Below are 115,343 nucleotides of genomic sequence, written 5' to 3' on the forward strand. Positions count from 1 at the left end.
TCTTCCGGGCGCAGCCCCAGCCGGTCGGCCGCCAGCGCGAAAATCCGCGGGTCGGGCTTCTTGACGCCCGCCTCCTCCGATACGAGGATCACCTCGAAGGCATCCCGGATGCCCAGGCGATCGATTTTGCCGTATTGGGTCTTCATCTTGCCGTTGGTGATCAGGCCGGTCCGGTACTTCGCCCGCGCGTGCGCAAGCACCTCCCGTGCCCGCTCCATTAATGCCGCATGATTCAGAAAATCGCCCCAGTAATAAGCAGTCAGCTCCTCGAGAGACGGCTTCCGCTCCCATGGCAGCTCGTCCAGCAGCTCCGCGAACAGCGTCTCCCGCGGGTTGTAGCCGTCCCTGTCCAGCTCGACGATACGGTCGTGCAGCCCCTGCCTGTCCGCGACATGCCCGAAGTGCGCATCGATGAACGCGTGCGCGAATCCCCCGAACATGCGCGTGCGGTCGAGAATCGTATTGTCCAAATCAAACAGCACCGCTTTGATCTTTTCCATCCCAATCCTCCCCTTCAATGATCCAGTATTCGCCAGTCGAATCGGCTACTCCTGCCGAGGTGGCCGCACGACGAAGAAGCTGCTCCCGACAGCGCCCGCAAGCGTCGCCGGAAGCAGCCTCTGCGCTGGCTGTCTGCCTTTACGAAATAATGATGGATGGCGCCAAATTAAGCATGGATTCGCTGGCTTGGCAGCCGGCGAACCGTTCGCCCGGCTCCGCTTCCCATTTCTCGCCTTTCTCGCGCTGCAGCTCGTTCATCAGCTGGCGCACGTTCCATTCGGCATCCGCGACGATTTCTTTAAACGGCCGCGCATCATTCTGCCGCGCGATCAAGACCTTCATCCATTTCGCGCCGAATTTAACATGGTTCTTCTCGTCGACGACATCGAAATCATGCTCCAACGCCGTTAAGACGTCGCCTTGCGCGATCGCCATCTCGGTCCACTGCTTCTTGGGCGCGAACGAGCACGCCTCCCCGACCTGGGTCAGCGCCGCGATCCGATCCAGCAGCGGCTGCGCGGTGTAGGCTTGATAATGGCCGACCGGAATCGGCACCAGATAGGGACTGATGCCCATCGCCTCCAGACGCGAAAAGCCCATCATGGAGTGGCGCGATTCGTCCCAGGTTTGACGAACGAAATCGGATACGTAATCGAAGCCGAGGTGGCGGCCGTCGTATACGATCGTCGCGCACAGGTCGATAATCGGCAGCTCGGTAAAATGCGTGTACGAATGGTGGGCCGGATGCTCCTCTTTATCCAATCCGCCGCCCAGGATGGAATCATACATCCGGTTGGCGCTCCGCCATTTGAACGCCGGCTCCAGCCGCATTTCCGCCGGAACCGCATAATCCGGATACGGCTGCGGCGCCTCTGCCCCGGCAGCCTGCTCGGGAAGAACTTCGTGACACAATCCGCCCAAGCTGCGAATATGATCGCGCAGCGCGTCTTCGAACGCTTCCGCCGCCCGCTCCTGCGCAACCGTGGCATGCCCGGCTTCCAGGTACGTTTTCCCCCAGGCGACCTGCCGCTCGAGCGCGGGCAAATGATCCTCGATGGCCTCCACGGAAGGCGCGTCGTTCAGGCGCAGCGTCGTCTCGGCGTATTCGCGGTAAGCGCGGATCTGTTCCCGCTTGATGACGCGGTAGAGACCGCCGACGAAGCAGGCCGTGTCGGGCGCGGTCAGGAGATGCCGGACGAGATTCGTCCGACTGGCGTCGATCTGCTTGTCCGGGTGGGGAATCCCAAAATCCTGAATGCGCTCGCGCAGGGCGCGGCAGCGCTTCCAATCCTCGTAAAGATGACGGACCAGCTGGCATTTCACCGCGTATTCGGGCAGCTGGGGAACGATTCCGATCACGTGGCGGACCAGATCGTACTCGAGCGAGAACAGCGACTTCAGTTTCCGCAAAGCGGCTTCCGAGCTGAAATATCTCGGCATCGTATCTCTCCTTTGCCGACGTTGCCGCCGGGTTTTACCACCATTATAGAAGGCGCGATGCGGAAATGCAGTGTCGTTTTCGCGGTTGTTTTTAACATTCTTCCTCCTGTTCGGTGCCGGGCGCGGCAATGCGCGCAGCTTGGCGCCTGAACTGCAGGGGGCTGGTTCCGGACTGGCGCTTGAAGAACAGGCAGAAGGCTTGAACCGACTCGAAATCCAGCAGCTCGGCGATCTCCGTGACGGAGCGGTCGGTCTCGAGCAGCGAACGTTTGGCGCGATCCATCAGCAGCCTTCTCAGATAGCCGCCCGGCGTGACGCCGAGCAGCCGTTTGAAATTGCGGTCGAAATGGGCGCGGCTTACGCCGGCCTGCCGGATGACGTCGGGAATGCGAGACGCGGCTTGGGCATGAATGATCGACAGCGCCGATTTGATATATGCCGGAATAGGATCGGACGCATTCTCCCGAGCCGCCTCGTTGCTCGCATAGCAGCGGAGAATATCCGTCAGCAGCGCGGTCAGAACCGACTTCGCCATAATCGGCCCGTACGGCGCTTCATGCTCGCACTCCCGCAGAAGCCGTTCGCACCACTGCGTAATGGCCCCCGAAGAATCCCGGACCACGCGGTTTTGTCCGAGCAGATAATAGCCGTTCTCGAGCGGAGTCAGCTCCTGGAAGCGGAAGCCGAGCGAGTACATCGTGAACTGGCCTTGGCCGGACGCGCCTCCGCAATGCACCTCGTGCGGCTTGGTGACGAACACGTCCCCCGCTTTCGCGGTATGCTTCGCGCCGTCGAGAATGAACCACCCGCTGCCCTCCGAGATATAGCACAGCTCGAAGTAATCGTGAATTTGCATGGGCGTAAACCAGACCGGGTCGGTCAGCCGATCGACGTATACGAGGCTCGAGTACTGCGGGGCAAAAGGAAGCTCGAACCGCAGCTCGTCGGGTCCGATCCGCAGTTTCGCGCGCGCGGCGGGCGTTGCGATTTCAATGAATGCGGGCTGGTCATCGCGCACCTCAACCGCCTCCTCCTGAGCATTCTTCCGGCTGAAATTGCCGTCTTCAAGCAGCCGATGCCTGATGTATTCCCCTTCGCAGTCCGTTTCCCTGCCAAGGCAAAGAAAAAGACAGCCGACGCGCGGCTGCCCCACTTTCCTACTCCATAATATACGTATTCAAGAAATCATTGCGGAATTTACCTTCCGGATCGCACTGCAGCAGCAGGCGCCGGAATTCGGGCAGCTTCGCGTACAGCGATTGGACGCGGGCCGGCGGCATCGTAAACAGCTTGGCCCAATGCGGCCGGGCACCGAACGGCGCAAGCTGCGCTTCGATATCCGGCAATACCTGCCGCACGGCCTCCCAATCCGGCTTCCACGTGAAATGAATGGCGACCGAATCCTGCCCGTAGCAGGGGCTCATCCACAGCTTGTCCGCCGCGATCGTGCGCACTTCGGAAATAAAAAGCAGCGGCGCGATACGCTCCCGCAGCTGGTTAATGGCGTGCAGCGCCTCGTAAGCCTGCGACCGCGGCACGAAATATTCGCTCTGCAATTCCTCTCCGGCGCTCGGGGTAAAGTCCATCCGAAAATGCGGCATGCGCTCATGCCACGGACCCGGAATGCCGAGCTGCGCGCTGCAATTCTCCGCCGTATGGCCAGGCACCGGATGCCGATGCTCCGGCGCCGGGACCGTACCGAAAAAGTCGGGCTCCGCTTGTGCGGAAGCAACGTCTCCGTCCGGAAGCTGGCGCTTCTGCCACACCTGATTAAAGGCCGACTGCTTCCAGTCCGTGAACAGGCTGACGCTGTAACCGCTGGAGAAGATGGCGTCGAAATGCCGCTCCAGCTGCGTCAACGGCAGATTCTCGTACACGCGCTGGCTCATCTCGAAGGCCGGAACCACGTCCAGCGTAATCTTCGTCACGACGCCGAGGCCGCCTAAGCCGACGACCGCCCCATCCAGCAGGCCGTCCTCTTGATCCCGGGAGAAGACGACCGTCTCTCCGTTCGCCTGGACGATCTCGAGGGCATGAACCGCCGTCGACAGATTGCCATGGCGGTCGCCGGAGCCGTGCGTGGCCGTCGCGCATGCGCCCGCCACCGTGATATGCGGCAGCGACGCGAGGTTGTGCAATGCATAGCCGTTGTCATGCAAATAGCTGGCCAGTTCTCCGTACCGGATGCCGGCTTCGACGGTCACCCTGCCGTTCTCGCGGTCCAGTGCCACGACGCGGTTCAGCTTCTGCAGCGAGAGTTGACTTCCGGCGGTATCGGCGATGCCGTTAAACGAATGCCGCGTACCGAGTACCCGAATGCGATCGCTGTTGACGACCATTTCTCGCAGCTGCTCCAATGTCTCGGGAACAAGCAGCTCCGAGGCGCCGTACCGGTAGTTTCCTGCCCAATTTAGATTGTTTTCCATGTTCACGCTCCTTAGTGATGAATGAAAACCAGCAAACCATTAAAGCGTTCACATTTCATTATAAAGAAACGGGAGCGATCGGAACATTAAATTTTCATGCCAAACAGAGCAGTCTCTTACCGCAGCTCCTTCATAAGCAAATCTCGATGCGCCTCCGCAAGCTCCAGCAGCCGAAAGTTTCCATTGCGAATCAGAGTAAGCAACCGTTCAGCCTCGTACTTGGCGAGTTCGTACGCGATCTGGTCGATCTTGCCGCTGACCAGCGCTTCATCGAGCTCGTCCGCATCCTTTCGAATCACCTCTCCCGAAGGCAAGACGATGAGATCGAGGAACAAATCGTCCATCCACGGCACGCCATTCGCATCTGCTCCATTCCGGTAACAGATGTCGATGTACCATTGGACAACCTGGCCTTTGTCGTTCAACATGACCGTCACCGCATGATGTTCTCCGACAGGAAACTGTTGCAGCCACCTATAGCCGGCATCCGCAATGCACACCTTTGCACCGTTGTAATCAGCCCATAATGGTTCTGATACTTTGCCGATTTCAAGGAGGGTGACATGTCCCGTAAAGCTTGCCGTCTCCACATACGTCTGCGCATATCTCCGCTCCAGCACCCGTCCCCAATCCGACCGGTCGCCGTATTTTCGTTTCAGAAGCATCAGCTCCCCGTCCCCTGGTACCGATTAATCCCCATCTTCCAGACGCCGTAAGCGAGCGCGAACAGCGCAATGCCCACGAGCGGTGCGATGTACGGCAGCGCCGGGGAGAACAGCGTCTCCCCCGTCTTGTCCAAGATCAGCTGCGACGGATAGAAATTGACGAACGCGTAGGGCACGAAGAACGTGACGAGAATGCGGATGAATTTGTTGTAGATCGACACCGGATAATCCATGAACGAGCGAATGCCGTACAGAACCATGTCCATGAGCGCGCTCGAACGGACGAACCAGAAGCACATGGAGCCGGTGATGACGATGAACGCGGCTTGCACGAGCGTCGCCCCGAGCAGGACGACGATGAAGACGACCAGGCCGGCCAGGCCGACATGCAGATCCAAATGCCGGAAGCAGACGATGAACATCACGAGCCCGATAACGACATCGCCCAGATAGAAATGTCCGAAGGTGCGGATGATCATATGGATGAACGGATTGACCGGCTTCACGAGCATGACGTCGAACGTCCCCTCCGAGACCATTTCCTCCACCTCCCACATCTGAAAGGTGAAGAAGATCGAAGCCAGACCGAACGTGAACAGGTTCATCGTGTAAATGAGCAGCACTTCGTACAGACCCCAACCATTGATCGTCTGGAAGCGGTCCAGCATGATCCAGATAATCATGAAATTCACGATATGCCCCAGCGAGAAGCCGAGGAAATCCAAATAAAACATGATGCCGTATTCGGATTTGCTCTTGAAATAAATCGGAATGAAGCGGGAATATAATTTCAGATACCGCATGTTCAGCCTCCTTGCACGACCAGTTTTTTGACCGCACTCGCCCACATTCGCCGCTGGAGCAGCAGCAACCCGGCGATCCATGCCACTTGCTCCAGGAGGATCAGGGAGATATGCCCCCATCCTGACGTCTTGCCCAGGTATACGGAAATCGGATCGTAGTAGATGAGCCGGAATGGCAGGCAGTACGATATCGCCGTCAGCGGCCCCGAGAAGAACCAGATCGGAATGAAGGAGCCGGAAAATAGTTTGATGAGCGCACCAAGCAGCGTGTTGATTTGCCAGACGAGCACGTACCAGAACGCGATCAAGCCGATCAAATAGTTAATCAGGAAATTGAGCAGAAACGCGTTCACCAGCATGACGATAAACGCAAGCGCATGCCAGCCTGTCGGCAGCTCCAAGCGAAAGAAGCATAAGCTGATCACCAGCAGCGGAACGAGCTCGAAGAAGATCCGGTACATGTTCTGTCCCAGGGAATGAAAGAAGGCGACCAGTCCGAACGGAACCGGCTTCAGCAGGTCCATCGCGATTTCGCCCTGCCTTACCTTTCCCCCGACCCAGAAGATGACATTGTTCGTTGCGAAGACGGAAATGAAGGAGCTGATGACGACGTACGTGACCATTTCCCGGACCGAGATTCCGCCTGCGCCGGAAGCGATCTGGGTCTGACTGCCGAACACGGCGTACCAGATATAGACCTGCACGAATACTTTGATCAGCTGGCCGAACAGGAACATCAGCACCTGCATCCGGAAAGCGATGTTTTGGCGGAAGGAATTGAGCGTCAGCTCGCGGTACAGCGCAAGTCTCATTCTATCCACGCTCCCGGTCCGCGGCCGCTTCGAGCGGAAGCCGGCGCATGTACATGCTGCGGATGATTTCTTCGATATCCGTTTCTTTGACGACGAAATCCTTCACCTCGTACCGTTCCATGATCCATTTAATCAGCATCGAGGAGTTGATTTCGCGTTTGTCGTAGACCAGCTGCGCCTTCCGGCCGTCCACCGTGCAGCTTCGAACACCCAGCCTAAGCAGCTCGTCTGAAGCATTGAACAGGCGATCGGTCTCCACGACCATATGCTCCGCAGTCCCAAACTCGCTCTTCATCCGCTCCACGTTGCCGTCATACATCAACTTGCCGTGATCGATGACCATCACCCGGCTGCACAGCTTCTCGATATCGGACATGTCGTGCGTGGTCAGAATGACGGTCGTGCCCCGTTCGCGGTTCACTTCCAGGATGAAATTGCGGATCTTCTCTTTCACCACGACATCGAGGCCGATGGTCGGCTCGTCCAAATAGATGATCTCGGGATCATGCAGCAGCGCTGCGCATAGATCGGCCCGCATACGCTGTCCCAGACTGAGCTGTCTGACGGCGACATGCTTGAATTCGTCCAAGCCCAGAATATCCGTAAACCGTTCCATGTTTTCATTGAAGCGCTGCAGCGGAATATCGTACATATACCGCATCAGCTTGAGCGAATCGATGACGGGGGTGTCCCACCACAGCTGCGTCTTCTGGCCGAAGACCGCGCCGATGCGCATCGCGTTCTCCACCCGGTTCTTGTACGGCTCAATGCCGTTCACGAGCACGCGCCCGTCCGTCGGAACGAGAATACCGACCAGCATCTTGATGGAGGTGGACTTGCCCGCTCCATTAGGGCCGATATAGCCGACGATCTCGCCCTTGCCGATCTCGAAGGAAATGTCGTCGACCGCGGTTTTGATCTCGTATTCGCGGCGAATCAGCCCCTTGAGCGCGGACCACATACCCTCCTTGTTCTTGTTTCGTTTGAAATCCTTGCGTAAGTGCTCGACCTGAATGATGCTCAACCGTTTCCCCTCCAAAGGCCGGAATAGCGCACAGTGTCAATACCGTCAGCGAACGCAAAAAAGCCGCAAATGAACTCCTGTCCATCTACGGCTGGCTGCGTCTTGAACCCGGCAAAAGAAAACGAGTCTTTGCGGGGACGGAGATGCCTAGCAAAGATGATTGTTCCGGTATAGTAGAATTCATTGTAATCGCTCGCCTGAATAGCGTCAAGAACATATTTACTGAAGTGGGAGGTTTATCCAATTTATAGAGGAAACTCGCAACACCCTGCCTCCCTCGAGATCGTGTTTCTAATGATAGATTGCGCTAGCCCGGTCTAACCAGACTGGATTTCGTCTTCAACGTCAAACCCTTGAACGTCCAAGTCAAAGGAATGATATTGTTGTGTTCGCTTCTTTAGCCAACCTTCTAAGGGGATAATCCATGGGCGGAATCGAATCAGAAGACGCAGCTTTTCTATTTCCATGAATGTAACCTCTGATATATCTCGGTCAGGATCATTCGCAAAATCCGAATCGCCAAGAAGTTCTCCCGAGTAATACACCTGCAGATACGTTCCGTATTGTTCAGAAGTGAATTCTGTAACGAAAGCCACTTCTTTTGCCACTAGTTTGTATCCTGTTTCCTCATAACCTTCTCGTTCAGCCGCTTGCAAGAATGTCTCTCCATTTTCTATCGAACCTTTTGGCAAGCTCCATCCGAACTTGTCTCTGACGACTAGAACCTTTCCGTCCTTTATAACAACGACTCCCGCAGCGAGATTATGTCCCATGCCACACATCCGTCCTTCACATCAGTATCTATAACGAGTTTAAGCGGGCCCATTAACACAAGAAAGATCGGTTCTTAGCGTTGCTGATTAAAATTAGGGTTGCAAGGCATTTATTTTCATCGCAAAGCTTTCTCAGTCTCCCGAGTATCCGGCATTCCTGCTCCAGCCAACCAACTTTAAATGATCTCTTAGCTTAGTCAGTTCTTCTCTTCGAGTAGGATTAAGGATAGTATTCGGAAAGCCAGTATACGCCGGATATGCTGAAAAATAATTGTATAATTTCCACAAGTCGTTTTCTTGGGTTTTCGAGATAATTCCAGAATCCTTACCGACAGTCATCAAGTACCCAATACTCTCTCTGACGTCTTCTATTTTCTCGAGAACGATATTCTCTTCTTTCCAGTCGTTCTGAATTTGATAGTCGATGGCGCTTTCCAATTGAACGAGATCCCCTTGCAAGACAAAGGATGAACTCGAATAAGCACCCTTCACTTGTTCATGCTTCAGATAATCATACGCGACGAGGACAACGCCAACTACAACACATAAGATAATGATGCTGGGTTTATATTTCATAACTTCTCCTTTTGCATGGCTACCTCTGTGCGCAGGATACTATATTTCACTTAGGAATTCGTAGAACTGGTACACTTTTCTCGCCCTGGTTTTCACATTTATCAAGCGTGTACACATAAAAGTCCGATTCCTCTTGCTTGCTGATTTGCTTGCACGTATAAACCGTTTTGCCTCGTTCCGCACTCATACCATCCCGAGTGTTATCGACCGTCCAGGTGATCTCTTTACCATCTGAATGCACGTCATAGATCCAATACCCACCATCGATAATAGGTGGAATGAGCATCAGATAATCCCCTTTTCCATCCTTATGACGTTGCACCAATTCATCCAATCTATTGATGTCCTTCTTATCGAATCGATAGAGGACCGTTTCTCTTCCTTCCGAGGCAGCGTTCTGCGCGCGTGTGACGCTCAGCATCGTTAACAACACTGCGATTACCACAAGTAGTAATCCGATTGTCTGCTTTGTTTTCATGGATGATGTTCCTTTGTAATCTATTTTATGATGTCTGTGACGCGCGTCCAATCAACTATGATTCGACTTCGAGCAATAGTCTTGATTAAATAGGCAAGCCTTAAAAGCAGTATTAAAAGAAGTTATACAATCCATCTTCAAAGTACTTATATTCTTCATCCGTAATTCTTAACTTGCCATATGCGTTAAAGAATATGTCTTTGTCCCTATCATTATCGAAAGCATTATATTTCGGTCTGATGGCTAACGCCGCATCATATCTTGGGTCCCCGTAAGCAGCTCCCGACCAATCTATGACTCCAACGATATTGCATTCATGGACTAATACGTTATCTATTGTAAAGTCGCCGTGAATCAACGTGTTTTCAATGGGTCTTGGTCTTCCTTCTTTCAGTCGCTTAAGCAATTCTTCTGATCCATCAACTGCAAAGTGAGTCAGATTGTATTCGGCTTTAATAAGCATCGTATCTAGCCAAAGACGATCATTCGTTAGTAATTCAGTTGGGCAAGGGCATTCATGTATGTTCTTTAAACAAAGTCCGAAGTTAGAAATAGCTTTTTCTTTATCTTTGCGACTAGGCTCTCTGGATAGAAACTCTCTCAGACTTATTCCATGTATATAATCCATTAACAGCCATCTTGATTTATTTTTGACATGATACGAATAGACTTTCGGTACAGGTAGTCCCGTATGAGAAAGATATTGAAGGGCTTGGTATTCTTCCGATAACCATTCATTGTAGAGATCATTTTCTGTTTTCTTGATGATGCATTTCTTATTTGGCGTATCCAATATAGCCACGATAGAAGTATGACCTTGTCGAGGGAAAGTGATTTTTTGGATTTCCCCGATTTGATCGATAATTTCGATAGGGAGATCTTGAATGTTCATTGGTTCCTCCTTTCTTGTACTTCTTCTACTAACCTATAAATTTTAAAATCCTTATCAGAAATTTCCAGATATTCTTTTGATTTATTATGATAAACTGTCGGATAAATTGTTTTATCTTCAAATATTACCTTTCCATTCGAAATGTCATAAACCCTAAGACCACTACCGCGAGAGGAACAATATAAGTACTTATCGAAAAACAATTGACCCTCACAAATTTCAAATTCATTCAACAGCCTTCCATCGCTAACATCAAAAATCCTGAATAATAGTTCTTTCGGTAAATTAATAAGCTCATCATCATCAAAAAGACTTGTATCGAATTTCCCCGTTATTCCCACCATAGTATCTGCAAGCCAGCAAATGGGATCATTCCACTCTTCCTTGCCTCCCCATATCTCTTTCTTGCTTTCTCCATCTTCGGATTCCCAACAGTTTCTCGAAATCCATTGTCTAATATTCCATGCTTCCACGGAGCCATGGGGATGCCACACCCAACCATCGTCAACAATCCATTCATTATTCGGAGAAACCAATAACTGCCCGTGAAAAAAGTCCAAATAATGTTCATCGCTATGAGGTTCATTATCAATCATACGAAACTCCGGATCCATTCTGGAGGTTAATGACTCACCTGTATAAGGATCTGAAATATCGAGCCGGTTCCATTTCGTTCCATGAATTAATAACACTCGATTATTATCATTCGTATAAAAAGCAACGGGAAATATAGTTTGATTAAAGTGGTAATCATCTCTGCTAAATCGCATGACGATCTTCTTTATTTGTAGATCAATGACCAATCCATCTCTGCCATAAGTATTAAAAACGGAGATAATATGATCCTCGGAAGATGTTCGAATAGAAACAGCCTCATTAAAATCTAATTCGTCGCCTGCAAAAGAGAATAATATATTACTAGATTCCTGTTTCGTATTTAATTCAATAATTTTGTTAGTACTGGTTATTGCTAAGTATGTACATTCTTGCGAAGCCACAGGATGAATAGCCACTAGCTCCTCATTAAATGGTTTTATGCTTCTTCGTTCTACCTTTAAAAAAACTTCTCCCAAATTAGATCCCCTCACTTTTATCGAATTTCACCTCTATACGCCATCTCACTCAACTTCGACTAAACGCCTATATTAATATTGCTTTTGTGATTCTCAGAACGTTTGAATTTAATATAATGTGTTAACTCAATATTATTATCACTTAGATAATCAATATCTTCTCTTTGTTGCCTTATTTCATTAATCAATAAATTATCCGTCAGCATTTTCAATTCAAAACCAGCTTCATTGGCATCTAAATCATCTCTCTCCTGAATGAACATATCGATTGTATCAATAGCATAAGAAGATATCTGAACAATATGATTATCGTCTGAGTCAGTTAAATAACTAATTAATTCATATAATGAACATGCTGCATCAAGCGCATGCGAAACAAAAATGGTATCAAAATCCTCAGTATCCGGCATTAAATCTTCACATGAATTCGTAAGTTCAATTAACTGTTCATTTGTTAGATTCCTAATTCCAAGTAATTGCTCCCATATTAAATTGGTTACTTCTCGGATTTTCAGATTATCACCCCAGTGATACATTTCAGAAAAGTAGTGATAGTTAGGTAACATTCGTTCAATAATAAGGATTCCAACAAGAATCTTCTCTGTGACTCTGAGATGAGTCAATTTAGATCTTATCTCTTGCAAAAACATTTCATACATTTATATCACCTTTTACTTTCTCATTGATCTGGGCGATGGGTATAACGTTAACTCTCATTAAGTTTCTTTCTAAAATCACTTTGTAATCCCCAAATTTCTTTTATTGATATTGCTTTTTTGTGGCTTTTATTTATATCCTCACCTTGTTTTGACCATAGATAAGGATAGGATGAGATTCCTTGTTCACCATTTAACTTCTTTACATCCAATTCCCAATTGTCCCACCTGAAAGAACTGTAATATTGTCTTAGATCCCCATTAAATATCCAATAGATAAAGTCTGTATACCCCATACCTGTATCTTCCCAATTCAATGAATCAGGCGCAAAGTAATACACATTGTGGGTGTGGTCATCAAAATTACCTGAATTAATCGCAAAGATACCTCCGAGCACATCATAAGCCACCACAAATCCTTCGCTACATTCGAATGAGAAATTATTATCAGTAAGCGAGCCAATTAATTGATCGCTCCCCGAACCCAATATGCGTAACCAGCCATGATCGGCTAAGATGCCACCACATTCAAGCGTGATAGCCCCCATAGTTGATTTATTACTTATTTGCAATTTTAATAGCGAGTTTTCCCCACTTGATCTTTCATTTTCTAAAATATTTACATCTAATTGAGAATCATTTATCCAATTCAGAATCATATTCCAAGTGTTGTTGTCAGTAATAAGTTCAGAAGTTTTCTTCATATTGGTTTTGTCCTTTTCTTTTTGAAATAAGTTTAAGAGAATGAACTACCTGGAACTACCTTCCTTGAGTAATTCGAGCACCATTTAAACTATCCTGCCATCAATGAGAAACGCCGGCCCTTATATACCAGCAGTCAATTCCTCTCTTAAAGCCACTGCTAACAGGGTGTTATAATTATCAGATGAACTGCTTCACCCCTCCCTTAATGTGACAATAATCAGTAGAGCCGGAAACAGGAGATGATGACCTTGAATGTATTGACATACTTCTTCGCAGATGACGGAAAAATTCCCAATAACCCGGACTTACCCGTGCTTCTGTACGCCGGGGCTTTTCAAGAAGATCCCTTCCAAGCGGAAGCAAGATTGAACCGGAACAATTGGCGGAACAGCTGGGTAAACGGCGTCTTTGGCTACCATCATTATCACAGCAATTCGCATGAGGTGTTGGCCGTGCTCCGAGGACCCGCATTACTGATAATCGGCGGGGAACAAGGAATAGAAATCGAGGTGCAAGCCGGCGATGTGCTGGTGCTTCCGGCCGGAACGGGGCATAAGCGGATCCGCTCCAGCGGAGACTTTTCCGTAGCGGGCGCTTACCCGGACGGGATGAGCTATAACACGCAGACCGGCAAGCCCGGAGAACGGCCGAAGGTGCTGGAAGACATTAAGCGTGTTCCTTTGCCGGACCAGGACCCTGTCTACGGCGAGGAAGGACCGCTCATGACCATTTGGAATAAAAAATGAGGGCATCCTGCCGGATACCCTCATCTTTCTTTACCTGCACGAATTTTTTGTGCAGCATGAAGTTCATTCTCGCCCTCGGTTTAACGTTTGCCCATTCCTAATATAATCCCCTGCCAATGAGATTAGCCGTCACGGGGGCTTTCCCTAATTCCCTCGACCATATGGATAGTTGACCCATATGATGGATTTCATGAGCGATGACATGTCGCATGATTTCACCGTATTTGAAGCTTTCGGTTTCCCCTTGCGGCGTAAGTTCCGATAACGTCTTCCATTCCATTTCAGGGCTCCATGACAGGACGAAAGGGCGAACTTCCTCGTGAAACCTGGCAGATAGCTCTATTACTTTCCCGAGGCTGGCATAGGCTTCGAAGGGCTCCGTGAATTCCGGCTTTCCTTGCATGCCGGATAACCAACTGAACTCCACATCCACGATATGAAACAACGTATGCAAGATGCCGCCGATCCCGCCTGTCCGTTTCTTGAGCAGTTCTTCTTCGGAAACGTCTTGGCACCATGCAAACCAGTCCTGCCGAACCTGCCAGTTATACTCGAATAACTTCAACATCTACTTTACCTCCTCATAGATCCTGATTTCTCTAACCCTGTCTTGGTGCTTGAAGTCTCCCCTCAATCAAGGCGCGCGTCACTCGCCATCATCCGTGGACCGGCAGCCTGATTTCAATCCGCGTGCCTTCGCCGACCTTGCTTTGATAGGCGATGCGTCCGTGATACTGTTTAATGATTTTATGGCTGATCATGAGACCGAGCCCCGTCCCCTTTTCTTTTAAACTATAGAAGGGCTGGCCCAAACGATGTAGGTGCTCCTCCGGAATGCCGCAGCCTTGATCTTGAATGGAAATAAGGCATTCCCCGTTCGCTTCCATTTGCAAGCCGATGTGAATTTCTCCGCCTCGCGGCATGGATTCGATCGCGTTCTTTAAGATATTGAGAAACACCTGCTTCAATTGATTTTTCACGCATAGGACAGGAAAAGAATCGCCTTGGTAATCGCGTTTGAATTCGATATTGTTTAATAACGACTGCGGCGTCAAGAACTCGAGCGTTTGTTCGATGACGTCTTTGATGTTCACGAGGGTATACGCGATGGCTTGCGGCTTGGCCATCGAAAGAAGCTCGCTCGTAATGATCTCGATGCGTTCCAATTCGTCTTGGAGCAAATCGCCGTACTTGATCGTGCCGTTCTCCAGCTTGTACAATTGCAAAAACCCTTTGATGGTCGTCAGCGGATTACGGATTTCATGGGCTACGCCCGCCGCCAACTCCCCCACAACGGACAGCTTCTCGGACTGCAATAGAAACTCTTCCGCCTTCTTACGCTCGGAGATGTCTCGGCTGACGATCACGATATGCTCGATCCGGCCGCCTTTCCCCTCGACCGGCTTACATAGGGAATCAAACGGGATCAAACGCCCTTCTTGATGCCGAAACCGGATTTCCATCGAGTGCGCTGTCCGCTGCTCGACGATCTTCCTTACCGTTTGGTGAAATACTTTCACATCATCGGGACTTATGATCCGGTCAAGCGCCGCGCGATCCTGTGCCAGACCCCGACAAGCATAGCCCAACACGAACGCATGAGAAGGAGAAAAATACCGTATCGTATGATCGGGATCCATCACCATGATGAGATCGGACGTATTTTCGGCAATGAGCCGGTACTGATACTCGCTTGCGTTCAACGACAATTCCATTTCGTTTCGTTCTGCAATGATGCGGCGCAGACGTTCATGGGATTCGATCAGCAGCCCGCCTAATAGGACCCCTAGTATGACGAACCATAGATACTGCAGATGAAAGAGCGGCTTGTCCACCAGGATGCGGAATGTAAACACGGTACACATATAAAGGATGATATAAGCGCCCGACAACGCCAGGCTTCTCTTAAAGAGGGGCAATCGCCGACGGGAGAAATACGCGTGCAAGGCGGAAAACACCACCATGATGAACACCCAGCCGGCTATGGCGGGGAACCAATTTCCGCTTGAGAGCAGGCGGACGGCCAAGGCGAATAGGCCGGTGATGATGCCCGAAATAGGGCCAAGATACGCAAACGTCAGAATGACGGGGGCATACCGAATATCGTATACATAGCCTTGCTGCTTCACGGCTAATAAAACAAGGACGATCGAAACGACGCCCGCATAGAGACCGCACCAAATCGCGGGATGCTTGAGCGGCTTGAGATTAATAAACGAACGGAGTACGAATGGCGTACTGACCAAGAGCGAAAAAATCGAGAGATTTACGATGTAATCAAATAGAAACAAGTATGATCACCTACGTCTCGTAGTCTAATTTCCCTACTGTCCATTATGTATTATGATTGTAAAAAACGGGAGGTGGCTCATTTGCCTACGGATCTGTCACGGGCTCAACGATTAGCTCTAGCGCATATAACGGATTATGCAAGGAGCCGCAAAGACGAGGCGGCGCAAACCATGAAGGAAATTCTTCATATGACGAACATGAAGCGGCAAACGTTTGAGGATGCGATGACGAAGCTAAAAACTCACGCTCGCGTTGCCCTTCATTTTCATCCGGACCGACCGGACGCCACCATGAAAAGCATTGCCGAAGCGCTACTCGAGCAGGGAACTTATAAAAGCCAGTTTGAGACCTTATTATCGAATGGAAGCGTATCCGCCTATCCGGGCGGTGAACGAGACCGATGGGAGAAGAACATGTTCGGCGGAGCCTACCAGATAGACGGCTCAACCAATAGCGAACGACCCAAGTACGGGGCACTGGATCTCATGTTGCATCCAGATGGACCTGCTCCGCGTTTTGGCTCCTGCTATTTCCTCCTATACCCCGAAGTTTCTCGGCGCTGTACCTACACCTACTTGGATTCTCACCAAGACCCCGAGGACAAGGGAACGTTTGAGGAATTTGATCTCATTATGGCAGCGCTTATGAGGGATGCATTCGTAGGTGATTTTGCTATCGGTGAAAAAGATCTGACCGTGCCAAAGCTAATCGAGCAGCTGCTCGTCCATCTCGAGAAACCATTCCGCAGCCCATCGAACGTAAAGCCGAACCGAAACCTAAACCACTATATCGAAGCTCAGGTCCATGGGGATATTTCTCTGCAAGAAGACGTGAGCATACTGGTTGCCGACCCCTCATTCAAGGGCACGCATGTAGGGGACATGCTAGAGCAGCTATGTTTGCAGTATTCCATTGGTCTTTACTGGCACATGGGCTTCTCGCTTCCGGTGGATAAGGTTCCGTCGGATTTCAGAGGTCCGTCCATGCCTTCCCTAGCCAAAAGAATTGCACATGGCGGCGTTGTGGATACAAGCATGATTGGCTCTGCCGCGATGGATTTGAAGCGCAATCCGCATGACTGGAGCGACAGAGGAACCTACCAACAGGTGCTGCAAGAGTTGAAATTAATGTGGCATGTTTTGGTGAGGTACGGATGAATGGCATCTACCAGCATCTATTCTTTATACCTTACGACGGTTCCCGCAATCCTGTCATACACGGTTTGTTTATTTCTGCTAAACACGGCACTGAGCAAGTAGATAAGTGCCAGACCATAGACGGCTGCCAATAATGAATTCAGTAAAGAATCGGGGTAATCAGCAGGAATGACCATATGCCAAATGGTGAAGTGGGCGAGTTCCCAAGGGACGAATTTAAGGGCGGAACGGACCAGCGAGGACCCGAGTCCGATGGAGCGACCGTCGATGCGAGCCACCGCAATCCCCATTTTCCGTTTTCCCCATGTCGCCTGGGATCTCGAGCCCTCGCCTACGGCAAAATAGAGATAGACTGGCAGCGTAATGAATAGGAATCCAGTGAGTTCCGCCAATAATGGACTCGTCGTAAATAATGGCGTCAACCACGGTCGTATAAGAAATGATAAGCCGACCAGCAGGATGATGTAGCCCGCGATGAGCACATAATCCCATAAAAAGGCGCGTATGCGGGTTCCTAAAGATACGTTTGTTAACGTCCGTTGCTTATGCATAACTTTACCCCTTCTAACCAACGAAGGAACATAACGTCAGTTATTGTCTTTCATTCAAATGATCCAGGCACGACATGAGCTTATCTCCAAACTCTCTTAAGTATGAAAGATAATGATCCAGCCCGCCATAATTATATAATTTATTGTACATGCGAACGACAACGATATCGTGCTCTGGAATGACGAGCAAGAGGACCCCTGTAATGCCGATGATTTGAAAAGCCTTCGACGGAACCTTCTGGCCGATCTCGCTTCTGCTGGACTCCTTATCTTTGACGTACCAAAGAAATCCATGCTGCGGCAGCGTTTGGTCCGATAGGCTTGGACTTTGTACCTCTGTTACCATCTCGAATAGATGCGATGGCAGAATCTGCTTTTCGTTCAATAGACCCTTCTTGAGGTGCAAATATCCCCAATACGCTAAGTCTAATGCGGATGCGAACTGGGTACCGAGCGGAAACTCCTCTACGTTCTTCGGATCATTGATGACGCCTACTAAACGATCCTCATGTTCTGTCGGCCACATCGTATGCTGCAGTCCAATAGGGATGCATAGTTCCTCGCTAATGAATGCCTCGACGGTCTTAGTGGTCAGCTTCAAAATGAGTGCTTCTAATAGTCGAATACCTTCGTTATTGTACGCCCAACTGGTACCAGGTTGAAATTCACGTACCAGCACGCCGTTCTGATCCGCGGCTAATCCGTGCGTGTGCGTCAGAAGATTCCGTATCGTGATCCCGCCAGCAACGCTAACGTCTAAATAAGGTAAATACGGAATAATAGCATCATCAATGCTTGAAATGAAACCTTCGTTAACTGCATGGGCCACGGCAAAACCGATATAGCTTTTTCTTACGGAACCCAAGCTGAACATGGAGTCATATTGAATCTCCCGAGCGTAGGCCCGGTGCGAATGATGACCGGCGTAATGCTCCGTAACAATCTTGTCCCTATGGATAATGACGATCGCCATTGCGGACCCTGAATTCAGTTTATTAATCTCGTCGGCATAGGAGATAAGCGAATGGAAGTTGTCATTAAGCTCTTTGGTTAAGTGAATGGCGATGTCATCTCCTTTATTGTGAGACCAACCTCAATTCAAACATTCGGCGAAGCGCTCCGTAATTTGAATGCCTCGAATCCAATCCGTCCCCCCGTCTTCAATCGTCCAGCAAGCCTCAAGCACGCCTCGCGCCACGCCCCACATCGCGATTCGGCGAGGGTCCAGGCCCAGACGGTCGGCCATGATCGCAATTCGGCTCCGCAGCACCTGCTCGCAGTCGCCGCCTCGATCCTCGTAGTTAAGCAAATACTGGATCGTATCGAAATGAATATCGCCGATGACCCCTTTGGGATCGATGACGCCCCATCGCTCCCCGTCTTGGCGGAGGATATTCTCATGATGCAAATCGCCATGCAGGAGAAGACGCTCGCTTGTGGTGGAGATGAGATAGGCCAGACATTCCTCGGCATTTTCTACCCAGCTCTCCGGCAGCGGCGCCTCAATGCTCGCACCGTCAACTCTCTCGCGATAACGCTCGATTGCCGCGAAGTGCTGTTTCATGGACGGGTATAGGCTATCAGTCGGCGCAGGAAGGTGTAGGCGGCGAAATACTTCGCAAAAAATCTCCGTCGCACGCGCATCGTCCTCAATGATCGACAACGGTGTGCCAGGAACCGCACTTTCTAGCAGGGCCACGCCCCACTCCTCGTCTGCATCAAGCACTTGAATCGCCCCTCGGCCCTCGTAGGCACGAAGAACGCTCACTTCTCTAGCAAGCTCTTCCTTCAAATAAGAGCATTTTAAGACGGCTGGCTTCCCGTCGCCGCGTCGTACGCGGAGTACGAAGTTATAGGATAGATTAGAGAAAGAAGCTTCCGGACTAAAGCCGAAGCGGCTTGCACAGTTGATTATCAGCCCAGGCAGCTCGCTCGACCACGCGTCCCCTTGTGCACCGTGAAGCTCGTGCATTCTTTCAATAAATGCCTCTGGGATCACAATCATGCTGCCAGCTCCTTTTCGCGGAAAAGTCTGCATCTCTTCTTATTCGATATCGTGTATTGTAAAATCCTGTATCGTCCTGCCCATTGATTGAACATACTGCCTTTGCAGGTGCTAATTTTGATGATACGGGTGAACCATTTCCTTTTTTGGCTCATCCGTTCTCTATTATCGTTTAACGTTAGTTTTTAGTAAGGAGTAGACGTTGGTATCATGGGCGACACCGTTTTGAACCATGTAGTCCCTCAAGATCCCCTCTTTTTGAAACCCGATCTTGCCTAATAATGCGTTAGATGCTTCATTGTCGATAAACACTACTGCTCCTATGCGAGTTAGATCCATACGATCAAAGCCATATGCAATAATGGCAGGCATCGCTTCTGAAATATACCCTTTCCTCCACTGTTGGGGATGGATTTCATAACCGATTTCTGCTCGTTTATGTGTAGGGGACCAAGCATTAAAGCCTACGGTTCCGATGATCCCTGCGGTCTCTTTTCTTTCTATTCCCCAGCGTATCCCTCTTTTTTCATTGTAGCTATTTGCAAAGAAACCAACGAGTTTTTCTGCTTGCTCTACATGCTGAAATGTTTCTTGCCCATAATCCAAAGACAGAATCTATTGTTTTTCCGCACGGAACGATCTTCCCTCTTGATGGATATTCAATGCCACCACCGGGCCATCGCCGTTTCTTTCGAAAGCGACGGCAGCGTTAAGGCCCTCCTGAACGAGTCGCATGACCGCCAAAGCAAAGACCGCCTTACTGATCGACCCGGCTTGAAAGAGGGTCGTTTCGGTTACCGGCTCGGGATTTCCCGCCTCGCGAATTCCGAATCCGCGGGCCCATGCCAATTCGAAATTATGGATGACCGCAATGGATACCCCCGGCGTGTTGTAATGCTTCATTCGTTCATCCAGCGTTGCTTCCTTGCCGTATTTATCCCTCAATTTGGTTTCCGGCCGTAAACGATGAATAATGGCTTCGATTCGTTCCTCGATCGCTTTGGACATTGAATTCCCCTCTTAGCGCTAAGACTTATGATTTCAACGTTGCACTCCATGGCATATCGACCTGACCGAAGCCTTCTGCGCCTTGGATCTGCTTCTGTTTGACCAGCCCCGCTTGCTTGGCATAATCGTCCAGCATCGCAAACACCGTAAACCGATGAAACGGCGCATTGAAGGACGGCTCGTTACGAGCGTCAGGACGAACCGGTCGAAGCACCACGGATGCTTTGCCTGCTCCATTGCCATGCTCGTTCACCGGGACATCGAAAGTAATACATTCATTAAATCCATCCGCCACGGCAATTACCGTCACGATTCCCATCTGCTTCGCTCGAAAACGCGGATCGACTAGCGTCTTCAGCTTGACGCGCCATTCCCCTTTGCGATCCGTGAAGCCATTAGCTGCAATATGCCCTTGACCATCAATGATAAGCAGGCGCGCATTCGGAATAGGCGTAAAGGCCGCATCGCTGAAAGGCTTCTCCTTCGTCCCGGATCCCTCGTTAATGCAAACAACGTGAACATGCAGCAACGCTTCAATCCAGCCGCTATTCGATCGTTCATCATTCCCGCCAGCAGGGAGGAAGGCGTTCGATGGAATTGAATATGCCGAGGCCATGGATATACTGCAATTACCCATCAAGCAACTAACCAACAAGCAGATAACCAACATGATCACGTTCGCACTGCGCAACATCCATGCACCTCATTGTTTTTTTGGGAATAGTTTCCCCTTCAATGAGTAAATTCATGAAGCTTACGCGCCAAACGCAATGCGATAGCCATTATTATCGCGAATGGTAAGCTCGCTCCATCCTTCCGACCAATTCGGCCCTCTCACAATCTCGATGTGCTTGGCGATAAACAGATCGTATAACTGTCTCAACCCTGGTTTGTCGGTGTAACAGAACAGATCGAAATAGACGCCTCCCTCGGCAGAAGAGTGTGGTCGAATATCGCTTGTCTTCGCGGCTTCGTGCAAAATAAACGTGGCTCCGCCATGGCTCACGTGAATATGGCCGCCAATGTCTTCTGTCGTGAAGCCGATGCCCCCGTAAAAATCGACCGCCTCCTTGATGTTGGCAACCAGCAAGACGAATGAAGCATTTTTGATCCGGGCTTGAACTTTCCCTGCAAACGCTTCATCCGGTTTTTGCTCATGAGCAGCATGTTCTACCAAAGCCATCCACTCCTTCTTCAATCTAGTTTGGATCATTGGAGTCGGCATTCAATCCTAAATTTGGAAGTGATAGGAATAGAATAGCGAATGTACGTTTGGTTGTAAACGATAGATTCCAATTCCGCGACGCCTTACTTCAAACCGGTTATTCGCCGACATTGGAGCAGCCAGAGCTTATCGTCGGCGAAGGCCCATTCGATATCGAGGTCCGAGCCGAAAACAGACTCGCACTTAGCAGCCAGATCGTTCAACTCGCCGCATTGCTCGACTGTCAAGCATCGGGAATGAGCCGCGCTGCCGGCCAGCTGTTGTTGAATCGTGCCTTCGCCTTGGCCGGCTCTAATTGCAAGCTCCTTGGCGCTAACCGATGCTTCCGTCATTTCCCCATTCCGGTTCATTCTGAAGTAATCGGGCGTTACGTACCCGGAAGCAACCGCCTCCCCAAGCCCCCAGGCAGCCTCGATCACGCGTTCATCCGCATGCGTGACCGGGTTGCGCGTAAACAGAATTCCTGAGACATCGGAAGCGATCATTCGCTGTACGATGAGCGCGAGTCGGACGGCATCCCCGGTCCCGGCATTGTCTTGGTCTGCCGCAGACGCACCCTCGGTCCGCTTCTTATAGCTGCGCAAACGATTCGATTGCGCAGCCTCCCAAATGGATCGAATCGCCCGTTCTATTCCGGCGGTTGTCGTCACGTTCAAACAGGACTGGAACAGTCCCGCATAACTAGTCATGTCGCCATCCTCTTCGCAGGCGGACGATCGCACGGATACGGCGCCAAGCGAATCGAGCATAGTCTGACTATCGCTCTCCAGATTCAGCTCGCCGCTTACGAACTGCTGAACCGTTGTAGCCGACAACGCATACCCCGTCGGCACCGGCAGATCGCGTCGAAGCGCTGCGCCCAAGTTCACCGCTTTACGTCCGTATCGATCAACCTCGGCCGCCTCGCTTAGATGGATCCGTTTCATGCATCCTCACATCCCATTACGATGCCGGCGATCGCGTCGATACGAATGATTTGCCCGCTGGAGATCGTCTCCGTCGCATTCCCGCAGCCGACAATACATGGGATGTCAAACTCCCTCGCCAGAATGGCAGCATGGCATACAACGCCGCCGCGATCCGTGACCAGCCCTGCGATAAGCGAAGCGACCTCGATGAAATCAGGCGTGGTCATCGTCGTTACGAGAATGTCGCCCTGCTTCACGAACCCGAGTTCATCCTTGCTCCGTATAACGGCTGCCGCTCCAATGGCCTGACCGGAACACGCAACTTTGCCGCTCGCCAGAAACAACTCTTCTGAAGCGTCACGATGATCTGCCGGTTCGGTCTCCTGCCGCTCATTCAAGAGCGCGCGGAGCTCCTTGCTCCACGGCGCTTCATTCGCTAATTTCCCGATGCCAGCGCCTAGCGCGGCATACAAATGCAGCTCGTAGATTGCCCGGTCGAAGCACATGATCAAATCGGTTGGCGCAAGCCGATCCTGCCTGCCCAGCACTTTAATATAGCTGCTTTTATAAGCAGGAAGATGCCCGATAAACACTTCCAATACGGGCATCGTCTGCCCAATGGCCTCGCGCAGCCGCAGCTCTAACGGCAGCGTTCGTTCCAGCTGATACTGGTGAATGCTTCGGTAGGCTTCGCGCACCAACGGCTTAAGCTGTTCGATCTCGTTCTGGTACCCGATTCGAATCCTGTTGAAAATAACCATCTCCTTCTCTGTTGTTTCGCTTTTGCCTGCCAACAAAAAAAGCCACTGCAAAAGAACCAGTGGCCTTGGCACGCGGCATCACTCCACACGTCAGAGTGGATCCGCGCACAACTATAAAGCCCTGAGAACAAACAGCTCCTCAGGGCTTATATGGATGGAAGCGAATGAGCTAGCAGCAGCACCGCGAGGAGTTCCTATGAGGTTGTTGACGTTTCGATCGAAAGTTTGTCATCGTCCTCGCTCCTTCGCAGTTGAAATGATGTCTACATACAGGGTAAGTATAACGTTCCACATATTACCAAGTCAATAGCCGCGCGTCCTCACTTGCTTCCCACTTTGGCTCCATGAGAAATCGCGAACAAAACAGCTTGTTCATTGTCGATTCGAAGCCCCGTCATTGAAAAGGTCTTGAAATCCAAGCCTTCCATCGTAGCGCCCCTTACATCGGCTCCTTGAAATTTCACGTTGGCCAGGACGGCCATGGTAAGGTCGGCGTCTCTTAGATCGGCCTTTTCCAGATTGGCTCCCGACAAGTCCGCTTCTACGAATTTAATGCCCCTCAAGTCCTGTCTAGCCAATCTGGTATTTCGCAAATTCGTATAAGACCAGTCCCCTTGAACGATCGTGATTCCATCCAACGTGGCGTTCGTCAAGTCCGAGCCTGTCATTTTGCATTGATCGAATTTGGAAGAGAACAGATTCGCGCCATTGAAGATGCAGTTCTCGAAGGCGGATTCATTATGGATCGATCCGTTCAGCGATGCCCCGCGAAAATCGCACTCCACAAAACGGCAATTCGTCGAGGCGATCTCCTCCAGCGATCCGTTCGCAAACGTACAGCGTATAAAGGTACAGCTGATGAGCTCACCGTACCGTAAGTCTTGCGATCCAAAGTTGACTTCCTCGTAATGCTGGCTGCGATGCTGGAACATTAGAAACCTCCTATATACAATCCTCCACTTGTGCATGGATTCATGGTCTTGATTGCTCTTTCGCCAATGAAGGCGTCATTTTCTTGTTTTACTATAGCACATGGCGGTCAAGTACCTGTCGAATCGAAGAGAAAAGTCAAGACAATTATTTTTCCGATTTCGCTATGGCCAACGGCAGACGAAGCTTAATTACTCCTAACAGAAAAAGCGAACAGATGACCGTTATCGGCGCTCTGTTCGCTTTTTATCTTGTCTATGAGATATCGCTGAACCATATGACCGTTGCTAGCTTCTGTTTTCCACCTACAGATGTTTTGTACAATTGAATAAAGGACACGTCCACTCCTTCTGACTGTGATGAAGAATGGTTAACGAAGTGTTGCCCAGGTTCGTGTTTGCGAAGCGATCCGGCAACAGTTGCTGCAGCGACAAGCCAATTAATCCGCCATGACTGATCATTAATACTTTTTTGTTCTCGTATTCCACGAGCAGCTCGTTTAGAAAACCCGCTCCGCGCTTGGCGACCAATCGACCATCTTCCATGCCAAGATCCTGCGCGCGCCAATTCGCTCCCCATCGCGCGACGCGTTCCGCTTCCGTGGTCCCCTCGATTCTGCCGCAATCGATTTCTCTTATCCGTTCGTCCGTCACGACTGACGCAATTCCTATAGCATGACGCACCAGCTCTGCCGTCTGCTTGGCTCTCATCAGATTACTGGAAAAGACAGCATCCCATTGTTCTCCGGAAAGTCGGTTAGCCAGCGCGGCGGCTTGCTTGATTCCTTCTTCGTTCAGGGGGATGTCGGAGAGGCCTTGTGCCTTGCCAAGATGATTCCAATCGGTCACGCCGTGCCTGATAAGCCCTATAATCGTTGTCATGCTATCCCTCCGTCAACCTGCTCCCGATCTCCGTCTACGAGTATCAATATCCGATGCTGCTCGGCATCCACGCTTACGATTGTTCCCGTATAATCGGGAGCTCGGCTCGATTTACGAATGTCGTACGTAATCATGTTTCGATCAATCAGCCGTTCAATAACCGGTTTGGCTTGGACTTCGCTCGATTCGGGCATGGAAATGACGATTTGATTATGGAATACGTCGACCTCCGAAGCATATAAATTCAATTTCCGATAGAGATCGTTATCCTCTAATTTCTGAATGGCGATTTTCAACTGCTCGATTGAAAAGTGGACATTCACTGCTTCATACGTCCCTGCCGTATAATGATCCGCCAGTAAACGCCGAATATCATCGTTCAGGCCGACGATATTGATGTAAAGTTTGTCATTTTCCAGAAAAATATCGCCATTCTCAATATGATGCTTATCTAGAAATTCGAAAATCTCGCCAGGGTTGGCCATCGGGTCAATCGCGCTTGGCAGCACCTGACGATCTTCCTCATGGACGACCGCAAGAATCGTTTTATCGTCCGCCCAGTCAAATTCTAAGATGGCTGCCGATGCTTGAGAGCCGGCCGGGAACGTGTCAATATCCGTTATTGTCTCGTTACGCAAATTGATCACTTTCAAATAGCGCGCCATAGGCTCGTCGTTAGGGACATAGATGAAAGCAAGATACGAATTATGCAGGCTGAACCCCTGAACGCCGCGCATCCTTATCGATCCCTCTGTTTGAATGGTCGTGATGTCGTGGAGCTCGCCTGATGAAGCAACGCTTGCGATATGAAACTCATCACCGTCGCTATGAGGTATATAATATGCAATCCGATCATCCTGCACAGCGAATAGTTGCGCCTCTTTATCCAGTAGATCCAACTTGCGCTCTTCGCCTTGCACGTTAACCACAACCGTCGATCTGATTGAATCGTAATCCTTTATGCATAGAACGCGCTTAGAATCCAGCCATCCAACGACCTCGTACATCGCTCCCTCCGTCTTGCCGATCATGGTTTCGGCGCCTGTAGCGAGATCATAAGTAAATAGGGCAAACTCGTTGTGGTTCCTATTGGTCTTATTAGAGACATAAAGCAGCTTGGTACTGTCAGGGCTAGGCATGACTCCCCCATTCCAATATAAAATCCAATGTTCATTGTCTGTCGGAGCTTCCTTGGCAATCATGTCATAGGTTTTCCCGTTATACGTGCTGGGCGATATGCGCTGAAGCTTATTGGTAGCGCTGTTAATAAGCCAGATCCCATTATCGGCGATCACGAACGACTTCTTGCCATCCGGCGTAATGACGTATTCCAAAGGGAACTGATCGATCTCCTGCGGCATGACGATTGTTCGACCGGCAAGCTGTACCTTCTGCAGCTTAACCAGGACTTTACCGTGTCCGGTAGTCAGCGTCGTCTCGAACTTCTCTGACTTTGCTAACACATTCGCACCGATGCCTCTCAGTTTCCTAGACGTTACCGGTTCTTCGATGCTCTCGTTCTGCCTATTCGTTGCGTTGTCCATACGATATTGGCCATCGGGAAGCAGCTGATAAGCGACCAATCGATCAGCTTCATTCTTCGTAACATTGACGCTCCGTTTGACGTGATCCCAAGCAACGGGCATGCCGAATGCTGCAGTCGCCGTTCGGATCGGCACATAGGCGGAATTGTGACGAATGATCGGATTAAACTCCGCGGAGGCGCGTTTGCCGTCCATCCACAGCTGAACGCCTTTGCAAGAAGCTCCCTCTACGGCCGCCGGCTTTGTACGAATAAGTACGCTGCAGGAGCTTCCATCCCATTCAACGGCCTCGCCCGCCAGAGCAGCCATAGCGCGAACAGGTAGATACGCATGACCTTCGATCATTAGCGGCACAAGCGAAGGCTCGTTCGTCGGTACTCCGTTCACTGTCAAGTAAACCTTGCCTGTCGCCGATGCTGTTGGAGCAGTAAGGACGATTAGCATAATCGAACCTATTAAGGATACAAGAATGGCATAGAATCGATGCGTTGCGTTGACCTTCATTTCTGCTTCCCCCTATTCGTCCAAGAGCCTGCATGGAATCATCAAGCATTTAGACGGAACGAAAATGGAAAAGTTTCTATATTTTACAAGTTGCAACAAAAACAAATTCGCTCCATGCAGCTTGGCATCCGTTTGGCCGCAAGCATGTCGAGGTACAAATGGCCCAGCCCATGAATATGGTGGTATACACGGTTCTCGACATGCTGAACAACCATAACGAGTCAAAAGGAGATCGCAATGTCACAAACGCAGCCTACCGACAAGAGCGCCATACGGGGTCCGTTTCATATTCATTTTCCGGAAGAGGACCTGATCGAATTGCGCAAGCGCGTCATCGCGACAAGATGGCCGGAGCGGGAGACGGTCCCGGATCAATCCCAAGGCGTGAAGCTTGAAACAGCCCAGCAGATCGCGCGCTATTGGGCGACGGATTACGATTGGCGCAAGTGCGAGGCGAGGCTGAACGCCCTGCCGCAGTTCTTTACCGAGATCGACGGGCTGGACATTCATTTCATGCACATTCGTTCGAAGCATGAAGATGCTTTGCCGCTCATTATCACGCACGGCTGGTCCGGCTCGATCATCGAGATGCTGAAGGTTATCGAGCCGCTGACCGATCCCACGGCATACGGCGGAACCGCGGCGGACGCTTTCCATCTGGTTATTCCATCGCTCCCCGGCTACGGTTTCTCGGGCAAGCCGACGATGACGGGCTGGGGCCCCGTCCGCATCGCGTGCGCCTGGATCGAGCTGATGAAGCGCCTCGGATACACGAGGTATGTGGCGCAGGGCGGCGATTGGGGTGCGCTTATCACGGACCTGATGGCCATACAGAAGCCGCCGGGACTGATCGCCATGCATACCAATATGCCCGGAGCGGTTCCGCCCTATATCGATAACGCGCTCCAGGCCGGCAATCCGCTGCCCCCTGGTCTCACGGAAGAGGAATGGCGCGCATGCCAGCAGCTGTCCTTCGTATATAGTCATATCGGGTATGCCAAAATCATGGGGACGCGCCCTCAGACGCTGACCGGACTCGTGGATTCGCCCGTCGGGCTGGCCGCTTTCCTCATTGACCACGACGCGTATAGTCTGGAGATCGTCGCGCAGGCTTTCGCCGGTCACCCCCAAGGTCTGACACGTGACAATGTCCTCGATAACGTCACGCTCTATTGGCTGACCACGACGGCGATATCTTCGGCGCGTCTCTATTGGGAAAACAAATTCTCCTTCTTCGCCGCCAAGGGCGTCACTCTCCCGGTCGCCGTGAGCGTCTTTCCATACGAGCTCTATCAAGCCCCGTTCAGTTGGGCAAAGCAGGCCTATCCGAATCTGTTCTACTTCCACAACGTCGACAGAGGCGGGCACTTTGCGGCCTGGCAGGTGCCGATGCTGTTCACCGAGGAACTCCGCGCGGCGTTCAAGCTGATTCGCTGAGCATGCGGTGATGATAACAATGGTATGCATATAGGCCCGTAGCACTTAGCGCTATGGGCCTTATGAGAAGTTATGTCTCAATTGTAAATAGGGACTAGCCTAAGCTCGTTCTCTCTGCTAAACGCAGCCCCTGCCCGTGCCTCTTCAACCTTCAATAAACGCCGGCTTATGCCCGAGATGCCGATTCGCAATCCATCGAGCCAAGGCATCTCGTGTCGGCGCGCCTCCCAAACTATTTCTTACGAGCAACGATCAGCTCGTTGCGGTAGCATTTTCGAATCGATCCGCCGTAGCTGCCGTCGATCAAAGAACCGATGCAAGCAAATAGCCGTTCGCGGGTGTCGGCGTCCAGCATGCGATGATCCGAATACGTCGATAACAGCCGCAAATACTCGTCCCGATTATAGCGCTCTTCCGCGAGATAATTCACTGTCTGCGGCTCCTCGAAATAACCGCTCACGATGAGCTCGTTTACATGCGGATTGACGTCCGAAGGCTTGGACTTTACCGAAGCCGGCATGAACGTTTCATAACATCGCTGAGCCTGATCGAAGAACGATTGGTCTCCGCCTGCGGCGTGCACGTAATTGAGGATGGCAAAATGTCCGCCCGCGCGCAGCAGCGAGGCCGGCTTCGCATACCGCATCTCCGGATCGATCCAATGGATCGCGGTCGCCGACAGGACCAAATCATAGGCTTCCTCGGGTGCCGACCACCCTTCGAAAGGAGCGGTAACAATCTCGACGTCGGGATAAGCCGCCAGTTTGGCTTTTGCGATAGCAGCCATCTCGGCCCCCAGTTCGATCGCCGTTATGCGGCATCCGTATTCGGCAAGCGGCAGCGTCGCGATGCCGGTTCCTGCGCCGATCTCGAGCACGCGAGCTCCGGGAGTCAGCTGCGTCCAGGCGAACAGGTCTTCGAACAATCGGCCCGGATAATGATTACGGACTTGATCATAGACCGACGCCACTTCATTAAAGGTCTCTTTCTTCTCGGAAGGCATGACGTGCCCACGCTCCTTTTTGCCGCAAGGCAGGGATGAAATCGAGCTTGCAACGGCTTGCATTGGTTTCCGTTCCAAACCCGGGTGATTAGTATAGCGCCGTCCCTCGGCATTGTCCAATGTTTTCCTGCCATTCCGAAGAACGGAAACCTTTCCATAGCCCGCGACATCCAGCCTCCGTGCACATAGGATAAACCGATCATCGTTCACAGCGTTCGCCCTGGAGGTGCACACCCCTATGACAAGCAAACTAAAACGGAAACGAACCTCGCGGGCTTCCGCTGGCAAGCGAAGAATATCGCGACCTTCCACCGGCAAGCGGGCATTCGCGCGGACTGCACGAACGCGAACAGCCGTGGGGATACGGCGTTCTTCCCCTGGGGGCAACCCTTCGCGGCGCAAGCGGTCCGTCAAAGGCAAAGGCGCGCCTTCGCGCCGCCGCCATTCGCTGAAGAGAACGCCCGGCCGTCGGAACACAAGAACGGCCGTCCCACCGACCGCGCAGACGGCCGCTCTGCGAATACCTGCTCTGAATCTGCCCGCCGCTTCGCCATACGTCGCGGAGCCGGCTGCTCCCGGCCGGCAGCCTGGAGCCCCGCTCAAGATTCTCTATCTCGTTCATGCCTTCTACCCGGAGTCCTATACCGGCACCGAGAAGTTCGTCCTGCAGCTCGCCCGCACGATGAAGCAGCGCGGGCATCAGGTGAAGGTGATCGCCTGCAGCGAATCGCTCCCGGAGCCGTCAGCGGAAGGCGGCATCTCTAGCATCGAATACGTATACGAAAACATACCGGTACTTGCATACCGAGGAAGCGCGGAAGCCGAGGGCGAGGCGATCCCGCTGTTCGGCGATCCGCGGCTCGCAGCCTTCGCAGACGGCGTCTTGCTTCGCGAACAGCCGGACATCCTTCACGTCGCGCATGCGATGAACGGCATGGCCTTCGTGCGCTCCGCCCATAAGCTCGGTATCCCGTATGTCATGACCTTGACCGATTACTGGTTCGCCTGCCCCAAATCGACGCTGCTGCGGACGGATCGTCAGCTCTGCGCCGGCCCGGAAGGCGGCTCCGCCTGTACCTTCCACTGCCTCCTGCCGGATGCTGGCGAGCGCCTGCAAGCATTGGCCCCTTTATTGCAAGGCGCCCGGCGCATCGTGGCTCCCTCCACATTCCTTGCCTCGTACATGAAAGGCGTCATGCCGTTCATCGACGTCGACGTGCTGCCACATGGCATGCGCCTCGAGGCATTCGTCCCGAATGCCAAGACCTATGGCGCCGGCGACCGCATCACGCTCGTATACGGCGGCTCGCTTAATGCGCACAAAGGCGTTCACGTCCTCTTGGCCGCGATGGGCATGGTACGTTCCCGACAGCTGCGGCTTCATATCTACGGCTCTGGCGACGAGGTCTATATGGAAGAGCTGCAACGGGCCGCGGCCGGCGACAATCGCATTTCGTTCCGTGGCGCGTACACCGAAGCCGATCTTCCCCGCATCTACCAGGAAGCCGACGTCGCCGTCGTCCCCTCGGTCTGGTACGAGAACGCCCCGCTAACGCTCCGTGAAGCGCTGGCATCCCGCGTGCCCGTCATCGCCTCCGGCGCCGGCGGCATGGCCGAGAAGATCGTCGACGGTCTGAACGGCTACACGTTCCGGATCGGTGATGCCCGTCACCTGGCAGCGCGCTTGAAGCTGCTTCTCCGCAATCCGGCGCTCCTTGACACGCTGAAAGCGAACATTCAGGGTATGCCGCAGCCGGAGCTCGAGGCCGAGATGGACGCGTATGCGTCGCTTTACGCCGCGCATGCGAGAATTTCGCGCTAAGCGCAAAAAATCCCCTCCGATAACTCGGAGGGGATTTTCGCTGCCACCGGAAGGCGTTAGAACTTTACGCCGCCTTCTTGCAGGCCGGATACGAATTTCTTCGTCATGCTGAGGAAGAGCGCGATCATCGGGATGACCGTCAGGACGCCGCCAGCAGCCATGAGGCCCCAGTTGGTCCCGTATTTGCTCGTGAAGTTCAAGTACGCGACGGACACGGTCTTCATGCCGTCGGATTGCAGAATCGCGTTGGACAAGAAGATCTCGTTCCAGCTGCTCAGCGTCGTGAACAGCGCGACGACCGTGAAGGCCGGCTTCGCCAGCGGCAGGATGATGGCGAAGAACGCTCTCATCTGGTTGCAGCCGTCAACGGTCGCCGATTCCAGCAGATCCTTCGGAATGCCGATCATGAAGGCTCGAAGCAGGAAGACGTTAAATGCGAATCCCCCGCCGACATAGGGAATAATGACGCCCCAATAATTATTGATCAAACCGAGCTTCACGGTCATGAAGAAGATCGGAATGAAGCCGATGGGCATGCTCATCGTGACGAACAGGTAGGCCAGGAAGATGCCCCCGCCAGGTGTCTTCATGTACGTGAGCCCGTACGCGGCAAGCCCGCACACGACGCACATGAGAACGACCGTAATGCCCGTCACGATGACCGTATTGAGGTAGGCAATGTTGTAATGCCCCTTCTCCCAAGCTTTCACGAAGTTGTCCATCGTCCAGTGCAAGGGCCATCCGAGCGGGTTCTTGATGATTTCCGCCTTCTTCTTGAACGCATTCAGAAACAGGAAGATCATCGGGAACAACGAGAAGGCTGCGGCGAGCAGCAGCGGAATATGGCGCCAATTGAGCCGAATGCGCATCAGACATCCCATCCTTTCTTCTTACGCAGATACCCGTAAGCCCCGATCAATACGACAGCGATGAACGTTTGCAGCAAGGCGACCATCGAGCCGTAGCCCGCCTGCCGGCCTGTCGTGCTCAGTACATAGTAGTACGTCGACAGCGTCTCCGTCGCGTGCGCCGGGCCGCCGCCGGTCATGACATAGACCATCTCGAACGCGCCGAAGGAGTTGAGCACCGTCAGCATCGTCACGATGACGAGCGTCGGACGCAGCTGCGGCAGGATGACGTTCCAGATAATCCGGAAGCGTCCCGCGCCGTCCAGCTTCGCCGCTTCCTCAAGCGACTTGTCGTTCTGGGTCATCGCGGCGAGCAGCCAAACGACATTACCGCCGAAGCCCTTCCACATATCCGCGATGAGGACGAAGAAGATGGACAGGGACGGAATGGTCAACCCCGGAATGTCGATGAACCCGACACCCGCTTTATCCAGGTAAAAGTTCATGCCGCTGAACGGATTGTAGAGCCACAGCCAAATCTGTCCAGCAACCGTAACTGTAATGATCGACGTCGAGAAGTAGATAGACTGATACACGGTTTGGAAGCGTTTGATCTTGTTCAGCAGATAAGCAAGGAAGAAAGCAAAAATAGTCGGAATGGTCACCCAGAATAAAGCCCATTTGATATTGTTCAGAAACGCCGTACCGACGATGGAATCATGAATCAGCTGCTTGAAGTTATCGAGTCCGTTGAATTTCGGCATACTGAGCCCGTTCCACTCCGTGAAGGGCAAATACAGCGACAAGACGGCCGGAATCGCAACCGCGAAAATATGGAACAGCAGGCCCGGCAGCACGAACAGCCAACCGCGTGCGTTTTTGAACCTTGATGCTCTCTTAACTTCGTTCACGCGCTACCTCTCCTTTCCGGGCATGACGGAAGAAGGCGCGGTCCGCGGAACCGCGCCGCGCCTTTCCCCCCGGGATGCCGTTAATTAGTAGTTCTTCAAGTCGAAGAGGCGTTTCTCCGCGACGTCCTGTTCTTTCAGCTTCTGAAGGTTGCTCAGCCAGTCCTGAACGGTCGTCTTCTTCAGGTAGACGCTCGGGAAATCCGATTCGAGCACTTGCACGACGCGCGGCGGTCCGTACGACCAAGCCACGTAGCCGCTGGAGCCGGCCTGCGCTGCCTCATTGATCATATCGAGCGCCTTGGACACGTTCGGCTTCAGCTCCATCGTGCTGAAATCCGTCTCGACCGGTTCCGGAATGCCGTGAGCCGCCATCTCCTTCACGACCTCGGGGCTGAAGAAATCGTTCAGCAGCTCCGCGACGGCATCCTTATGCTTCGATTGCGCGTTGATGACGAGACCGCCGCCTACGCCGAGCGGAATGACCGGCGTGCCGTCCTTCTTCCAGCTCGGGAACGCCGAGAAGCCGATATCGAAGTCCGGCTCGTTGTCGCTCGCCAGGCTCCATGTGCCGTCGAGACGCATGGCTGCTTTGCCCGTCAGGAACAGCTGCATGCTGTCCTCTTGGGAGATCGCGTACGACTTCTTGTCGGTGACGTAGCCGGCGTTCCAGAAGTCGCTATAGCGCTGAATGGCGTCCACGATCGTCGGGTCCGTCCATTTCGTATCGCCGGAGAACAGCTGCTTCGTGCCTTCCGGACCGAGCACGCTGTTGACGATGCTGGTTACCCACCAGTCGTCCACGCCCGGATTGTCGGAGGAGCCCCAAGCGAACGGCATGATGCCTTTGTCCTTGATTTTCGGCACCAGCGCCATCAGCTCGTCGTAATTGGTCGGGATGGTCCAACCGTTTTCCTTGAACATTGTCTCGTTGTACATCACGATCAGCCCTTCGTAGTTCCAAGGAATGCCGATCGCCTTGCCGTCTTCGACGTACGCGTTCTTCGCCCACTTGTACATCGTTTGATCCCAACCGTACTTGGTATAGTACTCGTCCATCGGGGCGATGTAGTTGCTCTTGAAGCGCTCCTTCGCCGCGGACGGATCCATCAGCATGAGATCGGGAGCCTCGCCGGAGACGAGCGCGGCCGCGAGCGTCTGATCGTCCTTGATCGTCACCTGCTCCAGCTTCACGTTCGGATGCTTGTCCTCGTACAAGTCGTACATCGTTTGCAGCGCCGAACTCTCCTCGCCCCAAATCTCCGCGTCTGGCACTTTCAGCGTGAACGACTCTTCCTCTTGACCCGCGCCGTTATTGCCTGCGTTCGCGGCATTCCCATTATTATTGGATGAGGAGCCGCAAGCCGACAGCGCCAGCATGGCCGATAACGATAGTACGGTCAACAATTTCGGAAAACGATTATTCATAGAATGACCCTCCCTAGTTTCGTCTGTTTAGTCAGCGTTAATGCACGACTTCAAGTACGCCGCCATCTCCGCGTAGGCTTGCATGCCGTCTCCCGGCGCAAGCTCGCATTCCACGGCCATATATCCGTCAAAGCCGATCTCTCGAAGCGTTTTGAAATACGTCGCGAAATCGGTATGGCCGTAGCCGGGTTGCAGGCGGTTGCTGTCGGCCAAGTGGACGTGCGCGATCAGGTCCGCTTCCGCGCGCAGGCTTGCGTTCACGTCCGGCTCTTCGATCCCCATATGGAAGAAGTCGGCCATGATCTCGACGGCCGCGAACTCGCCCTCGCGGATCAGGCTGCCTGCTTCGTCCAGACGGTTGATCATATGATCCTCGTAGCGGTTCAGCGGTTCGAGGAGCAGGAAGCTGCCGGCCTTCAGCGCGTGCTCGTTCAATTGCGCGAGCGAGTCAAGCAGGATGCGGCGTTCCTCGTCCGCGGCACGCGGCGATTGGAACGGCGGCAGTTTCTTCGAGAAGATGCCGAAGGCTGCGGGCACAATGACGCCTGCAGCGCCGATGTCACCCGTGTATTTCAAAATTTCCCCGATATCCGAGACCGCTTTCGCCCGTTCCTCGGCGTCGAAATCGCCGATCCAGCCGCGGTAACCGCCGCAGACGGAGCTGATCGGGATGCCCGTCGTCAGGACGGCCTTGCGGATTTCGTCATAACGATCGATGAGGTTGCGGCCGTCGATCTCGAAGCCTTCGAAGCCCAGCGTTTTCAAGGAATTGAGCTTCTGCTCGTACGTGGAACCGAAGAACGATCTATCCTGCGTTGCTAATTTCAAATTGTATCCCTCCATTTGAGTTTCAAATTGCGATATTGCGTCGGCGAGACCCCGACATAGGATTTGAACAGCCGCGTGAAGTTCTGCGGTTCGTTGGAGCCCAATGCCTGCGCAATCTCGGTAATCGACATTTCGCTCGTCTCCAGCAGCGTCTTCGCCCGCTGGATCTTCATTTCGCGCTGCACCTGCATCGGCGACTTGCCGAACAATTCTTTGAAGCGGTTACAAATGTACGTGGGATGCATATGAAGCTCTTCCGCCAAACTTTGCAGCGACAGCTGTTCCTGTGGATGCTGCACGATGCGGGCCAGCAGATTGAGGAAGCTCTGCGATTGGTTCAGGCTGCCCATCAGCTCCTGCTGGTTGAGCGCGCTGTCGAGAATCATATAGAGCAGCTCCAGCGCTTTCGCCTGCTTCAGGATGGCCGTCAGCAGCAGCGGCCTGCTGCCCGACGTCGCTTCCATGAATTGCATGAAGGTCCGCTCGAAGGTCTCGGCATCGTTCAGCTTGAAGATGAACGGAATTTGGAACATTTTCATGACGTCCATGACCCCGGCGATCTGAAGCGTGAAATGCCACCACAGAAATTCGGTTTCGTCCGTCCGCGTCTTGTAGTGGTCATGTTCCACGTTCATCGGCACGTATATGATGGACCCCGGCTGGATATCGTAGGTTTCCGTCCCGATTCGAAGCTTCGCGCTGCCCTTCTTGTGATAGGACATCATATAACAGGGGAGAGTCCGCTTGAACGTCCGCATTTCGGTTCTGCAGTTCATGTCGAATTCCACGATTTTCAGTTCGGCGTTCTGCAGGAGGTAATCCAGCTGATGGTTCATGATGCGCTCTCCCCTTCGGTTGATGCTATACGAAATTTACGCCCAATTTGATGCTCAGGTCCGGACGCTGGTCCACGAATTGCTCGTAGCCTTCGGCGGATTCCAGGAACGGCACGACGGGATTGATGACTTCTTCGCAGTTAATCTGCCCTTTAAGCAGCATTTCCCAGCATACGTCCTCGAGTCTTCTCCAGCTCCAACGCGGATGATCCGGGTTCGGTTCGCTGCAAGCACGGGAGAACACGATTTTCGCATTGTTGAAATGCGCTTCGCGTCCGAAGTCGAGTCCGCCCTTGAACGCTCTCGCCCAGCCGACGAACGCGATCGTGCCGCCGTACGCCAAGCCGCGAAGCGACGACTGCAGCGCGAATTCGCTTGCGCTGGTCTCGATGATGACATCGACGCCGAGCTTGCCTGTCGCTTTCTTCAGTTCAAAGCCTACGTCTTGGTTGACGGGATCGAAGGCTGCGTCTGCGCCGGCGCGGATCGCGACTTCACGGCGTTTCTCGATCGGATCGATGACGGCTACCCAGCTCGCGCCGGCCAGCTTCGCCATTTGCGCGGCGATTTGGCCGATTGCGCCGAGACCGAAGATGGCAACCCGGTCGCCTGCGCGGACATGAGCGTCGCGAATGCCGCCGAGAGCGAATTGGGCCGGATCGAAGCAGACCGCGTTTTTCCACGACATGCTTGCAGGCACTTTCTTCAAGTAGTAGTTATTGACGGCATTCACGATATGCGTCTCGCGAACTCCGCCGTAGCAGCACACGCGGTCGCCGATCGCATACTCCGTTACGTCCGCTCCCGCTTCCGTGATGATGCCGACCCATTGGTTGCCGAGGTTCCATCGGCCGAAGCCGCCGTCCGTCTCTTGATCGCTCGCTTCGCGCGTCAGGAACATGTTCCATTCTTCGTCGAAGTAGTCCGCCGTATGAGGGCTCTCGCCGCGGAATCCGGCAAGCTCCGAGCCATGCTTCGGCGATGCGTATTCGACTTTGACCTTCACTTCGTTCGGTTGAAGCTGACGTTCTTCGTAATCGCCGATCGCTGCTTTTCGCGGCGCCGCTGCGAGTAGTTGTTTTGGCATGTTGTTTGACCTCCGATTGTCGTTTCCAAAGATTGAATGTCGTTTCCAAAGATTTGATACTAATCATTTCTGAACTCGAATGGGATCGCTTACAAACCTAGTATATCGGGCTTTCAGGAAGAAGTCCTTATCATGGATTTATGGATAGTTATCACTTTTACAGGCTTCATTATACCTGAACCCATGACTTTTTACGACAGCTTTCGACAATTGCATCATGAATTCGCATCATATAGTGACCTTCTTCGATGGAGGCGAACGTTGATGCCTGCCCTGTCTGGCGCCCCTCCTCGTTATTCCGAATGGCTTGGTAGAAGTCGATGAAGAGGTTTTTCACGCCGTCGGGCCAGCCTTCTTCATGCCCGCCCGGATAGTGGACCATGGCTGCCGCTTCCTCCGACAGCTCCCCCGGATCGCAGCCGACGACGCGACTGGCCGTGCCGCGTTGACCGATCCACAGCTTGTTCGCCAGCTCCTGATCCCAGTGCAGCGATTCCTTCTCGGCCGACAAATCGATGAACAGCTTGTTCTTGCGCCCGGCGCTGACCTGCGAGACGGTAAAGACGCCATGAATGCCCCCTTCGAAATGGACAAGCACACTGCCGAAATCTTCCGTCGAGATGGGAATATCCTCATAGCGCGGTTCCCCGTCCGGTCCAAGTCCCGGAAGCCGCTTCTTGCGCGTCGGATAGAGCGTTTTCAAGTCAGCGAACACCTCTACGATGCGCTGTCCCGTCAGATGCTGCGCCAAGTCGCACCAATGCGATCCGATGTCCGCGATCGCGCGGGTCTCGCCGGACAAATCCGCGTGCAGGCGCCAGTTGTAATCGGTCTCCTCTAGAAGCCAGTCCTGAAAGTAACCGCCCGTAACGAGATGAACCGACCCGGTCTGACCGTTCTGAATCCGGCGGCGCGTCTCGGCCACCAGCGGGTAATGCCGGTAATTGAAGCAGACGCCGCTGACGGCGCCATGCTGCCGCGACAGCTCCGCGAGCCTTGCCGATTGCTCGGCGTTCATGGCCAGCGGCTTTTCCGACAGCAGATGCTTGCCTGCAAGCAGAACCGCCTCGTTGATTCCGAAATGCAAATGATTCGGGGTGCAGTTGTGAACCACTTGCACGTCGCCGTCGGCGATCAGCTCCTCGGGCGTGCCGTAAGCCCGTGGAATGCCGTATTTATGCGCAGCCTCTTGCGCCTTCGCGAGCGTACTGCCCGCAATGGCGGCTACTTCTACATAAGGGAGTCGGCGCAAGGCCTCCAAATGGAAGCTTGCCGAGAAGCCCGTACCTACGATGCCTACCTTGATCGTGTTCAACCGCGTTCACTCCGATTCTTCCATGTAGTTTGGATGCTAATCACTTCTAAAGAAGCCGTAAGCCTATTATATAGATGGCTCAGCTTCGAAGATAAGCGTTCAAATACAGGATTAACAATCACTTCTACAGGTTCGAAGTCGATCTGAAGGCATAAAAAAAGGACCGATTTCCATTAAGCGGAAACCAATCCTCGAATATGAATCCTTGCCATGCCGATTAGGTTTGTTGCCGGTCATGGAATCAGCCGCCCCTGCCTTCGTTGCGGTATTTGAGCGGCGAGACGCCGGTCTTCTTCTTGAAGAAACGCGAAAAATCGTCCGTATCCTCGTAGCCGATGAGCTTCGCCACTTCGCCGATCGGTCGTTTCTCCGTCTCCAGCAGCAGCTTGGCTTTTTGCAGGCGAAGCTGCAGTTGCAGTTGTATCGGCGTAATGCCGAATATTTTTTTGAACTGGTTGGAGATATAAGTCGGATGCATGTGGTACCGATCGGCGAGCTCGGCGAGATCGACGCGGGTCTCCGGGCTTGCCAGCAATTCGTCGAGCATCGAGGTGAACGCATCCGCGTAATCGGCCTTCAGCCGCAGATCGGGCTGGCGCAGCGCCGCATCGATGAGAATCGCGGCGAGCTCCGTTGACTTGGCCCCTTTCATCAAGCTGTCCGCAAGCGACGCCGGCCGCTCCGCGCAGCGCCGGTACTCCAAGAAGACGGCTTCGAACCGCGCCGGATCGGACAATCGGAAGATTGGCGGGAACCGGAACAGCTTCAGCGCGTCCATGCCATCCGCGATATCCAGCGTAAAGTGCCACTGCAAGATCACGATCTCGTTGGCGCCGCTCTTGATGTAATCATGAATCGCATAAGGCGGGACGAACAATGCGTCTCCCTGCTGCGCGCGATAATCGCGGCCGCCGATCCGGAGCCTGCAGGACCCTTCTTGGATAAACGAAATGACGTAGTTCGGATGCACGCGATCCCGCTGCTGCAGCTCCGAACGTCTGTGAAGATCAGCCTGCAGAATATGCAGCGACGCTTTCTCGATCAGCCGCAGCCAAGGTTGCATGCCGTTCATCGAATTCCTCCTGACGGATTTTGAGACTAAGAATGGGATCCTGAATAAGGACGAGTGAACCTATGTTCTTATTATAAAACGCCTCGTCTTCGAAAGCCGCGGAAAATCGTTTGCTGTCGCGCTTGAATCCGATCCATTATCAGGAATCCCGAAGGTTCGGATGACATGATTCGGACGTCGCTCCCGCTCCAGTGAACGAAATTCCCCCCGGCGGACGCAAGAGCCGAAGATTCGAACCGCTTTCCTCGCACCCAAGACAGAATTGCCTCTCGGCCGTCACCGCATATTCGCTATGCTGATCATGCACGCGTCTGCTTGGGCAGCACCCCAATCAACATCGCGATTCGAAAGGAGTTTATTGACGTTGACGATCCAATATGAATCTCATTATATAGACGGCATGAGCTTGATGAACCCGCTGTCGCTGACGGTTTCGCTCGATAATGGCGACCGTCTCTCCTTGAACCGAAGCGCTTGGACCGCTGGGCCAGCCGGCACGGATGCGCTTGGCAAGTATCTCACGCATACGCTGACGTTCCGCTGCGAGGAAGGGAACGAGTCGGTGGCGCTGGAGCTGAAATGTTACGCAAGCACGATCCTCGCCTACGTCTCCGTCCAACTGAAACAGGATGTCTTCGGCGTGACGCATGCGCTCGCACCTGAAGCAGGTCTGCGTATCTCCGTCCGTGAGCCGGCCGATTCGGAAGGCGTCTTGGCCCATTATGTCGCTTACAAATGGTGGACGCGCCCGTATATGGGAGAAGGCGCGAGCGCGCTTCCGGAGAAGACGCAGGCGCTGCTCTGGAAGGCAGGCGGCCGCTACGCCCAGCTGTTTCCCGCCTGTGCGGACGTATGCAAGACGACGCTGCAAGGAAACGGGGACGGCTTCGATTTGGCGGTCTCTCCGCTCGTGCGCGGATTCCGCTCCGGCCGTCAACTGCTCTGCGTGCTGAGCGAGCATGGAGAACCTTTCGCGGCGGCGGAGCACGCCGCGGCGGCGATGCTGCATGCCATGGACAAGCCCATTCGCACACGGGCAACGAAGACGTATCCCGAGGCGTTCGACTATTTGGGCTGGTGCACGTGGGACGCCTTCTATCAGGAAGTCACGGAGCAAGGCATCGAGGCGAAGGCGGTCGAGCTGCGGGAGAAGAATGTCCCGGTCCGCTGGGTCATGATCGACGACGGCTGGTCTCAAGTAAGGGAAGACAAAACGTTATCCGCGCTGGATGCGAGCCCTGCGAAATTCCCGAACGGTCTCCGTGCGGCCGTCCGCTCGCTGAAGGAGCATTTCGGAGTCTCCTGGGTAGGTGTGTGGCATGCCTTTACCGGGTATTGGCATGGCGTCGATCCACAGTGCGAGCTGGCCCGGGACATGCGCGAAGCCTTGTTCGCGGACCATGCGGGACGCTTGATCCCGCATCCTGATCCCGCCAAAGGGCTCAAGTTCTGGAAGACTTGGCATGAGAGCCTCGCTCGGCAAGGCATCGATATGATCAAGGTTGACAGCCAAAGCTCGCTGATCCAATTCGCGCAGGGCAATCTGCCGCTCGGGCAAGCTGCGGCCGGTCTGCATCAGTCGCTGGAAGCGTCCGCTGCGCTCTACTTCGACGGGCGGCTGATCAATTGCATGGGCATGGCGCAGGAGAACGTATGGAACCGCGGCAATACGGCGATCTCGCGCAACAGCGACGATTTCTACCCGTCCAAGCCGGACTGGTTCCGGGAGCATGCCCTGCAGAACGCCTACAACTCCGTGTATCACGGCACGTTATATTGGGGCGATTGGGACATGTGGTGGACGTCCCATGAAGACAGCGTGAGCCATGCCGTGCTGCGCGCCGTGAGCGGCGGTCCCCTCTATATCAGCGATCCTGTCGGGACGACCGATGCTTCGAAGCTGCGGCCGCTCATCTTCTCGGACGGTCGCGTGCTGCGTGCCGACCGGCCCGGGATGCCGACAGCAGACTGCCTGTTCGTCAATCCGGCGGATCAGCCGGCACCACTCAAGATATGGAACCGCTCGGGCGATTGCGGCCTGCTTGCCGCCTTCCATCTCTACCTGGAGGAACAACCTGTCCACGGCGAGCTGCGGCTGGCCGATGTACCGGGACTAGATGAAGAACGCTATGTCGTGCTGGATCATGTCGGCCGGCATGCATTCGCGCTGGACCGGTCGGCAGCGCACGCGCTGTCCGTCGAACGCGGGCAGCCGGCTTTGTACGTATTCGCGCCGTACCGCGAAGGCGTCGCTTGCTTCGGCCTCCTCGACAAGTACGTCTCGCCTGCCGGGATGGAGTCGCGGTGGTCGCTGCCCGGGCGGACCGTCATTGCCCTGCGCGAAGGCGGCCTATTCGGCTTCGCCTCCGACTCCGAGCCCGCGGCCGTTCGCGTGGACGGCATGCCTGCGGAATACCGCCGGGAAGACGGGTTCTATACGGTAGACTGCGGCAACGCCGCAGGGCAGTCGGTGCTTGTTGAGATGCTGTTCGCGTAGCGTGGGTTAACGCAGGTTATTTGTGAAAACCCCAAGCAAACAAGGAGCTTACACGCAGCAATGCTTGCTGCGTGTAAGCTCCTTTGATCGCTGTCGGATATTTAGGTACATGTGTTGAACGGGCCGAAATGATGACCGACAGGCAACTTAGGCAGCTTTCCACTCATGATCGAGACTGAACAAGCCGCGATGATGACAACAGGCAGGCTTGTAGATTGACTATTCACAAAATGGAAGGAAAACATCACCTATCCGTTAAAGTGTTTGAACCCCTACAAACCTTCAAATAAGGCTCTATTATGCAATCCTTGTCCTTTGATTAGACAGCAACGTTATCGTCATAACATGTGGTCAATTTTGACCATTAGAAACAAACATCACGTCCCTTCCATGTATGAATGGACATCGATGACCACTAGAAGATAAATTTTACGGTTTTCTCGAGTTTCCGCATACTTATGGACAAAAATTTCCGTAAGAAAGCCAAAATTCTGAAATATGGACGCTAACGGTCTTTAATGTCCGTGTAAGCGGCAGGATTGTTAATCAAAAACCTGACCGCCAGCTTTCTGCTCTTGATCAAAGCTGAACGGGCCGAAATGCCGACAAGCAACTTTCCGCTCATGATCGAGGCTGAACAGGCCGCAATGTCGGCCAACTATTCTCTCATTGAACCGATCCGGGTCAAAGCGATATTCGTTCCACTGTCCATTCCCGACATGAAAATCATAGAACGCTTCGTTCGATTGATCGTGAAAATAAGCATGAATGACTCTGCAAACACCGCCATGCGTGACAAGCAGCACATTCTTGCCGCTGTACTTCGCTGTAATTTCATCAAGCATATTGTATACCCTTTGCGCGACGCGTAATATCGACTCTCCACCGGAAAGCGTGTTCGGAAAATGAAGTTTGGCAGCCAAGAACTCCTTATCGTCTCTTAACGCTCCTTCAAAAACCCCATAATCCTGTTCGATTAGCCTACGATCCACAATGAATTCACTGCGCATGACGTTAGCGATCATTTCTGCAGTCTGCACGGCTCTGAGCATAGGAGAGGATATCAAGATGTCGATTTGCTTCGTTTCAAGCCCCCTAGCCAAGTCCTTCGCTTGTTCGACGCCTCGTAGGGTCAGCTCGATATCCGTTGTTCCGCAAACTCGATTCTGATCGTTCCATGCTGTCTGGCCGTGCCTAGCGACGAATAAACGCAACCGATCACCCCGCAGCATCAAATTCCCTTGTCCTATTTTTACATCCTCCAAGCTTTAGACTTACAAGCTTCCAATAAGTTGCGCGGCTGCCAGTCAGACCCGTGCACGGAAACGCAAAAACCGCTGCAACCGGAGCGCAGTACTCCGATCGACAGCGGTTATTTTTTAAATGGTAGACCGAATCGGCAGCCAATCCAGCACGCGCGGCAGCTTGGCGTTCCAATACCCCCACTCGTGCAAGCCAGGCTCCTCTTCATATTGGATATCCATGCCAAGCTCGCCCGCGTGGCGAAGGAAGCGCAGCCCGTCCTCGTAGAGGAAATCTTCCGTCCCGCAGCATTGGAACAGCTTCGGCAGCGGCTGGCCGGAGCGCGCCGCTTCTTCCGCGATGGCGAACAGATCATCCTTATGCGCGGCATCTCCCATGTCGCCGAAGATATCGCCGAATTCCCCGCCCTTGAACAAGCCTTCCAGCGCTCGCACATCAAGCGCGCCGGACAAGCTGACCGCGGCCGCGAAGCGATCCGGATGCGACAAGGCCAGCTTGAAAGCGCCGTACCCGCCCATCGATTGACCGGCAACGAACGTATCCTCCCGCCGGCCGGATATCGGGAACAGCGCCCGCGCCACCATCGGCAGCTCCTCGCTCACGTACGTCCAATAGTTCAAGCCATGCGCCATGTCCGAATAGAAGCTGCGATGCACGTTCGGCATAATGACCGCCAGCCGGCGGTTCTGCAGCTGCTGCTCCAGCGTCGTGAAGCGCAGCCAGGTCGTATGGTCATCGCTCAGGCCGTGCAGCAGAAACAGCACAGGCAGTTTTTCCCCTGGCGCTACGTTCTGAGGAACCACCGCCGTCAGCGAAGACGTCATGCCGAGCGCGCCGGAGAAGAAAGTCGTTTGCAGCAAAGCCATCGTTACCCTCTCCTTTCGTTATTCTTTGACGGAACCGAGCGTGATCCCCGTAATGAAGTAGCGCTGCAGAATCGGATAAATAAGCAGAATCGGCAGCATCGTGACGGCGATTTTGGCCGAGCTCAACGTCTGGTTCGATACCTGCGTGAGCAGTCCCACGTTCTCGGTCGTGACCTTCGTCGGATCGATGGTCAACACGACCTGCTGCAGGTACGTCTGCAGCGGAATAAGGCCGGACTTCGTCACGTAGATCATCGCCGCGAAATACTCGTTCCACGTATTGACGATATTGAACAGCGTAATCGTCGCCAGTACCGGAAGCGATAAAGGCAAATAGATCAGGAACAGCTTGCGCCAAGCGCCGGCGCCGTCCATGCCCGCCGATTCGTCCAGCTCCTTCGGCAGGTTGCGGAAGAAATTGAGCACGAGAATGGCATTGTACACGTTCACGAGTCCCGGAATAACAAGTACCCAGAAGTGGTTCATCATACCGAGCGACTTGATCGTCAGGTACGTCGGCACGAGTCCGGCATTGAACATCATGACGAAGACGAAAATCCACATGTATACGTTTCTGGATTTGAACGTCCGCGTTTCCCGCGACAGCGGATAGGCCATCATGACCGTAATGAACAGGCTGAGCGCGCTATAGATGACCGTCCGTTTGACCGACGCCCAGAACGACACGAAGAATTGGTGGTCGGAGAAGACCTTCTCGTACGCCCCCGCATTGAACCCTTTCGGCCATAGAAAGACTTGACCGGCGGAAGCAAGCGAAGCTTGACTGAACGATAGGGCGATCGTATGGATGATCGGCGCAACGGACAGCACGGATACGACGGCCATGAACAGCAGCAGCAGTCCGTCGAATGACCGCGAAGCGATCGATTTGTTTTGAACCATCGTTACTCACCCCATTATTTAGAAAATCCGATAATTAGCGAACTTGCTCGCCATGCTGTACGTCGCGACGACGAGCAGGAAGCTGACGGCGGAATTCGCCAGGCCGATTGCGGTTGCGACCTCGTATTGCGCGGACTGAAGTCCGGATCGGTAGACATACGTATCGATAATATCGCCGGAATCGAGCACGAGCGCGTTGTACATGTTGAATACCTGGTCGAAGCCGGCATTCAGCACGCCATTCAAGCTGAGCGTCGCAAGCAGCGCGATCGTCATCGCGATTCCCGGCAATGTGATATGCAACAGTTTGTGGAAACGGCCGGCACCGTCGATTTCCGCCGCTTCGTAGAGAGAAGGGTTAATGCTGGTCAGCGCGGCTAAGTAGATGATGGTGGAGAAACCGAATTCCTTCCACACGTTCGTCGAGATGATGATCGAGCGGAACCAATGATTGCTGCCGAGGAACATTTGCGGCTCGAAGCCGAACCAATGATGGAAGATCCAGTTGACGGGTCCGTCCAGCGATAGAATATCCTTCAAAATACCGGCCACGACGACCCACGACAGAAAATGCGGGAGGTAGACGACCGTCTGCACCGTGCGTTTGAACCAGCGAAGCCGGATCTCGTTCAGAAGCAGCGCGAATACGACGGGGACGATAATGAGCGTAATGATCTTGCCGAATGAAATAATGAGCGTATTCCGTAAAATTTTCGCGCTTTCCGGATTGGCCAATACGAATTCGAAGTGATCCCATCCCGCCCATGGCGAACCCCAGATTCCCTTGGTCGGAACGAAATCTTTAAAAGCCAGAATAATGCCTGACATCGGATAAATATTAAAGATCAGCACCAACGCAAGAGCCGGCAGCAGCATGAAATGAAAATGGAGCGATTCTCGTTGCCAAAGCTTTGCCATCTCTCTTCCTCCTAAAAAACATCCAATCCCTCCGGAACGGGGAAGGGCGCGGCGTCAACCGTCCGGTTAAACGAGCGCGCCCTGTTCCGCAGCCTGGACGACGTGTTTATTTCGTCTCGCTGTTATGCTGTTCGTTGACTTCCTGCGTAATTTTATCGCCGCCGAGCTTGTTCCACGTCTTAACGAAGTTATCGAATTCGGAGATCGGCTTCTTGCCCGTGATGATTTCGAGGAACGACTTCGTCTCGAGATCCGTCAGCGTCGTCCAGTTTTGATCCATCGTTTTGGTCGTGCCGGTGAACTCGTTGATCACGTTATTTTGCTTCGTATGCGCCACGACGCCGTTGCCTTCCATCCAGGCGAGGTACGTTTTGTAGTTGTTGAGGTCCTTCTTCGGGTTGTCCTTCTCGGATTTCACCTGATCGAAGATCGGCTTCTCCGCCACGTCGAGAATGTCGGGCTGCGCTTTGCCCGCGAAGATATCGTCGAACTTGAGCACGGTGCGCGCCGTCGTATCGGTGAATACCGGGGAGATCATGTTGTTGTTCAAGCCGAACATGTCGCGCGTCGAATCGGAGGCTTTGTACATGCCCGTCGATTCCAGCTCTTGCAGCTCCGGAATCTTGTTCTTGGACGCTTCTTTGAGCACGTTCATGAATTTCATCGCCAGCTCCGGATGCGCGAAGCCTTTCTTCACGACGACGAACGTGTTGGAGAAGAATTCGTTGCCGACGTTGACATGGTCGCCGGTCATGATCGGATACGCTTTCCATTCGCCCTTCGGATTATTGTCGATCGCGCTGCCGAGCGGCCAGAACGGGTTCCACCAGTTGCCGAGCATCAGGCCCGCGCGTCCGCTTGCGATGTATTCGCTCGTCTTGTTGCCGTCGCGAAGCGCGAATTCCTTGTCGATCGTGCCGTCCTTGTACATTTGCGACAGCTTCTCGAGCGCCGCTTTCATGGCCGGCTGCGTCGAACCGTATACCAGCTTGCCTGCGCTGTCCTTCACCCACATGTTCGGATACGCGTCCATCGACCAGACGAATCCGTTCAAGGCGAACGGGGAATTATCGAAGAGCACGTCGCCTTTCAATGCCAATCCGAGCGTATCCGCCTTGCCGTTGCCGTCCGGATCGTCGTTCTTGAATGCCTTGGCGATGTTCATGAGGTCGTCGACCGTCTTCGGAGCCGAAAGCTTCAGCTTGTCCAGCCAATCCTGGCGCAGCCAGATCATATGCACGTTGTTCATGTCCGTCACGTTCGGAAGTCCGTACAGCTTGCCGTCGAACGAGGCGTTCTTCAGCGCTTCTCCTTTTACGGAGTCTTGAACTTCTTTCACCGCCGGGCTGGCGTATTGTTCGTACACCGAAGTCAGATCCTCGATCATGCCGCTGTCGTACAGGCGTTTCAGGATCGTCTTCGCCGGCGTCTTGTCAAGCTTCTCTACGGTGAAAATATCCGGCAAGTCGTTGCTCGCGATCATCAGGTTGAACTTGTTGGAATATGCCGCGCCGTTCGCTTCCCAGAGCGGGGTCGATTTAATATTCAGGGCGTTCTCGATATAGGATTTGTATTGGTTCGATTCGAACGATTCGCCCTGCGGGAATTTCTTCGCCGCTTCCGGGTTGTTGTTCAGGATGCTCGTGAATTCAACGGTCTCCGCGTATTTGCCGAACGGATCCGGCTTCTCTCCCGCGGCTGCGTTGTTCGTTGCCGTACCATCGTTGTTACCCGCTGCTGTTCCAGCCGAGTTACTGTCGTTGTCGTCTTTTGAACCGCAAGCGGTTGCAAGTAGAAGCAGGGCAGCCAATGTGATGGCGACGGTTGTCTTTTTCTTGTTCATGATACCCCTTCTTTCGTGATGGTTGTCTTTCATGGATCCATCATACCTCCGACCGGCTGCCAGCCGAGAGGGAATAATAATCGTGCGAAGGGAGAAAAACGTTCAGCCTTGGACGCTCTTCTCCCGGAAATCGAACCGTTTTCAGACGTCCGGTGACAATTTTCGACCTTCGCTGGATGAAACAAAGACCCTTGCGAACGCATCGCACGGGTCTGGATTCCAAGTTATCCGCAGCTCGGCCTGCTCCGCTTAACGACAATGCCGTTCCCGGTATTCGGACGGAACCATGCCGGTCTGAATGCGGAAGATCTTGCTGAAATATTTCTCGTCTTGAAATCCGGTCTTCTCCGCGATCCAGTAGATCGGCATGTCCGCATGCTCGATCAGCAGCTTCTTCGCCTTCTCCAGGCGAAGCTCCTTGGCGGCGTCATGAAACGACCGGCCGACGATTTCCTTGAATATCGTGCTGAAATAACCTTGGCTCAAATTCACCATGCCAGCCAGATCCGCTCGGCTCGCATGCTCGCCGGCATCCGTCTGCAGCAGGTCGATCGCGCGCAGGATGGCAATGAACACATCGCCCGAACAAGAGAAACTCTTCGCGTAAACGTGCAGCTCCCGCCTGCCGGACTCGAACCGCCGTTCCCATTCGGTCAGCGTCCGATAGGCGCGCGCTTCATCCCGGCCATTCCTGAACGCTTCGGACATCCCTGTCAGCATCGACCAGGATACTAAGGTCCGCTCGAACAGCTGGATAAGCAAGGAGCTTCGAGGTCGTTCCGCGCGACAAACTTCCATCCACCGCTCGAATTCCTTCGTATCGAACACCCAGCGCATCGCGGTCCATGCAAGGCATAAGGACTCCGGTTGGGCAGACTTGCGGGTGACGGCCAGCCCTTCAAGCTCGGCGAGCGGGACCGGCCACGCTCCGTCCTCCCCTGGCAGATAATCATAGAATAGCTTCTCCCGCAGTGCCGACAGCCATTCCGAAGCTTTCGCGCGCGTATGCCAGCCGGTAACTCGAACCCGGAACATAAGACTGGTCGGCGATGCCGCGGACAGTTCGTCCAGCAAGGAATCCATCTCCGTCCGGCTCCGATTCGCGAACAGCCACTCGTTTTCGCCGTTCAGGGCCAAAGCTCCATACGCTTTGCCGTAATCTACCGTCGATGCGGCTGCACCTGCCGAATCCGACTGGAGAAGCACAAGCGACTGCCTTTCTTCCGCGACCGGGGCAGGCTGGCGCTGCTGGCCTTGTTGGCCGTTACTCATGCGTTCCGCGATGCGCCTCAGCATATCCTCAAGCACTTCGCCTTCCAGGTTCGTCTTGACGACATAATCGATCGCACCGAGACGCATCGCGTCCTGCAGGAAATGAAAATCCTGATGGCAGGTCAGTACGACGGTCACGACCGAAGGATGCCGCTCCTTCACCCGCTTCATCAGTTCGAAGCCGTCCATCGCCGGCATCGTCAGATCCGTCATCAGCAAATCGACCGGCATTCGTTCCATCATCTCCAGCGCGGTTTCGCCGTTATCCGCTTCGCCGACGATCCGAAAGCCGCGTTCTTCCCACGGCAGCGTCAGGATCAACCCTTTTCGCACCAAATGCTCGTCATCTACGATCAATGTCCTGATCATCCCAGCCCTCCTTAATCACGACCGGCAGCCTGAGCCGCATCGCCGTGCCGACGCCCAGCTCGCTCTCCGCTTCCAGTCCGTATAGCTCCCCGTAATACACGCGGACGATGTTGTTGACGAATGACAGCCCGATGCCAAGACCGACCTTTCTCCGCTCGCCGCCCCCCGTCGCAAACAACGCGTTGACGGTTTCGGCCGACATCCCTTCGCCGTTGTCCCTGACCTCGATCAAGAAATGACCCGCCCCCAATAAACGCACGATGACGTGAATGGTACCGTCCTTCTGCTTGAAGCCGTGATACATCGCGTTCTCGACGATGGGCTGGAGCAGGAACCGCGGCACCTCGATCGCCTCGGAGCCGGCATCCGTTTGGATAACCACGTTAAACTGGTGATTGTAGCGCATTTGCTGCAGCTCGATATAGTCTCGGACCGTCTGAATTTCGTCCTGCACGGTTACGAGCTGGCCTTCCTTGCCCAGATTGTAGTTCAGCACGCGCGTGAAGATCGTCAGCAGCTTGACGATTTCGTCCTGACCGTTGATGCGGGCCAGCCACTGCGCCGTATTCAGCGTGTTATGAATAAAATGCGGATTGATCTGATACATGAGCTTCTCGACTTCCAGATGACGCTTGCGCGTTTCTTTCATCTCGATCTCGGACATCAAGCCTCTGATCCGCTGACGCATGTCATAGAAGTGCGCCAGCAGCTCGTCGAATTCCTTGATCTGGATGGAATCCGGCGGCTCGTTGAACCGGCTCTCGCCCAGCATCTTGAACTGCTTGCGGATGCGCTGCAGCGGGCGGTAGATCATCGTCCAGATCACCCGGCCGATCAATAGGCCGATTACCAGCGAGATGGATCCTACGATCGCGAATCGCTTCAGCCAGGCGTTCATCTCCTGATGATAATTGCCGCTTTCGATGACGAGCACAAGCTTGATGCCGTACTTGCTCGGCGCATCGAAGAAGACGAGGCTGTTCTTCCGCTCCGACCGAAGCGTCGCGTAATCCGTACCGGCCGGAAACTGCTTGTCCCCTCCGCTGTAGATGATTTTCCCGTCCTGGTCGAGCAGCAGATGCGTGACCGGCATCCCATAAGGCTCGCTGTTGAACAGCTTCTCGATCGTCGACACATTCGTCTCGATATAGACGAAGATCGGCTGCCCCCCCGGCTCTCCTCCGCTCGAGTCCGTCTCCCGCATGATCGAGAAGACGGAATTCTTGCTGTTGACGTACAGCGTTTGATGCGGTCCGTTCAGCGTATACTTGCCTGGCTGCGAGGTTATCGTATGAAAGCTGTCCAAGCTCAGCTTGGGATTGATATAAAGATTCTCGAACAGAAACTGCTTCGTCTCCGGCAAATAATAAGCCGTTAGTCCAAGCAGCGGGTTCGTATAATTGATCAGCGAGATATAGTCCTCGATCGCCTTGCTGAGGTCCTGCTTGTCAAGGGGGTCATCCGTCTTCAGGTACGTCTTCAAGTCCTTCCCGACCTTGCCTTCGAAGGCGAGCTGCCGCGACGAATAGTCGAGGTTGCTCAAAATCGACTCCAGCCCGTTCCGTTCCTGCTCGAGATTTTTCTCGACCCCGCGTTCTACTTTGTTCTGCAGCACGTTGTAAATCCCGTAATAGGAGATCGCGCCGATGAGCAGCATCGGGATCATGACCGACAGGACCAGCATCGCGATCAGCCGGTATTTCAGCGTATAGGGGAGGATCGCCTGTACTCGCCTTGCCCAACCGTTCATCCGTCGTCCCATGCCTCCAAGCCGCGAAGGAGAACATGCGCCTTCGCTCTTCTAGTTGTCTGCGACCGCGAGATTGCCGAGCGACAACCCCTTGTCAGTCGCATTCTATCCCAAAATCGCATCCGGCGCAATCGAAGGGCCGTAAGGGCGGAAGCGGCCTGAAGTTAGGCGACTTGCTCCACCCGGCATCTGTTACTGCATGACTGACGACTAACACCTCTTGTACGCGATTTAATACCCTATGGAGAAACGATCTCTCACTAGGGGGCTATTGCCACAATGCTAAGGAAACCGACTCGTTAAAGAAGGAAACCAAAGCTCGCTACCGTTCGCAAAGACATGTCCATGAGTTCGAAGGCAGTACGAAATTGGCCGAAGCTGGAAACGATCGGCATAACCATCGATTCGCCGGCGTGACTGGGCAAGCGATTAAATCGGGAGAAAGCCATGTGCATGATATCATTTTCAATCGTACCGATTTCTTGGACCATTTTCATAAACTAATCAAGATCCGCACGGGTCCCGCCATCCCGGTGGGCAATGGCAAGCATGTGCATTTCGTTACTGGCAGAACGACCCTCAACGACGGGCATAAGCATCCTTTCAACTTCGCTACCTTGATTGATGCCCCGCTCGAGTAAGGCGTAATATCAAATGATAAAGCAAAGAACCTTCAATGCCACGTGAACGTGGAATTGAAGGTTCTTTGCGTACGAACGCCAGCGTCGTTTACCAGGCGTTTTCAGCCCTTTACCGCTCCTGAAGTGACGCCCGAAATATAGTATTTCATCCCGAACGAGAACAGGACGAGCAGCGGCAGACTGGACATGATGTAGCCGGCCATTCGCAGGCCGTACTGGGTGACGTTGACGCCCGACTTCTGCCCGATGGAGTTCAGGACGACCGTAACCATCTGCTTCTCGTCGCTGTTGATGACGAGCAGCGGCCATATGAAATCGTTGTAGTTGCCGACGATGTTGATGACCGCCAGCGTGATCAGCACCGGCAGGATGAGCGGAAGTGCGATGCGGAAGTAACTGGTGAATTCCGAAGCGCCGTCCATGCGCGCGCATTCGAACAGTTCGCCCGGCAGCGAGCCGATAAACGTCCGGCAGAGGATAATGCCGAATACCTGTCCCCCCGCTACCCAGGGGAGGATGAGCGCATACCATGTATTCTCCAGATGATAGCCGGTCACTTGAATGAACAGCGGAATGATCGTCAAGATACCCGGAACCATCATAAGGGACAGGATGAGGTAATAGATCGGTTCTTTCCCCGGAAACCGAAGCCGTCCGAATACGTACCCGCTGAGCGACGACAAGAAGATGACGCCTGCCGTGGCAATCGTGGAGACGGTGACGGAATTGAATATATTCCGCGAGATTTCTTTGTAGACATCCGCATAATTGCGCCAGATCCAGGGATCCGGCAAGGACCAGAAATGCGTGAAAATCTGGCCGTTGTTCCGGAACGAGATGACGATCATCAGGACGAACGGCACGTAGGTCAACAGGATCAACAGACCCAGAATGGACCAGGTGCCCGCTTTCAGCGCTTTGCTCGATTTTTCCATGTCCGATCTCCCCTTTCGCTACGCGTCGTATTCGACGGAAGACTTCATCCGCATCTGGAATAACGTGCCGACCAGGATGGCCGCGAACAGCACGACCCCGATCGCCGAGGCGTAGCCGTAATCGCTGAACTTCGCCGCGGAATAATACAACTCGAGCGCGGGCACGTACGTGCTGTCCATCGGTCCGCCGGCGGTCGTCAGATAGATCGCGTTGAATTCCTGCATCGTACCGATGAAGGTCAACACGAGCAGCAGCCGGACCTGAGCGGTCATCAGCGGCAGCTCCAGGCTGAAGAAGCGTCTGAACCGGCCGATGCCGTCCAGCTTGCCCGCTTCGTAGATTTCGTTTGGTATACCAATCAATCCGCCATAGAATACGAGGAAAGCAAACGGACTGATCCATGGAATACCGATGAATATAATCGACGTCAGCGCCGTATTCGTCTCTCCGAGCCACGAATGCGTCCATGAATCCAGCCCGACGGCCGTCAGGATGTTGTTCAGCAAGCCGTAGTTCGGATCATAGATAAACTGCCAGACCAGCACGCCGACGATCGACGGCATGACGATCGGGAATACGAACAGATTGCGAACCCAATACCGTACCTTCTCGGAGATGATATGGAACACGATAACCGCAACGGCGAGCGGCACGGCAAGCTTCAAGAAGTGCGTCACGACGAGGTACAGCAAATTCTTCAAGCCGATATAGAAATAATGGCTGTCCGCGACCTTCTTGAAGTTGTCCCAGCCGATAAAATGCGTGCGGGCGCCGGGTCTCCAATCGGTGAACGCATGATAAAAGGCGGAAACCGCCGGATAATAGTTGAACAGCAGCAGCAGCGCGACGGTCGGGACAAGCAGCAGGTAAGCGGTTTTGCTCTGCCAGATTCGTTTGAACAGCAGCAGCGTCTTCTTGCGGCTCTTCGGATTGCCCATTAACAAACGGAAGACGACCGCAAGGACGAACAAGACAAGAACGATGATCAGGATCGTCGTCAAGCTGTCATGAATCCCGGATTTGGAATCGTAGTTTGCCATCGCATCCACGTTGACTTTCACGGCCAAATTGCCGAAGACGAGCACCTTGTCGCCTTCCGGCGCAATGCTGATCCCCGAGGTTGCTCCATCCTTGTTCAATTCCGGGATGTCCAGCTTCGTAATGAACGCGCCGTCCTTCGCGGAGACGAGCTGCACGCCGCCGAATTCGGTCACGAAGACGAGCCGCGAGGCTGTATGCGAGAGATTCATTCCGACGAACGATCCGGACACATGCCGTTTCCACAGCAGCTTTCCCTTGTCGCTCAACGCGCCGTAATTGCCTGTATTGTCCAGATAATAGATGGTTTTGCCTTCTATGGCTACGCCGACGATCGGCGCGCGCGATAGATACTCCCATTTCTTAGCGCCTTCGCCGTCGATAACCATGACTCTCGACGCGTTCGTCCCGATGATCAAATCGCCGGAATCGGTAAAAGCGAGCGCCCGGACCGCGATCGATTGATTGAACGTCGTCAGTCGTTTGCCTGCGTCCGAATACGTATAGACCCTGTATTTGACGGCCAAGCCGGTCGATACGGCAATATTCCCGTTCTCGCCCCATTTGACGGCTACGGCCGGGTACGGAACGTCCCACGCCGCGGTCTGCTTACCGGTCTCGACGTCCATGATGATCATTTTACGATCTTCCGTCACCGCCGCGAGCCGCTTGCCGTCCGGCGCCAGATCAAGGCCGGTCACGGTGCCCGTCGTCGGCACCGACCACAATTCCTTGCCTGCTTTATCCGTCTTCACGATCTTATTGGACTTGTTGCCGACGACGAAACCTTGATCGCCGCCGAGCGCGATGGCGCTTTGCAGTATCCCTGTATCCGCGCTCCATTCAACCGGCTGCTTCAGCTGCTGCTTCACGAGCAGTGCGCTGACGAGTAATCCTATGCTGACGATCAGCAGGGCAACGGCCGTAACCGTCCATATTCGCAGTGGGAAAGGCTTCGATTCATTCGTGCGGGCTATGATCATGAACATATCCTCCATCGCCGATCATAATTAAAACAGAGTGGGGTGTCAGGGAACACATCCCACTCTGCCTTGCTGCGCTGCAGAAGATTATTTACGTTCAGGCGGCTTCTTCTCCGGTGTCGTCAGATCGGAAAGCTCGAGATGCTGTGACTTCAGCGCGCCTTCGAAGTTCTTGTCGATCGATTTCTGGTAGGCTTCGAGGAACTGATCTACCGTCTTCTTGCCCGAGAAATACTCCTGCGCCAAGCTGACCCATTCGCGAACGGAAGGCTGGAAGTCGGCCACGCCGCGGGATACCGCACCCATCGCGTTGCCTTTCTCGGAGTTGCCGAGCAGCGTCAGGTTGTCGAATTTCTCTTGAATCTTCGGATCGACCTGTACCCCTTTGAGGATCGGCGGTCCGGAGATGCCTTGGCCGTCTTTCAGAGTCGCATCCAGGTAAACGCTGTAGCCTGGGGCGCTTGCATAGAATTTCATGAAGTCCATGACAAGATCGTTATGCGCTTGATCCTTCTTCACGACCGACAGGAAGCCGATCGGAACTTCGATCGTACGAACGGGGGCGTCCACGTTCGGACCTTCCATCTTCGGCATCGGGAAGACGCCGTATTCGAAAGCAGGGAGAGCCGTTTTGCTGCCGCCGTTCTTCTCGCTGTCCGTCAAATCCTTGTCGAACGACGTGATCAGCCAAGCGCCGTCAAGCCGCATTGCCGCTTTCTGGCTCAGGAAGAGCGGGTAAGCTTTCTTCGTTCCGAAGAAGCCGTTCTCCACGTATTCCGGAATGAGCTTCTTGAAATTCGTGTACATTTCTTTGTAATCGTCATTGGTTACGTTCAGGGTATGGTCTTGAATCGCTTTCCACTGACGGAGCGGGTTCTTGGTGACCAGCGCATCGTCATCGTTATGCGGATCGGCAATATTCTCCTGCCACGCGCCGTCGACCTCTTCGTCGTAACAGAAGTCTCCAGGCTGGCAGCGAACGTCCTTGAACTTGCTGCGCAGGTAGGAATCCGCGTAGATCCGCATTAGCCATCCGACCGAACCGGACCAGAAGCTGTCATAGTCGCCTTCGAGCGCGATCGGAATATAGCCGGCCGCTTTGATTTTCTTGGAAACCTCGACCAGTTCATCCCACGTCGTAGGCGGCGTAACGCCGACCTTCTCGAAAATCGACTTGTTGTAGAACCAGGCCACTTGGACCGTCTCCAAGTTCAAGTTGTAATAATCGCCTGTCGTAATGTCTTTGCTTTGCGTTGCGAAATCTTTGAAATCATCGATCCACACGTTATTAGTGTACGGATTAAGCTGCTGCAGGTAGGAGTTGTACCCCAGGAACTTCGTCTTGATAAGATCGGCAACGACGTTGCCGTTGACGATATCCGGAGTCGGCGTTGCCGACGTCAGTTGGGCGCGAAGCCAATCCGCGTAGCCGTCCGGCTTCAGATCGACGTTGATCTTCACCTTCGGATTCTTCGCCGTGTAGGCGGCCGCAACGGCGTTCCAGCCGGCTTTGTTCGTGCTGCTCACGTTGATGTTGATCTCGCCCTGCCATTCCGCAGCCGGTTCCGCCGGTTCATTGCCGGATCCGTTATTCGCAGGAGCATCATTATTAGCGGTGTTGTTGCCGGTATCGGCCGGCGTATTGCTGTTGTTCGTGCCGGTATTCGCATTGCTGTTTGCGTCGTTTGTCGTCGTTGTGTTTGCGTTGTTGGAATTATTGCCGCCGCAGGCATAAAGCAGCGTTGCCATTAGGCAAAAGACCAACACCATCGAAAGCTTTCGAATCCTTCTCTTTGGCATGTTTTCACCTCATCGTGGATTGTCGACCAAACTTGTATACGCTTACAAAAACAGTAATACGATCATGCTTTCCGACACTTCTACAGCATCCCTCGCTTCCATGACGTTCCCCTTGACGATTGATGTAACTCTTTGTCGTTTCGTGTAATAAGTATACTGATTTTAAGGAAATCCTTAATATCGATATACCTAATGATTAAAGTATACTGTATAACCCGAAAAAAGCAACCCATATTTTAGTCGTCCGGTTCGATCCGCTCAGTCTCGCACGATAGCAAAAAAGCGCCCTGCAAGTGCAGCAGCGCGCCTTATGATCGCTTCCTTCATTAGCCGTTTGGCAGTTATTCAATCGGTCCTTCCGTCTCTAGACCAGAATCTTTCTCGCTGCGAACGTGACGCAGTCCGAGGCCAGCTTGACAGGTCTGCCCTGCCGATCGATATCGAATACGAGCGGTTTAACCGTTCGGAGCAGCATCTCCCAGCCTGCATATTGCTTATCCAATAGCTGAAGCATATCCTCCGTCGGCAAATTGACCTCCAACAACGGATCAAGACGTTCACCGGTATCCGCAGCCGTTTCGCTCGATCCCGTATTGATGATCAGACAGTTGATGCCGTCCGGCTTCGTTCCGCTCGTGATGTCCGCAAGCTTGTCCCGAAGCGCGCTCTGCGAGCAGACATGCTCCAGCGCAGACACGGCCACGATGTAGTCGAAGCTCTCCGGCTCGATGAAGTAGTCTTCGATGCTGGCGTGAATGGGCTGAATATAGGATTCGACGCCGTACTGCCGGCTATATGCGGCGAGGCTCTCCATTGCGGATTCCAGCAGATCCACGCAAACGACGCTGCCCCGCCGCCGAAGCAAGGATTGCGCGATCGGGATGCTATTGCGGCCGATGCCGCATCCCAGGTCGAGCACTTGCAGCTCGTCGCGGGCGTCGAATTGGGCTAGCAGCTCCATCACGGTACGCACGGGCATATGCAGCCAGGAGCCGGGCTCGAACAGCTTATGCTGCGCGTAACACGCATCGTGATAGTGCTTCTCCTGCTCTCGAATATACGCAATACGCTCCATTGCCTCTCCAGCCCCCCGGTTTATTGGATGATTTTTTGGTAGGAAGCGATATCCAGCCTGCGCCCGAATTTCAAGCCGACTTCTCGGAAAAGCGCACAGCGCTCATAACCGTTCCGCTCGAATAACGCGATGCTCCGCTCGTTCTCCGTACACACGGTCGCCACCAGCACGTGGAAGCCTTCGCGAAGACCGATTTGCTCGAGAAAGGCGATGGCCTTGCCGCCAATTCCACGGCCAAGACCCTGAGGCTGCAAATAGATCGTCACTTCCGCGGTTACATCGTAGGCTTGCTTATTCTTATGTTGGGTAAGCAGCATATAACCGGACAGCGTCCCATTCTCTTCGATGACAAATGTCTTGTACCGGGGATTCGCATGCTTAACGTTGGAGCTGAATTGCTCGAGCGTCACCGGCTCCGTATGAAAGGAAATCGTCGTATGCTCCACGTAATGATTATAAATCGCTTGCAAGGCAGGAAGATCCGCCTCTTCCATAACTCGATAGACAAGATTCGATGGGGACGACATTTAAGTTGCTCCTCATTTCAACGATAATTAGTGCTATTCAATGATCGCTTATTCGCTTGAAGGAGCACTGCCTGTTCCGCTGCCGTCAGTCGGTTTCAAGGATTTGATTACCTCGTTCTGCACCTTGATTAACGCCGTTAACTCCGCAACCTGCTGCCTCAACTCCTGCTGTTCGATCTTGATGCTGCTGCTCATGGTCTGCAATTCCGTTGACATCGAGCCTATGACAGAGCCGTCGATGGCCGAACGGATGATCCAGTTAAGAATAAAGCAGCCAAAAAACACACTCAACAGCCAAATGACGATGGCCCACATCCAGAATCGCCTCCTCCTTTATTCGGGATCGCTACTCCGCCGCTTCGAGAATGCCGGCAAGCCCCGTCCCCGCTTCATAGCCGCCTTGTTCCATCATCGGATCCACGCTCCATTTTCTTGCCATTACGAGCACATCCTCTTCGTCCGGCAGCGAAGGGTCTTCGGCATCCGATTCGGTGAATGCCAGGTTCGCCTCGCGCTCGGCGGGGCTTAGACTGCCTTGGTCGAGAATGGTCTCTCCCCGCTCGCCGATGTAGGCGTAACCGCGGACGATTGCGCCTTGCTGCGCTTTAATCCAAGCGTAATAGCCAACGATCCGGTGGGAGGCGAAATAACAGGCTTCGCCGAAAACAACGCTGAGCTGTTCCAGTACTTGAATGGGACTAGGCTCCTCCAAACCGCTAAGATCCGGCATATACGGATTCACGACCAGCGTCCACCCCTGAACGGGCGGAGCGATGTAGTAGTAGCCGGCCTCGGCACCGGCCATCCCTGTCCGCCAGTTCGCATGCTGCTGCTGCCCGAGGCGCAAGGAATCTGCCACCGCCTGCGTATCCGTCGTTCGGACCGCGAACCATTGGGTTTTGTAGCCGAACGGCTTCGGCATGTCGGGGACTGCCTCGAAGCTGACGGGATAGAGCGGGAATCCCTGCGGTTTCGTTTTCGTTAATCGTTTGTTTTTCCGTTGATTTCTCCATAGCCAGCCAATCAGCATGATGAACATGAGGAATGGAACGACGGCTGCGACTAAAGGACTCATGGTTGTAGGTCTCCTCTGCTAGCTGATCGGTTTGATGAAATAATAATGCCGGTGTTCTAACGGGGCATTCTCGATGACCGCCAGTTCGGCATATCCGTGTTTTTTATAAAAGTCCGGCGCCTGGAACGAGAAGGTGTTCAACTTGATAAAGGTGCATTGCTTCTCGCGCGCGATGCGCTCGATCTCTTCCAGCAGCGCCGATCCGTGCCCTTCATGCCGGCATTTCTCGTCGACCCATAAAATATGGACTTCGATCCATTGCCAGCAATACTCGCTTAGCAGTCCGCCGACGATATTGCCTTTCGCGTCTCTTTGGACCAGATGAATCTCTTCGTAACGGTCTCGAATCGATTCGGGCAGCCGGCTTGCATTATAGGCAATGAGTTGATTTCGTACATAAGCGCTCTCCTCATGGGAACGCGCCGGTTCTGGCTTTCGCCGTGAATTCTCCATCCTCTACCCTCGCCCTTTCGATGTCGCCTAGGTCTACCAAATGCGATCCAGCTTGTCCGCATAGAAGCCGATTGCCTTGCGGTAAGCCGATATTCCTTCATCTCCGCTCGTCTCGGCGACAAGACGCAGCAGAATTCCCATGGATGCCGCGTACTCCTTCAAGTTGTAGAGCACCATCGCATAGAAAGCTTGAAATTCCCGCCGATCGGGATACGCCTCAATCGCCGCTTCGAATATTTCTCTCGCCTGTTCGTAACGGCCCAGCGTACGAAGCGTGCTGCCGAGTCCAAGCAAGGCGCCCTGTCGTGCTTCGCCCGCGAGCCCCAGCTGAAGCGCTTTCTCATAATAAGGAACGGCTTCCCGCTCCAATTCCATTACATCATGCACCCATGCATATTGGTACCAGACGTCCGGATTGCCCGGCTCCATGTCAGTCAAGGCAAGCAGTGCCGCACGTGCTTCTTCCAAACGACCCTGCTCGCGGAGCGCAATTGCCTCTGACAGTTTAATCATAATAGCTGACTCCATTCCTTCAATGATCCAGAAGATTGCAGGAACTCTTAAACATCCGAAGCACCAGGCTTCCAACCGATTTTCTGGCTCCATTTGCTCGCGCTGCGCAGGATATCCCAAATATACGGCTCCTTCTCCTCCGTATAACGTTCGCGATCATGGCGAAGCGACTTCGCGAGCGAATGCTTGACGGCTGCGTATCGTTTCGCCTCGTGCGCATGGGTACGGACGTAATCTCTGAACAGAAGCGCCAGCTGTTCGGTGAAGCTTCCGAGCTCACGGACATGAATATGCGTTCTTCTCATGCCTTCGTTTTCCCTGAAATATCGTTTCGTTCGATCCGGATTGTCCTCCCGCTGCGAGTAACCGACCGTTTCCAAGGCATCCGCAATGTCATGCAGCTCATTGAATGTCGCGATGGAAATTTGAATATCGATGACGGGCTTGGCATCCAAACCAACGATAGAAGTCGACCCGACATGGTCGATCCGCAAGGCCCGCTCGCCCAAAGCCTGCCGAAGTGAAGCGCCGATCTGCGCGAACTCTGCTTGCCAGTTCGAATCATAGGGAACGATGACAACCTGCTCTTTCATGATTTCATCCTCCTTATGGCCGCATACAATACGCAGACAGCCGTATATAATACGCCGATTACTACTGTACTAAGTAAGTAGCCTACCCAACCGAAATTTATGACCATGAAGTAACTTTCGTGATATTGAAAATCTCCCGGGTCATGCTGCAGCACAGCTTGACTACCTAGAAGAGCAAGATAAACGATCCCGGGAAAAAGAACTGCAATCGCTGCTCCTGCGGAAATAATCAGCCAACGCCTTTTCATCCTTCTTCCCTTTCCGGCTGCGCTAGATCTGCCATTCGAACGGTATGACCGAGGAGAAAGAGTTCGGCCAAGTCATAGCGGTCGCCCGCTTGAAATCTTCGCACGGCCTCCTCGATATCCACTGCTTCCACGCGTGTCACCTGCTCGCCATCTTCCGGGTTGAGGGGTAGTCCGACGATCTCCACTTCGCCGTATCCGACCAGCCGCCGAAAGTAAGGATGCGGGATATAAGGCCGATACGGCGCCGCTGCGCTGGACTCGCAATGAAACGAGCCAAAAATTCGGTAATTGATCAGCGTTGCCCCGAGCTCCTCCATCAGTTCGCGCCGCAAGCCGTCCAAGTAATGTTCACCAGCCTCAAGCGTGCCTCCAGGCAGCTCCCATCGCCCGTTGTCCACTTGCATCATGACGACTTGGCTGCCGACGAACGGGATGATACTGATATTGCTGATGAGGGATACGTCGCCAGCCCGCTCGTGAAGGTTAAACGTCCCGATCACGGGTCCCCAATCCACGGGCGAGGCCAAGGTCGGATAGTGATTCTCGTCTAATTGTCCCATCTGTCTCCTCCTTCACCTCCTTCACCGTTCCCGCATTCCATCGGCTTAGCTTAAACTGTCCCGAATCAACCGAACAAGCTGCTGCTTCTCCTGCTCGGGAATCCACTCCACCAGTCTTGCGGCTGCCACCGGAATAAACCAGGGCTCGATATCCTGCATCCGCAAGCCAGCGTGGACCAGATATTGCTCCGTATAGACGCTCAACATGCGCTGCCTGATTTCATCGATCTTCGCGACCACGTCAGTCGGCGTTTCGGCAGGCATCGTCCCGATTCGCAGCAGCAGCATCGTCCGCGCCGCGTCGCCTGCCGGATTACCGCTCGTTCCCGTCATCCAATCGATGATCCACATCCGATCCGACACCATCACGTTATCGGGATGGAAGTCGCCATGACATATTGTCGCCTTCTCCGGAAGAAGGGCGAGCAGCGACAAGATCCGGCTTTTCTCAGGGTCGGTAAGCAGCGGAGCTTCGAGGATGCGGCTTGTCAGTGTTTCACGCTGCGAAGGAATGGCAGGTGCTTCGAGGCGATGAATGGCTGCGTGAAGCGCTGCCATTTGCGAAGCCGCCTGATCCAAGCTTTGAGGGTTACGCATGATGGCTTGCAGCATGGATTCGCCATCGATTCGCTGGAAGACGATACCCTTGCGGCCGGATGCATCCACGATTTCGAATGCTTCGGGCGTAGCAATGCCGGCTTCGGATACGCATTTGCTTATTCGGAATTCGCCGTCGATCAGCGCTTCGGGTACGCCTGCCCGAAACAGCTTCAAGACGCGTCCATCGCCATAGGCGAACACTTCCGCCGTTCGTCCGTAAGCCATGATTTGCTGAGCTGGATCCATGGACAGAATTCCTCCTCTTCAGAGCTGAATGCCCATTTGAATCGCGATGACGACGCGATCTTCTCCAGATCGTCTTCTCTTAAGGTCCGATGCGAGAACATCGCCATACCTCCCTCACAAGCGCTTGGACCGCATTGTCATCCCACACCTGCACCTCGACGTACCGTTCCGGGCCATTCGTTCCTTGCGGATTCCAGTGCTGTGGAAGACCATGTTTTTCGATGACTTCAATCATTTCCGCTTTGGTAAACACCTGCTTGCGATAAGGACGGTTGTCTTCAAAACGCATCGTCGGGAACAGATCGCCGTAGGTGAAACTAAGGATAGGTTCGTTAAAATAATCCCAATCCACGACAAGAACGTCAGGTTGAACGAACCACGTTTCCAACCAAGGACAAGGCCCAATCGTCATATAATGCGGATACGGGCTAGCAGGCTTGCCGCCTTTGTCCCCGAACATCTTCCTTGCACGCCGCTCGAGCTCTCGGCGAATGATGAGATAGTCGGCGCTGCGTTTGCTTGCGAACGCGCGTCCCTCCGTTCGGAGCCTAGCCGCAACGCGCTCGGCTTCATCGTCCGCCAGTGCCGATAAATTTCTGAACGGGCCTCCAGCTTGCTCGAAATAATGATAAAGTTTCAATGATTCCATAATTGACTGCCGCTTACCGCAAATGACGAATTGGCTTCTCCAGCGTATACAGGTCGTCCTCGAGCTGAGCCGCTCGATCCTGAACGGCTTTCCTGGCATCCGCGAGGGCTTGATTGTACGCGTACGGTCCGAGTTCCTTCAGCATAAAGTCGATAAGCGCCTCTGCGCTGATCGAGCCGATTGATTCCGAACGCTCCTCCTCGAAAAACGATTGAACGCTCTGAATGAGGGTTTCTTTTTCTTCCCTTGGCAGCTTCAAATTCAACATGATCTTCCTCCTAGGTATCGTTCAGACATGATTAAGGCTCGATGCTTGGTTTCTTATGTTTCTTGTCCCAATCTTCGTTCGCTTCGCTAATCTTGCGCATCGACGCTCCGACATAACGTCGTATAATGCCCTCAAAGAAACTCACATACAGAATAATCAACAAGCCTACTACGATCAACCACACGCTGGCCGTATGAGCTGCGGCCCCACCTGTCTCGCGAAGCGCTTCCTGAAACCTCGACGTCCGCCACCCGGTAACCGAAGGCAAATAGCGAACGGCCACATTGAAAGTCGCAATATACAAAGCCGTACCGCTGATCATCATTAAACCACCCGTAATCAACCGTTTCATCGCATCCACCCCGCACGCTCAGTCTCTCGATTCCTACTCTCCTATTATAGCGGCATTCTAAATATTGGAAAATAAGAAGAATGGAGTAAATCGGTTACTTGTCTGCATGCACCTGCTTGCCCTTCCGCATCCATAGCCGATTCCCCAAATAAACAAGCACCAGGAAGCCCGCATACACGCCGATAGCAGCCAGAAGCGACTGACGATCGCCCGAGATTCGGCCGCCGATAAAAGCAAACACGAGCATCGCCGGCATTTTGCCGAGCAGCGAGCCCGCGGCATAGACCGGGAACGGAATCGCCACCGCGGCGGCGTAGGCATTCACTGCCGGCTGCGAGACGATCGGAATCAGCCTTGCCAGCAGGATCGATCGAAACGGATAACGCTCGACAAGAGCCGTCCAGCGTTCCGTCACGCGATAACGGCGGAGCAGCACGCGCGCCCTATCCCGCAGCATGTAGCGAAACAAGCCATACATCATCAGTGCCGCTAGCCAAGCGCCGGCTAAGCTGATCAGCGCGCCCGGAAGCGGTCCATACAGATAACCCATCGTGCCGATGACGACGCTGAACGGAATAACGGGTACGCAGGCCAATACAGTTACGAAGAGCAAAAGAATCGCCGGCGAGACGTCACCCGACCGCAGCCAGTCCAGCAGCTCGGTCTTATTCGTCCAAACAGCGAACAGGATAACGAGATATACGGGAAGCGGCAGCCATCGCTGCCATGCGGTCTTATTCGTGCGCGAATTGCGCCCCTGGTCCATAGTCCATCATCAGCCTCTATCGTCATTCGACATCCTCTATTCACCATGGAATAGAATCTATAGGTTCATTATAACGGTTTGGTCCACGAGGAAGAAGCGACGTTATGACGAAAAAGGGACGATGCAACGAAAAAGGGACGAGACAGCCAATTGACTGTCTCGTCCCTTACTTGCACATCCTATTTTCCTATGTAGAGCAGCGAATTTAGCCGCCTCCACAGAGCTTAGAGATATCGCTGCTATAATTTCTTGCGCATGTTCACATGCGGAATGCCCGCATCCAGGAACGGCTCGCCAGGCTCCGTCTCATAGCCGAGCTTATGATAGAATCCCTCCGCCGTGCACTGCGCGCCAAGAATGGATGCCGCATAGCCCGCTGCCTTCGCATCGGATTCCATCGCCGCGATTAACTGCCGTCCCACGCCGGTACCCCGATAAGGAAGCAGTACGGCGATCCGCTGCAGCTTTGCGATACCCGGCTCGTATTCCTTCCACCTGCCTGCAGCGATGGCTTTGCCATTATCCTTCACCACGAAGTGATGGCAAGCGTCCGGCGAATCATCGTATTCATCCCGCTCCAAATCCGCAGGCACCTTCTGTTCGTCGACGAACACGGTGAACCGAACGGCGATTGCTTCTTCCAGCATGTCTTGCGTCGTAACGCGTAGATATTCCACTTCGATGACCTCTTTCTTTTCAATCAAGTAAGTTTGTTTGTGTGTAAATCCGCAGAATCGGCTGCGGTATCATAATAGGCCTCGACCGGTCCTTGCAGGAAAGGTCCTGCGCTTCCAAGCGCGAATAAATGCAGCTCGTGCATGGCGCGGGTGCATACCGTATAGAACAACCGCCGTTCGCTTTCTTTGCCGTAACCGGTATGCGAGCCCGATGCATCGTAGATAAGCACTGCATCGAATTCGACGCCTTTGGCCAGATACGACGGGATGACGACGATGCCCGGCTCGAACGTCGAGGTTTCCGATTCCACGAGACGGATCGGACCCGCGCCGAGGAGCGCTTCGTGCACAATCAGGCTTTGCGCGGCCGTTTTGCAGATGACGGCGATCGTACGGTTACCTTGCGCGGCGAGCGAGAGCAGCCGCTCCTTGATCAATCGGTGCAAGTCGTCGCGGTCTTGGGCGACGGTCAGGATCGGCTTCATCCCTTCGCGATTGAACGGCTCGATCCCCTCGCCTCCCGGAATGAGCATGCTCGTGAATTCCACGATCGGACGCGTCGAGCGATAGCTTTGCCGGAGAACGATCGTTTCCGACTCCGAGGCCGAGAACAACGCTGCAAGCGCCGCAAATCCGGTGCTCTCGCCGTTGTCCGCATGCGCTTGAATCGACTGATTCAGATCGCCGAGTGCCGTGATGCGGCTAAACGGAAACAAGCGCTGCAAATACGCGAACTGGAACGCCGTATAATCCTGAGCCTCATCGACGATTACATGCCTAACGGACGTATTCGTCTGGAAACCGCGAATCCGTTCCACGACGTACAAGAACGGCGTTGCATCCTCATACGCCATTTTCTTCAGCAGCAGGCGGTCGATCGTATCCTTGCAAATCGTCTCCCATTGCTCCGGAAGCTCAATCCCTGCATGCGCGGCCGCGTGCGCCGCCATCTCCGAATCCAAGAAGAGCTTGAGAAACGTCGAACGCACGTCGACGAAGGTCAGCTTCTTGATCCGGGACCGAACGGGCTTGGCGGCTTCCATGACGACGTATTGGCCGAGCAGCTCGCGCTCCCGGTCGAAATCGTCGAAGGAATCGTCTTTCAGCTTACGGTTTTGACGCTTCAGCGTCTGATACGCTTTCAGATACGTATCTTTATCCAACAGCTCCACGGCTTCATCCACCCAAGCTTCCTGAAGCGCGCTCTTCTGCCGTTCCTTCAGCAGTCCGAGCAGCCATTCCGCCGTCAGGCGCATCCGGTTCGGTACAGCGATGGAGCGGTCCAATCCATAGAAATACGCGCGGATATCTTCGCCGGTCATGAGCAGCTCATCCCGGAACCGCACGTCTCTGAAAATGATCCCGTAACCGGCCAATACGCCGAGATAGCCGTCGATCAGCCGAACAAACCCCGTCGTCGCCTTGTACCGAATGCCTGTCATTCTCGATTCATAGCCAGGCTCTTTCTCCGCCCTCAGCGCGTATTCGAGCTGCGCATACGGATTTTCCAGCTTGAAGGAATGGCCAAGCCGCGCTGCCAAATAATCCTGGAACGTCGTCTGCTGCATGTTTTCCTCGCCAAGCTCCGGTAGCACGGTGGATACGTAGCTATTGAACATCGGATTCGGCGAGAACAAGACGATTTGATCCGCGCTCAGCGTTCCGCGAAACCGATAGAGCAAATACGCGACGCGTTGCAGCGCCGCCGAAGTTTTGCCGCTGCCCGCGGCCCCCTGAACGAGCAATAGCCGGCTCCGTTCATTGCGGATGATTCGATTCTGCTCCCGTTGGATCGTGCCGACGATGCTGCGCATCTGTGCATCCGAGTGCCTGCCCAGCACCTCCTGCAGCAGCTCGTCGCCAATGGTCACGCCCGTGTCGAACAAGCTGACGATTTCGCCGTCGCGAATGACGAATTGCCTCTTCAGTAGCAGCTCGCCTTGGATGAGACCGGCCGGCGTCGTCAATTGCGCCGGCCCCGGCGGATAGTCGTAATACAGGCTGGCGATCGGCGCCCGCCAATCGTAAATCAAATACGCCTCGTCCGCGCTGTCGCGCAGCGAAGCGATGCCGAGATAGACCTGATCCGCTGCCGTTTCGCCGTTCTCCATAAAATCGATGCGCCCGAAATACGGCGATGATTTCAGCTTCCGCAGCGTTTTCAACTGCCTGGCGGCATGGTGATGCGTGCGCTCCCGCTCGGACAAGACCTCCGCTTGCTGCTTCAAGCTCGCGAACGACTCGGCCATTTCGACCGAGTCCTCGAAATTGACAGTGACGTCATCCCAGAAGTTTTTGCGGATATCCACCATTTCCGTGTACATGTCGGACGTTTGCAGCTCGAGACCCGCGATGCGTGTCTCGACCTGCCCCACGACGACGTCTACGCGCTCCTGTTCGGCTGTCCATTCGGATTGTTTCTCGCTCACCTGCAACACCCTTTCCTATATCCTCGCTCGAAATTCGTTATGTATACATACGGCTCCCCTTCATCCTTCGTGCATGACGAAGGAACGGAAGGGGAGCCGGAATCCGCTATGCTAAGCTTTGACTTTCTCGTTTCCGAAGTTGACCGCGGCTTTTTTCGCTTCCTCGATTGCCTTGGCTTTGATGGCGTCCGCTTTATCCGGAGCGGCAGCGTGGCCTTCGGCGAAGATGCCGCCAAAATCGGTAATGCCGAAGAACGCCATAATGCTCGATAAGTGACGGTGACCGGATTCGATACCGACGGCCGGACCTTCAGAATATATACCGCCGCGCGCTTGAATATGAATCGCCGATTTGTCCGGCAGCAGCCCGACCGGCCCTTCCGCCGTATATTTGAACGTTTTGCCGGCTACGCAGATGGAATCGATGTACGCCTTCATGATCGGCGGATAAGAGAAGTTCCACATCGGCGTGACGAATACATACTTGTCGCCGGCGACGAATTCATCGACGAGTTCGTTCAACCGGCTTATTTTCTGTTGTTCCCCGGATGATAATTCCGTGAACTGTCCGCCGCCCCGAAGCTTGCCCCAGCCGCTGAACACGTCAGCGTCGATATGCGGAATATTCATGTTGTACAAGTCCAAATGCTTGATCTCATCCTGAGGATGCGAATCGCGGTAAGCATCGATGAATGCCTGTCCTACAGCCATGCTGATGGACGCTTGATGATCATGCGGATGTGCGGTAATGTACAATAATTTCGCCATGTTTGATGCGATCCCTGCCTCTGCATTAGAATGACTGATACGCTCCATAGGTTGTTCCGCATGGGAGTGAACCATGTAGCAGGGTTGCGCATGTCAGGACGAGTATTATTGGCGGCAATGCTTATATTAACCGATTCGAATGGCGGCATGAATACATAACGAACGGGCGCAGGACGCAAAATAGCTATAACGATCGGACAGCGAACCGGAATTCGCCGTCTTCATGTTATAGCATAGTCCAGCGCGCAATTCCAGCGCTGCGCCGGATGCGCTCGCGCGATCCTGCAATCGGCGATCAGCGATCGATTTCGGGATTCGTCTGTTCGGCTGCCAAATTCGGCAGCGTGACGGTAATGGTCGTTCCCGCCCCAAGCTTGCTGCTTGCTTTCAACTGCCCGCCGTGCATATCCACGATGACTTTGACGATCGACAGTCCAAGTCCGCTCCCGCTTCCTTTCTCCCGCCTGCTGCGCGATTTATCCGCCTTGAAGAAACGTTCGAAGATATGCGGCAGATCCTCTTCCGCGATTCCGATGCCGTTATCGGATACGACAATGACTGCCCCTTCACTCGCGCGCTTGACCTCGACGGAGACGCTTCCCCCTACGTCCGTGAACTTCAAGCTGTTGGCGATCAAATTCATCCAAACCTGCGAGAGCAGCTCCTCGTCGCCGGTCAACAGGACGCGCTCCTCGAGATGAACGTCCATCAAAATATCCTTCTCCGTCCAAATCGGCTCGAGCGCAAGAATCGTGGAGCGCAGCTGATGGTCCAGCCGGTAAGACTTCGGATGAAGGCTTTGCTGATCCGCCTCCAGCGTCGTCAGCTTCATCAGATTATCGCTCAGCTTGGACAGCCGTACGCTCTCCGATTCAATGATGCCGGCATAATGCTGGCGCTGCTGCTCTTCCAGCCCGTCCTGCTGAAGCGCGCGGGCAAATCCGCGAATCGACGTCAGCGGCGATTGAATTTCGTGCGAGACGTTGGAGATGAACGCTTGGCGCATCTGCTCCATCTGATTCAGCTCCATCGCCATATCGTTGATGCTGTGCGCCAGTTCTCCGAAATGCCCATGCATGCGCTCGGGCTTGTCGATCATGACCGTGAAATCTCCCTTGGACATCCTCCGTATCGCAGAGATATAGACATAGACGCCGCCGCGCTCCCGCCATGGCCGTCCTATGAGCAGCATGAGGATGAACATGAGCAGGAACCCGAAGAAGACGGTCATGACCTGCTGCCAGAAACCTTGATACAAGCTCGGCGCCTTCTCTTCCAGGAAGATCCCGTACCGCTCGCCTCCGACCGTAATCGGAACCCCGGCGATGGCCGTTCCGTCGGAGAACGGATATTTCCGATACACATGCTTTACCTCGGAGCCGCTGAACACCTGCTCAAGATCTTTCTCCGTTAGCCTGCTGACCGTCTTCGTATCACCATCCGGGGTGAAAACCGTCTTGCTGTTCGCAGTCGCATACGTAACGACGTAATGCCGTTCATTCGACAATGCCAGCAGCATCTTCGTTAATTCCGGCGATGCCGGCTTCCCGTCGTAGGCCGAGGCGATCAATTGCCCATCCAACAGCTGCCGCTCCGTTACGGACGTATGCCCCTTCTTCTCTTGGACGAAGCCGAAGACCGTATACGACACGGTAAAGCAAAAATACGTCAGCAAATTCATCAGAAGGATGCCGGAGATGATTTTGAGCGTCTGCAGCCACAGCGGCGGCTTCTTGGCCGATGCTTTCGTGCTGCGTTGGGGATTGTTTCTGCGGGCATCACGATTGTTCAGGCTGCTTTTATCGTTTGGCCGGCTGCTATTGTCGTTATTGCGATTATGATTGCCTTTGTTGTCACGGCTGCGATCTTCGTTCATCGATCAGACCTCCAGCCGGTAACCGAGGCCACGGATCGTTTGAATGCGCAGTCCGCTCCGGTCCTCCGGGAACTTCTCCCGCAGCCGTTTGATATGCACGTCGACGGTACGCTCGTCGCCTTCATAATCGTAGCCCCACAGCTGCTCGATCAATTGCTCGCGGGAGAAGGTTTTGCCCGGGTAACTTGCCAGCTTGAAAAGCAGCTCGAATTCCTTCAGGGGCAGCGTCATGGACTCCCCGTCCAAAGTGACCCCGTAGGTCTCCCGGTTGAGCAGCACGCTGCCGGCCTGCACGCTCTGCGAGGTTGCGATCCGGTAACGCTTCAGCAGCGCTCTCACCCGCGCCACGAGCTCGAGCGGTTCGAACGGCTTCACGAGATAGTCGTCCGCCCCGAGATCAAAGCCTTTGATTTTCTGGCTCGTCTCGCTTTTGGCCGTCAGCATGAGCACCGGAAGCTCGGTATCCCGGCGAAGCTCCCTGCAAAGCTCCCAGCCGTCCATGTTCGGCATCATCACATCGAGAATGACAAGCTGCGCCGGGGTTTGTTCAAGAACGCGAAGCGCGTCCTCGCCGTCCTCCGCCTCTATAATATGAAAGCCTTCGCGCGCCAGAAACAATCGCACGAGTTCGCGAATATGCGGATCGTCATCTACGACCAATATCGTTGTCACTGCCATGCTTTCCACCTCGAATCGTTTGACCGCCCGCCTCTCGCGGACGTTATAGCAACTACTATAGAATCATAACGTGAACGGAATATGAACAGTCGAACGGCTCAACTGGGTTATGCGTATGCGCGCAGCACAGATCCGCTCGGGTGCTTATCTTCCAAGAGCCGAAGCGTCTCGGCAGCGACCCGTTCGGGCGTTTGAAGTCTGCCCTGTTCGAAGCTCTCCCGGAAAAAGCTCTGCAGCGGAAATTCACCCGCATCCTTCGCTCTAGCCGTCGTTTGCATCCGCGTATCTGCCATGCCGGGGTCCAATGCATAAGCGAGAACCGGATACGGCCGTTCCCGCTGTTCGTCGGCCATGCAGCGCGTCAGCATGTTCAGCGCCGCTTTGCTGCTGCAATAGAGACTCATCGACGGGGCGGAATAGATCGCCAAGCCCGACGTCACGTTCACGATGCGTTTCGTGATCGGAAGCTGCTGCGCATGCCGGACAAACGCGCCGCAGAGAATCATCGGCGCGGTCAGGCTGGCCTGCAGATGCGCGGACATATCCGCCGCGCCAAGCGTTTCGATCGGACCGAGCGGCTCAAGCATGGCCGCATTGTTAATGAGCAGCAGCTCTTCCCCCGTATCGGCTGCAAGATCGCGGAATAATCGGTCGGCGATCGCTTCTGTATGTGCTGCGTCCGTTAAATCGCAGGTAATGGCCGTAAAACCTTCCAGCTCCGTCAAACGGGCAGAAGTAGATCTGGATAAACCGAATACGCGATATCCCCGAGCGAGAAGCGCGGCGGCCAACGCTTCGCCGATGCCTCTCGATGTTCCGGTTATGACGGCAGTTTTGCGAAATATGGACATGGATGTGCCTCCTAGGGATCAAGCAGCTGCGCTCGCTAGTATCCAGTAATTGTAACATACACGGCAGCGTTACTGACATGCGACGCCAACATTCGAGGCACCGGTCGCCCGGGCGTAGCAGAGGGAAACTTCCGTAATACCTTCCGAATCTTCTAAAGTCGCTGTTCATCCAAGCGGTTGGTTTCTTCCTGGATCCGGCTGACATCGATGCGCTGGAACAACAACGCCAAGCCTTCGATACGCCTGCCGGCCGGAATATAAATGGGTTCCCACGCCGCCACGCCAAGAGAGAGGAACGCGCGGATCCGCTCGCAAGCAAACGGAATGAACGGGTCCAACAGCCGAGATAGATTAACGATAAGCTGCGTACAGGCGTGAAGGGTATCTTCGCATGCGGCACGATCGGTCTTGATCTGCACCCACGGCTTCCGTTCGTCATAAAATTTGTTGCAGCTGCGGACGAATTCAAAGATCGACTCGATCGCTTCCTTAAACCGGCCTTGCTCTATCAGCGCGCCTGACGTCGAATAGAGCGTTGCGATGCTGCTTTTCCACTCTCCGCTCAAGCCTCCCTCCGGAATGACGCTATCAAAGGATTTGTCCACGAAGGCGAGCGTTCGGTTGACGAAATTCCCGAATGCGCCAAGCAGCTCGCCGTTATGACTGTGTATGAATTCCCGCCACGAGAAATCCGTATCCCGCTTCTCGGGGCCGTTCGCCAGCAGAAAATAGCGGATCGAATCCGGCTGATAGCGGCTCAGCACATCCGGCACCCATACCGCCCAATTGCTGCTCGTGGAAAACTTCTTGCCTTCCAACGTCATGTATTCGCTTGAAATGATCCGGTCAGGCAAATGATAGCCGCCAGCACCCATCAGAATCGCCGGCCACACCAGCGTATGAAACGGAATGTTATCCTTCCCATGCACATAATACGCCGTGATGCTGTCAGCGCCGTCCACCCAATAATCCTCCCAGCTGCCGCCGGTTCGTTCGCTCCACTGCTTGCTGGCCGACAAATACCCGCTGACCGCTTCGATCCATACGTAAATTTTCTTCTCCTCGAATCCTGCGAGCGGTACGTCGACGCCCCAAGTCAAATCCCTCGTAGCGGCCCGATCCTGCAGACCTTCCTCGAGGTAGCGTTTCGTCTGCTGTACCGCGTTGTCTTTCCATCCCTCGGCTTGCGCTGCATAATCGGCTAATGCCGACTGAAACTTGGATAGCGCCAAATAATAATGCTCGGTCTCTCGTTCGACCGGCGGATTGCCGCATAGTTTGCATGTTTTGTCCGTCAGATCGGACGGATCCAGCAGCGTCGAACAAGTATCGCATTGGTCGCCGCGCGCCCGGCTTCCGCAAACCGGGCAAATCCCTTCCACGTATCGATCGGGCAAGAACCGTTGATCCGTCTCGCAATACGTTTGCAGCGTCGTTCGCTTGTATAGATAACCATTCGCCAGCAAGTCGAGAAACAACTGCCTGACGACATCATGATGAAAGGGCTGATCCGTCCGCGTATACAGGTCGTACGTAAATCCCAGCTGCTCGAAACAAGCGGTGAATTCCGCATGGTAACGATTCGCGATCGCGCTCGGCGTTACGCCCTCCTGCAGCGCCTGCACCGCAACCGGCGTTCCGTGACAGTCGCTGCCAGAGACATACAGCACGTCCTCGCCCTTCAGGCGATAATAACGGGCCAGCACGTCGCCGGGCAGCAGACTGGCCAGACGTCCAAGATGCAGCGACCCGTTCGCATAAGGCCAGGCGCCCCCGATAAAGATTTTTGGCATGTCGGATTCCTCCTAAAAGTTTTGTGCGAAGCAGTGCCGAGAGTGCTCGGCGCGTTAAACAAAACTGGCATCGAAAGCATACGCTTAGTTTTGTGCGAAGCAGCGGCGAGAGTGATCGGCGCGTTAAACAAAACTACTTCGAAAGCATACGCTTAGTTTTGTGCGATGCAGCGGCGAGAGTGCTCGGCGCGTTAAACAAAACTGGCATCGAAGCTTAAGCTTAATTTGTGCGAAGCAGCGGCGCAGACTTCCGGCATATAAACAGTATGGGCATCGGAACGCAAAAAAGCCCTCATCCCTATAGGGACGAGAGCTGTGCTCGCGCGGTACCACCCAACTTCGATCATGCCTCGCGGCATGAGCCTTTTCAGGTACGACGCATCCAATCAGGAATGCGGGTATACCCTAGCACGGTAACGGGTGCGGGACCCGGCGCAGCCTACGACCTCGGCGGTTTTCGATGCGCAGCTCGGAGACCATGTTCCCTAGGTTCGTCTCTGCCCCTTTTCAGCTGCCGGGGCTCTCTGTTCAAAGACGTATTCCGAGGTACTCTTTCTCTTCATCGCTAGTTGAATTTTCTAATTATTCCAAATCATAGTGAATGCCGCCATCAAAGTCAAGTCAAATTCGCCTCGCGGTACCATTTCGGCACGATTTGGGCGAAACCGTCATGATCGGCTTCGAGCACGCGATGAATACGCGCCAGCATCGTATCCATTTCGCCTGGAACGACCTTCAACGTCCAAACGACCGAAGATAACATCGTCGTCCCTAAATAAAGCGAATATAACCGCCAAAACGCCTCCGATGGCTCTTGTCCGCCATGATAGCCCCGGATTTGCCCGACCGCGAACGGTACGCTGACCTCGCTGCTGAACATGCCTACCTTCACGAATTCATGTACGGGATCGCCCCAGTCGCACCGGTTGAAGTCGATCACGCCGGACAAGGCGCCGTCCTTCACGATCAGGTTGGCGATATGAAAATCGTCATGCTGGAATCGGTTCGGCCGTCCCTCAAGCAGCTTTAGGTGCTCGTCAATATAGGCGAGCACCTTGGAATCCTGCCGGATCGCCACGCCACAATTCGCATATTCGGTCAAGTACCTTTGATACTTGGCTGCCATTCTTTCCTGCCAAGAAGTCATCTGCACCGGGCATTCGATGCGGTTCAACAGCTTCAGCTGTTCGCCTGCCTGCACGCCGATGTCGAATTGAGCGCGTTCGCTCAAGCCCGGAAGCGCTTCTGAAGCTTCGTCTCCCTCGATGTAGGTGACGAGCATGTAACTGAGCTCCAAGTCCGGGAGAATGCCGAACTCCATCGGCTGGGAGCACTTCACTCCGCTGCTGGCAGCAAGCTGAAGGTTTTCGTATTCGTTACGTTTACCCGCTTCACGTCCGCCATCAAAGGTACGGAGGATGTAAAGCGGATGATTGTCGTCCCCGTAAACCACGTATTTGACATCGCTGGAGTAGCCTTTGTCGAGGCGAACGAGCTCGGACGTACCATTCAGCGAAGGAATCCGGAGGCGAAGCATTTCAGCATCGAATCGCTTTTCTTTCCACATGCACAGCGCTCCTTTTCACAAACTACGGCCGTTTGCCGCGAGTAAAATGCCGTACGGCAGCATCCGCGACGAATGCCGCAGCTACGCCAACCGTATACCTTGCCAAATCAACGGCCAGGAAGCCTTGACCGAGGACGAGGCCGCCTAACGTCGTCGCTCTGATCCGGTTCAACCAGTCTGCTTGATAGCACTGGCTCCATTCGATCGCATAACAGAACAAGAGGCTGGCAATTGCCGTGACAAGCAGGCGTCGTTGAGGCCACAGCAGCCGACAGCCCAAATAGATCATCGCCGCCCAGAGCGCATCGCCCGCATGATCCGCCAGCCACGCTGGCAGTTGATCGGCAAAGTGCCGAGAGGCAAGGCCCAGCACGATCGCAACAACTGCAGCAAGCCCGTAACCGATCCTCGTCATGACACGTACAGCGCTCCCTCCCCCACGTTGCCTCGCCATCCTGCTAACCTCCTGTTAGCCGTTTCACCGTGTTAGACCGTGCACACGAGCTAGTACGGCAGGTTATCTTTCGGCTGCTCCTTCTCTTTGCTCCGTCCGACGGTTTCCAGCACCTCCAGCAAATCCGGCGGCTGCAGGAGTTCAACCGGCGACATGCCGCGATCGAACTGGAAGAAATCCCCTTCGATGAGCGCGATATATTTCCCATTATACGTAGCAAAATGGATTGTCTGCCCGAACTCCGACAACGGCCCCTTCACCGACACGTCGCCCAGCTTGAACGCTACGGTGAGGTTCGGCTGCAGCTCCACGAGCCGCTCCGCCGCGGCAACTACCCGCTCCTGCGGCCAGGACTCCTGAAGCTCGCGTTTCTCGCTGGCAGCCCACACCTCGAACTGCTGCGCCTCCTGCTGGCGCTCCTCGCCTTCATGCCCCTGCCATTTGTCCTCCATGTATTCATGGACCATCGTCAAGACCTGGTCGCTGAGCAGCTCCGGCATCGCTTTCTCATAGCTGATGAAGCGAAGGAAGTCCTCGAAATAACGCGCATGCGAAGCCTGGTGAATCTTCAACTCCCAGTATTCCAGCATGCCTTCTTCCGGCATATGCGGATATTGAATGGACTTCATATTCCGCGCGCTGATCGCCATCTCCACATGCGAGATCAAGTTGCGCTCGTCCGTGATCCGCGCGATCTTGGGCTCGAAATCGCATTTCAGCACGAATAGAATCGGTTGATCCGTATAACGGTTCGGCGTCGCGTGCACGACGATAAAAGCACCGCCCCGGACCGCGGCCGCTTCCATGTACAGCCGGACTAATTCGTCGGCAAAGCCGTGAAATTCCGTCGCCGACTCCGCCGTGCGCAGCCGTTGGAAGGTATTATAGTTCGGATTGCTGTCGAGCTCGTAGCCCGGCTCCGTGATGAAGCGGCCGATTTTGGTAGGTGCCGCGTCCGTGTTCGGATGCCGCTCGGCCTTACGCTTCACGATTCGCGCGAACTCGCCGTCCAGGAACGATTTCAGCTCGCTGTCGGCATAATCGTACCGGTCCATCGTTTGGTAATGAGAAAACGTCTTGGCTGCGTTCGTGTCGCCGCCTTCTCCTTGAATGACGAAAAACGACAAGTATTCCACGATAAAATCCATTCGGTCAATAACCCCTTTTGCCTTTATAATCTGCTTGCGCGTTCGATAGAATTTCAAGCCTTTAGCATAGCATAATCAGCTCCGGCTGTCGTGAGTATACCAGGGAGAGATTCAATTTCTGGCTGCACGCATGTATCATCATCTGCCAACTCAGACGATACGGGAAAAGCAGCTTTCGATAAAGAGAAACAATCGCGCTGCGATCTTTCTTATTTTCAAGCCTGCATGTAAAAAGCCCGCCTGCATGTGGCAGACGGACTTGCGGCTTCTTGGCGCTAAGAAGAGCCTTTTACATTTACATACGTTTACGGCCTAATCTTTGCTACACTGCCGCCGGCTCCGCGACCAGCGAGGTCAGCTCGCCGCAGTACAGCAGCTTCAGTTTATGCAGCGCGCGGGTGCAGGCGACATAAAGCAGCTTGGCATCGTTGCCGCCGAAGCTCTCGGCATCGGCGTCCGCCACCAGGACCGCATCGAACTCCAATCCTTTGGCCAGGTACGCCGGCACGACGGTCAAGCCGCCGCCGTAAGCTTCCTGCTTGCTCTGCACGAGCGCAGCCGCGATGCCGTCCTGTGACAAGGCATGCGCGATCGCTTCGCAGGATTGGATATTGCGGCCCAGAACGGCGATCGTGCGGTAATGGCCCGATTGCTGCCATTCCTGCACCGTTCGGACAACGTCCTTCAGACGCACGCCGTCGTTCGCCATGCGCACGACGTCGACGGCTTCGCCGCTCCGGAATACGGGTACGGCCGGCTTCACGCCGTCACCCATGCCGCCGAGCACGCGATTGGCGAAATCGATAATCTCCATCGTGGACCGGTAGCTCCGGTCGAGCTCGAAATATCCGGTATCCGCTTCAGGAAACAGCGCTGTCAGCTCCGTCCAGCTATGAATGCCGGCATAGCCATGGATCCCCTGCTGCAAATCGCCGAGCACCGTCATGGACGGCTGACGCTGGCATTGCTTCAAGGCTTCCAGCTGGAACGGCGAGTAATCCTGCGCCTCATCGATGACGATATGATCGTACGGCGACCCGTCGAATCCGTTCAAGCGAACTTGAATGTACACCAGCGGAGCCAGATCCTCCGGCCTCGCTTGCTTGCCCTTCAGCAGCTTGATCGTCGCCGTGCAACTCTTGGCCGGCAGCAGCGCCTGGGCACTCGCGCTGCCAAGCAGCTCCGTGTACAGCTGTGCGGCGGTCGGCGCGGGAATTTTCTTCGTATACGCGTTCAGCTTGGCAGTCAGCTTCGACTTCAGTTTGCTGTCCGTCAAGCGGCGCGTCTTCCACTCCGATTCCAGCCAGCGCTTCAGGCGGCTGACCAGCCGAGCGCGGCGCTTCATGTACGGCTCGCCGATATCGTCGGTCGCAAGCCATTCCGTGATCATTGCCGGCGTCACGCGCCAGCCGGCCATCGGGTCGAACGATTCTTCCGGAATGAGCGAAGCTTCCGTATGCGTCAGCTGTGCGTCGATGAGCGATTTGAACGCCAGACTGCCTTTGATTCGGCCGGTCGAAGCCAGCAGCTCTTCCCGCGTCCGCGGCTGCTCGAACCAGTACGCCATCGGATCGTAGGCTTCATCGAGGCGCACGGCCTGCTGCAGCTGTTCCAACGCCCAGTCCGCAAACGTCGTTTGCTGGATGTCGCCGACGCCCAGCTCCGGCAGGACGCCGGAAATATAATCGAGGAACATGCGGTTCGGCGCGAAGATGACCATTCGGTCCGCCCTGATGCTGCCGGCATAGCGGTACAACAGATAGGCGAGCCGATGCAGGGCGACGGTAGTCTTCCCGCTTCCCGCGACCCCTTGTATGAAGACGGCTTTGTTCTTATCCGTCCGAATGATGCGATCCTGCTCCTGCTGAATCGTCGATACGATGTCGCGCAGTTTATTATCCTTGCTCTCACCCAGCCGATAGAGCAGGAATTCGTCCGTTACGCTCTCATCCTCTTGCCCGCGGACATAGCTGTCGACGACGCGCTCGAGCTTGCCTTCGCGCACCATCAGGTTGCGCTTCAGATGCACGGTTCCTTCCACGTCGCCGTCCGGCGATTCGTAGACGACCGGCGCTTCGCCGCCGCTGAACGCATAGAACAAGCTGGCGACCGGCGCTCGCCAGTCCACGACCAGCACCTCGTTCGTGTTCTCGTGGGCGACTCCGGCTTTTCCGATATAAAGCGGCTTCGGTTCGGGCAATTTGCTTTCCTGAAAATCGATACGGCCAAAATAAGGCTCGCGCTCCGCGACGGTGAGCCTTTGCTCCCGCTGTTCGCGCTGAAGCTCCAGCATTTGCTCCGTGAAATCGTTGCCGGTGTAACGCGGTCCGATCTCGCGCAGCTGCCTGCGGATATTGTCCAGCACCTCGTCGATGCGCTTCGCCTCTTCTTGAAAGGCACTTTGAACGGTCAAGTCAGTTACCTCCCTCTGCGACTGCAAACCCAGCTTACGACGGCCCCGCGGCCTCCGATTAATAAATGAAGGCGGCGAAAGCCGCATTCGCATGCGGCTTGGTCTGTTCGTATAAGTGTATGGATACAAGTGCTCGCATGGAGCATGAGTGAACACTATAGCATAACCGGCAAAAGACTGTCAATTGGCCGATAACGGCCTTGAATCCGCTTCTTGAGCGTTAACTGCCGATGACGTATAACGCTTACTTGCAGGGGTGTTCGCGCGTGTGAATCATAAGCTTTCGAGCCAAATGATAAGGGCGATATGGACGAGCAGCATAATCGGAATGCCAGCCGCGAAGGCGGCGTGTTTCGTCTTGTGCCGGAACATCCGCATGGCGGCGAACGCGCCGAGCGAACCGCCCAAAGCGCTGGCTCCGAGCAGCCTGCGCTCCGGTATTCGATGCCTGCGGTCCTTCACGGCGCGGATCTTGTCGATACGCATGAGTGCGAAGGCATAGAAGTTCATAATAACGAGATAGAGTGCTGCCAGCTTCTCGATGGGTGACATAATGGGATTCTCCTTTCATCTGGCGGATGGTGGGCAACTATATGCGATATCTGGTCGATTAAGCCTTCCCGCCGGATGACCGGACGGCTAGTCGAAGGGATTAGCGGAAGGCAATCCGGTCGGCTAAGAGGACGGCTTAACGGACTGGCTGTTCGGCAGTTTAGGTGGATGGCCGCGGCTTGGCCCGATTCGTCGCCAGCGCTTCAAGCGGATTGTCCGGCCAATAATGCTTCGGATACCGACCCTTGAGGTCCTTTTTCACGTCGAAATACGCATGCTGCCAGAAGCTCGCCAAGTCCTGCGTTACCTGCACCGGACGATGCGCGGGCGACAGCATATGAATAATGACCGGCAGTTTTCCGCCCGCGATGCGAGGCGTCTCTCGGAGGCCGAACAGCTCCTGAAGCCGAACGGCCAGCACCGGCGCGGCCGGATCGCTGTAATCCAGCGGAATGCGCGAGCCGCTCGGCACGGTGAGATGCGTCGGCACTTCTGCCTCCAGCCGCTGCCGTTCCTGCCACGAGAGCAGCGATTCCATGATGGCTGCCATCGACAGCCGAGACAGGTCGCTTCTGCTGCGCATACCGCCGACATACGGGCCAAGCCATTCGGGAAGCGATGCGATCAACGCTTCATCGGACACGTCCGGCCATTCCGGGTTATGCGTATGCATCAGATTCATACGGTCTCGGAGCTGCCGAGCCTGCTTGGACCATGGCAGCAGCTCGAGGCCCTGCTCGGCGAGGCCGTCCAGCAGGGCTTCAGTTACGAGCGCCGGATCCGGGTCGGCCAGCTGCGACTCCTTCAGGATGAGCGCTCCGAGCCGGATCCGGCGGCGCGAACGAACGGCTTCCGCCTGGCGGTCCCATCTCACTTCCTTCTCTTCCTGAATCTGATCGGCGAAGTAGCGTTCGACGATTTCTAGCGAAAGTGGGGCCGCCAGCAAAATACGGCTGTCCGTCCCGCTATCTTCCAGCTCCGCAGCAGCCAGATACGACGCTGTCGAGAGCGGCTGCAGCTCCTGCACGGCGGCGCCTCGGCCGCCCCGCAGCAGGAAGCGGCCGTCGCCGCGCCGCTGCGCGATGCGGTCCGGGTAGGCGAAAGCAAGCAGCAGCCCGCTGGCGTCATCCGGACGCAGCATGGATGACGCCAGCGAGCCTTCCGCGCGGTTCGCGGCAGCAGACGGCGAGATGCCAGCCGCGCGCATCCACTCGCGCGCTTCCGCGGCGAGCCGCTTGATCGCCGCGGGATCGGCGGCATCTCCGGCAGCACGCCCGTGAAGCGCATCTAGGCGCAGCCGCATGTCGATGCTGCGCGTGCTCCGCAGCACATCGCGATCGCCGAGCAGCGCGGCCAGCTCGCAAGCCAGCGCTCCGAGCCCGAGCGGCTTCGCCTCCAGCACCATATGCGCGAGCCGCGGATGCATGCCGAGCTCCGCCATCGCTTGTCCATGGGCCGTTGGCCGGCTCTCGGCGTCAAGCGCGTTCAGCTCGCGCAGCAGCTCGAGCGCCTGGGCGTACGCAGCCGCAGGCGGCTGCGTTAACCATGCCAGCTCGCCGGGATCGGCTATGCCCCATATCGCGAGCTCGAGCGCAAGCGGCGCAAGGTCTGCCCCGAGCAGCTCCGGGTCACTTTGCGGCTTCAGCTGACGGTGCTCGTTCTCGGTCCACAGCCGGTAACAGACGCCCGGCGCTTCCCTGCCCGCCCGGCCGCGCCGCTGGTCGGCGGATGCCACCGATACGGGCACGGTTTCCAGCCGGGCCATTCCCGTACGAGGCGAGAAGCGGGGCACGCGGCTGAGCCCGCCGTCGACGACGATGCGCACGCCGCGAACGGTGACGCTGGATTCCGCGATGGACGTGGCGAGCACGAGCTTTCGCTCGCTGCCTGCAGACGCGGAGACCGCGCGATCCTGCGCATCGGCCGGCAGCGCGCCATAGAGGGGCAGCACCGTTACGTCTGCCGGCAGCCCGCCGCCAAGAGCGGAGCCGCTGCCGGCCCGAGAAGCGTGCAGCAAATTTTCTGCCCGGCGAATTTCGCCGACGCCCGGCAGAAAAACAAGCGCATTGCCGTCATGGCTGCGCATCGCCTCGATCGCGCAGCGGACGACGGCGTCCTCCAGCCGGCCCGAGACCGGCTTCGGCGCATAGTACGTTTCAACCGGATAGGCCCGGCCTTCGCTCACGAGTAGCGGCGCCCCGCCCAGCAGCTCCGCGACAGGCTCGGCCTCGAGCGTCGCCGACATGACGAGCAGCCGCAGCTCCTCCCTGAATACCGACTGCGTCTGCAGGCAGAGCGCGAGACCGAGATCCCCGTTCAGATGCCGTTCGTGAAATTCGTCGAAGATGACAATTCCGACGCCTTCCAGGGAAGGATCCTGCTGCAACATGCGCGTTAATACGCCCTCCGTGATGACTTCGATTCTCGTGCTTGGACCAACCTTCGTGTCCATTCGCACCCGGTAGCCGACTGTCCCGCCAGCCTGCTCGCCAAGCGATGCGGCCATGAAGCGCGCGGCTGCACGGGCGGCTAGACGGCGCGGCTCCAGCATAAGGATGCGCTGACCGGCCAGCCACGGCTCATCGAGAAGGGCCAGCGGCACGCGGGTCGTTTTCCCCGCGCCCGGTGCCGCCACGAGCACCGCCGAGTTCCGCGAGCCAAGCGTCGTGCGAAGCTCAGGCAGCAGGCTGTCGATCGGCAGCTGTCCAGCCGCCTTCCCGTTCTGTATAGCGTCTTGTTCGTTCATCTCTGTTCCCCTGTCTCGTCTTTTCCTAACCTCCATTATAGGGACTGGACGCCAAAGCCGTCAAAACAACGACCCGAACGCCATCCCCAACCCACCGCGCCGCTCCGACGAGATGTCCATCCCCAAGGATCCAATAACAGGAAAATGCTGCGCGAAAACTTTCTCTTTATCCCCCATCCCCCGCCCGTTACGATAAGGCTACTAATAGCCTTGGAAGGACGTGGTTCGATGACTACCATTCCGCTCATCGATAAAGCTCTTCGCTTCACACTGGCCATGGCAGGATTTCCACTTACCTTATACCAAGCCGCAGCATCTCGCAGAGGAGCTCGTGCATTCATCGAACCGGGAAAACAGTTCCCGATCGGAGCTCGGAGCCTGCATGCGCTCCTGACCGGCGAAACGAAGCCATCGCGGCCCGTCATCATTTTGGAGTCTGGAATGGGCGGTTGCGCGCTGCATTGGTCGCTCGTCCAGCCGGAATTATCGCGTCATACGGCTGTATTATCCTACGACCGCGCCGGCTTCGGATGGAGCTCGCAACCCGCCGGCTCCCCTTCCTGTCAGACGTACGTAGACGATTTGCGCGCGCTGCTGGCAGGCATGCAGCTCAAGCCGCCCTATATGCTTGTCGGCCATTCCTACGGCGGAATGATGATGCGGTTGTTCGCGGCGCAGTACCCCGAAGAAATTGCCGGAATCGTATTGGTAGACGCCGTCGTTGAACGGCAATACGCGGCGTACGAACCCGGCAGCGCCCGCTGGCAAGAACGGGCCAAGAATCGCAGGCGGCTAAGGCTCGGTTATTTGCTAGCGCCGCTTGGGATTCCAAGATTGCTGAAGCAGCCGATCGGCTCGCGCCATCTTCCTCCGGACCTGCAGAGGATTTCAAGCGCTCTAGGCTATCGGAACCATGCTTACGAGGCAGCTTACTCGGAAACCCTGTGTACCGCAGATAGCATCAGGCAACTGATGGCCGCACCGAAGCTGGATCCGAATCTGCCGCTGATCGTACTAACCGCAGGCCGACAGAACGACGCGTGGAAGGAACGGCAGCTTGAACTCCTGTCATTAACGAAGAACGCACAGCAGATCATCGCGGAAGACAGCTGGCATACCATTCAAATCCATCGACCCGATGTCGTCATTGACGCCATTCTCTGGCTCCTGAACGCAGGTCGAGCCAAACCATCACAATCTTGAGAAATAACCAAAAAACGCGCACCTCAAAGGTCGCGCGCCTCAACACTTAACAGAATCGAAAGCAGATTTTATCGTCATTGCAATCCCATGATAAGTGCCAGCAGCAACGCTGCCTCGATGACCTCGGTCATAGCACCGTAAGTATCCCCTGTTAGTCCGCCCAACTTGCGGTTCAGCCACACAGACAGGAAGAAGCCTACTGCAAGTGCGAGCCCCGCTGGGAGAAGATACGCTGCCACCGCGCCGAATGAAGCAGCCGGAAACGCCCACGCACAACATACCGTCAGCAATGCTTGGATCAAAACGGCTTGTACCGCCTGCCTGGGCCTGACGTATCTGAACATGGAAGCCATACCTTCTTCCGGCCTTGCGAAGGGCCAGCACACCATGGCAGCAACGACCCACAATCTGCTCAGTCCGCACGCCAATGCGAATAGCGGAATCTCGGCGAGCCAATCCTTGCCTTCATCGAGCCACGTGCCGATCAAAGCGAATTTGAACAATAGAAGAAGGATTGCCGCAAGAACACCCATCGCACCGACTCGGCTGTCCTTCATAATCTCGAGCATTCGCTCGCGCGAGCGGTGACTGAGGACCCCATCGGCCGTATCCATCAGACCATCCATATGAAGGCCGCCGCTTAGCAGCAGCCATACCGCCAAGAGGATGACCGAGGCCGGCAGCGAAGGAACATGCCCGTCAAGGCAAGCCGCCGCACTCCCGACAATGCCGCCGATGACAGCTCCGACCACCGGATAATAGACGACGCTGCGCGCCAGCAGCTCTGGCGTAAACGGAATCGCGACCGGGATCGGGATTCGTGTTAATAGTTGAAACGCCGCGCCTGCTGCTTGCAGTTCGCGTTTCAGGATAGCCTTAGCCAAACCGCGAGCACCTCCGTGATATCAAATCATCTAGCGAGCTCTCGCTGCCGCACTAACCAGACTTTATCCTACATGTTAATGTCATTCCGATCCGAACGGAAACGCATGTTTCTTCAGATCCAGCGGAAATCCAGCCACAACGAGATAGGCTTCGCTGCATACGGCAGCCAGTCGGCGATTCAGTCGTCCCGCTTCGTCCCGGAACCGCCTCCCGAGCGGGTAGGCGGGCACGATGCCGCTGCCGACCTCGTTCGTGACGAGCAGCAGCGGCCCCGTATAAGCCGCGACGGCGGCAAGCAGCTTCTCGATTTCTGCTTGTAATTCATTGGTTGCGTTCGAATCCGGCCCTTCCGCTGCTTGATCGATGTGCAGCATCCAATTCGTCAGCCACAGCGTCAAACAGTCCACGAGCACCGCAGGACGGTCCGCAGCCGACTGATACTCGGTCTCCAAGAGAGCAAGAAGCTCCGCCAACGCAAGCGGCTCCTCGATCGTCTGCCAAACATAACCCGACCGCTCCCTTTTTCGTCGATGATGCCCTCTCCGCTCCTTCATCTCCTCGTCCCAGGCTTGGGCCGTCGCGATGTATATACCCCGCTCCGAGAGCTTTGCGGCATACGCTTCGGCAAAGCCGCTCTTCCCGCTTCTTGCGCCGCCTGTTATGAATACCGCCATGCCCTCACCCCGTTCACGCTCTCGTATTAGTTTCCCAATCGACCTACTCCCGCGATACGCCCGCGCTTTCGAAAGTTGCCATTTCCCGCATGACGGCCACGGCCGCATCGACGAAATGAAACGCCAGAACGGCGCCCGTGCCTTCGCCAAGCCGCATATCGAGCTGAATCATAGGCGACAGCCCCAGCTTGCGCAGCAGCTTGGCATGCCCTTGCTCCTGAGACAGATGCGAGCCGACCATGTACGCGGACGCCTTTGGCGCAATCGCGACGGCAGCTAATGCGGCCGCCGAGGAGATGAAGCCGTCGACGACAACGATGCAGCGATTCGCCGCCGCACCGAGAATGACGCCGGCCAGTCCAGCGATTTCCAGTCCGCCGACTTTCGCCAGCGCATCGATGGGATCGGACGCATCCGGTCGATTGCAGTCCAGCGCGCGCTTGACGATTTCCACCTTATGCAGACGGCGTTCTTCATCGATGCCCGTTCCAAGCCCCACCGCTTCGTCTGCCGTCATGCCTCCGAGCACCGTGCAAAGCGCTGCGCTGGCCGTCGTATTGCCGATGCCCATATCTCCCGTCGCGAACATTCGATAGCCATCCGCGGCTAACCGGGACACCAGCTCGAATCCGCCGAGCAAGGCGGCTGTCGCGTCATCCCTTGTCATGGCGGCTTCTCGCGCCATATTCGCGGTTCCCTTGCGCGTCTTGCACGTAATGAGTGCAGCATGCTCCATATCCGCGTTAACGCCCATATCGACGCAAAACACATCGGCACCTGCACCGCGAGCGAGCACGTTCACGGCCGCGCCGCCGGCCAAGAAATTCATGACCATCTGCGGCGTCACCTCCGCGGGGAAGGCACTGACGCCTTCTTCGCATACGCCGTGGTCGCCCGCCATCACGATGACGGCGCGCTTCGAGACATCCGCTGCGATTTCTCCGGTGATGCCCGCGGCTTGCACGGCAATGTCCTCAAGCCGGCCCAGACTGCCCGGAGGCTTAGTCAAACTATTTAGATGCTTTTCCGCCGCCGCCATAGCAGCTTGGTCCAATTCTCCGATGGACTCGATTAATGACATTAACCTTTGTTCATTCATCATTTCGCACCCTTTCATATCTCTGTTCCGATAATGGCGCTTCAGGCCGAAGCAGCAGCTGAGGCACGCCCGTATCCGGATGCGGCAGGACGACAGCGTTCGCGTCGAATACGCGCTTGATCATTTCAGGATTCATAACCTGCTGCGGCGGCCCGAACACTTCGACAGTTCCTTCTCGAAGCACCAGCAGCTTGTCGCAATAATGCGCCGCCAGGTTAAGGTCATGCAGCACGGCTACGACCGTCAACCGGCGCTCCGCCTGCCAGCGCTTGACCGTATCCAGCAGTTGAACCTGATAGCCGATATCCAAATAGGTCGTCGGCTCGTCGAGCAGCAGCAGCTCCGGCTCCTGCGCCATGACCTTCGCCAAGGCGACGCGCTGCCGCTCGCCCCCGCTTAAGCCGTCGACCCGGCGGTTCTCCAGCCCGCGAAGCCCCATGTCCTCCAGTACCCGTTCTATGAATTGTTCGCCTGCATACGGCTCTTCGCCTAACCAATTCTGATAAGGGAATCGCCCCATTCGCACCGCTTCGCGAACCGTGAAACCGACTGCCGGCAAGCCCCCTTGCTGAAGCACGGCCAACTGCTTGGCCAGCTCCTTGCGCTTGTAATCCGAGACGCGCCTGCCTGAGAGCAGCACTTCGCCTGTCGTCGGCTTTTCCGTCCCCGAGAGCAGACGCAGCAGCGTTGATTTGCCAACCCCATTCGGACCGATGATACCGTACATCGCGCCTTTTTCCATCATAAAGTTAATGTCATTAAGTATGTTCCGTCCCGCAAGGGCCAGTGAGACCGCCTTCGCTTCGATCATGCGACTCCTCCCTGCTGCACCTTGTGCCGGTAAAGCAAATACGCAAAGAACGGAGCGCCGATGAATGCCGTCACGATGCCGAGCGATATTTCTTTCGGACTAAGCGCCGTTCTGGCCAGCGTATCTGCCCATACCATATAGAACCCGCCGCCGATCGCGGACAAGGGGACGATGATCCGGTAGTCCGGCCCGACGATCAGACGGATGAGATGCGGTACGACCAGCCCGACGAAACCGACGACGCCGGCGATCGAGACGGCAACCGCCGTCAGGAGCGTGCAAGTAAGAAGGACGATCAGCTTCGTGCGTTCGACGTTGACGCCGAGATGCGCCGCGTGGCGCTCGCCGAAGACGAACAGATTCAAATGCTGGGCATACCGGATCATGACCGGCAGTCCGATAATCAGAAACGGCGTGATCAGCCGCACATGTTCCCAGCTTCGCGCGCTGAGGCTGCCCATCAGCCAAAACATCGCCGCATTGACGACATCCTGAGACATCATGACCATGAACGAGACGACCGCACCCAGGAAAGCTTGCACGATTACCCCCGACAGGATGAGCGTCTCGACGTTCATCCCGCCTCTTGCACGCGATAAGCCGAATACGGCTAACAGCGTAACCATGCCCGTCACGAAGGCGACAAGCGGCACCGTCCATAAGCCGAGCACCGTTTGCAGGCCGAACACGATCATAAAGGCCGCCCCTACGGAGCAGCCCGAAGCGACGCCGAGCGTAAACGGATCGGCGAGCGGATTGCGAAGCACGCCTTGAAAGCCCGCTCCGGCAAGCGCCAAGCAAGCGCCGACCAGCACGCCGAGAATAACGCGCGACAGCCTCAGCTGCGTCACGATGACGATATCCGAAGCATCCCATTTCGTATCGGCATCGGGCATCCATGGCAGTTGATGTATAAGAATGCCCCACACATCCCGCAATGCCAACCCGGCGGATCCGATCGACAAACTAACGACGACAGATGCAAGTAAGAGGAGCATCGCTGCCCCTCCATACAGGAATAGTTTCCTTCGCATTTATTTGAACAGGTCCGGATGCAGCTTGGCCGCGATTTCCAGCAGCCCTTCGGCAAGCCGCGGCCCGACGCGCGTAAGCGGATCTTGGTCGACCTCGAACACCTTTTTACCTTTAATGGCGTTAATCACTTGCCATCCCGGTCGGCTCTCGATCGCTGCGAGGATCGGGTTTTTCTCCCCTTCTTTGACCGTCATCGATGCATAGATGATCGCGTCGGGGTTAGCTTTCACGACCGCCTCCGGATCGATTTCGTACCAGCCCGTCTCCGTCGCGACGTTGGTTCCGCCTGCCAGCGTAATGAGTTCATCGAGGAACTCCCCTTTGCCAACCGTCCATCCCGGCGAGAATTCCAGGTAAACGTTCGGCTTAGGCGCATCCTTAACCGCATTAACCACTTGCATTCTTACTTCTTCCATATGAGCGGCCACTTCGTCCGATGCTTTCGTTTTATCGAGAATCGTCCCGATCTGCTTCACTTTGTCGATAACCGCATCATAGGTCTTTGGATCCGTCGCGTAGACGGGCAGCTTCAACGAGCGAAGTTTGTCGACCACCGCTTGGCTCATCGTGTAAGACGCAAGAACGAGATCCGGTTTGAGCGATACGATCTTCTCGATATCTGCGTTCATGTCGCCGATCTTCGGCTTGTCCGCCGCTTCGCTCGGATAATTCGAGTAGTTGTCCACGGCAACGACCGATTCGCCTGCGCCAAGCGCGTACACGATTTCGGTCTCGCTCGGCACCAGCGTAACGATCCGTTTAGGAGCGGCGTTGAACGTCAGCTCGGTTCCCGTAACGTCCTTGACCGTAAGCGGATAAACGGTAGCCTGGGCCGCATTGCCCGAAGTATCGCCGCTGTCCGCCGCGTTGCCGTTGTCCGCCGAATTATTGGACGCACCAGACGCATTCGCGTCATTAGATGCCTGCGTATTGGAAGTTGTCCCCGCTTCGCCGTTTTCGTTGGCCTTTTTCGAGCCGCAGGCTGTCGTTGCAAGCATGACGGCAACGATCATCAAGGCAAAAAATGATTTCCATGCGATAGATGATTTCTTGTGATTCGTGTTCATGTTTTCTCGCTCCTAATTTCAATATTCTTTCGTGTCCTCTCACTTCTTGCTGCATCCGGACGGGGTTTTAACCCAACAAAAAAAGCATCCCCGACGGTTGTGTCAGAAATGCTCATGTCGCAATGAACAGCGGCCATAACACGTCCTGCCAACCAGGCGGGGATTCATCATTCGAATCGGTGTCAGTGCCAATTTCTAACACTCCCCTAAGTCCTCGTAGGTAGCGTTATCCGTTACAGGCAGGTCTCCTGACTTGGAGCAGATGCATCACGGTCTTCCCGAACGACAGCGCGTCCAGTGACTAGTCATGAGGCATTGCCGGGGCTGCATGAACAGCCTTGGCACTCCTTACAGTGGCGGGTCCGTGCCGGTTTCTCACCGGTCTTCCCTATTAAGCTGAAGCTCGCAGCGACTGCGGTTTCAGCACCTGTAACAACAGCTATGTAATTGTTTCCGAGTAACTATACCACCGTTGACCGAGGTTGTCTACAATAGAAACCGTCATTCTTTCGGGACCGCCTACGTCGATAAAGGCTGATCCAGCTGCCGTCTCATCTGTCCGTTCAGACGCAGCGCATTCCCGACGACCGATACGGAGCTGAGCGCCATCGCCGTGCCGGCCATCCACGGCTCGATGCCGCCAATGGCGGCAAACGGAATGACGACGGCATTGTACAAGAAGGCAAAACCGAGGTTTTGCCGGATGTTGCGCACGGTCAGACGACTAATTAACAGCGCTTCGGAGATGCCCGTCAGCCTCGAACGGAGCAGCGTCATATCGCCGGCGTCAAGCGCAGCCTCCGTCCCTCCGCCCATCGCGATTCCGACGTCCGCTGCCGCTAGCGCCGGCGCATCGTTCCAGCCGTCTCCGGCCATCGCTACCGCAAGCCCTTCATCCTGCAGCCTGCGGATCAAGGCCGCCTTCTGCTCTGGCAGCAAGGAAGCATGTACGTCCTTGATGCCGGTCATCGCCGCCGCTTTCGCCGCTGCGGACGGATGATCGCCCGTGGCCAGAAGCACGCTTACCCCTTCGGCAAGCAAGCCTTCCACTGCTTCCTTGGACGTACGCTTCACGGAATCGGACAGCGAGAAGGCGCCGGCGCATACGCCATCGACGAACGCGTAGATTACCGTTTCGCCCGCTTCCTCTTTCCGTGCGGCGAATCCATGAAGGGAACGGTGGATTCCCCAAGCCCGCTCTGCGGCGAAGGCTGCATTTCCGATCGCGATCGATTTGCCTTCCACGAGCGCTTCAATGCCTTTGCCCGGGTAGGCGTCATAAGAAGTCGAGACCGGTACGACGAGACCGGCTCGCCGGGCGGATTCTCGCATAGCAGCCGCAAACGGATGCTGCGAACGTTCCTCTGCGGCGGCCGCCAGCCGCAGCAGCGCGTTCGGAGCGCCATTGAGAGCGGATATCCCCGTCACCGCCGGCTTGCCCTCTGTTAACGTGCCCGTCTTATCCAATACGATGAGATCAAGCGACGCCAGTCTCTCCAGAGCGCCGGCTTCCTTCAGGACGATGCCGCGCCGAGCGAGCTTGCCCGTAGCCAATACAAGCGAAATCGGTGCCGCGAGCCCAAGCGCGCACGGACAAGCAGCGAGAAGGACGGCCAGCGCATGGATGGATGCCGTCTTCCAATTACCCGGATCGAGCCACAGCAGCCACAGCAGCAGCGTGCTGAACGACAACAGCATCATGACCGGGACGAACACGGCCGACATTCGGTCCACCTTGCGGCCGATGGATGATTTGGTCGCCTGCGCCTGGCGCGTCATCGCCGCGATACGGCTCAGCATCGTATCTCGTCCCGTTGCGACCACCTGCAGCCGCAGCGGCTGGCCTCTGACGGTAGTTCCCGCGTATACATGCTCGCCCGCCGTTCGTTTCACGAGTCCGCTCTCGCCGGTCAGAAACGATTCGTCCAGCGTCGATTCCCCTTCCACGATCAGTCCGTCGGCAGGCAGATGCTCGTTCGATTCGACGATAAGCTGATCCCCGATCCGCAGACGGTCAAGCGGGATTCGTTCCGTCTTGCCGCCCCGCACCACGATGGCCTCCTTCGCCTGCAGCGATGCATAGCCGTCGCCTTCCTTCATGACCCGCTCCGACGCGGCTGCCTCCAGCAGCTTGCCGATCAGCACCGCCGTAATGACGACGGCCGACGTTTCGAAATAGAGCGCGCCTCCCGCCAGCATGGCAGCATAGCTGTATACATACGCGGCCGTCGTGCCGATCGCCACCAGCACATCCATATTGGCCGTTCGTTCGCGAAGTGCGTAATAGGCACCGAAGTAAAACGGCATCCCGATAAAAAACTGCACGATCGAGGCCAGAAGAAGCTGCAGGATCGGATCCTCGATAAAGGACGGTACAGGAATGAAGCTCAGCACCGCATAATGATGCGCCATCGTCCATAACAGCGGCAGCGTAAGGAGGATGCCGACAAATACGCGCAGTTTGAGCGCATCGATCTCCGAACCGCCGCTGCCATCCCGTCCGTGCGGAAAGGCTTGAAAACCGATTTGACTGATTCGCTCGATAATACCGGCAGGCGTGGCCGTTCCGGCATCATACGTAATATAGGCGGACTTCGCCGCGTAATGTACCGACACGGTCGAGACGCCGGACAGCTTGCCGACGGCTCGCTCGATCCTTGTCGCGCATGCGGTGCAGCTCATCCCGTGAATGCGCAGATCGAGCACTTCTTCCTCGCTTTGAGGCTGCATGGCCGCCCTCCTTCGCCTTGCTCGGTCAGCCGGGCCGATACCCCCAAGCTGTCCTACTCTCCACTATATGGCGCCAAGAGATGCCGCATGATACAAAAAAAACACCTTCGCATAGAAATACGAAAGTGCCTTTGTTTGAAACGCTTATTTACCCGTAGCGACCTCGCCCGGCCAGCTGAGCATGCCGCCAAGAACGTTGACGACCTCATAGCCTTGCGCCGATAAATAGTCGCAGGCTTTGCCGCTGCGGTTGCCGCTGCGGCAGACCATGTATAGGGGCTCCTCGAATCCGTTCAATTCGCCCACCCGTTCGACGAAGACGGACAGCGGAATGCTGACTGCTTCTTTAATATGGCCGGATTCCCATTCATCCGGTTCCCGAACGTCGATGACGCTGAGCTTCTCGCCTTCCCGAAGACGGGTTTCCAGTTCGCTTGCCGTGATTTCACCCATTATCCGTTTACCGCTCCTTCTAGCTTCATAATTGCGATTCTACCTAGCATTTTACCTTCCGGAAGCCTGCCATGTCCAGCCGCCGTATCGTTGAGCGCCGCCATAAGCATGCCTTCACGAACGATTTCATAGTCACTGTCGATGTTCGAAGCGCGCGCCGCTTAAAGCGAAGGCGTACGCTTCTTGCCCGCTACCCGCTGCTGCCTGACTCCCGGATCGCCGCCAATTACTTTGCTGCCAAGCAGCAGCAGCGCGGACCAGCACCATAAGTATCCGTTCCACAGCGTTTGGGAATGTCCTTTGGGAGGATGCCCCCAGAACGGCGAGGAATGAAAGGTCTGTTCCGGCATCCATAGATACAGGACGGTGTTGAATGCCATCATAGCAAAGAACGTCAATGCCGCGAGACCCAGCGCCTGGGCCAGCTTGCGTTTCTTGGCAGCCTGATAGAACAGGCAGGCGAAGAAAATTCCGAAGAGCGCGGAGGACAACGGAGCCACGACCAAGTCGCTGACCCAGTAAGTCCGATCCACCGACGACAGCATTTTTCCCGCAAACAAGACGAATCCGAAGACGAAGGCTGCCAGCCATAACAGCATCTTCGTTCCCGAGGCTGACAGCGAAGGTTGCTTTGCTGTCCCGGTCCGCTCGCGCCACCGTATGTACCGATAGACCAGCATGAGGCCCGGAACCCCAAGGCCAATCAACGATAGTCCATATTGCATCAGCTGATAGAGAGGCTCGTCCCTGATTTTCATTTGCAGGAATGGGAACCATTCGGCGAACACGCCGGACGAATGCGTCCAGGCATCCATGAACATATGCGTCCAATACCCGATGAGCAGCGAGACGAGGAAAACCATCCACGCGCGCGCGGTATTCAGACGCCACTCTTCAGACGTCATGTGCTTCGCAAATTGGTCCAAGCCTCCGGCCGCTGGCAGAAATTTCGGCAGCACCGGCTTTACGACGGTGTGAAAGGCAATCGCGAACCCTATGCTGAGCGGCAAACCCTGAAGCAAGAAACCGCGCAGCGAATGCCCGATCGTCTGGTAGGATTCCATCGCCATGAAATATTCCATATCCGGAATCATGCTGCCGAGCACGAGCCCGGTGACGCTCAGCCAATTTGGCGCCATGCGCTTCAGCGGTGCCGAGAACAACGGATGCGAAAAAGTAAACGGCATCGGTTAATCCAACTGGCCGAACTTGCTCAGCGGCCACAGCCGGAACACGGCCCTTCCTTCCAAGCTTGAGATCGCGATCGGACCCAGCATCCGGCTGTCTTGGCTGTTCTCGCGATTGTCGCCCATGACGAATACGGATTTGGCTGGAACGGTGAACGGTACCCGCATGCCGTTGGAGTAAGACAAGCCTTTCACATAGGGTTCTTGAAGCACCTTATCGTTCACCAGCACATGGCCGTCGTTCGTAAAATCGATTACGTCGCCAGGCAATCCGATGACCCGCTTGATGAGCCTCCTGTCGCTTTCGGGCCCGTCGATAATAACGATGTCACCCTGATGCGGCGATTCGAAATGGTAGCTCAGCTTGTCCTCGATAAGCCGCTGACCGTCAACGAGCGTTTTTTGCATCGAAATATTTTTGACCTCGGTTTGCGCAAACGCGTAATTCTGAATGAGAAGCGCCGCCGTAATCGCGATTCCAAGCGTCACGCACCAGTCCCGCAATTCTCGAATCCATGGTTTCTTCATGCTTTCCTACTCCTTCACGATGAGTTCGCTTGTCCAACCTTCATGCTAATGAATACGAATTTACATGCCAATAAGTTTCTCTATCAGGAACGGATTGCTTAAAAAGGATTGCTCTTCCTTTCGGCCTATTATACATTAAGAAAGCTGACATCTTAATTACATTTGGAGGAGTGAAGGTTCCTTTGTCCGCAGAAGCGAATTCCCGCGAGCAATCGGCTTTAATCCCGACGAACCGCTCGGATCATATCATTTTCATCGTCGTTACGCTGCTGTACTGGTCCACGCTTTATGTGTACGTCCCGATCCTGTCCCCGTTCTTGAAAAGCGGCGGATACTCCGATGTCCTGATCGGCATCGTGCTCGGGAGCTACGGATTCGTCCAAATGTTCGTCCGTTTCCCGCTGGGCCTGCTGTCCGATAAGCTGCAGAAGCGAAAGCCGTTTCTCATGCTCGGCATGATCACCGGCACGCTCAGCTGCCTTCTGTTCATGATTCCCGGTTCGTGGATATGGCCGCTGGCGGGACGCATGATGTCGGGCGTGTGCGCCTCCTCATGGGTCGCGTTCACCGTGCTGTACGCCGCCTACTTCGCCTCGTCCGAAGCGACGAAAGCGATGAGCAATATCAGCTTCCTGACGGTATCCGGACAGCTGATCGGCATGATCCTGAGCGGCTGGCTCGCCGATACGTTCAGCTGGAATGCCGCCTTCACGGCCGGAATTTTCATTGGCCTTGCCGGGCTTGGCCTGGCCTTCGCCATCAAGGAACCGAGAGAAGGAGTCGCGCGTGCTCCAATCTCGCTCCGTCACTTGCGGGAGGTTGTTCGGACGCCGTCGCTGCAGCAGGTTTCAATGCTCTCGATACTCGCGCATTGCGTCTTATTCATCACCATGTTCGGCTTCACGCCATTGAAAGCAACGTCGCTCGGCGCATCGAATGGCCAGCTCACGCTCATCGTGATCGCCTTTATGGTTCCGCATGGCCTCGCATCGCTCATCACCGGCCGATGGCTCGTGCCGAGATTTGGAACATGGAACATCATCGGCACAGCGTACTTGCTTAGCGGCATCTTCACGGTTGCAATCGCTTTCGCACCGAATCTGGGTACGCTCGCGCTCACGCAGGTGCTGAACGGCTTCGCGCAGGGCATGCATCTGCCCATTCTGCTGGGGCTTGCCATCCAGCCCTTCGAGTCGTCCAAGCGAGCCACCGCAATGGGCTTCTACCAGGCGATTTATTCCATCGGGATGTTCGCAGGTCCTTTCCTGGCCGGGTTCGTGAATGACATGCTCGGGCGGGATTACGGCTTCTGGCTCGGCGGCGCGTTTGCCGCAGCCGCACTGCTGCTCACATTGATATGGAAACGCGCCGGCGGCCGAACGTCGTCTTCTGCGTAGCACTCATTCCTTTATCTCAACATAAAGCCTAACGTTCTCCTATAGAAAACACCTGCCGAGCGCGCGCATACGCGTCGAATCGGCAGGTGTTTTTTGTTCGCTTATTACATGCACTCTTCCGGATCTTCCGTCTGCGCATCCTCGATCGTGATTTTCTCTGCTACCGTATCCCGAATGACGGAAACGACCGTTTGCAGCAAATAATTGATGTCCGCTTGGCTTTGCTGGAATTCCGTAATGATCGGAATGCCGTCCAGCTCGTCTTGGAGCACTTCGATTTCTTTCTCGATTTTGGCAACCATATCGGCGTTTTTGAAGGTCGTTTCGAAGGCGACGACTTCCTTCTGCTTCTTCTTGATTTGGGCGATCAAGCCCTGAACGCGCTCATTGCCTTGAATTTGCTTCTCGGCGCGCTGGAATTGCTGGACTTCCTCGGAAGTGAAGATCATCGAAGCGAGTTCTTTCGTCTTCGCCATAATGTCGGCGCGCACGATGATATCCTCCGAATTGAATTTCGGTACCGCGCATCCTGCATCATGGTCGTGATCGTGATCGTGGTCATGCTTCAGTTGTTGTTCGTTTGCCATTGTATGTCGCTCCTCTAATCGTTAAGATACCGCTTCTTGTTCGAGTACTTCCATGATCGGTTCGGCCTTGATATACCACGTTTGTACTTCCGTCACGCGCGCCTCGATAAATTGTCCGATCCAGGAAGCTGGACCCGTCATATGTACAAGCTTATTCGTGCGCGTCCGTCCGGCGAGCACCTCCGGATTGTTCTTGCTTTGTCCTTCGATCAGCACTTCGACGGTTTGATCGACCAGCAGCCGATTGCTTCGCAGGCTCTGCTCGGCTACGACTTCGTTCAAGCGCGCCAGACGCGATTTCTTGACGCTCGTCGGAATATTATCTTCCATATCCGCTGCAGGCGTCCCTTCGCGCGGGGAATAAATGAACGTATACGCCGAGGAAAATCCGACTTCCCTCATCAGCGACAGCGTTTCTTCGAACTGCTCATCCGTCTCGCCAGGGAACCCGACAATGATGTCGGTCGTCAACACGACGTCCGGAATGATCAGCTTGATCCTGCCGACAAGCTCCAGGTACAGCTCCCGCGAGTACTTGCGGCTCATCCGCTTCAACACTTCCGTGCTGCCGGACTGTACCGGCAGATGAATATGCTCGACGAGGTTCCCTCTTGTCGCCAACACTTGAATGAGATGATCGTCGAAGTCGCGCGGATGGCTCGTCGTAAACCGGATGCGGGGAATATCGATCTTCGACATATCCGCCATCAGATCCCCGAAACGATAATCGCTGTCTTCGAAGTCTTTGCCATAGGCATTGACATTCTGGCCGAGCAGCGTAATCTCTTTAAAGCCCTGGCGTGCCAGTTCGCGAACCTCCGCGATGACATCCTCCGGTCGCCTGCTCCGCTCCTTGCCTCGCGTATACGGAACGATGCAATAGGTACAGAACTTGTCGCAGCCGTACATGATGTTCACCCAGCCGCGCATGCCTTCGCGCTTCTTAGGCAAATTCTCGATGATGTCGCCTTCCTTGGACCATACTTCCACGACCATCTCTTTGCCGAAGAGCGCATCCTGCAGCAAATACGGGAGCCGGTGGATATTATGCGTACCGAAGATCAGATCGACGAAGCTGTGACGCTGCATGATTCGGCCGACGACCGATTCCTCCTGCGACATGCAGCCGCATACGCCGAGGATAAGATCCGGCTTCTCGAGCTTCAGATGCTTGAGATGCCCGAGCTCGCCGAACACTTTGTCCTCCGCATTCTCGCGAACCGCACAGGTGTTAAGCAGAATAACGTCCGCATCATTGCGATTCTCGGTCGGCAGATAACCCATCTGCTCGAAAATCCCTTTGATCACTTCCGTGTCATGCTCGTTCATCTGACAGCCGTACGTCGTGATGTGATAGGTTTTGCCTATCCCAAGCTGCTGCAGTTCGGGAGGAATCGAGGATTCGTAGTGAACCTGAATCTCTTCCTTGCCCCGGCGTTTCTCGTCTTTGTAGCTTGGCGCTGCATTTATCGTGATATCCCTACCGTTGATCCGGTAGGTCGTTTTGCCATCGGTTTCTTTCAACACTTTCGCACCCGAAAAATCAAAATATTTGGAGAAGTCCTTCTCGGTGCCGCCCACAGCTTCACGTCCCCTCTCTATACGTGTCCATTCCAGCATTATATCAAAATCCACCGCGATTAGAAAGAAAAATGCGCCTCCATTTCCAGCTTAACCGGCGGCATGCGTAAACGGCCGATACTGTGGGCTCGGATGTCCGCCCTATTCCAAAGACTGAAAACCCCTACTCCGGCTACAAGCGGAAATAGGGGTCATGGAGGGCTGTTGGCTAACCGATGATCTCAGCCTCGTCGCCGGTTTTGGCGCCTGCGGCATTCGCTTCGTCGGTATCGATATGCATGTCGAGCGCGAACTCCGGCGATACGCGCGCGATGACGTTTTCCAAGATGACGCCGCGTTCCCCGTGAAGACGAACCGAGAGTCGCTGCTTGTCCGCTATGCCCATGCGCTCCGCGTCGCTTGTATGGAAATGTATATGCCGCGCTGCGACGATGACGCCTTCTTCAATGGCGATCTCGCCGGCAGGTCCTTTAATCGTGATGCCAGCCGATCCGGCGATATCGCCCGACTCGCGTACCGGCGGGTTGATGCCGAGCGTAAACGCATCCGTGCGCGACACCTCCAACTGCGTGCGCTTGCGTACTGGACCCAGAATGCGAACCTTGCCGAAGCTGCCTTTCGGGCCTGTTACTTCCACTGTTTCGTTGGCCGCGTATTGGCCTGGCTGAGATAGCGGCTTGAACACCGTTAACTCGGCGCCTGAACCGAATAAGATCTCTACATGCTCTTGCGCCAAATGAATATGCCGGGCGGATACGCCGACAGGAACCGTAAATGCCATTTGCCCTACCTTCTTTCTCTTCGCTGTCGTAAGAAAGGCATACCGTTCATAATGAACGGTATGCCTGCTCCGAGCTATGGAAGAATATGCGATTATTTAAACTCTGCGACGAGCTTGTCGAACTGCTCTTGCGACAGCGACAGGTCTTGGTTCGCAAGACCGTCCGGCTGGAAGCCGCTGATCATGGACTCGTAAGCTTGACGCTCTTTGTTTTGATAGATCAGGCCGGTAAGCATGCCGTTCGTTTCCATGATCTTGTTCATGGCCGCAATACGGTTGGACGGATCGTAATCCGGGAACTGATCCAGGTTGACGATGTTTTCTTTGAACCAATCGTACGTGTTCACTTTGTTGAACGTGACGCAAGGGCTGAATACGTTGATTAGCGAGAAGCCTTTATGGTTCAAGCCCGCTTCGATCAGCGCCGTCAGCTGCTTCAAGTCGCTGGAGAAGGACTGCGCGATAAACGTTGCGCCGGCCGACATCGCGATTTCGAGCGGAGACAGCGTCGACTCGATAGAGCCTTCAGGCGTCGATTTCGTCTTGAAGCCTTCCGCGCTTCGCGGTGAGGTTTGACCTTTCGTCAAGCCATAGATTTGGTTATCCATGACGATGTACGTCAAGTCGATGTTACGGCGAATCGCGTGGACCGTATGGCCCATGCCGATTGCGAAGCCGTCTCCGTCGCCGCCGGAAGCGATGACCGTCAGCTCGCGGTTGGCCAGCTTCACGCCTTGGGCGATCGGCAGCGCGCGGCCGTGAATGCCGTGCAGGCCGTATGCGTTAATATAACCGGAAATCCGGCCGGAGCATCCAATGCCCGATACGACTGCCAATTTCTCAGGCTCGAGGCCTACATTAGCGGCAGCGCGCTGAATTGCGGCTTGGACGGAGAAATCTCCGCAGCCCGGGCACCAGTTCGGTTTAACGTTATTGCGAAACTCTTTGAATGTCGCCATCTTAGACCAACTCCTTGCATGCTTTGTGCACTTCGGAAGGCAGGAACGGATTGCCGTCGTATTTCAGAACGCTTTTGATTTTGTTCGCATGACCGGCGTGCAGCTTCACTTGGTCAGCCAGCTGTCCCGTTGCGTTGTTTTCGAGCACGACGACTTTAGCTGCGTTGCTCAGGTAAGGCTCTACCAGTTCAGCCGGGAACGGATGAATTTGGCGAATCGTAATATGGTTTGTTTTCAAACCGTCGCTTTCCAAACGAACGCGCGCCTCGTCGATCGTGCCGCCCGTCGAGCCCATGCCGATGATGAGCAGGTCTGCTTCCGCATACGGAGCGTCCGCGCGAACCGCATCGCGGATATACACGCCGTCAAGCTTCGTTAGACGTTTATCCATCATCCGCTTGCGGTTAATCGCGCTTTCGGATGGACGGCCCGTCTCATCGTGCTCGACGCCCGTGACGTGGTGCAAGCCGAATTTATCGCCTGGAATGACGCGCGGGGATACGCCGTCGTCCGTCAGCTCGTAGCGCTTGAACAGTTCATTCGTCTCCAGCGACGGAAGCTCGCTCTCGCGAACAAGCTTGCCGCGGTTGATCGGCATTTTATTGAGATCCAGCGGCTCGCAGGACTGCTTGCCCAGCGAGAGCTGGAGGTCTGTCATTAGAATAACCGGAACCTGATATTGTTCCGAGAGATTGAAAGATTCGATCGTATCGTAGAAGCAATCTTCCAGGCTTGCCGGCGCAATGACGATCTTCGGAATTTCACCGTGCGTGCCGTAAACCATTGCGTTCAAGTCGGATTGTTCTTGTTTGGTCGGCAGGCCTGTCGAAGGGCCGCCGCGCTGCGTGTCTACGATGACGAGCGGCGTTTCCGTCATTCCCGCAAGGCCGATAGCTTCCATCATAAGCGACAGACCAGGACCCGCGGATGCGGTCATCGTACGAACGCCGGCATAGTTGGCGCCGATCGCCATTGTCACTGCCGCGATTTCGTCTTCCGTTTGAACGACGGTGCCGCCGAACTTCGGAAGCTTCTTAATCAAATATTCCATGATCTCGGATGCCGGCGTAATCGGATACGCGGACATGAGGCGGCAGCCGCCTGCTACGGCTCCGAGGCCGATCGCTTCGTTACCGATCATGAACAGCTTTTGCTTGCCGTCGGCCGGCTCAAGCTGGAACTCTTCCAGCGGTCCGCCCGCAAGCTCGAGCACGAAGTCGGAGCCGCGTTTGACTGCCTCGATATTTTTCTCGACGATCGCAGCGCCTTTGCGGCCGAACTCTTCTTCAACGGCTTTATTGAAAACATCGACCGGCAGACCAAGGAGCGCCCAAGAAGCACCGGACGCCACCATGTTTTTCATGAGCGAAGTACCCAGGTCCTCTGCGATCGAAGTAATTGGTACTGGAAATAGACGAGCATTAATGCCTTCCGGAAGAACCGGGTTAAACTTGGCGTCAGCTACGACCACGCCGCCCGCACGTAATTCATGTGCGTTCAAATCGATGCTTTCTTGGTCAAATGCGACCAAAATATCAAGATCGTCCGAAATGGCAAGCTTCGGCTGCGTGCTGATTCTAATTTTATTGTTCGTGTGACCGCCTTTAATCCGCGATGAAAAGTGGCGGTACCCATACAAGTAATAGCCAAGACGGTTAAGCGCTGTCGAGAAAATACGGTCGGTACTTTCAACGCCTTCCCCTTGTTGTCCCCCGATTTTCCAAGACAATTGACTAATCAAAATGCCCATCTCCTCTTTTGAATAAACCTGCAATATTTTCGACAACATTAAACAAGTGATCCAACATTCCTATCATATAATCAAATAAATTTTATGTCTCTAAGTACTAAAATGCAAGCTGTTCCAGCGATTTTCTCGAATAGTTCTTTTCGATTATACCCATATCGCAGCGAGATTGTTAAGAAATTATTGATCAATGCGGCAGATGCTTCGCCAGAAAATCAAGTGCATTCGTTTCAAAAAACGCTCTCACCTGCTCTTCCGGATAGCGCACTAGGAGCGCATCCTGCAGCTGATGCAGCTCGCCTGGATGCGTCAGCCCCTCCACATGATGGTCGATGCCATCGAAATCCGAACCGAACATCAGCTGGTTCAAGCCGCCAAACTCGCAAATCCGCTCTACGTGACGCAGCACGTCAGCAATCCCGGCAGGAACGCGCGACGATACGAACTGCGGCACGAACGTGACGCCGATCAGTCCTCCGCCAGCCAGCAGCGCTTTGATTTGCTCGTCCTCCAAATTGCGCGGATGCGGACAAATGAAGCGGCTGTTGGAGTGGGATGCGATAATCGGCTTCGTCGACACCTGCAGCATATCCCAGAAAGCGCGGTCGCTCAGATGGGACACATCCAATAGTATACCCAATCTATTACATTCTTCTACGAAGGCGCGGCCTTTTTTTGTTAAACCGCCTCCTCGCGTCTCCAGAACGCCGTCCGCAGCCCAATTTGCATTGTTCCAAGTCAGCCCGGCCGCACGCACGCCGAGGGCGAACAGGATACGCACCATCGCAGGGTCGCCCTGGAGGCCGTCTGCGCCCTCGAGAGACAGCATGGCTCCGATGACCCCGGACTGCCGGCGGAGTGCCAGGATATCCCTTGAGGTGCGTATAAAGGCCATTTCAGGATTAGTGAGCACCTTGCGATAGAATAAATCGATCGTCTGCAGGATCGGAACCATCGTTTTATCCATTCGCTCCGGTACATAGATGGCAAAGGTCTGAAGTATCGCATCTGCCTGCTTCAATCTTGGCAGCGTAACGTCAAGATTGCGGTGATCGTCGCTGTGGAACGTAAGCGCCGGATTCTCAAGCAGCTTCCACAAGACATCGCAGTGAAAATCTACCTTACGCAAGTTTCCCACGGCTTATCAGCCTCCGCCCGAAGTTTTTCCCCATGCAAAAAAACCTGCCTACGACGTAAACAGGTCTAATTCCTTACATGCCGCTTCTTGATCCCGGTTCTATCTGGGTTCGACGATGAGCTTGATGGCCGTTCGGTCTTCTCCATCGATGACAATGTCCGTAAATGCCGGGATGCAAATGAGGTCTACCCCGCTCGGTGCGACGAAACCCCGTGCAATCGCAACCGCCTTTACCGCTTGATTCAACGCACCAGCCCCGATTGCTTGCAATTCAGCCGCTCCGCGCTCACGCAATACGCCAGCAAGAGCTCCTGCAACAGAATTTGGATTGGACTTTGCTGAAACTTTTAAGACATCCATGAAAGTGACCTCCTCGGGAATGATGGATGAATACCGCTATTAAGATAGTATTCGAGAGAGAACAAATAATTCCTTCTTTCTTGCGCTATGTTGGCGAAATCTTCTGAATTGCAAGAATTTTCATAGAGCAAGAAATGAACGACGCGCTTTGCTTTCGTATCCGGAATGTATTTCTCCCTTGATACTATTAGACATAAACGAGGATAGGCTAAACTTGCTTCGACGTACGAATGAGAATAGGCCGGAAATAAAAAAAACGGCTGCTACATGAGCAGCCATTCCGTTTCCGTCAGCCTGATTTTTTGAATTTTTTTCGCTTTGCCCGTCGCATCGTCGATTTCAACCGATATGCCGTGCAAATGCCAATTGCCTTCGTCAACCACGAACCGTACGGGCAGCTGGGTCAAGAACTTATGAAGTACTGGCCCCCGCTCCATTCCGAGCACGCCATCCATCGGACCGACCATGCCGACGTCCGTAATATAAGCTGTTCCATTCGGTAAAATCCGATCGTCATTCGTCTGCACATGCGTATGGGTTCCGAGCACGATCGACGCTTTCCCATCCAAATGCCAGCCCATGGCAATTTTCTCCGAAGTGGCTTCCGCGTGAAAATCGACGAGGATATTTTTCGTTTGCTGCTGGTAATGCTCGATCAGCTCATCCGCGTACCGAAATGGACAGTCGATCGGCGGCAGGAATGTGCGGCCCTGCAGATTGATTATGGCCAGCTCTTTTCCATTGGCTTTGATGACGGTCGCGCCTTGACCCGGCGCTTCCGGCGCAAAGTTAGCCGGCCGAACGATGCGCGGCTGATCGTCGATCCACTCGAAAATGTCCTTGTTGTCCCACGTATGGTTCCCCATCGTAATGCCATGCACGCCGGCTTCCAGCAGTTCCTTTACGATCGCTGACGTAATGCCTCTTCCTGCCGCGGCATTCTCGCCATTTGCGATAATGATATGCGGGTTGTATTTCGATTTCAGTGCCGGAAGCACTTTCTTGACCGCCGTGCGGCCCACGTTGCCTACGATATCGCCAATGAATAATACGTTCATGCTCTTCCTAACCTTTCTGTTTAGACGAGAAAAGTGGCTGACAAGCAGCCACTTTTCTCGTGTTGATTGCTATGCTGTTATTTGGCATATTCGACGGCCCGCGTCTCGCGGATGACCGTCACTTTAATATGACCCGGATAATCGAGCTCGCTCTCGATTTTCTTCGTAATGTCGCGCGCTAGGCGGAATGCTTCCGTATCGTCGATTTTGTCCGGTTGAACCATGACGCGAACCTCGCGTCCGGCTTGGATGGCGTAAGATTTCTCGACGCCTTCGAACGATTCCGAAATGCCTTCCAGCTTCTCCAGGCGTTTGATATACGTCTCGAGTGTCTCTCTTCTTGCCCCTGGACGTGCAGCCGATAATGCATCCGCTGCGCCGACCAGCATGGCGATAACCGAAGTTGCCTCGCAGTCGCCGTGGTGAGAAGCGATACTGTTGATGACAACCGGATGCTCTTTGTATTTCTTCGCCAGCTCGACGCCGATCTCGACATGCGACCCTTCCACTTCGTGGTCAAGCGCTTTGCCGATATCGTGCAGTAATCCTGCTCTTCTTGCCAGCGTAATGTCTTCGCCCAGCTCGGCAGCCATTAGACCGGTCAAATACGCGACTTCCATGGAATGCTTCAGCACATTCTGTCCATAGCTGGTACGGTATTTCAAACGGCCAAGAATTTTGATCAAGTCCGGGTGTAAACCGTGTACACCGACCTCATACGTCGCCTGCTCTCCGTATTCACGGATGCGCTCGTCCACTTCCTTACGAGATTTCTCGACCATTTCCTCGATCCGCGCAGGATGGATACGTCCATCCGCGACGAGCTTCTCGAGGGAAGTGCGGGCAATTTCGCGACGAATAGGATCGAAACCGGACAAGATGACCGCTTCCGGTGTATCGTCGATGATGAGATCGATACCGGTCAACGTCTCCAGTGCACGGATGTTGCGGCCTTCGCGGCCGATAATGCGGCCTTTCATTTCTTCGTTCGGCAGCGCGACGACGGATACCGTCGTTTCTGCCACATGATCCGCTGCGCAGCGTTGAATAGCAAGCGAGATAATATCACGAGCTTTCTTATCCGCTTCTTCTTTCGCCTGCGACTCGATCTCTTTGATCATTTGCGCTGTTTCATGACGAACCTCTTGTTCAACGTTGGTCAGGATGACTTGCTTCGCATCCTCCATCGTCAAGTTCGAAATCCGTTCCAGTTCATGAAGCTGCTGCTTGTAGAGTGAATCGATCTGCTCTTGTGTTTCCTCGATCCGCTTCTCTTTGTTGGCTACTTGTTCTTCTTTGCGTTCCAGCGCTTCTATTTTTTTATCCAACGACTCTTCTTTTTGAATCAGTCGTCTTTCAAGACGCTGTACCTCATTGCGACGTTCGCGAATATCTCTCTCAGCCTCGGTACGGAGCTTGTGGACTTCATCTTTCGCTTCGAGAACCGTTTCTTTCTTAAGCGCTTCCGCATCTTTCCTCGCATTGTCAACGATCTGACTAGCGGCCTGCTCGGCGCTTGAAATTTTGGCCTCGGCGATCGATTTTCGAATAAAATAACCGACACCAAAGAAAATTGCACCAACAACGAGAGCGATCAGGATAGTTGCCCAGATTGGCATTATCTCACCTCCTCGTTGTTCACCTAAGCAAACGCTTGGGACAGTATTTGGTTTTCCAGCCGGTTTTTAACGTGCATGCTTAATTTGACGAAAATAATCGTTTTGAATCAATTTTTGGAAGGAAAATCGATTCTAGAAGAAAGAATACAAACTCATTTTATCTTTTGTGAAAATCAATTGTCAAGCATCAGCCTATCTTCGTCTTCCAGCTCCCCTTCGGCTGCTGCTTTCACAGCATCTCGGACGATCGAAGAAGGGAAGCCTCTGCGCAGCAAGAAGACCGCCAGCTTCTGCTTTCTCTCACGCTCTTCTCCTTTTATAGAGGGCCATTTCTTCATCGCGGCACGAACCGCCATCTCCGTCTCCGATTCCGGACTCAGTTTCGCTGCGGCCTCCTTGGCCGTATCCCGATTGATGCCGCGCTGAAGCAATTCCTGCTGCAGGAGGCGCCTCCCCTTCAGCTGCGTACGCATCCGCTGTGCGGCAAAAAGCTCCGCATATTGCGGGTCATTGACGAGACCTTCCTTCCGCAGCCGTTCGATCGCTATCTGGGCCGACCGCTCGTCCAGTTCTTTCTTAGACAAGTATCGGGTGATTTCCTTTTCCGTCCGCTGTCTCGCCCCCAAATACGCAAGCGCCAAAATGTAGGCGCGATGATGACTATCTTCCAACACGATTTGCTTCAATTCTTCGGCGTCGATTTCCCGCCCTTTCAGCAGTCGAAATTTGATTAATAGATCCTCATGCACGTCCGTAAACGGTTCCTTCGCATCATTGACATACAAAAAATACCGCTGCTTCTTCTTCGAATCCTGTTCTACGCTAGTAATCGTCAGCAAACTTGTTCAACTCCCTTATAAAAAAGAAAAGCACCTTCACAGGTGCTTAACGTTATGCAATAGTCGATGCCATGCAAACCGATGTTATTCGATATCGAGTTCCAATTCGTCCTCGGTACCTTCGTCCTCGCTGAACGCAGTGCCTGCTGTCGCCGCGGCTGCAACGTTGCTGACTTCGCGAATTTGTTGCTCGATAACGCCAGAAATGTCTTTGCGTTCCTTCAGGAACTGCTTCGCATTCTCACGGCCTTGTCCCAGACGCTCCCCGTTAAAGGAGAACCAGGCACCGCTCTTCTGGATAATATCGTGCTCGACGCCGATATCAACGATGCTGCCTTCTTTCGAAATGCCTTCGCCGTACATGATATCAACTTCCGCCTGCTTAAACGGAGGCGCAACCTTATTCTTCACGACTTTAATCCGTGTCCGGTTACCGACCACGTCATTGCCTTGTTTAATCGATTCGATCCGACGAACGTCAAGACGTACCGAGGAATAGAATTTCAAAGCGCGGCCGCCTGGCGTCGTCTCCGGATTACCGAACATAACGCCGACTTTCTCACGCAATTGGTTGATGAAGATCGCGATCGTCTTCGATTTGCTGATCGCACCGGAAAGTTTACGCAGAGCTTGAGACATCAGACGAGCTTGAAGACCGACGTGAGAATCGCCCATGTCGCCTTCGATCTCGGCCTTAGGCACGAGCGCTGCAACGGAGTCGACGACAACGATGTCGACCGCGCCGCTGCGTACGAGCGCTTCGGCGATTTCAAGCGCTTGCTCGCCTGTATCCGGCTGTGACAGCAAGAGCTCATCGATATTGACGCCTAGTTTGCTTGCATACGATGGGTCAAGCGCATGCTCAGCATCGATGAAAGCAGCTTGTCCCCCTGCGCGCTGTACTTCGGCGATCGCATGCAGCGCTACAGTCGTTTTACCGGAAGATTCCGGTCCGTATACTTCGATGACGCGGCCGCGTGGGAAGCCGCCGATTCCAAGTGCGATATCCAACGCAAGCGCACCGCTGGATACGACTTCCACTTGCATATGTGTCGATTCTCCGAGTTTCATGATGGAGCCTTTACCAAATTGCTTCTCTATTTGACGCAGAGCCATTTCAAGCGCAGCTTTACGATCCGCCAACGAACTCACATCCCTCATAATTTATATTCTCATGATACCTTGTTTCGATAGCTTTGACAAGCATTTTTACGAACATATATTCTTATTCTCTATTGGCCAACAGAGAGACAAAAAAAAGAACCGCAGCAAAGTAATCTTCGCCACGGTTCTTCCGTATAAAGTCGATTATAGTCGATCGAGAAAACGTTGACAAGCTTTATTTGGCAATCTGATCTAGATTCCTTCATGACCCGACAGTGCTTGCCAAAGTCGGTAAAGCAGCGACTTGACGGCGCGCACGCGAATCATTTCGCGGTTGCCGTTCATGTTAGCCGTAAAGACCTTTGTCTGCTTGCCTCTCTCTGACAATCCGAAATAGACAAGACCCACAGGCTTGCCTTCGGACTCCGAAGGGCCTGCAACCCCGGTGAGCGAGACGCCGAAATCACTGTCGGCCAGCTCCCGCACCCGCTCCGCCATGAGAGCGGCCGTCGATTCACTGATAGCCCCCGGCGCGCCCGTACCTTCCAACTGCGACAATGGAATGCTAAGCAGGCGATGCTTCATTAAATTCGTGTACGTCACGACGCCTCCCGTAAACTCACCGCTGCTTCCGGGAATCCGGGTGATCAGTTGAGCGAACAGGCCGCCTGTGAGGCTCTCTGCGCTGGCGAGCGTTCGTCCGGATGCCCGGAGCAGACGGATGACCGCTTCCTCCAGCGTGATGTCTTCACGGGCGTACAGGAACTGTCCTACGCGTTCCTTGATTTGCAGCTCCGCCGCATCCAGTCTTCCGTTCGCTTCAAGCTCGCTGAGCGCTTTCGTGGATACCCTGATCGCTACTTCGCCTTCTTTGGCATAGGGGGCTATGGAAGGGTCGGTCTGCGTCTCGATCAAGTCGATCAACGCTTGCTCGAGCGTGGACTCCCCGATTCCGGCAAACTTAAGCAGGCGCGAATACAAACGGCGTTCCTCATTCATTACGCCGCGCAGCCAAGTCTTCGCCGGCCCGTCGAACATCGGCCTCATCTCGCGCGGAGGACCCGGAAGCAGCACGTAATGCGTCCCTTCCACCGTAAGCGCGTTGCCCACGGCAAGACCCGCTTCGTTGTCCAGCGGATCGCTGCCTTCGATCAGGTTCGCCTGCCTGCGGTTGCTCTCCACCATATGAATGCCACGCGACGTAAACATGGCTTCGATCTTGATCATGCTCGGTGCATGTTCTTCAATGGATCGGTCCAGGAATTCAGCCAAGGCGTCCTTCGTCAAATCGTCCATCGTCGGTCCTAGTCCGCCCGTGAACAAGATCAAATCCGCGCGGGCTCTGGCCAACGTGATCGCCTCGCGAATGCGGCTTGCATTGTCGCCGACAACCGTTTGAAAATAAACATCGATTCCGAGCTCTGCCAGCCCCTGCGACAAATAAGTCGCATTCGTGTTGACGGTCTGACCGAGCAGCAGTTCCGTCCCGACCGCTATGATTTCTGCACGCATCTGAACAACTCCATTTCTTATGTAAAGGATAGAAGACGAATACGATCATGAATGACAGGCATGCCAGGGAAAAGCAAAGCATCACTCTCTGTCCATGAAAAGCGAAGGAGTGATGCCGGCTGTCGTACTATGCGGTAAGCGGAATAAGGTTTTTGTTTTTGACGAAATAATCGATCCCGGAGTACACCGTGATGAGCGCCGCCGCATAGATCGAGATTTGGTCGAACGGAAAGTCGAGGAACGCGAACGGAAAATTGTTCAGCAGCAAATCGATGATCATCGTAATTTGCACGGCCGTCTTCCATTTTCCCCACGTGCTCGCAGCGACGACCGAGCCTTCCAGCAAAGCGATCTGCCGTAATCCCGTAACCGCGAATTCGCGGCTGATGATCACGATGGCGATCCACGCATGCAGCTTCTCCATCTCCACGAGGGAAATAAGCACGGCAGCGACGAGCAGCTTATCCGCCAGCGGATCCAGCAGCTTCCCGAGATTGGTAACGATTTTGTTCTTGCGTGCGATATAGCCGTCAAGACCGTCCGTGCTCGCCGCAACGATAAATACGATCGCGGCCAAAATCTGATTCCACGTAATCGAGAAATCCGAGCTGTCGAAAGTGAGCGGCTTCAAATCAACGTTAATAAGCAGCAGCACCATAATGATGGGCACCAAAAAGATGCGTGCGAGCGTGATGCGGTTGGCTAAATTCACTATAGCCCCTCCCCGGACATATCAAATTCGTAAGCATGCGTAATCCGCACCCTTTGAATTTCCCCGATCGCCGCTTTGCAGTTGGAAATGAACACCTCGCCGTCGATTTCAGGTGCATCGTACGGCGAACGGCCAACGTAGACGTCGCTTCGGCCGTCGTAGCGTTCAACCAACACATCGATCTCTTTGCCGATGTGCTTGCCGCTCAATTCCTTGGATACTTCGCGCTGAATTTCCATCAACGTATTGGAACGCCATTCCTTCACGTCATCCGGCACGGCGTCCGGCAAACGAACGGCAGGTGTATCCTCTTCTGGGGAATACGTAAAGACGCCAAGACGGTCGAATTTCATATCGCGAACGAAATCGCACAAACGATTGAAGTCCTCTTCCGTTTCGCCCGGGAAACCGACAATGATCGAGGTACGCAGTGCAACGTCTGGAATGCTTGCACGAATGCGGGAGACCAGCTCACGAGTGTCGCGCTGACGTCCGGGACGGCGCATGCGCTTCAAAATCGAATCTTCGCTGTGTTGCAAGGGCATATCGATATAGTTGCATACTTTCGGATTCGCTGCGATCGTCGCAATCAGCTCGTCCGAGAAGAAACCTGGATATGCGTAGTGCAAGCGCACCCACGAAATCCCTTCCACTTCGCTGACACGGTTCAGCAGCTCGGGCAGCATGAACTTATCATACAGATCGGTACCATAATTCGTGGAATCCTGCGCGATCAAACTAACCTCTCGGACGCCTTGATCGGCAAGCTGCTGCACTTCGGCAACGATCGATTCAATCGAACGGCTGCGGAATTTGCCCCGCATGATCGGGATCGAACAGAACGTACATGCATTATCGCAGCCTTCCGCGATCTTCACGTATGCCGTATAACGCGGCGTCGTAACCAGGCGCGGCAGCTTCTGATCGTAGTCGAAAGCCGGATTACCCACCTTTACAGGCCGTTTACCGCGAAGCGCTTCGTCGACAATGTCCGTAATGTGATGAAAATCGCCCGTTCCGACAATGCCGTCGATTTCGGGCATTTCGTCCATGAGCTGTTTCTTATAGCGCTGTGTCAGGCAGCCCGATACGATAAGCGCCTTCAAACGACCCGTTTGCTTAAATTCCGCCATATCCAAAATCGTATTGACGGACTCTTCTTTCGCGGCATCTATAAAACCGCAGGTGTTGACAATGATTACGGTAGCGTCGTCAGCCTGATCCACCAGCTGGTACCCTCTGGCATCAATCAACCCCGACATAATCTCGGAATCGACGAGGTTTTTCTCGCAGCCCAATGTTACAACTTTCACTCTTTCAGTCATCGATGTATCCCCCAAACCCCTCCGAAAAGCTATCTAACCAAGTATAATACAAGGCCTAGGCAGTGTCAAAACTGGAAAAAGTCCCGTTCGGCCGCGTCTCGCGCAGCGAAAGGGACCTCGTTCTATGTACGCCTACCAGCGTATTGGGACTTATTTGTAGTTTGTAAATTGCAGGTCGATTTGTAAATCCGCGCCTCTCAGAAGCGCCATGACAGCTTGAAGATCATCGAGGCTCTTGCCGGTAACCCGGATCGAATCGCCTTGAATTTGACTCTTCACCTTAATCTTGGAGTCGCGGATCAGAACGTTGATCTTTTTGGAACTGTCCTGTTCGATGCCTTGCTTCAGCTTGATTTTTTGCCGAACCGTTCCCAAGGAAGCCGCTTCTACTTTACCGAACTCCATGTTCTTGATGGGCACGCCGCGCTTGATCATCTTGGATTGCAAAATATCGATGACGCTCTTGAGCTTGTACTCATCGTCCGAGACGACAACGAGATCGCTCTTCTCCAGCGCGAAGCTGCTCTTCGTTCCTTTAAAGTCAAAGCGGGTTTCGATCTCGCGCTCCGCCTGCGTAATTGCATTGTTTAATTCCTGCATATCGACTTTCGATACGATGTCGAATGAATGTTCAGCCATGTGCCGCAACTCCTTTATTTATCCTTATCCCATACATGTCACGTATTATAACGTATCCCGCTTCACAATAAAAGGCATCCAGGACCGAATTGCTTCAGTCCTGATGCCCATTCCCCGACGATGAATTATTGTGTCGCCGTATTCCCCGTACCTGTCGTATTGCTCGGATCCGTACCGGCAGTACCTTCGGCAGGCGTCAATTGCAGCTTTCGCGAGCCACCCTGCTTGTTGCCGTCGTCAATGAGCACGCCGTCGATCGTGACATCCACGAAATCGGCACGGCCGATGGAAATGAAAACTTGCCCTTCCGCCTCGACCGATGCAGTCACGCCATCCTCCATGGTTTTGCTCAACAGCATTTTGCCGTGAATGCTCGTCCCTTGATAGACGCCAACCCAGGCATGTCCCGTCGATTTTATCTCCAGCGTATGCTTGCCGCCAGGAGCTACGTTATAGAAATCCGTCGTTCTAACGGTATGGTCGAGCGTTAATGTGGTCGTTGGAGGCGGTGGTTCCACCTCATCTTGAGGATCCTGCCCCGTATCATTCACATCGCCGGTTCCGTTCGTGCCGCCAGTACCATTCGTAGCGTTGGTTCCGTTCTCACCGTCGGTCGTTGAGTTGCCTTCCCCGTCCTTCACCGTGCCCTTATCCGGGTTCGTTGCCGGCGGCGTCGTCTGATCCGTCATTTTGCCTTGGTCGGCGGAATCGACATTGTCGTCATTCGGCTGTTTGATCGCGAAGACATAGACGATCACGATGATGAGGAGCAAAAAGGACCAAATCAAAACCCGGAAGCCCCATCTGCTGATGCGGTCGGACGTTTGCGACTGCGCACGGCGCGGCCGCTGCACGGGTTCAATGACTTGCTCAGGTACGCCCGAAGGAATTTCCCTATTATATAGCCGCAGCACTTCCTCGGCATCAAGTCCAACGGACTCGGCATAATTCTTTACGAAGGCTCGTACGTAAAAGGAACCAGGGAGAACGCTGTAATTGCCTTCCTCGATCGCTTCAAGATATCGCTTACGGATTTTCGTCAAATCCTGGATATCGTCCAAGGACAGGTTTCGCTGCTCCCTCGCTTTCTTGAGCAAAGCGCCCAAATCCGACATGACCACACCTCCTTGTCATTTTGCAAATTGGTTTCCATTATTAGAAATCGTTGAAGCCCATCGTAAACGATTCATAAGAGATTTCCTCGTCAGGCGTATTACGGAGCTCGATAATATAATCAAAATCGCTGTATTCGAACGCGGATTCCTTCACAAAAATATCTGGATGTTCAATGACTTTGGTAGAAGGCATCGCCATAATTTCCTGCAATAGCGCATGATGCTTCTCGTTGGAGCGAATGGTGCTGACAATCCCGTCAATGATATAAATATTGTTGGGCGTCATTTCTTCCTCGGAGAGCTGGCTGCGAACCGTCTGTCTGAGCAGCGTGGAGGACACGAAGGTCCAGCGCTTATTCGAGCATACGCTGCCGGCGATGATGGACTCTGTTTTGCCGACTCGCGGCATGCCGCGAAGGCCGATCACTTGATTTCCTTCCCGCTTGAACACCTCGCCCAAGAAGTCAACCAACATGCCGAGCTCGTCCCGCGTGAAGCGGAACGTTTTGCGGTCGTCGGAATCGCGTTCGATGTAGCGACCATGCCGCACGGCGAGAATGTCGACGAGTTTAGGCTCACGAAGCTTTAAAACGGTGATGTTATCGACTTTTTGGAGCATGCGCCCCAGAATCTCGATTTTCTCGTCATCGTTCGTTTGAATCAGCATGCCGCGCGTACGGTTCTCGACGCCGTTAATCGTAAGGATGTTGACTTCGAGCATACCGAGCAGCGATGCAATATCGCCGAGCAAACCTGGACGGTTCTTATGTATTTTATATTCCATATACCATTGTTTAAATTCCATATGCCACCTCAGCTGGAGGAATGATTTCATGAATAAAAGAGTAATGATCGTGAATAGAGATTCAGCAATATTGAAATGGAGCTATAAAAAGTTTATTCTACAATATTCGTCAATATCCTGCAACTCAAATGCAAACATTACAGAAAAGCCTCCGCGGGGGAGGCTTTTCCAGAAAGACTACGATTTTTGGACAAGCTTGACCATCAGGCCAGCAATCGCTTTTCGTTCCGATTCATCGCCGACATCCCAAAGTTCCTTCAGGGTTCGCTGCTGTTCGTTTTTCGGATCGACTTTCTCGTCCAGGAAAGAGCCAATCTCATAAGCAAGGTTTGAAATGGTGTCTTCGTTCAAGCCCATGCCTTTCGCTTGTTCCACGCGGCTTGACAGAAACTCTTTCCAAGAACTGAAGTTAGAAAGGACGTTTGACATTGGTGTAGTTCCTCCTTTGCGTGTTGGCTGTTAATCAGCAACAACCGTATTGTTAACGCAAGGGACGGAATTTATTCTTCGCTGCAATGTCCTGCAAATAAATGTAGCGATAAGGCCTGTCATTAAGCCATTAGGTCAGCCAACCGCCGTTCGGACTGATGATTTGACCCGTAATATACGCCGATTCCGGCAAGGCGAGAAAATAGACGAGTGAAGCAATTTCTTCCGGCTGCGCGAAGCGGCCCACCGGGATTTCGGACTCCAGCGCCTGTTTCTCCTCAGCGTTAAGGTTGTCCAGCATGACCGTATCGACAGCCCCGGGCGCAACCGCATTCACCGTAACGCCTGAAGGAGCCAATTCCTTTGCCAGCGCTTTCGTAAAAGCATTCATGCCGCCCTTGCTCGTCGAATACAGCACTTCGCATGAGGCGCCAGACAATCCCCAAATCGATGAAACATTAATAATGCGGCCAAAGCGCTGCTGCACCATACCCGGCATAAAGAGCTGCGTGCACAGAAACATGCCTTTCAAATTCACGTTCATGACTTCATCCCAAATCTCGTCGGTGACGTCGGCAAGCATGGCATAATGCGCGACGCCCGCATTGTTGACGACGATGTCGGGCAGCATTCCCCGCAGCTCCAGCTTCTCCCGCATGCGAAGCAGCTGTTCTCGCGAACGAATATCCGCCGAAACGGTAAGCACGTTCTCGGCGCCAAGCCGCATGCAGCTGCGAGCGGTTTCGTTCGCAGCCTCATGAGCTTGATTGTAATGAATGACGATGTTCATATTCTCCACGGCGAATCGGCGCGCGATGGCTGCACCGATGCCGCGGCTTCCCCCGGTAATGAGCACCGTCATCTCCTTCAACGTTTTCACGCTTCGTCCTTCGCCACGATAGAGACGGCCATTCGGCTCCAGTCAAAATGACTGCGCAGTTTGGCATTGGCCTCTTCGAGCGTGATCTCTTCATAGACCGGAAGCAGCTTGAACAGGTCGGCACCACGGAAACGGTAACGGGTAAATTCGCTGGCAATCGCCTCGGGGGAGTTGAGCATACGAAGGTAACCGCCGATTTTTTTTCGTT

General features: G+C 54.5%; 111 protein-coding genes, 1 pseudogene and 1 riboswitch (2 of these 113 cut by a window edge). Of the genes and pseudogenes, 8 read left to right on the forward strand and 104 right to left on the reverse strand.

Annotation, left to right across the window (positions count from 1 at the left end):
• From AC0YNU_RS08180 to AC0YNU_RS08250, 15 genes are all read right to left on the reverse strand, one after another.
• Positions 1 to 500: the 5' portion of an HAD family hydrolase gene (locus AC0YNU_RS08180; protein WP_475755097.1), read on the reverse strand. It extends 163 nt beyond the left edge of the window; the window shows 500 of its 663 coding nt (coding positions 1–500); its start codon is at positions 498 to 500; its stop codon lies beyond the left edge, outside the window.
• 139 nt (positions 501 to 639) lie between these two features.
• Positions 640 to 1,941 (reverse strand): DUF455 family protein, encoded by a 1,302-nt coding sequence (locus AC0YNU_RS08185; protein ID WP_475755099.1) that lies wholly within the window; start codon positions 1,939 to 1,941, stop codon positions 640 to 642.
• Between the two features lie 91 nt (positions 1,942 to 2,032).
• Entirely contained in the window at positions 2,033 to 2,959 is a 927-nt protein-coding gene (locus AC0YNU_RS08190; protein ID WP_475755101.1) for an AraC family transcriptional regulator, read from the reverse strand.
• A gap of 139 nt (positions 2,960 to 3,098) precedes the next feature.
• On the reverse strand, positions 3,099 to 4,367 hold the full coding sequence (locus tag AC0YNU_RS08195) for an FAD-binding protein (RefSeq protein ID WP_475755103.1): 1,269 nt from the start codon (positions 4,365 to 4,367) through the stop codon (positions 3,099 to 3,101).
• A 116-nt stretch (positions 4,368 to 4,483) separates the two neighbouring features.
• Positions 4,484 to 5,032, reverse strand: a complete 549-nt coding sequence (locus AC0YNU_RS08200; RefSeq protein WP_475755105.1) for a ribonuclease FAU-1 family protein — start codon at positions 5,030 to 5,032, stop codon at positions 4,484 to 4,486.
• Positions 5,032 to 5,835, reverse strand: a complete 804-nt coding sequence (locus AC0YNU_RS08205) for an ABC transporter permease (RefSeq protein WP_475755107.1) — start codon at positions 5,833 to 5,835, stop codon at positions 5,032 to 5,034. The genes AC0YNU_RS08200 and AC0YNU_RS08205 overlap by 1 nt, the downstream gene beginning before the upstream one ends.
• A 2-nt stretch (positions 5,836 to 5,837) precedes the next feature.
• Positions 5,838 to 6,647 carry an ABC transporter permease gene (locus AC0YNU_RS08210; protein ID WP_475755109.1) on the reverse strand — a complete coding sequence of 270 codons (810 nt, stop codon included), beginning with the start codon at positions 6,645 to 6,647 and terminating at the stop codon, positions 5,838 to 5,840.
• A 1-nt stretch (position 6,648) separates the two neighbouring features.
• Entirely contained in the window at positions 6,649 to 7,671 is a 1,023-nt protein-coding gene (locus AC0YNU_RS08215; RefSeq protein WP_475755111.1) for an ABC transporter ATP-binding protein, read from the reverse strand.
• Positions 7,672 to 7,988: 317 nt separating this feature from the next.
• Positions 7,989 to 8,444, reverse strand: a complete 456-nt coding sequence (locus AC0YNU_RS08220) for an NUDIX hydrolase (RefSeq protein WP_475755113.1) — start codon at positions 8,442 to 8,444, stop codon at positions 7,989 to 7,991.
• Positions 8,445 to 8,576: 132 nt separating this feature from the next.
• Positions 8,577 to 9,020, reverse strand: a complete 444-nt coding sequence (locus AC0YNU_RS08225; protein WP_475755115.1) for a hypothetical protein — start codon at positions 9,018 to 9,020, stop codon at positions 8,577 to 8,579.
• A 46-nt stretch (positions 9,021 to 9,066) separates the two neighbouring features.
• Positions 9,067 to 9,498 (reverse strand): hypothetical protein, encoded by a 432-nt coding sequence (locus tag AC0YNU_RS08230; RefSeq protein ID WP_475755117.1) that lies wholly within the window; start codon positions 9,496 to 9,498, stop codon positions 9,067 to 9,069.
• A 112-nt stretch (positions 9,499 to 9,610) separates the two neighbouring features.
• Positions 9,611 to 10,390 (reverse strand): phosphotransferase family protein, encoded by a 780-nt coding sequence (locus tag AC0YNU_RS08235; protein ID WP_475755119.1) that lies wholly within the window; start codon positions 10,388 to 10,390, stop codon positions 9,611 to 9,613.
• Positions 10,387 to 11,463, reverse strand: coding sequence for a hypothetical protein (locus tag AC0YNU_RS08240; protein WP_475755121.1), 1,077 nt, complete (start codon positions 11,461 to 11,463; stop codon positions 10,387 to 10,389). The genes AC0YNU_RS08235 and AC0YNU_RS08240 overlap by 4 nt, the downstream gene beginning before the upstream one ends.
• Before the next feature lie 59 nt (positions 11,464 to 11,522).
• Positions 11,523 to 12,122 carry a DUF416 family protein gene (locus AC0YNU_RS08245; protein ID WP_475755123.1) on the reverse strand — a complete coding sequence of 200 codons (600 nt, stop codon included), beginning with the start codon at positions 12,120 to 12,122 and terminating at the stop codon, positions 11,523 to 11,525.
• 47 nt (positions 12,123 to 12,169) lie between these two features.
• The gene (locus AC0YNU_RS08250; protein WP_475755125.1) at positions 12,170 to 12,823 is read right to left on the reverse strand and encodes a DUF2625 family protein; all 654 of its coding nucleotides are present in this window, start codon (positions 12,821 to 12,823) and stop codon (positions 12,170 to 12,172) included.
• A gap of 243 nt (positions 12,824 to 13,066) precedes the next feature.
• Between AC0YNU_RS08250 and AC0YNU_RS08255 the strand changes: the two genes are divergently transcribed.
• On the forward strand, positions 13,067 to 13,570 hold the full coding sequence (locus tag AC0YNU_RS08255) for a cupin domain-containing protein (protein WP_475756222.1): 504 nt from the start codon (positions 13,067 to 13,069) through the stop codon (positions 13,568 to 13,570).
• Positions 13,571 to 13,667: 97 nt separating this feature from the next.
• Here AC0YNU_RS08255 and AC0YNU_RS08260 read toward each other — a convergent pair whose 3' ends face one another.
• Together AC0YNU_RS08260 and AC0YNU_RS08265 are read right to left on the reverse strand one after the other, a co-directional pair.
• A complete protein-coding gene (locus AC0YNU_RS08260; RefSeq protein ID WP_475755127.1) occupies positions 13,668 to 14,138 on the reverse strand; it encodes a DinB family protein in 471 nt (156 codons plus the stop codon).
• 88 nt (positions 14,139 to 14,226) lie between these two features.
• Entirely contained in the window at positions 14,227 to 15,861 is a 1,635-nt protein-coding gene (locus AC0YNU_RS08265; RefSeq protein ID WP_475755129.1) for an ATP-binding protein, read from the reverse strand.
• A 45-nt stretch (positions 15,862 to 15,906) separates the two neighbouring features.
• Here AC0YNU_RS08265 and AC0YNU_RS08270 point away from each other — a divergent pair, with 45 nt between their 5' ends.
• A complete protein-coding gene (locus AC0YNU_RS08270; protein WP_475755131.1) occupies positions 15,907 to 17,019 on the forward strand; it encodes a DUF3626 domain-containing protein in 1,113 nt (370 codons plus the stop codon).
• 17 nt (positions 17,020 to 17,036) lie between these two features.
• Here the strand turns inward: AC0YNU_RS08270 and AC0YNU_RS08275 are convergent, their stop codons facing one another.
• From AC0YNU_RS08275 to AC0YNU_RS08330, 12 genes are all read right to left on the reverse strand, one after another.
• Positions 17,037 to 17,570, reverse strand: a complete 534-nt coding sequence (locus AC0YNU_RS08275) for an RDD family protein (RefSeq protein WP_475755133.1) — start codon at positions 17,568 to 17,570, stop codon at positions 17,037 to 17,039.
• A 40-nt stretch (positions 17,571 to 17,610) separates the two neighbouring features.
• Positions 17,611 to 18,543 carry a serine hydrolase domain-containing protein gene (locus AC0YNU_RS08280; protein ID WP_475755135.1) on the reverse strand — a complete coding sequence of 311 codons (933 nt, stop codon included), beginning with the start codon at positions 18,541 to 18,543 and terminating at the stop codon, positions 17,611 to 17,613.
• A gap of 120 nt (positions 18,544 to 18,663) precedes the next feature.
• Positions 18,664 to 19,575 (reverse strand): aminoglycoside phosphotransferase family protein, encoded by a 912-nt coding sequence (locus AC0YNU_RS08285; protein WP_475755137.1) that lies wholly within the window; start codon positions 19,573 to 19,575, stop codon positions 18,664 to 18,666.
• Between the two features lie 165 nt (positions 19,576 to 19,740).
• On the reverse strand, positions 19,741 to 20,181 hold the full coding sequence (locus AC0YNU_RS08290) for a GNAT family N-acetyltransferase (RefSeq protein ID WP_475755139.1): 441 nt from the start codon (positions 20,179 to 20,181) through the stop codon (positions 19,741 to 19,743).
• A 9-nt stretch (positions 20,182 to 20,190) separates the two neighbouring features.
• Positions 20,191 to 20,583, reverse strand: a complete 393-nt coding sequence (locus tag AC0YNU_RS08295; protein WP_475755142.1) for a serine hydrolase domain-containing protein — start codon at positions 20,581 to 20,583, stop codon at positions 20,191 to 20,193.
• 25 nt (positions 20,584 to 20,608) lie between these two features.
• Positions 20,609 to 21,112, reverse strand: coding sequence for a hypothetical protein (locus AC0YNU_RS08300; RefSeq protein WP_475755144.1), 504 nt, complete (start codon positions 21,110 to 21,112; stop codon positions 20,609 to 20,611).
• A 225-nt stretch (positions 21,113 to 21,337) separates the two neighbouring features.
• Entirely contained in the window at positions 21,338 to 21,766 is a 429-nt protein-coding gene (locus tag AC0YNU_RS08305; protein WP_475755146.1) for a VOC family protein, read from the reverse strand.
• A 125-nt stretch (positions 21,767 to 21,891) separates the two neighbouring features.
• Positions 21,892 to 22,734: a PEP/pyruvate-binding domain-containing protein gene (locus AC0YNU_RS08310; RefSeq protein WP_475755148.1), complete on the reverse strand. Its 843-nt coding sequence runs from the start codon at positions 22,732 to 22,734 to the stop codon at positions 21,892 to 21,894.
• On the reverse strand, positions 22,731 to 23,477 hold the full coding sequence (locus AC0YNU_RS08315) for a PEP-utilizing enzyme (protein ID WP_475755150.1): 747 nt from the start codon (positions 23,475 to 23,477) through the stop codon (positions 22,731 to 22,733). The genes AC0YNU_RS08310 and AC0YNU_RS08315 overlap by 4 nt, the downstream gene beginning before the upstream one ends.
• A gap of 320 nt (positions 23,478 to 23,797) precedes the next feature.
• The gene (locus AC0YNU_RS08320; RefSeq protein WP_475755152.1) at positions 23,798 to 24,409 is read right to left on the reverse strand and encodes a pentapeptide repeat-containing protein; all 612 of its coding nucleotides are present in this window, start codon (positions 24,407 to 24,409) and stop codon (positions 23,798 to 23,800) included.
• Between the two features lie 303 nt (positions 24,410 to 24,712).
• A complete protein-coding gene (locus AC0YNU_RS08325) occupies positions 24,713 to 25,288 on the reverse strand; it encodes a histidine phosphatase family protein (RefSeq protein ID WP_475755154.1) in 576 nt (191 codons plus the stop codon).
• Complete coding sequence (locus AC0YNU_RS08330; RefSeq protein ID WP_475755156.1) at positions 25,285 to 27,336, reverse strand: stalk domain-containing protein; 2,052 nt, start codon at positions 27,334 to 27,336, stop codon at positions 25,285 to 25,287. Before AC0YNU_RS08330 ends, AC0YNU_RS08325 begins: the two co-directional genes overlap by 4 nt.
• A gap of 237 nt (positions 27,337 to 27,573) precedes the next feature.
• Here AC0YNU_RS08330 and AC0YNU_RS08335 point away from each other — a divergent pair, with 237 nt between their 5' ends.
• Complete coding sequence (locus AC0YNU_RS08335) at positions 27,574 to 28,773, forward strand: epoxide hydrolase family protein (RefSeq protein WP_475755158.1); 1,200 nt, start codon at positions 27,574 to 27,576, stop codon at positions 28,771 to 28,773.
• A 232-nt stretch (positions 28,774 to 29,005) separates the two neighbouring features.
• On the opposite strand, the gene AC0YNU_RS08340 is transcribed toward AC0YNU_RS08335, so the two are convergent.
• Complete coding sequence (locus AC0YNU_RS08340; RefSeq protein ID WP_475755160.1) at positions 29,006 to 29,776, reverse strand: class I SAM-dependent methyltransferase; 771 nt, start codon at positions 29,774 to 29,776, stop codon at positions 29,006 to 29,008.
• 238 nt (positions 29,777 to 30,014) lie between these two features.
• Between AC0YNU_RS08340 and AC0YNU_RS08345 the strand changes: the two genes are divergently transcribed.
• Positions 30,015 to 31,598, forward strand: a complete 1,584-nt coding sequence (locus tag AC0YNU_RS08345) for a glycosyltransferase (protein WP_475755162.1) — start codon at positions 30,015 to 30,017, stop codon at positions 31,596 to 31,598.
• 56 nt (positions 31,599 to 31,654) lie between these two features.
• Here AC0YNU_RS08345 and AC0YNU_RS08350 read toward each other — a convergent pair whose 3' ends face one another.
• From AC0YNU_RS08350 to AC0YNU_RS08385, 8 genes are all read right to left on the reverse strand, one after another.
• On the reverse strand, positions 31,655 to 32,467 hold the full coding sequence (locus AC0YNU_RS08350; RefSeq protein WP_475755164.1) for a carbohydrate ABC transporter permease: 813 nt from the start codon (positions 32,465 to 32,467) through the stop codon (positions 31,655 to 31,657).
• A complete protein-coding gene (locus AC0YNU_RS08355; RefSeq protein ID WP_475755166.1) occupies positions 32,467 to 33,357 on the reverse strand; it encodes a carbohydrate ABC transporter permease in 891 nt (296 codons plus the stop codon). Before AC0YNU_RS08355 ends, AC0YNU_RS08350 begins: the two co-directional genes overlap by 1 nt.
• Before the next feature lie 84 nt (positions 33,358 to 33,441).
• A complete protein-coding gene (locus tag AC0YNU_RS08360; RefSeq protein WP_475755168.1) occupies positions 33,442 to 34,782 on the reverse strand; it encodes an ABC transporter substrate-binding protein in 1,341 nt (446 codons plus the stop codon).
• Positions 34,783 to 34,809: 27 nt separating this feature from the next.
• The gene (locus tag AC0YNU_RS08365) at positions 34,810 to 35,610 is read right to left on the reverse strand and encodes a TIM barrel protein (protein ID WP_475755170.1); all 801 of its coding nucleotides are present in this window, start codon (positions 35,608 to 35,610) and stop codon (positions 34,810 to 34,812) included.
• Positions 35,607 to 36,446, reverse strand: coding sequence for an AraC family transcriptional regulator (locus AC0YNU_RS08370; RefSeq protein ID WP_475755172.1), 840 nt, complete (start codon positions 36,444 to 36,446; stop codon positions 35,607 to 35,609). Before AC0YNU_RS08370 ends, AC0YNU_RS08365 begins: the two co-directional genes overlap by 4 nt.
• A 25-nt stretch (positions 36,447 to 36,471) precedes the next feature.
• Positions 36,472 to 37,533 (reverse strand): zinc-binding dehydrogenase, encoded by a 1,062-nt coding sequence (locus AC0YNU_RS08375; protein WP_475755174.1) that lies wholly within the window; start codon positions 37,531 to 37,533, stop codon positions 36,472 to 36,474.
• Between the two features lie 169 nt (positions 37,534 to 37,702).
• Positions 37,703 to 38,848, reverse strand: a complete 1,146-nt coding sequence (locus AC0YNU_RS08380) for a Gfo/Idh/MocA family protein (RefSeq protein ID WP_475755176.1) — start codon at positions 38,846 to 38,848, stop codon at positions 37,703 to 37,705.
• Between the two features lie 241 nt (positions 38,849 to 39,089).
• Positions 39,090 to 39,920 (reverse strand): helix-turn-helix domain-containing protein, encoded by an 831-nt coding sequence (locus AC0YNU_RS08385; protein ID WP_475755178.1) that lies wholly within the window; start codon positions 39,918 to 39,920, stop codon positions 39,090 to 39,092.
• A gap of 364 nt (positions 39,921 to 40,284) precedes the next feature.
• On the opposite strand from AC0YNU_RS08385, the gene AC0YNU_RS08390 reads away from it, so the two are divergent.
• A complete protein-coding gene (locus AC0YNU_RS08390; protein ID WP_475755180.1) occupies positions 40,285 to 42,417 on the forward strand; it encodes a Sip1-related alpha-galactosidase in 2,133 nt (710 codons plus the stop codon).
• A 542-nt stretch (positions 42,418 to 42,959) separates the two neighbouring features.
• Here AC0YNU_RS08390 and AC0YNU_RS08395 read toward each other — a convergent pair.
• The 7 genes from AC0YNU_RS08395 to AC0YNU_RS08425 form a co-directional block, all read right to left on the reverse strand.
• On the reverse strand, positions 42,960 to 43,682 hold the full coding sequence (locus AC0YNU_RS08395; protein ID WP_475755182.1) for a histidine phosphatase family protein: 723 nt from the start codon (positions 43,680 to 43,682) through the stop codon (positions 42,960 to 42,962).
• Between the two features lie 114 nt (positions 43,683 to 43,796).
• Positions 43,797 to 44,546: an alpha/beta hydrolase gene (locus tag AC0YNU_RS08400; protein WP_475755184.1), complete on the reverse strand. Its 750-nt coding sequence runs from the start codon at positions 44,544 to 44,546 to the stop codon at positions 43,797 to 43,799.
• Between the two features lie 18 nt (positions 44,547 to 44,564).
• Positions 44,565 to 45,449, reverse strand: a complete 885-nt coding sequence (locus AC0YNU_RS08405; RefSeq protein ID WP_475755187.1) for a carbohydrate ABC transporter permease — start codon at positions 45,447 to 45,449, stop codon at positions 44,565 to 44,567.
• An 18-nt stretch (positions 45,450 to 45,467) separates the two neighbouring features.
• On the reverse strand, positions 45,468 to 46,367 hold the full coding sequence (locus AC0YNU_RS08410; RefSeq protein WP_475755189.1) for an ABC transporter permease: 900 nt from the start codon (positions 46,365 to 46,367) through the stop codon (positions 45,468 to 45,470).
• A 106-nt stretch (positions 46,368 to 46,473) separates the two neighbouring features.
• Positions 46,474 to 48,210, reverse strand: a complete 1,737-nt coding sequence (locus AC0YNU_RS08415; RefSeq protein ID WP_475755191.1) for an extracellular solute-binding protein — start codon at positions 48,208 to 48,210, stop codon at positions 46,474 to 46,476.
• Positions 48,211 to 48,459: 249 nt separating this feature from the next.
• Positions 48,460 to 49,851: a response regulator gene (locus AC0YNU_RS08420; RefSeq protein WP_475755193.1), complete on the reverse strand. Its 1,392-nt coding sequence runs from the start codon at positions 49,849 to 49,851 to the stop codon at positions 48,460 to 48,462.
• Positions 49,826 to 51,601 carry a cache domain-containing sensor histidine kinase gene (locus AC0YNU_RS08425; protein ID WP_475755195.1) on the reverse strand — a complete coding sequence of 592 codons (1,776 nt, stop codon included), beginning with the start codon at positions 51,599 to 51,601 and terminating at the stop codon, positions 49,826 to 49,828. Before AC0YNU_RS08425 ends, AC0YNU_RS08420 begins: the two co-directional genes overlap by 26 nt.
• A 329-nt stretch (positions 51,602 to 51,930) precedes the next feature.
• Here AC0YNU_RS08425 and AC0YNU_RS08430 point away from each other — a divergent pair.
• A pseudogene (locus AC0YNU_RS08430) lies at positions 51,931 to 52,242 on the forward strand (YmaF family protein); the annotation flags it as partial.
• Between the two features lie 101 nt (positions 52,243 to 52,343).
• Here AC0YNU_RS08430 and AC0YNU_RS08435 read toward each other — a convergent pair.
• From AC0YNU_RS08435 to hrpB, 29 genes are all read right to left on the reverse strand, one after another.
• The gene (locus AC0YNU_RS08435; RefSeq protein WP_475755197.1) at positions 52,344 to 53,177 is read right to left on the reverse strand and encodes a carbohydrate ABC transporter permease; all 834 of its coding nucleotides are present in this window, start codon (positions 53,175 to 53,177) and stop codon (positions 52,344 to 52,346) included.
• A gap of 18 nt (positions 53,178 to 53,195) precedes the next feature.
• Positions 53,196 to 55,199 (reverse strand): ABC transporter permease subunit, encoded by a 2,004-nt coding sequence (locus AC0YNU_RS08440; protein WP_475755199.1) that lies wholly within the window; start codon positions 55,197 to 55,199, stop codon positions 53,196 to 53,198.
• A gap of 87 nt (positions 55,200 to 55,286) precedes the next feature.
• Positions 55,287 to 56,999 (reverse strand): ABC transporter substrate-binding protein, encoded by a 1,713-nt coding sequence (locus tag AC0YNU_RS08445; protein WP_475755201.1) that lies wholly within the window; start codon positions 56,997 to 56,999, stop codon positions 55,287 to 55,289.
• Positions 57,000 to 57,363: 364 nt separating this feature from the next.
• A complete protein-coding gene (locus AC0YNU_RS08450) occupies positions 57,364 to 58,074 on the reverse strand; it encodes a class I SAM-dependent methyltransferase (RefSeq protein WP_475755203.1) in 711 nt (236 codons plus the stop codon).
• 20 nt (positions 58,075 to 58,094) lie between these two features.
• The gene (locus tag AC0YNU_RS08455; protein ID WP_475755206.1) at positions 58,095 to 58,601 is read right to left on the reverse strand and encodes an N-acetyltransferase family protein; all 507 of its coding nucleotides are present in this window, start codon (positions 58,599 to 58,601) and stop codon (positions 58,095 to 58,097) included.
• Positions 58,602 to 58,649: 48 nt separating this feature from the next.
• The gene (locus AC0YNU_RS08460) at positions 58,650 to 58,916 is read right to left on the reverse strand and encodes a hypothetical protein (RefSeq protein ID WP_475755208.1); all 267 of its coding nucleotides are present in this window, start codon (positions 58,914 to 58,916) and stop codon (positions 58,650 to 58,652) included.
• Between the two features lie 31 nt (positions 58,917 to 58,947).
• On the reverse strand, positions 58,948 to 59,676 hold the full coding sequence (locus AC0YNU_RS08465) for a hypothetical protein (RefSeq protein WP_475755210.1): 729 nt from the start codon (positions 59,674 to 59,676) through the stop codon (positions 58,948 to 58,950).
• A gap of 18 nt (positions 59,677 to 59,694) precedes the next feature.
• Positions 59,695 to 60,129 carry a GNAT family N-acetyltransferase gene (locus AC0YNU_RS08470; protein ID WP_475755212.1) on the reverse strand — a complete coding sequence of 145 codons (435 nt, stop codon included), beginning with the start codon at positions 60,127 to 60,129 and terminating at the stop codon, positions 59,695 to 59,697.
• A 33-nt stretch (positions 60,130 to 60,162) separates the two neighbouring features.
• A complete protein-coding gene (locus AC0YNU_RS08475) occupies positions 60,163 to 60,642 on the reverse strand; it encodes a tetratricopeptide repeat protein (protein WP_475755214.1) in 480 nt (159 codons plus the stop codon).
• A gap of 47 nt (positions 60,643 to 60,689) precedes the next feature.
• Positions 60,690 to 61,235, reverse strand: coding sequence for a GrpB family protein (locus tag AC0YNU_RS08480; RefSeq protein ID WP_475755216.1), 546 nt, complete (start codon positions 61,233 to 61,235; stop codon positions 60,690 to 60,692).
• Positions 61,236 to 61,479: 244 nt separating this feature from the next.
• Positions 61,480 to 62,043 carry an NUDIX hydrolase gene (locus AC0YNU_RS08485; RefSeq protein ID WP_475755218.1) on the reverse strand — a complete coding sequence of 188 codons (564 nt, stop codon included), beginning with the start codon at positions 62,041 to 62,043 and terminating at the stop codon, positions 61,480 to 61,482.
• 45 nt (positions 62,044 to 62,088) lie between these two features.
• A complete protein-coding gene (locus AC0YNU_RS08490; protein WP_475755220.1) occupies positions 62,089 to 62,889 on the reverse strand; it encodes a phosphotransferase family protein in 801 nt (266 codons plus the stop codon).
• A gap of 79 nt (positions 62,890 to 62,968) precedes the next feature.
• The gene (locus AC0YNU_RS08495) at positions 62,969 to 63,538 is read right to left on the reverse strand and encodes a hypothetical protein (protein ID WP_475755222.1); all 570 of its coding nucleotides are present in this window, start codon (positions 63,536 to 63,538) and stop codon (positions 62,969 to 62,971) included.
• Positions 63,539 to 63,551: 13 nt separating this feature from the next.
• On the reverse strand, positions 63,552 to 63,806 hold the full coding sequence (locus AC0YNU_RS08500; RefSeq protein ID WP_475755224.1) for a DUF2164 domain-containing protein: 255 nt from the start codon (positions 63,804 to 63,806) through the stop codon (positions 63,552 to 63,554).
• A 31-nt stretch (positions 63,807 to 63,837) separates the two neighbouring features.
• Complete coding sequence (locus AC0YNU_RS08505; protein ID WP_475755226.1) at positions 63,838 to 64,158, reverse strand: hypothetical protein; 321 nt, start codon at positions 64,156 to 64,158, stop codon at positions 63,838 to 63,840.
• A gap of 94 nt (positions 64,159 to 64,252) precedes the next feature.
• Complete coding sequence (locus AC0YNU_RS08510; RefSeq protein ID WP_475755228.1) at positions 64,253 to 64,924, reverse strand: TVP38/TMEM64 family protein; 672 nt, start codon at positions 64,922 to 64,924, stop codon at positions 64,253 to 64,255.
• 239 nt (positions 64,925 to 65,163) lie between these two features.
• The gene (locus tag AC0YNU_RS08515) at positions 65,164 to 65,571 is read right to left on the reverse strand and encodes a GNAT family N-acetyltransferase (protein WP_475756224.1); all 408 of its coding nucleotides are present in this window, start codon (positions 65,569 to 65,571) and stop codon (positions 65,164 to 65,166) included.
• Between the two features lie 53 nt (positions 65,572 to 65,624).
• A complete protein-coding gene (helD, locus tag AC0YNU_RS08520) occupies positions 65,625 to 68,030 on the reverse strand; it encodes an RNA polymerase recycling motor HelD (RefSeq protein WP_475755230.1) in 2,406 nt (801 codons plus the stop codon).
• A 111-nt stretch (positions 68,031 to 68,141) separates the two neighbouring features.
• Entirely contained in the window at positions 68,142 to 68,798 is a 657-nt protein-coding gene (locus AC0YNU_RS08525; protein ID WP_475755232.1) for an FMN-dependent NADH-azoreductase, read from the reverse strand.
• Positions 68,799 to 69,093: 295 nt separating this feature from the next.
• Positions 69,094 to 70,674 carry a HAMP domain-containing sensor histidine kinase gene (locus AC0YNU_RS08530; protein WP_475755233.1) on the reverse strand — a complete coding sequence of 527 codons (1,581 nt, stop codon included), beginning with the start codon at positions 70,672 to 70,674 and terminating at the stop codon, positions 69,094 to 69,096.
• Positions 70,675 to 70,677: 3 nt separating this feature from the next.
• Entirely contained in the window at positions 70,678 to 71,346 is a 669-nt protein-coding gene (locus AC0YNU_RS08535; RefSeq protein WP_475756226.1) for a response regulator transcription factor, read from the reverse strand.
• Positions 71,347 to 71,459: 113 nt separating this feature from the next.
• On the reverse strand, positions 71,460 to 72,203 hold the full coding sequence (locus AC0YNU_RS08540) for an SDR family NAD(P)-dependent oxidoreductase (protein ID WP_475755235.1): 744 nt from the start codon (positions 72,201 to 72,203) through the stop codon (positions 71,460 to 71,462).
• A 152-nt stretch (positions 72,204 to 72,355) separates the two neighbouring features.
• A complete protein-coding gene (gene metG / locus AC0YNU_RS08545) occupies positions 72,356 to 73,996 on the reverse strand; it encodes a methionine--tRNA ligase (protein ID WP_475755237.1) in 1,641 nt (546 codons plus the stop codon).
• A 616-nt stretch (positions 73,997 to 74,612) separates the two neighbouring features.
• Complete coding sequence (locus tag AC0YNU_RS08550) at positions 74,613 to 75,563, reverse strand: aminoglycoside phosphotransferase family protein (protein WP_475755239.1); 951 nt, start codon at positions 75,561 to 75,563, stop codon at positions 74,613 to 74,615.
• Positions 75,564 to 75,585: 22 nt separating this feature from the next.
• Positions 75,586 to 76,017 carry a ribosomal maturation YjgA family protein gene (locus tag AC0YNU_RS08555; RefSeq protein ID WP_475755241.1) on the reverse strand — a complete coding sequence of 144 codons (432 nt, stop codon included), beginning with the start codon at positions 76,015 to 76,017 and terminating at the stop codon, positions 75,586 to 75,588.
• 50 nt (positions 76,018 to 76,067) lie between these two features.
• On the reverse strand, positions 76,068 to 77,165 hold the full coding sequence (locus AC0YNU_RS08560; protein WP_475755243.1) for a DUF3900 domain-containing protein: 1,098 nt from the start codon (positions 77,163 to 77,165) through the stop codon (positions 76,068 to 76,070).
• Between the two features lie 322 nt (positions 77,166 to 77,487).
• Complete coding sequence (locus tag AC0YNU_RS08565; RefSeq protein ID WP_475755245.1) at positions 77,488 to 79,578, reverse strand: HelD family protein; 2,091 nt, start codon at positions 79,576 to 79,578, stop codon at positions 77,488 to 77,490.
• A gap of 273 nt (positions 79,579 to 79,851) precedes the next feature.
• Positions 79,852 to 80,130: a DUF1294 domain-containing protein gene (locus tag AC0YNU_RS08570; protein WP_475755247.1), complete on the reverse strand. Its 279-nt coding sequence runs from the start codon at positions 80,128 to 80,130 to the stop codon at positions 79,852 to 79,854.
• A gap of 160 nt (positions 80,131 to 80,290) precedes the next feature.
• On the reverse strand, positions 80,291 to 82,876 hold the full coding sequence (gene hrpB / locus AC0YNU_RS08575; protein ID WP_475755249.1) for an ATP-dependent helicase HrpB: 2,586 nt from the start codon (positions 82,874 to 82,876) through the stop codon (positions 80,291 to 80,293).
• A gap of 228 nt (positions 82,877 to 83,104) precedes the next feature.
• On the opposite strand from hrpB, the gene AC0YNU_RS08580 reads away from it, so the two are divergent.
• Positions 83,105 to 84,079, forward strand: a complete 975-nt coding sequence (locus AC0YNU_RS08580; protein ID WP_475755251.1) for an alpha/beta hydrolase — start codon at positions 83,105 to 83,107, stop codon at positions 84,077 to 84,079.
• A 74-nt stretch (positions 84,080 to 84,153) separates the two neighbouring features.
• Here AC0YNU_RS08580 and cobS read toward each other — a convergent pair whose 3' ends face one another.
• The 10 genes from cobS to lepB form a co-directional block, all read right to left on the reverse strand.
• Entirely contained in the window at positions 84,154 to 84,963 is an 810-nt protein-coding gene (gene cobS, locus AC0YNU_RS08585) for an adenosylcobinamide-GDP ribazoletransferase (RefSeq protein ID WP_475755254.1), read from the reverse strand.
• A gap of 81 nt (positions 84,964 to 85,044) precedes the next feature.
• Positions 85,045 to 85,638: a bifunctional adenosylcobinamide kinase/adenosylcobinamide-phosphate guanylyltransferase gene (gene cobU / locus AC0YNU_RS08590; RefSeq protein ID WP_475755255.1), complete on the reverse strand. Its 594-nt coding sequence runs from the start codon at positions 85,636 to 85,638 to the stop codon at positions 85,045 to 85,047.
• 43 nt (positions 85,639 to 85,681) lie between these two features.
• Positions 85,682 to 86,737 (reverse strand): nicotinate-nucleotide--dimethylbenzimidazole phosphoribosyltransferase, encoded by a 1,056-nt coding sequence (gene cobT, locus AC0YNU_RS08595; protein WP_475755257.1) that lies wholly within the window; start codon positions 86,735 to 86,737, stop codon positions 85,682 to 85,684.
• Positions 86,730 to 87,548, reverse strand: coding sequence for a heme ABC transporter ATP-binding protein (locus tag AC0YNU_RS08600; RefSeq protein ID WP_475755259.1), 819 nt, complete (start codon positions 87,546 to 87,548; stop codon positions 86,730 to 86,732). Before AC0YNU_RS08600 ends, cobT begins: the two co-directional genes overlap by 8 nt.
• Positions 87,545 to 88,582, reverse strand: a complete 1,038-nt coding sequence (locus AC0YNU_RS08605; RefSeq protein WP_475755261.1) for a FecCD family ABC transporter permease — start codon at positions 88,580 to 88,582, stop codon at positions 87,545 to 87,547. Before AC0YNU_RS08605 ends, AC0YNU_RS08600 begins: the two co-directional genes overlap by 4 nt.
• Entirely contained in the window at positions 88,583 to 89,650 is a 1,068-nt protein-coding gene (locus AC0YNU_RS08610) for an ABC transporter substrate-binding protein (protein WP_475755263.1), read from the reverse strand.
• A 221-nt stretch (positions 89,651 to 89,871) separates the two neighbouring features.
• Positions 89,872 to 90,096: riboswitch (cobalamin riboswitch) on the reverse strand.
• 73 nt (positions 90,097 to 90,169) lie between these two features.
• Entirely contained in the window at positions 90,170 to 92,380 is a 2,211-nt protein-coding gene (locus AC0YNU_RS08615; RefSeq protein ID WP_475755265.1) for a heavy metal translocating P-type ATPase, read from the reverse strand.
• A gap of 144 nt (positions 92,381 to 92,524) precedes the next feature.
• Positions 92,525 to 92,833, reverse strand: coding sequence for a rhodanese-like domain-containing protein (locus tag AC0YNU_RS08620; RefSeq protein WP_475755269.1), 309 nt, complete (start codon positions 92,831 to 92,833; stop codon positions 92,525 to 92,527).
• 161 nt (positions 92,834 to 92,994) lie between these two features.
• Positions 92,995 to 94,020, reverse strand: coding sequence for a DUF4184 family protein (locus AC0YNU_RS08625; protein ID WP_475755271.1), 1,026 nt, complete (start codon positions 94,018 to 94,020; stop codon positions 92,995 to 92,997).
• Positions 94,021 to 94,023: 3 nt separating this feature from the next.
• Positions 94,024 to 94,548 carry a signal peptidase I gene (gene lepB, locus AC0YNU_RS08630; RefSeq protein WP_475755273.1) on the reverse strand — a complete coding sequence of 175 codons (525 nt, stop codon included), beginning with the start codon at positions 94,546 to 94,548 and terminating at the stop codon, positions 94,024 to 94,026.
• Positions 94,549 to 94,730: 182 nt separating this feature from the next.
• On the opposite strand from lepB, the gene AC0YNU_RS08635 reads away from it, so the two are divergent.
• Positions 94,731 to 95,945 carry an MFS transporter gene (locus AC0YNU_RS08635; RefSeq protein WP_475755275.1) on the forward strand — a complete coding sequence of 405 codons (1,215 nt, stop codon included), beginning with the start codon at positions 94,731 to 94,733 and terminating at the stop codon, positions 95,943 to 95,945.
• 104 nt (positions 95,946 to 96,049) lie between these two features.
• Here AC0YNU_RS08635 and AC0YNU_RS08640 read toward each other — a convergent pair whose 3' ends face one another.
• From AC0YNU_RS08640 to yfmH, 20 genes are all read right to left on the reverse strand, one after another.
• On the reverse strand, positions 96,050 to 96,532 hold the full coding sequence (locus tag AC0YNU_RS08640; protein ID WP_475755277.1) for a YlbF/YmcA family competence regulator: 483 nt from the start codon (positions 96,530 to 96,532) through the stop codon (positions 96,050 to 96,052).
• 21 nt (positions 96,533 to 96,553) lie between these two features.
• A complete protein-coding gene (gene miaB / locus AC0YNU_RS08645; RefSeq protein WP_475755279.1) occupies positions 96,554 to 98,152 on the reverse strand; it encodes a tRNA (N6-isopentenyl adenosine(37)-C2)-methylthiotransferase MiaB in 1,599 nt (532 codons plus the stop codon).
• A 169-nt stretch (positions 98,153 to 98,321) separates the two neighbouring features.
• Complete coding sequence (locus tag AC0YNU_RS08650; RefSeq protein ID WP_475755281.1) at positions 98,322 to 98,894, reverse strand: phosphate propanoyltransferase; 573 nt, start codon at positions 98,892 to 98,894, stop codon at positions 98,322 to 98,324.
• Between the two features lie 92 nt (positions 98,895 to 98,986).
• Entirely contained in the window at positions 98,987 to 99,853 is an 867-nt protein-coding gene (locus tag AC0YNU_RS08655) for a 2-oxoacid:ferredoxin oxidoreductase subunit beta (RefSeq protein WP_475755283.1), read from the reverse strand.
• Position 99,854: 1 nt separating this feature from the next.
• Entirely contained in the window at positions 99,855 to 101,594 is a 1,740-nt protein-coding gene (locus AC0YNU_RS08660; protein WP_475755285.1) for a 2-oxoacid:acceptor oxidoreductase subunit alpha, read from the reverse strand.
• A 193-nt stretch (positions 101,595 to 101,787) separates the two neighbouring features.
• The gene (locus AC0YNU_RS08665) at positions 101,788 to 102,738 is read right to left on the reverse strand and encodes a dipeptidase (RefSeq protein WP_475755287.1); all 951 of its coding nucleotides are present in this window, start codon (positions 102,736 to 102,738) and stop codon (positions 101,788 to 101,790) included.
• A 99-nt stretch (positions 102,739 to 102,837) separates the two neighbouring features.
• Positions 102,838 to 103,098, reverse strand: a complete 261-nt coding sequence (locus AC0YNU_RS08670) for a stage V sporulation protein S (RefSeq protein WP_028597363.1) — start codon at positions 103,096 to 103,098, stop codon at positions 102,838 to 102,840.
• Positions 103,099 to 103,361: 263 nt separating this feature from the next.
• On the reverse strand, positions 103,362 to 104,156 hold the full coding sequence (locus AC0YNU_RS08675; protein WP_475755290.1) for a TIGR00282 family metallophosphoesterase: 795 nt from the start codon (positions 104,154 to 104,156) through the stop codon (positions 103,362 to 103,364).
• 77 nt (positions 104,157 to 104,233) lie between these two features.
• On the reverse strand, positions 104,234 to 105,775 hold the full coding sequence (gene rny / locus AC0YNU_RS08680; protein WP_161696882.1) for a ribonuclease Y: 1,542 nt from the start codon (positions 105,773 to 105,775) through the stop codon (positions 104,234 to 104,236).
• A 173-nt stretch (positions 105,776 to 105,948) separates the two neighbouring features.
• Positions 105,949 to 106,614: a RecX family transcriptional regulator gene (locus AC0YNU_RS08685; RefSeq protein WP_475755292.1), complete on the reverse strand. Its 666-nt coding sequence runs from the start codon at positions 106,612 to 106,614 to the stop codon at positions 105,949 to 105,951.
• An 84-nt stretch (positions 106,615 to 106,698) separates the two neighbouring features.
• Positions 106,699 to 107,757: a recombinase RecA gene (recA, locus tag AC0YNU_RS08690; RefSeq protein ID WP_475755294.1), complete on the reverse strand. Its 1,059-nt coding sequence runs from the start codon at positions 107,755 to 107,757 to the stop codon at positions 106,699 to 106,701.
• Positions 107,758 to 107,970: 213 nt separating this feature from the next.
• On the reverse strand, positions 107,971 to 109,230 hold the full coding sequence (locus AC0YNU_RS08695; protein WP_475755297.1) for a competence/damage-inducible protein A: 1,260 nt from the start codon (positions 109,228 to 109,230) through the stop codon (positions 107,971 to 107,973).
• 127 nt (positions 109,231 to 109,357) lie between these two features.
• Positions 109,358 to 109,942 carry a CDP-diacylglycerol--glycerol-3-phosphate 3-phosphatidyltransferase gene (pgsA, locus tag AC0YNU_RS08700; RefSeq protein ID WP_475755299.1) on the reverse strand — a complete coding sequence of 195 codons (585 nt, stop codon included), beginning with the start codon at positions 109,940 to 109,942 and terminating at the stop codon, positions 109,358 to 109,360.
• Positions 109,942 to 111,267: a 30S ribosomal protein S12 methylthiotransferase RimO gene (gene rimO, locus AC0YNU_RS08705; RefSeq protein ID WP_475755301.1), complete on the reverse strand. Its 1,326-nt coding sequence runs from the start codon at positions 111,265 to 111,267 to the stop codon at positions 109,942 to 109,944. Before rimO ends, pgsA begins: the two co-directional genes overlap by 1 nt.
• A gap of 150 nt (positions 111,268 to 111,417) precedes the next feature.
• The gene (locus tag AC0YNU_RS08710; protein ID WP_475755303.1) at positions 111,418 to 111,906 is read right to left on the reverse strand and encodes a YajQ family cyclic di-GMP-binding protein; all 489 of its coding nucleotides are present in this window, start codon (positions 111,904 to 111,906) and stop codon (positions 111,418 to 111,420) included.
• A 125-nt stretch (positions 111,907 to 112,031) separates the two neighbouring features.
• Positions 112,032 to 113,021, reverse strand: a complete 990-nt coding sequence (locus AC0YNU_RS08715) for a helix-turn-helix domain-containing protein (protein ID WP_475755305.1) — start codon at positions 113,019 to 113,021, stop codon at positions 112,032 to 112,034.
• A 40-nt stretch (positions 113,022 to 113,061) separates the two neighbouring features.
• Positions 113,062 to 113,826, reverse strand: coding sequence for a DUF3388 domain-containing protein (locus tag AC0YNU_RS08720; RefSeq protein ID WP_475755307.1), 765 nt, complete (start codon positions 113,824 to 113,826; stop codon positions 113,062 to 113,064).
• A 177-nt stretch (positions 113,827 to 114,003) separates the two neighbouring features.
• A complete protein-coding gene (locus tag AC0YNU_RS08725; RefSeq protein ID WP_475755309.1) occupies positions 114,004 to 114,255 on the reverse strand; it encodes a DUF3243 family protein in 252 nt (83 codons plus the stop codon).
• A gap of 130 nt (positions 114,256 to 114,385) precedes the next feature.
• Positions 114,386 to 115,117 (reverse strand): elongation factor P 5-aminopentanone reductase, encoded by a 732-nt coding sequence (gene ymfI, locus AC0YNU_RS08730; RefSeq protein ID WP_475756228.1) that lies wholly within the window; start codon positions 115,115 to 115,117, stop codon positions 114,386 to 114,388.
• A 14-nt stretch (positions 115,118 to 115,131) separates the two neighbouring features.
• On the reverse strand, positions 115,132 to 115,343 hold the 3' end of the coding sequence (yfmH, locus tag AC0YNU_RS08735) for an EF-P 5-aminopentanol modification-associated protein YfmH (RefSeq protein WP_475755311.1). The gene runs 1,075 nt beyond the window's last position; only the last 212 of its 1,287 coding nucleotides appear in the window; its start codon lies beyond the right edge, outside the window; the stop codon is at positions 115,132 to 115,134.

The sequence above is a fragment of the Paenibacillus sp. J31P316 genome (genome assembly GCF_056269105.1).

What these genes read in the sequence shown, in the direction of transcription:
- AC0YNU_RS08185 (WP_475755099.1), bottom strand. Translation starts at nt 1,941, where the DNA reads ATGCCGAGATATTTCAGCTCGGAAGCCGCTTTGCGGAAACTGAAGTCG.
- AC0YNU_RS08195 (WP_475755103.1), bottom strand. Translation starts at nt 4,367, where the DNA reads ATGGAAAACAATCTAAATTGGGCAGGAAACTACCGGTACGGCGCCTCG.
- AC0YNU_RS08200 (WP_475755105.1), bottom strand. Translation starts at nt 5,032, where the DNA reads ATGCTTCTGAAACGAAAATACGGCGACCGGTCGGATTGGGGACGGGTG.
- AC0YNU_RS08205 (WP_475755107.1), bottom strand. Translation starts at nt 5,835, where the DNA reads ATGCGGTATCTGAAATTATATTCCCGCTTCATTCCGATTTATTTCAAG.
- AC0YNU_RS08210 (WP_475755109.1), bottom strand. Translation starts at nt 6,647, where the DNA reads ATGAGACTTGCGCTGTACCGCGAGCTGACGCTCAATTCCTTCCGCCAA.
- AC0YNU_RS08220 (WP_475755113.1), bottom strand. Translation starts at nt 8,444, where the DNA reads ATGGGACATAATCTCGCTGCGGGAGTCGTTGTTATAAAGGACGGAAAG.
- AC0YNU_RS08225 (WP_475755115.1), bottom strand. Translation starts at nt 9,020, where the DNA reads ATGAAATATAAACCCAGCATCATTATCTTATGTGTTGTAGTTGGCGTT.
- AC0YNU_RS08230 (WP_475755117.1), bottom strand. Translation starts at nt 9,498, where the DNA reads ATGAAAACAAAGCAGACAATCGGATTACTACTTGTGGTAATCGCAGTG.
- AC0YNU_RS08235 (WP_475755119.1), bottom strand. Translation starts at nt 10,390, where the DNA reads ATGAACATTCAAGATCTCCCTATCGAAATTATCGATCAAATCGGGGAA.
- AC0YNU_RS08245 (WP_475755123.1), bottom strand. Translation starts at nt 12,122, where the DNA reads ATGTATGAAATGTTTTTGCAAGAGATAAGATCTAAATTGACTCATCTC.
- AC0YNU_RS08250 (WP_475755125.1), bottom strand. Translation starts at nt 12,823, where the DNA reads ATGAAGAAAACTTCTGAACTTATTACTGACAACAACACTTGGAATATG.
- AC0YNU_RS08255 (WP_475756222.1), top strand. Translation starts at nt 13,067, where the DNA reads ATGACCTTGAATGTATTGACATACTTCTTCGCAGATGACGGAAAAATT.
- AC0YNU_RS08260 (WP_475755127.1), bottom strand. Translation starts at nt 14,138, where the DNA reads ATGTTGAAGTTATTCGAGTATAACTGGCAGGTTCGGCAGGACTGGTTT.
- AC0YNU_RS08270 (WP_475755131.1), top strand. Translation starts at nt 15,907, where the DNA reads ATGTATTATGATTGTAAAAAACGGGAGGTGGCTCATTTGCCTACGGAT.
- AC0YNU_RS08275 (WP_475755133.1), bottom strand. Translation starts at nt 17,570, where the DNA reads ATGCATAAGCAACGGACGTTAACAAACGTATCTTTAGGAACCCGCATA.
- AC0YNU_RS08280 (WP_475755135.1), bottom strand. Translation starts at nt 18,543, where the DNA reads ATGGCGATCGTCATTATCCATAGGGACAAGATTGTTACGGAGCATTAC.
- AC0YNU_RS08285 (WP_475755137.1), bottom strand. Translation starts at nt 19,575, where the DNA reads ATGATTGTGATCCCAGAGGCATTTATTGAAAGAATGCACGAGCTTCAC.
- AC0YNU_RS08295 (WP_475755142.1), bottom strand. Translation starts at nt 20,583, where the DNA reads ATGTCCAAAGCGATCGAGGAACGAATCGAAGCCATTATTCATCGTTTA.
- AC0YNU_RS08305 (WP_475755146.1), bottom strand. Translation starts at nt 21,766, where the DNA reads ATGGCTTTGGTAGAACATGCTGCTCATGAGCAAAAACCGGATGAAGCG.
- AC0YNU_RS08310 (WP_475755148.1), bottom strand. Translation starts at nt 22,734, where the DNA reads ATGAAACGGATCCATCTAAGCGAGGCGGCCGAGGTTGATCGATACGGA.
- AC0YNU_RS08315 (WP_475755150.1), bottom strand. Translation starts at nt 23,477, where the DNA reads ATGGTTATTTTCAACAGGATTCGAATCGGGTACCAGAACGAGATCGAA.
- AC0YNU_RS08320 (WP_475755152.1), bottom strand. Translation starts at nt 24,409, where the DNA reads ATGTTCCAGCATCGCAGCCAGCATTACGAGGAAGTCAACTTTGGATCG.
- AC0YNU_RS08325 (WP_475755154.1), bottom strand. Translation starts at nt 25,288, where the DNA reads ATGACAACGATTATAGGGCTTATCAGGCACGGCGTGACCGATTGGAAT.
- AC0YNU_RS08330 (WP_475755156.1), bottom strand. Translation starts at nt 27,336, where the DNA reads ATGAAGGTCAACGCAACGCATCGATTCTATGCCATTCTTGTATCCTTA.
- AC0YNU_RS08335 (WP_475755158.1), top strand. Translation starts at nt 27,574, where the DNA reads ATGTCACAAACGCAGCCTACCGACAAGAGCGCCATACGGGGTCCGTTT.
- AC0YNU_RS08340 (WP_475755160.1), bottom strand. Translation starts at nt 29,776, where the DNA reads ATGCCTTCCGAGAAGAAAGAGACCTTTAATGAAGTGGCGTCGGTCTAT.
- AC0YNU_RS08345 (WP_475755162.1), top strand. Translation starts at nt 30,015, where the DNA reads ATGACAAGCAAACTAAAACGGAAACGAACCTCGCGGGCTTCCGCTGGC.
- AC0YNU_RS08350 (WP_475755164.1), bottom strand. Translation starts at nt 32,467, where the DNA reads ATGCGCATTCGGCTCAATTGGCGCCATATTCCGCTGCTGCTCGCCGCA.
- AC0YNU_RS08360 (WP_475755168.1), bottom strand. Translation starts at nt 34,782, where the DNA reads ATGAATAATCGTTTTCCGAAATTGTTGACCGTACTATCGTTATCGGCC.
- AC0YNU_RS08370 (WP_475755172.1), bottom strand. Translation starts at nt 36,446, where the DNA reads ATGAACCATCAGCTGGATTACCTCCTGCAGAACGCCGAACTGAAAATC.
- AC0YNU_RS08375 (WP_475755174.1), bottom strand. Translation starts at nt 37,533, where the DNA reads ATGCCAAAACAACTACTCGCAGCGGCGCCGCGAAAAGCAGCGATCGGC.
- AC0YNU_RS08385 (WP_475755178.1), bottom strand. Translation starts at nt 39,920, where the DNA reads ATGAACGGCATGCAACCTTGGCTGCGGCTGATCGAGAAAGCGTCGCTG.
- AC0YNU_RS08400 (WP_475755184.1), bottom strand. Translation starts at nt 44,546, where the DNA reads ATGGCTTTGCTGCAAACGACTTTCTTCTCCGGCGCGCTCGGCATGACG.
- AC0YNU_RS08405 (WP_475755187.1), bottom strand. Translation starts at nt 45,449, where the DNA reads ATGGTTCAAAACAAATCGATCGCTTCGCGGTCATTCGACGGACTGCTG.
- AC0YNU_RS08410 (WP_475755189.1), bottom strand. Translation starts at nt 46,367, where the DNA reads ATGGCAAAGCTTTGGCAACGAGAATCGCTCCATTTTCATTTCATGCTG.
- AC0YNU_RS08415 (WP_475755191.1), bottom strand. Translation starts at nt 48,210, where the DNA reads ATGAACAAGAAAAAGACAACCGTCGCCATCACATTGGCTGCCCTGCTT.
- AC0YNU_RS08420 (WP_475755193.1), bottom strand. Translation starts at nt 49,851, where the DNA reads ATGATCAGGACATTGATCGTAGATGACGAGCATTTGGTGCGAAAAGGG.
- AC0YNU_RS08425 (WP_475755195.1), bottom strand. Translation starts at nt 51,601, where the DNA reads ATGAACGGTTGGGCAAGGCGAGTACAGGCGATCCTCCCCTATACGCTG.
- AC0YNU_RS08435 (WP_475755197.1), bottom strand. Translation starts at nt 53,177, where the DNA reads ATGGAAAAATCGAGCAAAGCGCTGAAAGCGGGCACCTGGTCCATTCTG.
- AC0YNU_RS08440 (WP_475755199.1), bottom strand. Translation starts at nt 55,199, where the DNA reads ATGATCATAGCCCGCACGAATGAATCGAAGCCTTTCCCACTGCGAATA.
- AC0YNU_RS08445 (WP_475755201.1), bottom strand. Translation starts at nt 56,999, where the DNA reads ATGCCAAAGAGAAGGATTCGAAAGCTTTCGATGGTGTTGGTCTTTTGC.
- AC0YNU_RS08450 (WP_475755203.1), bottom strand. Translation starts at nt 58,074, where the DNA reads ATGGAGCGTATTGCGTATATTCGAGAGCAGGAGAAGCACTATCACGAT.
- AC0YNU_RS08455 (WP_475755206.1), bottom strand. Translation starts at nt 58,601, where the DNA reads ATGTCGTCCCCATCGAATCTTGTCTATCGAGTTATGGAAGAGGCGGAT.
- AC0YNU_RS08460 (WP_475755208.1), bottom strand. Translation starts at nt 58,916, where the DNA reads ATGTGGGCCATCGTCATTTGGCTGTTGAGTGTGTTTTTTGGCTGCTTT.
- AC0YNU_RS08465 (WP_475755210.1), bottom strand. Translation starts at nt 59,676, where the DNA reads ATGAGTCCTTTAGTCGCAGCCGTCGTTCCATTCCTCATGTTCATCATG.
- AC0YNU_RS08470 (WP_475755212.1), bottom strand. Translation starts at nt 60,129, where the DNA reads ATGGAGAATTCACGGCGAAAGCCAGAACCGGCGCGTTCCCATGAGGAG.
- AC0YNU_RS08475 (WP_475755214.1), bottom strand. Translation starts at nt 60,642, where the DNA reads ATGATTAAACTGTCAGAGGCAATTGCGCTCCGCGAGCAGGGTCGTTTG.
- AC0YNU_RS08480 (WP_475755216.1), bottom strand. Translation starts at nt 61,235, where the DNA reads ATGAAAGAGCAGGTTGTCATCGTTCCCTATGATTCGAACTGGCAAGCA.
- AC0YNU_RS08485 (WP_475755218.1), bottom strand. Translation starts at nt 62,043, where the DNA reads ATGGGACAATTAGACGAGAATCACTATCCGACCTTGGCCTCGCCCGTG.
- AC0YNU_RS08490 (WP_475755220.1), bottom strand. Translation starts at nt 62,889, where the DNA reads ATGGATCCAGCTCAGCAAATCATGGCTTACGGACGAACGGCGGAAGTG.
- AC0YNU_RS08495 (WP_475755222.1), bottom strand. Translation starts at nt 63,538, where the DNA reads ATGGAATCATTGAAACTTTATCATTATTTCGAGCAAGCTGGAGGCCCG.
- AC0YNU_RS08500 (WP_475755224.1), bottom strand. Translation starts at nt 63,806, where the DNA reads ATGTTGAATTTGAAGCTGCCAAGGGAAGAAAAAGAAACCCTCATTCAG.
- AC0YNU_RS08505 (WP_475755226.1), bottom strand. Translation starts at nt 64,158, where the DNA reads ATGAAACGGTTGATTACGGGTGGTTTAATGATGATCAGCGGTACGGCT.
- AC0YNU_RS08510 (WP_475755228.1), bottom strand. Translation starts at nt 64,924, where the DNA reads ATGGACCAGGGGCGCAATTCGCGCACGAATAAGACCGCATGGCAGCGA.
- AC0YNU_RS08515 (WP_475756224.1), bottom strand. Translation starts at nt 65,571, where the DNA reads ATGCTGGAAGAAGCAATCGCCGTTCGGTTCACCGTGTTCGTCGACGAA.
- AC0YNU_RS08525 (WP_475755232.1), bottom strand. Translation starts at nt 68,798, where the DNA reads ATGGCGAAATTATTGTACATTACCGCACATCCGCATGATCATCAAGCG.
- AC0YNU_RS08530 (WP_475755233.1), bottom strand. Translation starts at nt 70,674, where the DNA reads ATGAACGAAGATCGCAGCCGTGACAACAAAGGCAATCATAATCGCAAT.
- AC0YNU_RS08540 (WP_475755235.1), bottom strand. Translation starts at nt 72,203, where the DNA reads ATGTCCATATTTCGCAAAACTGCCGTCATAACCGGAACATCGAGAGGC.
- metG (WP_475755237.1), bottom strand. Translation starts at nt 73,996, where the DNA reads ATGCCAAAAATCTTTATCGGGGGCGCCTGGCCTTATGCGAACGGGTCG.
- AC0YNU_RS08550 (WP_475755239.1), bottom strand. Translation starts at nt 75,563, where the DNA reads ATGTGGAAAGAAAAGCGATTCGATGCTGAAATGCTTCGCCTCCGGATT.
- AC0YNU_RS08555 (WP_475755241.1), bottom strand. Translation starts at nt 76,017, where the DNA reads ATGGCGAGGCAACGTGGGGGAGGGAGCGCTGTACGTGTCATGACGAGG.
- AC0YNU_RS08560 (WP_475755243.1), bottom strand. Translation starts at nt 77,165, where the DNA reads ATGGATTTTATCGTGGAATACTTGTCGTTTTTCGTCATTCAAGGAGAA.
- AC0YNU_RS08570 (WP_475755247.1), bottom strand. Translation starts at nt 80,130, where the DNA reads ATGTCACCCATCGAGAAGCTGGCAGCACTCTATCTCGTTATTATGAAC.
- hrpB (WP_475755249.1), bottom strand. Translation starts at nt 82,876, where the DNA reads ATGAACGAACAAGACGCTATACAGAACGGGAAGGCGGCTGGACAGCTG.
- AC0YNU_RS08580 (WP_475755251.1), top strand. Translation starts at nt 83,105, where the DNA reads ATGACTACCATTCCGCTCATCGATAAAGCTCTTCGCTTCACACTGGCC.
- cobU (WP_475755255.1), bottom strand. Translation starts at nt 85,638, where the DNA reads ATGGCGGTATTCATAACAGGCGGCGCAAGAAGCGGGAAGAGCGGCTTT.
- cobT (WP_475755257.1), bottom strand. Translation starts at nt 86,737, where the DNA reads ATGAATGAACAAAGGTTAATGTCATTAATCGAGTCCATCGGAGAATTG.
- AC0YNU_RS08600 (WP_475755259.1), bottom strand. Translation starts at nt 87,548, where the DNA reads ATGATCGAAGCGAAGGCGGTCTCACTGGCCCTTGCGGGACGGAACATA.
- AC0YNU_RS08605 (WP_475755261.1), bottom strand. Translation starts at nt 88,582, where the DNA reads ATGCGAAGGAAACTATTCCTGTATGGAGGGGCAGCGATGCTCCTCTTA.
- AC0YNU_RS08610 (WP_475755263.1), bottom strand. Translation starts at nt 89,650, where the DNA reads ATGAACACGAATCACAAGAAATCATCTATCGCATGGAAATCATTTTTT.
- AC0YNU_RS08615 (WP_475755265.1), bottom strand. Translation starts at nt 92,380, where the DNA reads ATGCAGCCTCAAAGCGAGGAAGAAGTGCTCGATCTGCGCATTCACGGG.
- AC0YNU_RS08620 (WP_475755269.1), bottom strand. Translation starts at nt 92,833, where the DNA reads ATGGGTGAAATCACGGCAAGCGAACTGGAAACCCGTCTTCGGGAAGGC.
- AC0YNU_RS08625 (WP_475755271.1), bottom strand. Translation starts at nt 94,020, where the DNA reads ATGCCGTTTACTTTTTCGCATCCGTTGTTCTCGGCACCGCTGAAGCGC.
- lepB (WP_475755273.1), bottom strand. Translation starts at nt 94,548, where the DNA reads ATGAAGAAACCATGGATTCGAGAATTGCGGGACTGGTGCGTGACGCTT.
- AC0YNU_RS08640 (WP_475755277.1), bottom strand. Translation starts at nt 96,532, where the DNA reads ATGGCAAACGAACAACAACTGAAGCATGACCACGATCACGATCACGAC.
- miaB (WP_475755279.1), bottom strand. Translation starts at nt 98,152, where the DNA reads ATGCTGGAATGGACACGTATAGAGAGGGGACGTGAAGCTGTGGGCGGC.
- AC0YNU_RS08650 (WP_475755281.1), bottom strand. Translation starts at nt 98,894, where the DNA reads ATGGCATTTACGGTTCCTGTCGGCGTATCCGCCCGGCATATTCATTTG.
- AC0YNU_RS08655 (WP_475755283.1), bottom strand. Translation starts at nt 99,853, where the DNA reads ATGGCGACATTCAAAGAGTTTCGCAATAACGTTAAACCGAACTGGTGC.
- AC0YNU_RS08670 (WP_028597363.1), bottom strand. Translation starts at nt 103,098, where the DNA reads ATGGATGTCTTAAAAGTTTCAGCAAAGTCCAATCCAAATTCTGTTGCA.
- AC0YNU_RS08675 (WP_475755290.1), bottom strand. Translation starts at nt 104,156, where the DNA reads ATGAACGTATTATTCATTGGCGATATCGTAGGCAACGTGGGCCGCACG.
- rny (WP_161696882.1), bottom strand. Translation starts at nt 105,775, where the DNA reads ATGCCAATCTGGGCAACTATCCTGATCGCTCTCGTTGTTGGTGCAATT.
- AC0YNU_RS08695 (WP_475755297.1), bottom strand. Translation starts at nt 109,230, where the DNA reads ATGCGTGCAGAAATCATAGCGGTCGGGACGGAACTGCTGCTCGGTCAG.
- rimO (WP_475755301.1), bottom strand. Translation starts at nt 111,267, where the DNA reads ATGACTGAAAGAGTGAAAGTTGTAACATTGGGCTGCGAGAAAAACCTC.
- AC0YNU_RS08710 (WP_475755303.1), bottom strand. Translation starts at nt 111,906, where the DNA reads ATGGCTGAACATTCATTCGACATCGTATCGAAAGTCGATATGCAGGAA.
- AC0YNU_RS08715 (WP_475755305.1), bottom strand. Translation starts at nt 113,021, where the DNA reads ATGTCGGATTTGGGCGCTTTGCTCAAGAAAGCGAGGGAGCAGCGAAAC.
- AC0YNU_RS08720 (WP_475755307.1), bottom strand. Translation starts at nt 113,826, where the DNA reads ATGGAATTTAAACAATGGTATATGGAATATAAAATACATAAGAACCGT.
- AC0YNU_RS08725 (WP_475755309.1), bottom strand. Translation starts at nt 114,255, where the DNA reads ATGTCAAACGTCCTTTCTAACTTCAGTTCTTGGAAAGAGTTTCTGTCA.
- ymfI (WP_475756228.1), bottom strand. Translation starts at nt 115,117, where the DNA reads ATGACGGTGCTCATTACCGGGGGAAGCCGCGGCATCGGTGCAGCCATC.